The organism is Mesorhizobium erdmanii, assembly GCF_013170725.1.
GTDB lineage: Bacteria > Pseudomonadota > Alphaproteobacteria > Rhizobiales > Rhizobiaceae > Mesorhizobium > Mesorhizobium erdmanii.
Genome location: NZ_CP033361.1, coordinates 1477295 through 1589977, shown reverse-complemented (window position 1 = coordinate 1589977; position 112683 = coordinate 1477295). Strand labels below are relative to the sequence as shown.

Below are 112683 nucleotides of genomic sequence, written 5' to 3'. Positions count from 1 at the left end.
ACAGGCCGCCGATACGGTCGCGGTCCTCGCGCACCACCTGGCCGTCGCGGCGGAAATCGTCGACGGCGCCGCGCAGTTCGTCCTGGCTCGAGCGCTGCGGCTCGATGCGCGACAGCTCGTAGCCGAACATGGCGAGAAGGCGCGTGCGCACCGCAACGATCAGCAGGATGAGGATGGCAAGGACGGCAACGACGATCCAGCCCATCTCGTTGTCCATCTCAGCCGGCTTTCCGGCTGACTGGATGGCTCTCCCTGAGGAACGACAGCACTTCCGAAGCCGGAACGTCCTTGGCGATGAAGGCTTGGCCGACGCCACGCGTCAGGATGAAGGTCAGTGCGCCGCGCGATACCTTCTTGTCCTGGGTGATGAAGGCAAGCAGCGCTTCGGCATCGGGCAAGTCGCCCGGAATATCGGACATCCGCCATGGCAGGCCTACGGCGCTGAGATGCGCCTCGACCCGCGCCGCGTCGTCGGGACTGGCCAGATTGAGCCGCGAGGAGAAACGATGAGCCAGCGCCATGCCGATGGCGACGCCTTCGCCATGGACGAGCCGGGCGCCGTCATACTGCGTGGCGGCTTCGAGAGCATGACCGAATGTGTGGCCGAGATTGAGCAGCGCGCGGTCGCCGGTCTCGAACTCGTCGCGCGCAACGACATCGGCCTTGGCGCGGCAGGCTTCGGCGATCGCCTGTGCCCTCTCCGGCCCGCCGGCGAACACCTTTTCCCAGTTCGCTTCCAGCCAAGCGAACAAGTCCGGCCGGTCGATCAACCCGTATTTGGCGAGTTCGGCATAGCCGGCGCGGAATTCGCGGACCGGCAGCGTGTCGAGCACTTCCGTGTCGGCCAGCACCAGCTTGGGCTGCAGGAAGACACCGACCAGATTCTTGCCGCGCGGGCTGTTGATGCCGGTCTTGCCGCCGACCGAGGAATCGACCTGCGCCAGCAGCGAGGTCGGGATCTGCACGAAATTCATGCCGCGCCGCACGATGCCGGCGGCAAAACCGGTGAGATCGCCGATGACGCCGCCGCCAAGCGCGATGACGACGTCGCCGCGCTCCAGCCTGGCCGCCAGAATGCCATCCACCACCGCCTCGAGATGGGCAAAGCTCTTGGTCTTCTCGCCCGGCGGCATGGTGATGACGGTTGGCTGGATGCCACCCTTCTCGAGCCCGGCCTTCAACGTGTCGAGATGCGCGGCGGCGACATTCTCGTCGGTGACGACAGCGGCGCGCGTACCGGGCAGCCGGCGTGAAATCTCCTCACCCGCGCGCAACAGCAGGCCGGAACCGATCAATATGTCGTAGGCGCGGTCGCCAAGGCCGACCTCGACGGTGACGGGCTGATCAGTGCTCACGATTCAACCCCGCCCGTCGCTGCGATTTCATCGATGCCGAAATGCCGGCACAGCGCGTCGAGCACCTCGGCGGCGATGACCTCCTTGCGGTCGTCGCGGGTCGGCACGGTGACATCCGATGTCGCATAGACCGGATAACGCTCGCCCATCAGCCGCTCCAGCACGGCGCGGGGGTCGGCGCTCTTCAGCAGCGGCCGGTTTTGCTTCTTGGAAACCCGGTCCATGAGAAGGTCGAGCTCGGCCTTCAGCCACACCGAGACGCCGTGCGCGGCGATGGCCTCCCGTGTCTGCGCGTTCATGAAGGCGCCGCCGCCGGTCGACAGCACTTGCGGGCCATTTTCCAGCACGCGCAGGATGACGCGCTGTTCCAGCGCCCTGAACTCGGTCTCGCCATAGCGCTCGAACAGCTCCGGCACGGTCATGCGCGAGACGCTCTCGATCTCCTGGTCGCTGTCGACGAAGGGCAGCGACAGCATGGTCGCCACCTTGCGGCCGATTGCCGTCTTGCCAGCGCCCATCAGGCCGACAAAGACGATGGACCGGCTGCCCAGCCGGCCAAGCAGCGCGGCGTGGGTCTCGCCTGGAGGATTTGCCTGGTGCGCGTTCATCAGCTGTTTCTAGAGCAATTCCAGGAAAAGTGTAAAAACCAGAGAGATAGAGCGGTTCAGCGTCCCTTGAAACGATAAGCCGCCCTTGGCCCCCTTTGCCGGCGTATCGACATGAAAAGCCGGTTTGCGTCAAGCGCGCCGAGCACAGGCAAGCCTATCTCGGCCGAGATACGCCTGCATCAGAAGTTGCTAACAGGCCTCCGCTTCTTCCTTGAATTGGCCGAATTGGCGTCCCATAAGGGGACAGGGTTTGGAAACGCAGAACAAGAAGACGGGCGAAAATTGATGCCGACACTGTTTCGCTTTGTCGTCACCCTCGCGATTCTGGCCGGCATTGCCTATGGTACGATGTTCGCGCTGGTGATGTTCGTCGAGCCGAAGAAAGCCGAGATGAGCGTGCGCATCCCGCCCGAAAAGCTGAATCCCAAGAAAAACTGAATCCTCAGGAAAACTGACCGATAGGCAATGAACAGCGCCGCCCGCATCGAAGCCTTCCTGGAAATGATGAGCGCCGAGCGCGGTGCTGCCGAAAACACGCTTTCCTCCTATCGCCGCGACCTCGAAGACGCTTCGATCGGGATCGCGGGCGGGCTGGCCGGTGCGGCCGCCGCCGATATTCGCGCCTATCTCGATGACATCGCCGCGCGTGGCTTCGCGCCGACCTCGCAGGCGCGCAAATTGTCGGCGATCCGCCAGTTCTTCAAATTCCTCTACGCCGAGGGCCTGCGCGCCGACGACCCGACCGGCACTCTGGACAGCCCGAAAAAGGGCCGCCCCTTGCCCAAGACGATGAGTGAGGCCGACACCGGCCGACTGATCGACCGCGCCGCGCGGGAAGCCGGCGATGCCGGGCTTGGTCACGACGACAGACTGGCCGCTCTTCGCCTGCATGCGCTGGTCGAGGTGCTCTACGCCACCGGCCTGCGCGTTTCCGAACTGGTCGGCCTGCCGGTAAAGGTGGCGCAGCGCGACGACCGTTTCTTCATGGTGCGCGGCAAGGGCGACAAGGAGCGCATGGTGCCGCTGTCGGCCAAGGCGCGCACGGCAATGCGCGCCTGGCTTGCCGCCAGGGCCGGAGTGCCCGCCTTCGCGGACAGCCCGTTTCTGTTTCCCGCGGCGTCGGACAGCGGCTATCTCTCGCGCCAGGTCTTCGCCCGTGACCTGAAAGGGCTGGCGGCACGGGCCGGCATCGCCTCGGCGAAGATATCGCCGCATGTGCTGCGCCATGCTTTCGCGAGCCACCTGCTGCAGAACGGCGCCGATCTCAGGGCGGTACAGCAGTTGCTTGGCCATGCCGACATATCGACGACACAGATTTACACCCATGTGCTGGAGGAGCGGCTGGTGCGGCTGGTCAACGATCATCATCCGCTTGCCGACTAGGCCTCATATCGCTATGTGAGGACGACATTTCACCGCCCGGAGCCTTGGATTCAACGGTTCCGAAGTCCTTGCCTTCCGACGTATCGGTCCGCTCAAGCATGTACAATTACCTCGATTTCGAAAAGCCGGTGCAGGATCTCGAGCTCAAGATCCTCGAGCTCAAGAAGCTTGCCGAGAACGGCGAGGCGGTCGACGTCGCCGATGAGATCACCCGGCTCGAAAAGCGGTCGCGCGACGCGCTGCGCGATCTCTACAAGGCGCTGACGCCCTGGCAGAAGGTGCAGGTGGCGCGCCACTCCGACAGGCCGCACTGCGTCGACTACATCAAGGGCCTGTTCAGCGACTTCACACCGCTCGCCGGCGACCGCAATTTCGGCGAGGATCAGGCGATCGTCGGCGGTTTCGCCCGCTTCCGCGGCGAGCCGGTGGCGATCCTCGGCCAGGAAAAGGGCTCGGACACGGCGAGCCGCCTGAAGCACAATTTCGGCTCGGTGCGCCCCGAGGGCTACCGCAAGGCCGTGCGGCTGATGGAGCTTGCCGACCGCTTCAAGATCCCGCTGCTGACACTGGTCGACACGGCGGGCGCCTATCCCGGCGTCGGCGCCGAGGAGCGCGGCCAGGCCGAAGCCATTGCCCGCTCGACCTCGGCCTGCCTTGCACTGAAAGTGCCGTCGATCTCGGTGGTCATCGGCGAAGGCGGTTCAGGTGGCGCCATCGCGATCGCCACCGCCAACCGCGTCTATATGCTCGAACACGCCATCTATTCGGTGATCTCGCCGGAAGGAGCGGCCTCGATCCTGTGGCGCGACACCACGCGCTCCAAGGACGCGGCGACCAACATGAAGATCACCGCGCAGGATCTTCTCGAACTGAAGGTCATCGACGCCATCATCCCCGAGCCGATGGGCGGCGCCCAGCGCGCCCCCGAAACGGTGATTGCCGCGACCGGCGACCTCATCGCCAAGACGATGAAGGATTTCGCCGGCGCCAACACCGATTTCCGCGAACAGCGCCGCGAGAAATATCTGGCGATGGGCCGCAGCCTCTGACCTTCTCCTGCGGCGGAACAGAGCCGTCAGAGGACCACGCCCACGGCAATATGGCGGCAATGAGTAATTTCGCCACAAAAATGCCGTCGCATTCGGCTCAATGAAATTGGCTGAAGGCGTTGGCCGAGGCTTGCGGTAAGGAATTTTCAAGGTTAACGGGCTTACGGTCCGTGGATGTTCAGCATGCGGGTTCGGCTGTTGCGAAGCCATTGGCCCGAAAGAAGAGACATAGCCGTATCCATGTTTGCCAAGCTTGCCCGCACCGGAACCCTCGTCGCCTCGATAGCGATCGCCGGCTGCAATGATTCGTCGATGAAGGACTTTGCCCCGGAGGCCAACAAGCCGCTGCCGGACAAGATCCTCGCCGACATGAGAGCCAAGGGGATGGTTCGCACCTCGTCGGTGATGGCGCGCATCTTCAAGGAAGAGGGCAAGCTCGAAATCTGGAAGGCCAAGACCAATGGCCGCTACGATATGGTGGCGAGCTACGACATCTGCAAATGGTCGGGCAAGCTGGGCCCCAAATACACCGAAGGCGACCGCCAGGCGCCCGAGGGGTTCTACACGGTCCGTCCGGCGCAGATGAATCCGCGCTCGAATTACCATCTATCCTTCAACATCGGCTTTCCAAACGCCTATGACCGTGCCAACGGCCGCACCGGCCAGAACCTGATGGTGCATGGCGCCTGTTCGTCCTCGGGTTGCTATTCGATGACCGACGCGCAGATCGAACAGATCTATGCCTTCGGCCGCGACGCCTTCCAGGGCGGTCAGACCGAGTTCCAGGTCGAGGCCTTTCCGTTCCGCATGACCGCCGCCAACATGGCGCGCTACCGCAACGACCCGAACTACGAGTTCTGGAAGATGCTGAAGGTCGGCTACGACAATTTCGAGGTCACCAAGGTACCGCCGAAGGTCGATGTCTGCGAGAAGCGCTACGTCTTCAACCAGGTCGCCGCCGACGGCCAGACCTTCGATCCGACCGGCCCCTGCCCGGCGACCACGCAGCCGGATTCGCTGAAGAGCGCCTACAACGCCTATCAGAGCACCTATGATGCCGCCTTCAACAGCGCGCTCAAGGCCAGCGTGCCGCCGCCCAAGCCGACCATTGCGGGCATCAAGGAAGCCAGCATCGTTTCCGACTGGTCGAAGCGCCGGGCGCGCGGCGAGCGGGTACCGATCGAGCCGCCGTCGCTCAACAATGATGGCTCGGTGAGCGAGACGGCACGCATGGGCCGCATCGATTCGCCGGCGGGGCGCAAGATGGCTGCACTCGACGCCGAGAAAGCCGCCAAGCAGAAGGCCGAGGAGCAGAGGCTGGCCGCCATAGAGGCCGCCAAGCAAGCCAAGGAAGCCGCCAAGGCACAGGCGCTAGCCGAAAAGGAGGCCGCGAAGGCGCAAGCCGTGGCTGCGAAGGAAGCGGCCAAGGCCGCCAAGGAAGCCCCGGTCGCCACCGCCACCATCGCCGCTCCCAGCGAGGCCACACCGGAGGCCGAAACGCAGGCGGCTAGCGCCGATGAGAGCCGGGTGACGAAGCTGAAGAACAAGCTGCTCGGCATGTTCGGCGGCTGATCCCAATCTTGGCTGCGGACACCGCTATTTACGACCTCAAGGGCCTGAACTGCCCGCTTCCCGTGCTGAAGGCGAAGAAGCGCCTGGCCGGGATGAAGCCGGGCAGCCGGCTGTGGCTCGAGACCACCGACCCTCTGGCTGTCATCGATATTCCCGCCTTCTGCGCGGATACCGGCCACCAGCTCATTGAAACGGCGGCGATGTCAGGCGGCCATCGCTTCCTGGTCGAACGCGGCGGACAAGGGTCGTAAGGACTACCGCCCGGCGATCGCCAGCGGATTGTTTTCCAGCGCCGCCCGGTCGGGCGTATCGACCGACGGCCGGTTGGTGAAGGCGGCGAACAGCCGGCGCACATAGTCCTCGGGCATATCGAGCGTGATCAGCACCAGCCGCGTGCCGCGCTGGCCGTCCGGCCAGGCCGGCAGCCTCGCCGGCGGATGCAGGATCTTCTGCACGCCGTGGATGACCAGCGGGCGTGATGGATCTTCCCGAAGTTCGATCACGCCCTTCATGCGCAGCAGGTGCTCGCCATGCGTCGAACGCAGCAGATCGAGAAACATTTCTATGGCTGAAAACGGCACCGGGCCGTCATGGACCAGCGAATAGGAGCGCACGCGCTGATCGTGGCGATGGCCATGACTGTGATAGTGGCCATGGTTATGCCCGTGCTCATGACCGTCATGGTGATGGTGGTGATCATGCGCCGCCTCGCCGAGCCAGCGCCGCACGTCGGCGGATTTGGTGGCGGGATTGTAGAGGCCGCAATCAAACAGCGCCGCTACGCCTGTCCTGGAGCTGCCGGCATCGAGCAGTTCGGCACCCGGATTGATCTGCCGCAGGCGGGCCCGCAGCGTTTCGAGATCGCCGGCATCGGTGACCATGTCGGCCTTGCTCAGCACGATGCGGTCGGCGACCGCGGCCTGCTTGACCGCCTCGACATGAGCGTCGAGCGTGGCGTTGCCGTTGACCGCGTCGACAAGCGTGATGACGCCGTCGAGCCGGAATGCCTGGACAAGGGCCGGATGCGCCATGATCGACTGCAGCACCGGCGCCGGGTCGGCCAGCCCGGTGGTCTCGACGACGACGCGGGCAAGCCGGGCGATACGGCCCGTCTGCAGCCGGTCGACCAGGTCGGCCAGCGTATCGACCAGTTCGCCGCGCACCGTGCAGCACAGGCAGCCGTCCGAAAGCTGGATGATGCCGTCGGAGGCCTGCTCGACCAGCAGATGGTCGATCGCCACCTCGCCGAACTCGTTGATAATGACAGCCGTATCGGCCAGCGCTGGGTCCTTCAGCAGCCGGTTGAGCAGTGTCGTCTTGCCGGCGCCGAGGAAGCCGGTCAGCACCGAGACAGGGATCGGGAAGCCGCTCATCAGGTTAGTTCGCGACCTTGACCGGTTGATCGCCTTGCGCGGCGGAACCGGCAACGGCCGGACCGGCGCCGGTTGGCGCCGGCCGGTCCGGCCGCCAGCTCGGGATCGGCACGTCGGCATATTCCTGGCCGCCTTGCTCGAGCATTGCCTTCGGCGCCGGACCGGTGGCGCCGCCGAGACCGACGGCAACCAGCGTCGGCGCATGGTCGAGCTTCTCCTGATAGGGCGATTTCGGCACGTCCTTGGCGGCGGCCGCCGGTGGCGCCTCGGACTGCTCCTCCGGCGTCTTCTTCTTGCAGACCTCGTCATGCATGTCGTTGGGCGAGACCGTATCGCCATAGGGCGCCAGCGTCGCGACGGTTGCCGGGCCGGCGGCGGGCGTGTCGAACCCCTGGTCGAGCAGCTTTGCCGCGGTCTCGGCACGGCTGACCGCCGACTTCTCGCCAAGCACGACCGCGACCAGCGTGCGGCCGTTGCGCGTCGCCGAACCGATCATGTTGAAGCCGGAAGGGCAGACAAAGCCCGTCTTCATGCCGTCGGCGCCGGGGTAGCGGCCGATCAGCAGATTGTAATTCGGGATGGCCTTCTTGCCGACGGCAAGCCCTTCGATGGAGAACCACGGCGCATATTGCGGGAACTCGCGGCGGATCGCCATCACCAGGACCGAAAGGTCACGCGCCGTCGTGTACTGGTCCGGCGAGTAAAGGCCGTTCGGGTTGACGAAATGGGTGCCGTTCATGCCCAGTCGCGCCGCCTCGGCGTTCATCCTTTCGGCGAAGGCGGCTTGCGAGCCGCCGACATTCTCGCCGACCGCCATGGCGATGTCATTGGCCGATTTGACCAGCATCATCTTCAGCGCATTGTCGAGCCGCATCACCGAGCCAGGTTTGAAACCCATCTTGCTTGGCGGTTCGCCGGCGGAATGCTTGGTCACCTTGATCGGCGAATCGAGCTGGACTTCACCGGCCGCGATCGCCCGGAAGGTCACATAGGCGGTCATCAGCTTGCTGAGCGAGGCCGGATACCAGCGTTTGAAGGCATCCTGATGCTGCAGGATCTGGCCGTTCTTCAGGTCGAAGACAACCACCGGATTGGCCAGCGCCGACCCTGCCAGGACCGCCAGCATGATTGCGCCAGCGGGTAATAGTTTGAGGAAATGCCTGTGCCGCATGATCAAATCCGAAATCGCCTCTTGCCGTAGTCGCCTCTGGCTCCGTAAGATTTCGTTACGTGACCGCCAGCATAATGAGTCCGACCCTCAAAAACGGACCGCATTGGTGCGGTGCTATTTACCCTATGTGACGCCAACATGGCAAAGTGCCTGACAATCACAATCGCAAAAGACCGGCCACAATTGCAAAAGCCCGGCCACAATTGCAAAACACCAGGCTGAAGCCGGCTGCTCAAACCACGAAATGGAACCATCATGCCAATCCTGAACCGCGCCGCTGAAATGCAGGACGAAGTTGCCGGCTGGCGCCAGCATCTGCATCAGACGCCGGAGCTGAACTTCGATGTCTTCAAGACGGCGGCTTTCGTCACCGAAAAGCTGAAAGAGTTCGGTTGCGATGACGTGGTCACCGGCCTCGGCAAGACCGGCGTCGTCGGCATCATCCGCGGCCGCCAGGGCCAAGGCGCCACCATCGGCCTGCGCGCCGACATGGATGCTCTGCCGCTCAACGAGATCACCGGCAAGCCCTATGCGTCGACCGTTCCCGGCAAGATGCATGCCTGCGGCCATGACGGCCATACGGCGATGCTTTTGGGTGCCGCGAAATACCTCGCCGAGACGCGCAATTTCGCGGGCTCCGTGGCTGTGATCTTCCAGCCGGCCGAGGAAGGCGGCGGCGGCGGCAACGAGATGGTCAAGGACGGCATGATGGAGCGCTTCGACATCTCAAAAGTGTTCGGCATGCACAACATGCCTGGCCTGCCTGTCGGCCAGTTCGCCATCCGCCCGGGCCCGATCATGGCGGCGACGGCCGAGTTCACCATCACCGTGAAAGGCAGGGGCGGTCATGCCGCGATGCCGCATGGGACGATCGACCCCATCGTCATCACCAGCCAGTTGGTCGGCGCTTTGCAGACGATCGCCTCGCGCAGCACCGATCCGGTCGAGGCCGTGGTGGTCTCCGTGACCAAGTTCCATGCCGGCGACGCCTACAACATCATTCCCGAATCGGCCGAGATCGCCGGCACCGTGCGCACCTTGCGCAAGGAGATCGCCAAGAAATCCGAAGAGCGCATCCGCACCATCTGCGACGGGCTGGCAACAGCCTTCGGCGCCAGGATCGAAGTCGACTACCAGGCCAATTACCCCGTGACCTTCAATCATGCGGACGAGACGGTCTTTGCCAGCGACGTCGCGGCCAATGTCGCCGGTGACGCCCATGTCCACCGCGGCATCCAGCCGGTGATGGGCGGCGAGGACTTCTCCTACATGCTGGAAGCCCGCCCCGGCGCCTTCATCTTCATCGGCAATGGCGACACTGCCGGTCTGCACAACCCGGCCTATGATTTCAACGACGAGGCCATCCCGCACGGCATGAGCTATTGGGTGAAACTGGCCGAAACCGCGCTGGCCGCCTGACGCCAGAAGCGCAAAGGGTCGGCCGATTTGCCTGCGGCCGGCCTCTTGGCGAAACGATCCGAAGCGGCTATGTGTCGGGCCGCGTGGTCCCGTAGCTCAGTAGGATAGAGCGGCAGATTCCTAATCTGTAGGTCACAGGTTCGATTCCTGTCGGGATCACCAGTCATCCGACGATGGCGAACAGGCGCATTCTTTGCGGTAGAGCACTGGGAATTTCGGCTGGCCTACTCGCTCGGCGCCCATTTGAAGTGATCGCCATCCTTCTCGATGTAGCCGACACCCGGGAACGGGAAGTGCGGCGCAAAGATCATTTCATGGTCCTTGGCCAACGCGGCCAGCGTCGTGGCCCTGTTCTGCTCCGCTTCCGGCTTGTCGCCGTCGAAAGCCACGGCCCAGTCCGGCTTGACGAGAGAGAGGATCGAGCTGTGCACGGTATCGCCGATATCGAACAGGCGTTCTTTTCCGGATTTGATCTGATAGCCGACATGGCCAGGAGTGTGACCCTTGAGCGCCACCGAGATGATGCCGGGGGCGACCTGGGCGCCGGCCTTGAACGGTTTGACGTGTCCCGCAATGACCTTGACGATGTCGGCCACCCCCTCGTTGGACTTGGCGAAATTCCACTCCACGTCCGACATGCGTATCGTGGCATTGGGAAAGGCCAGCTTTCCGTCCTTGACCAGTCCTCCGATATGGTCGGGGTGAGAATGGGTGATCAAGATTTCATTGACGTCACCGGGTTTGACGCCGGCCTTGGCCAGGCTGTCCTGCAGCGCGCCGCCGACGCCGGTGTCGATCAGGACGACGCTCGTCTTCGATTTCACCAGCAAGGCATCGACGCTCAGGGTTATCGCATCGGTCGGTGCCCCCGCTGCCTTGAGCACATCGCCGACTTCCGCGGGGCTGTGGTCGAGGCCGAAGGTCTTGCCATCATTGGGTTTGACGAACTGAGCATCGTGCAGAGCGACGATATCGAGCTTGCCGAGTTTGAACGACTTGGCATCCGGCTGCTGTGCCGGCATCTGCGCCATTGCCAGCCCCTGATGGAAAACCACCAATGCAGTCATGGCCATCAGCCTGGCCGTGGAATTGAACTTGACCATCCAGACTATCCTTTCACTGCGGGAGTGCGACCGTACAGGACTATTCGAAATGCGACAGGTAGTTTGGGAACCGGTCCGATCACAAATGCACTAGCGGATATAGGTCCCGAGCATGGTCCGGCAACAGCAGGTCGCTGCTGATCTCCGCCTCCTGAGATGACTGCATGGGTTGGCACAGCGCATAGGCCTTCGCCAGCGCCACCTCGGCATCCCTTTGCGCCTGCTTCTTCATGATTGCCTCGGCCTTACCAATGACACAGTCGAAGTAGGCATCATCGTCATCCGCGCGAGTCATGTCTGTCATGGCAATCGTGGCGAGTACCGCGATGGCAATAAGCGTCATCAGACGCACCGGCATCCGGACCTCCGACCCGCCCGAATCCCGCCCTGCCGCTGTTGCCGGCTGACTGACCAGTCCGACAACCAGCGCGACATAACCGATCTGCAACAGAATCGCGCTTGTAACGGCCCATGCAAGGGCAGCCCATGGCGAACCCGTCTTGAGATAGGCCGAGATGGCTACGGACGCTGACGTTGCAATCATACCGATGAGGAACTGAGGAAAGTACATCGCTGCCGCCACGGTGGATCAAGACGGCCTCATGGCCGCGTCGCCACAGCAGCAAATGTCGTGCCAGACTTCCTGACCCATTACGGTGCATCTGGTGATTGCGCGGGATCACCAAAACCTACGTGGCAAAAAGCCCGCCACGACGATCCGGGGCAGGCTTCCACGTCTCAAATATGGTCAGCCTGGCGTCAGGCCACCCGGACCACAAAATGCTTGGTCACCGGCTCGATGATCTTCCAGGTTCCCTTGAAATCGGCTTCGACCACGAAGGCGTCACCGGGACCCACTTCGACAGGTGTGCCGCCGTCGGGGGTGATGATGATGCGGCCGGCGATCATGTGTACGAACTCATAATCGGTATAGGTCGCATGATAGGTGCCGGGGGACGCCCGCCAGGTGCCGGACATCACCTTGCCATCCTCGGTCGTGTGCTGGACGGCGGTTTGCATGGTCGGATGGCCCTCGACCACGATCCAGCCAGGCAGGTCGCCGGCTTCCGCGTGCTCGACCGCGCCAAATTTGAGGATCGTCTTGTTCGTCATGCCGGGCTCCTTCTGCTTCATGTGCCGCGGAGGTCGGATAGCCGATGCGCATGACGGGAGCAATGCATGTGCGATGAGAACCGGCAGCGTTTTGCCCGCGTCGGGCTCTACGGCTTGTGGCGCGCCGAGACGAGTTCGGCCTTGCGCCGCGCCGTCTCCAGCCCGAGGCCGATGAAGGCGCGCGCGTGCTTGGCGAGCGCCATGTTGTCGGTCCACAGATTGCGCCAGATGGCGGTCTTCTTCGACAGGTTCTCGTCGACGATCTCCGACGAAAAGGATTCGAAGCTGAGGTCCTCGTCATAACCGATGGCCGTCAGCGCATCGAATATCGCGGCGAAATCGATATTACCGGTACCTAGGAAGCCGCGATGGCTCTCGCCGATATGGACATAGCCGATCTTGCCCGCGGCATGGCGGATGGCCAGCCCGACATCGGCCTCCTCGATGTTCATGTGAAACGTGTCGAGATGCAGGAAGATGTTGTCCGAGCCTGTGTCCTCGATGAAGGCCAGCCCTTGCGCTGATGTGTTGAGCAGAGTGCTTTCGAAGCGGTTGACGATCTCGAGATTGAGCGTGACGCCGGCCGCCTTGGCCGTCTCGGCGACCTTGGCCAGCGTGGCAGCGCTGCGGTTCCATTGATCGCGCGTCGGCGCCTCGGTCTGCAGGCCATGGCTGGTCGACAGGATGCCACCGACTTTCTGGCCGCCCAGGTCGCGCGTCAGCGCGATGGTCTGGTTGAGGATATCGACGCCGCGCGCCGCGATCGCCTTGTCGGCGCTCGATATGTCGCCATCCGCGGGCAGTCCGATGCTGATCGCCACGCCAAGGCCGAGATCGGCTATGCGTTTGGCAAGCCCGCCAATATCGACATTGGCGGGGTCGAGATAGGAGAATTCGATCAGGTCGAATCCGGCCTCCCTGGTGTTGGCCAGCGTGCGTTCGAGCTCGCTTTGCGCCGAACTCGCCGACCAGACGAAAGAATGGATTCCGATGCGCGACATGATCGTCTCCGGTTTACGGAAGAGGAAAAGACAGGCGCGGCCGGGTGGACCGGCCGCGCCTCTATAGGATGGATCAACGAGCGGCGGTCCAGCCCTTGTAGTCCTTCAGGTTCTCGGCGGTGATCAGCTTGGGATCGAGCAGCACAGTCGCCTCGGCCGGCTTCTTGCCGGCCAGCAATTCGGCCGCCATCGTCAGCGACTGCCCGGCCATCACATAGGGATCCTGCGAGGCCGAGGCCTTGATCATCGATTTGCCGGACGACAGCTCTTTCTCGATGTCGGGCGCGCCGTCCACGGCGGTGAAGATGAACTCCGAACGGTTGAGCTGCTTGGCGGCGAGCTGCGCGCCGATCGCCGTCGGATCGTTGATGGCGAACACCGCGTCGATCTTGTCGAAGCGGGTCAGCAGCGACTGGAACACCTTCAGGCCGCCATCGCGCGAGCCTTCGGCGTTCTGGTCGTCGGAGAGGACCTTGATGTCGGGATGCTGCGCAAGCACGTTCTTGCAGCCCTTGACCCGCTCCAGGATCGACGACGATGCCGGGCCGTTGAGGATGACGTAGTCGCCCTTGCCGCCGGTGTGGTCGACCAGGTACTGGCAGGCCTCTTCGCCGGCCTTGACGTTGTTGGTCATCACGGTGACGTCGGCGCCCGGCGCCGAGACGTCGAAGGCGGCGACGATGATGCCGGCGGCCTGGGCCTTCTTCACCGCCGGCGCGATCGCCTTGGCGTCGACCGCGTTGAGCATGATCACGTCGACGCCGGCGGCGATGAAGGAATCGACCTGCGACACCTGCTTGTTGAGGTCATAGTCGGCCGACACAGACGTCACCTCGACCTTCGGATTGATCTTCTTGGCCGCGTCCTCGATGCCCTTGATGGTGGCGACGAAGAAGGGGTTGCCAAGCAGGCCGACCGAGATGCCGACCTTGTTGAGGTCCTTGGCCGATGCCGGCGCGATGGCGACGGCCGCCAACGCGGCGCCGCAGAGCAGTTTGGTGATGGTCTTCATTACGCTTACTTCCTCCAATTGCCCCGCGCCTCTCACGGTGCGTTACACAAGCCGGTCGTTGATGCCGGCGACCAGGTCACTCACGTTCTTGCTCCGGCCTGGAGCCGGTAGCGGTCGAGGGCGACCGCCACGATGATGACCAATCCCTTGATGATGTACTGCCAGATGTCCGAGACGCCGGCCAAGATGAGCCCGTTGGACAACACCGCGATGATCAGGCCGCCGATCAGCGTGCCCCAGATCGAGCCGACGCCGCCGACAAAGCTGGTGCCGCCGAGGATGACGGCGGCGATGGCGTCGAGCTCGTAGGACTGGCCGAGTTGCAGGCCGTTGGCGGCGTAAAGCCTTGCCGCCGACATGGCGCCGCCGAGGCCGGCAAGCAGGCCGGAAACGCCATAGACGAAGAGCAGCACCAGCGGCACCTTTATGCCGGTCAGCCGCGCCGCTTCGGCATTGCCGCCGACGGCATAGATCCAGGTGCCGAGCACGCTGCGCTTGAGCACCAGCCAGGACAAGACGACCACCGACAGCGCGATGATGACCAGCCACGGAATGCCGAACAGCGAGCCGTTGCCGATGAAGTCGAACGGCAGGTCCGAATTGAACACCGTCGTATCCTGCCCGAGCAGGCGGGCAATGCCGCGCACGGCCGTCAGCGAGCCCAGCGTGACGATGAAGGGCGGTAGCCTGATATAGGCGACGAGCAGCCCGTTGATGAGGCCGAAGCCAAGGCCGACCAGGATCGCCGCCGGCACGCCCAGCAGGCCCCAGTCGGGCACCAGCGACACGATCACCGCCACCATCGCCGAGGCGGCGAGGATGGAGCCGACCGACAGGTCGATGCCGCCGGTCAGGATGACGAAGGTCATGCCGGCGGCGAGCACGATGTTGATCGACGATTGCTGGGTGACGATGAGCAGGTTGGTCTCGGTGAGGAAGCGCGGATTGATGAACTGGAAGCCGGCCGCCAGCAGCACCAGCACCGGCAGCATGCCGAGCGCCGCGAAGGCGGTACGCAGCCGCCGGCTCCTGACCGTCGCCTGATCCACGCTCGTCGTCGTTTTGTCGGTCATCCCTGGGCCGCTCCCGTCGCAAGTTCCATGATCGCTTCCTGACGCAGCGGGGCGCCCCCGGACGCCGTCACCTCACCGGCTATGGCGCCGTCGCGCATCACCAGAACGCGGTCGGCGACACCGATCACCTCGGGCAGTTCGCTGGAGATCATCAGGATGGCGATGCCGCTGTTGGCGAGATTGTCGATCAGCCGGTAGATTTCCGACTTGGCGCCGACATCGACGCCGCGCGTCGGCTCGTCGAGGATGACGACCTTCGGTTTGGTCTCGAGCAGCCGGGCGAGCAGCACCTTCTGCTGGTTGCCGCCCGACAGCGAACCGGCATTGGCCTGCGCCGAGCCGGTGCGGATCGATAGATCGGCGATGGCTTTCGCCGCGCGCTTGTCGGCCATGGTGAAATCGCGAAATCCGCCGGTCCGTGCATCCCTGCCCAGCACACCCATGCTGATGTTGTCGGAAATCGACATATCGAGGAACAGACCGAGTTCCTTGCGGTCCTCGGTGAGGTAGGCGATGCCGGCGTCGAGCGCCTCGCGCGGCGAGCCGATCGAGATCGGTTTGCCGTCGAGTTCCAGCGTGCCGGCGCTACGCCTGTCCGCGCCGAAGATCAGCCTGGCGAGTTCGGTGCGGCCTGAACCGACGAGGCCCGCCAGGGCGAGCACTTCGCCATGATAGAGGTCGAACGAACAGTTCTTCAGCAGGCGCCCGTCGGACATGCCGCGCACCGAGAGCGCGACCGTGCGCTTCCCGTCCGGCGGGCGATGGTCCTTCTTGTAGAAGGCGGAGAGGTCGCGGCCGACCATCATCGACACCAGCCGCGACGCGTTGAGGTCGGCGCGCTCCAGCGTGCCGACATAGCCGCTGTCGCGCAGCACGCTGACGCGGTCGGCGAGCTGGTAGACCTCTTCCATGCGATGGCTGATGTAGATGATGGCGATGCCTTGCGCCTTAAGCGTCGCGATCACCTCGAACAGCCGGTCGGTCTCGCGTGACGTCAGCGACGTCGTCGGCTCGTCCATGACGATGATGCGCGCATTGGTCGACAGCGCACGCGCGATCTCGACCAGCTGGCGCTCACCGAGCGACAGGCTTGAGACCAGGGTCCGCGCCGAGAAGGAGACGCCGAGCCGGCCGACGATCTCGCTGGCGCGCCGGCTGCATTGCTCGCGGTCGACGATGCCGAAGCGCCGCGGCTCGTTGCCGAGGAAGATGTTCTGCGCCACCGTCAGATTGGGCGCCAGCGACAGCTCTTGATAGATCACCGCGATGCCCGCGGCGCGCGCCTTGATCGGATCGCCGGTCGCGGCGGGCATGCCATCGATCAGGATTTCGCCGCCGGCATCCGGCCGATAGGCGCCCGACAGTACCTTCATCAGCGTCGACTTGCCTGCACCATTCTCGCCCATCAGCGCGTGCAGCTCGCCGGCATGGACGCTGAGCGAGACATCGTGCAGGGCGCGGACCGCGCCGAAGGTCTTGGAGATGTGACGCATCTCCAGCACCGGCTGGCGGATCGCTGACATCTGTGCCGTCGCGCTCATCGTGCGCCACCCGCCGCTTTGACGCCGCCACCCTGCCCGGCAACACGATCGCGCCAGGCGTCGCGGTAGCCGGCAAGGCCGGTAAAGCGCGTCGCCCGCACCGGCTCCGGCGCCTCGGCGGCGAATTCGCGCCCGACGCACTCGAAGGCGAGCGCCGCGGCGCCCGTGGCGCTGCCCTCCAGCGTGGCGCCTTGCAGAAAGGCCTGGGCGGGACGCAGCTCAGCCAACAACCCGGCGAGCAACCCGCCAGCATTCAGCCCGCCATCGACGATCACGGTGTTTTGCGAATGGATCAGGTCGAGGCAGAGATCGACCATCAGCGCGACGTAAAGCAGTGCCATCGCCGCACGCTCCCCCGCGCTCGGTGTGCCGCCGATGATTTCGCCGCGGTGGCCTGACATCGGCCCTCCCGGCGCAAAGCTCGGCAGCGCCATGAAACCGGCGTCGATCGCCTGCTGTATCGAGCCAGGAGCGATCGCGCCTTGCCAGCCGCCGCTGATATCAGCGAATTCGCGTCCGCCCATGAAGCGGATGGTCGGCACCGGGCCTCCGTCGACGTCGACATTGACCAGCATGTCGCGCCCGCGATCGAGCGCCTCCAGCGGGCAGTCGGGATTGAGCACGATGACCCAGGTGCCGGTCGACACCACCGTCAGCGGGCCAAGCGCCTGGCGGCGATAGGCATGCAGCGCCGCATTCGAATCGTGGACACCGTTATGGATGGCGATCGGCCGCGCCACGCCGCCAAGCTGCCGTTCGCCGACCACGGCGCCGGCGCGCGCGAAGGCCGGCATCTGGCCACGCCAATCTTGAGCGTCGACCAAGGAGGAAAAGTCTCGTGCGCGCGGCGCCCACAAATGCGAATGGCAGCCGAGATAGGACACTTCGCTGACCGGCCTGCCGCCGAGGCGCCAGCTCCAGTACTGGGGATAGCCGAGGATCGATGTCGCGGCCGCGAACGCGTCGGGATCGACCTCCTGCAGCCACAGCATGTGACAGCCATAGTTGAAGCCGAGCGGCAGGCGGGGCGAGAACGTCTCGGCGAAATCCGGAATGAGGCGGTCGATCCGCGCCGCGATTTCGGGTGGCGGTTCCTGCTCGTAGTCGAGGATCGGATGCGTCAGCGCCGTCTCATTCACGAGAGCGAAGGTGCAACCATGGCCAGATACCATGACGCCTTCCACGCCATGGTCTTCGACGGCATTGGCGACGGCATCCAGCGCCCAATCATGAAGGGCAGCCTCGTCGAGCACGCTGAACCCGTTCTGGCGCGTCCATTGCGGCTGGGTCCGGCGCTCGTCGAGGATGCGTCCGTCCTGGCCGAAGACGAACAGCTTCGAATTCGTCTTACCGAAATCGAGCACCGCGACTTTCACGGAACCGCTCCCGGAGTGGATGCGATCCGCACCATGACACCAGCATCCTCAAGCATGCGCGCATCGGCATCGGAAAGACCGTCGTCGGTTACCAACGTGCCGATGCGCGACAGCGGCAGCGCAACATTGCGCGCGTGGATCGACAGTTTGCGGCTGTCGGCCAGCACCACGATCTGGTCGGCGCAGAGGCTGAGGTCGACGATGGAACGCACAAGCAATGGATGCGATTCCAGCACTCCCTCCTGGTTGAGGCCTTGCGCGCCGAGAAAGAATTTCGAGGCATAGAACGGCGTCGCCTGGATCGGCGAGTGGATGATGCCGGGCTCGCGATGCAGGTCGCCACCGGCAACCGTCAGGCTGCAATGGCCATGGTCGCTGAGATAGGCCGCGAGCGGCATCGAGTTGGTGTAGAGCCGGATGTTGCGCTCGGCGAGCTTGACGCCGAGGTGGAAGCAGGTCGAGCCGCCATGGACGATGACCGCGTCGCCATCGCGCACCATGGTTGCCGCGAAGGCCGCGATCTGCCGCTTGGCCTCGACCGCGAGGTCACGGTTTTCGTCATAGGGCCGCGCATAGGCCACGCCCGCATGGGAAGCGCCATCGAGCGCCGAGATGCCGCCATAGACCTTGCGCGCCTCGCCGGCCTCGTCGATCCGGTCGATATCGCGCCGCACCGTCGCCGCTGAGACGCCAAGCCGCTCCTGCAACTCGCGCACCGAGGCGAACGGGCGGTCCCGCAACAGTTCGACGATCTGACGCTGGCGGCCGGACTCGCTCACCTTCTTCCTCCCTATGCCATTTTCCCATGCAATTGGCGCAACTTACTCAACATTAGTCAGATTGCAAGCCAGTTTTGATGATAGTAGATCACTGTTGACGTAAGTCGATCGTATCTGCGATATCACCGCCAACGGCGGCCCGTGCGACGGGATTTCGTGCAGCGTGGAAGGAAAGGCGCCATGGCAACCCAAGCTGACGTGCAGGAACTGGCAGCCTTGCGGGCGCTTTCGGCGGCCATTGGCGGCGACCCGCATATGACGCAGGCGGCAGGCGGCAACACCTCGCTCAAGGCCGGCGACACGCTGTGGATCAAGGCGTCGGGCACCTGGCTGAAGGATGCGCTCACCGACGACATTATGGTGCCGGTGGCGATGGCGCCGCTGCTCGACGCGGTCGAACGGCGCGATCCGGCCGCCGACAAGCCGCAGGCCTTTGCCATCGATGAACTCAACCCGCGCGGCCTGCGCCCGTCGATCGAGACCACAGTGCATGCCTTGATGCCGCAGCGCGTGGTTTTGCATGTGCATTGCGTCGACACGATTTCGCTTGCCGTACAGGCGGATGGCGAGGCCGAGGCCGCCAGGCGGCTCGGCGGCATCGAATGGGCCTATGTGCCGTATTTCCGGCCGGGCCTGCCGCTTGCCCGTGGCATTGCCGAAAAACTACGGCCTGGTGTCGACGTTTTGATCCTTGGCAATCACGGGCTGGTCGTTGCCGCCGAAACCGTCGCGGAGGCCGAGCGCCTGCTCCGCCGCGTCCGCTCGCTGCTGGCCCGGCCGGCGCGCTTTACCGCCGCGCCCGACATCGCTGCCTTGACGACGCTTGCCGGCGACACCGTCTACCGGTTGCCGGCCGATGTCGAAGCCCATGCGGTGGCGCTCGATCCCGAAAGCCGCCGCATGGCCGAGGCCGGCAGCCTCTATCCGGACCATGTCATCTTCCTCGGCCAGGGTTCCGTCGTGGCGAGGCCGGGCAAGGATGCGGCCGCCGTCACCGCGCGGCTCGGCGCGGCGCCGACCGCGATCCTGTTCCCCGGCGCCGGCGTGCTGATGCGCGGGGACGCAAATGCCGGCGCCGACGCCATGCAGCGTTGCCTCGCCGACGTGACCGCACGCGTCGATGTCGCGGCCCGATTGAATTATCTCACTGCGGCCGAGATTGACGAACTGGTCAATTGGGACGCCGAGCAGTATCGCCAGAAGCTCAATGCCAAGGGCGGCTAGCAAAGGACTCTACACATGATGCCCCTTGTCATCGGCATCGACATCGGTACGTCCGGGGCGCGCGCCGTCGCCATGCGCCCGGACTTTTCGATCGCCGGCCAGTCCGCGGTCCGCCTCGACAGATTCGGCCGGAATCCCCGCGACCCATCGGTCTGGTGGCTGACGGTCCAGGCGGCTCTGACGGAGCTGCTTTCCAGCATCGACAGCGCGGCGGTCCGCGCCATCGCGGTCGACGGCACGTCCGGAACGCTGCTGCCGGTCGACGCCGCCGGGCGGCCCCTGGCCGAACCGCTGATGTACAACGACAAGGTCGTGGACACCGACATGCTGGCCGCCATCGCGCGCGAGGCGCCGGAAGCGAGCGCCGCTCACGGCGCGACTTCCGGCCTTGCCAAGGCCCTGCGGTTCCAGCACCTGCCCGGCATCGCCGCCGTGCTGCACCAGGCCGACTGGATCGCCGCGAACCTGTCCGGTCGTTTCGACGTCAGCGACGAGAACAATGCGCTGAAGACGGGCTATGACGTCGAGGCCCGCCGCTGGCCGGACTGGATCGCGGCCTCCGGCATGCGCATGGACCTGCTTCCCGATGTCGTCGAGCCGGGCGATGTCACCGGCAGGCTCACCGCGACCGCCGCGCAACTGTTTGGCCTGCCGCGCGACGTGGCCGTCGTCGCCGGCACCACCGATGGCTGCGCCTCGTTCCTGGCGACCGGTGCCACGGCCGCCGGCGACGGTGTCACGGCGCTCGGATCCTCGCTCACCATCAAGATCCTGTCCGACCGGCCGATCTCGGCGCCGCGCTTCGGCATCTACAGCCATCGCCTTGGCGACGCCTGGCTGGCGGGCGGCGCGTCGAATTCCGGCGGAAAAGTGCTGGCGCAGCACTTTCCGCTGGCGCGGATCATCGAACTCAGCGCCATGATCGATCCCACGACCGAAACCGGGCTCGACTATTATCCGCTAGGCGCGGCTGGCGAGCGCTTCCCGATCGCCGATCCGACCCTGCCGCCGCGCCTTACACCGAGGCCGGCTGACGACGCCGACTACCTCAAGGCGATGCTCGAAGGCATGGCGGCGATCGAAGCGCTCGGCTACCGCAGGCTGGCCGACCTCGGCGCGCCGGCGCTGACATCGGTCAGGAGCGTCGGTGGCGGCGCGGCGAATGCCGCCTGGACCGCAATCCGGCAGCGCAAGCTCGGCGTCGATTTCCTGCCCACACTTTCCGACGAGGCGGCCGCTGGCACGGCGCGGCTGGCGCTGAAGGGCGCAAACAAAGCGGGACTGCCATGACTGCGAAAGCCATAGAGCGCCTCGACGGCATCGGGCCGCTGGCCGAGCGCTACCGGGTCTTCCTGCTCGACCAGTTCGGCGTGCTGCACGACGGCCAGGCTCCCTATCCCGGAGCGGTGGAGGCATTGTCGGCGCTGAAGCGCGCCGGCAAGACGGTGGTGCTGATCTCAAATTCCGGCAAGCGCGCCAAGCCCAACGAGGACCGCCTGCTGAAACTCGGCTTCGCCGCCGGCAGTTGGGACCATTTTGTCTCCTCCGGCGAGGTGGCGTGGCGATCCTTCAATGACATGGCGGCATCGGGAAAGCTCAGTCCAGGGACAAAATGCCTGCTGATCAGCCGCGACGGCGACCGCACGGCGATCGAAGGCCTGCCCTTCATGCTGACGGAAGCCGGCGACGACGCTGAACTGGTGCTGATCTCGGCCAGCGAGGGCGACCGTTACGATCTCGACCACTATCGTCGGCTGCTTGCCCCGGCTGCGGCGCGAAAGGTGCCGTGCTTCTGCACCAATCCTGACAGGATCATGCTGACGGCGGTCGGACCCCGCTTCGGCGCCGGCGAGATCGCCGATCTTTACGAAGACCTCGGCGGCGGCGTCACCCGCATCGGCAAACCCTATCCGGCGATCTTCGAGGCGGCGCTTGCGCTCGCCGGCAAGCCGGACCGCGGCAGCGTGGTCTGCGTCGGCGACAGCGTCGAACATGACATAGCAGGCGGAAACGTCGCCGGCATCGCCACGGCGCTGGTTCTCAGCGGGATATTGGCTGAGACACCGGATCTCGCCGCCGTCTTCGACGAGCAGCAGGCCTGGCCCGATTACATCACGGGTTCGTTCAGCTTCCGCTGACCGCCTCGAGCATGCGCCTGGCACTTTCCTCGTCGGTGATCAGGATCGTCGGCGCGATCAGGTTCATGGCTCCGAGCAGCGCCTCCGTCTTCTCCTCGCCACCGGAAGTGAGAATGCGGATCGGCGCCTTGCGCAGGCGGTCGACATCCACCGACATCACATGGCTGTTGACAGGATGATCGACCAGATCGCCATTGCGGTCGAAGAAATGGAACAGAAGATCGCCGACGGCGCCACGCGCAAGCAGGGCCTCGCGATCCGCCTCCTTGAGAAAGCCGCCGCGCGAGAAAGTGGTCGCTGAAGCGATACCGCCGACGCTGAGCAGTACGGCATCAAGCGCGTCGGCCATTTCAAATATCTCCTGCAGGCCGCAACGCTCGACCAGGGCGATCTTGGTCTCGACGCTGTCGACGACGGCCGGCGTCGGCATCAGATAGCCGTCACCCTGGAAGATCTGCGCGAAGCGCCAGGCGAACTCGGCTGGATTGACCCGGCGCGCGACGCCGACACCGCCAAGCAGCGAGATCACACTGAAGTCGGCCAGCGACTTGGCGCTGATATACGGCAAAGTGTGGAACAGCGTCACGCCCCAGCCGACCCCGACCCGCATGCCGGATTTCATCGCGTCGGACAGGTACATGCCGGTCTTGGCTGCGATCGCCGGGATCGGATCGGCATTGGCGGCGGTAAGCGGCGCCACCAGCGCCTGCTGCAGGCCGAAGGTTCTTTCGAGCGCGCGCTCGAGCCGCACGATCTCCAGGAGCTCGCTCTCGATGGTGATCTTCACCTCGTTGCGCGAACGCGCTTCCGCCAGCATGCGCACGATAGTGACGCGGCCGACGCCGAGCACGTCGGCGATCTCGTTCTGCGTCATCTGCTCGACGAAATACATCCAGGCGGCGCGGATCCTGAGACGATCCGTGCGACTCTCGTTGACGACCTGTTCGGTCGCCTCGGACCCCGCCCGCCCTTCGTCGGCCCGCCCCTCTCCGGTTTGTCGTCGCCTGGCCAAATCATCCCTCCCCGCGGCGGCGGACGAGCGTGCCGTCGCCGATTCTGCATGCTGGTCTAATATCGCCTATTGATCTACCAATCGATAGGAACAATGTAGAGTCGGTGGCCGGCCGCTTGCCGGCGGCCTCCACGGCACTTTCGAGGCGATCCGCGATGCTCCGACAAATCTCCGAAGACGTCCGCGTCAACCTGAAGGACCGGTTGCGGGAAGTCCGCGACATCATTCGCCAGAGCCGCCATGACGGCAGCGGCGACGCCAGCATTTTGCGCGAAGCGACCAGCCACCTGCCGCCGTTTCCGGGCAAGGGCATCGAAGGCCTGCTCAGCCATGCCGCCAGCGCCGTCGACGAAGCGCTGTCGATCGCCGAATCCTTTGTTCCACATGAGCGCCCGATCAAGGTGGACGGCACGACGGTAAAAGGCCTCGGCACCTATTTCCCGGCCGGTGACGAAGAGCGGCAGCTGAGCGCCGAGCGCCTGTTCCGGCGCGACATGTACTATCTGACCAAGGCCGTGCTTGCCGGGCTGAAGATCGACAATGCCCGCATCCACGAGGCTGACTTTGCCGCCGTCCATGCCACGATGCGCAAGCGCCATGGCGATCTCCTGGCTGCGTTGACCGCACCGGGCGCCGGCCTGCAGGCGATCGCGGCCACCTGCGCGGCGCTGCTGGTCGCGTTGCTCAACCAGCGTCCGGTCCGCTTTGGCGACGCCGCGTCGGAAACGACGGCCGGTGGTGGCCGGGCGCCCGACATGAGCTGTCTGGCGCCGGTGGTTTTGGCTTGCGGGCTGGCGACCACCGGCCGCGACGGCGCGCCGGAACCAGACATGCTGGAGATAGCGATCCTGGCTGCCGATATCCGCTACGACCGCATCGCGCAGGCCTGCGCAAAGGCGAGCCCGGTCGCTGAACTGACACCGGTCTTCGCCACCTTGCTCGCGCATTTGCCGTAAGTTTCAGCAACTGTCGCCGGGGTCTAGTCCCCGGCTGTCATGGCCATGATCATCTTCTTGGCGCGCTGGATCGAGGCCGGGCTCATCGATAGCTCGGTCAGGCCCATCTCGATGAACCTCGCAATCAGATCCGGACGGCCCGCCGCCTCACCGCACATGCCGACCATGATGCCGGCGGCGACGCCGGCTTTGGCCGTCAACTCGATAGCTGACATGACAGCCGGATTGGTGACGTCGTTGAGCTTGGCCACGGTCGGATTGAGCCGGTCCGCGGCCATGATGTACTGGGTCAGATCGTTGGTGCCGATCGAGAAGAAGGCCACCTGCTTGGCCAGTGCCGGGGCAATCAGCACGGCGGCCGGGGTTTCGATCATCACGCCGAGATCGAACGTGGCGTAAGGCATGCCTTCGGCCTTGAGTTCGGCGGCGCATTCATCGACCAGTGCGCGGGTCCGCGTGACTTCGGAAATATCGGACACCATCGGCAGCATCACCTTGATGTTGCCGTGCACGGCCGCCCTCAGCAGCGCCCTGAGCTGACGCTTGAAGATATCGGGCCGGTCGAGACACATGCGAATGCCGCGCCAGCCAAGGAAGGGGTTCTCCTCGTCGGGGAACTCGATGCCGGCAATCGGCTTGTCACCGCCGATGTCGAGCGTGCGCACGATGACCGGGTAGGGCGCGAAGGCCTTGGCCAACGCCGCATAGGTCTCGGCCTGCATGTCCTCCGATGGAAGATGCATGTGCCGCATGAACAGAAGCTCGGTGCGGAACAGGCCGACACCCATGGCCCCTGCCTCCTGCGCCGCCTCGATTTCCTCCAGCGAGCCGATATTGGCGGCGACCTCGATCACCTTGCCGTCGGCTCGCTTCGGTGTCACCGTCTTGAAGGCGGTCAGGCCGGCACGCTCCTTCGCCGCCGCCTCGACACGCCCGGCGTAGTCGGCGCGCGTCGCCGCGTCGGGGTCGATGATCACATGGCCGGTATTGCCGTCGAGCGCCACGTCGCGCGCCGTGCGCAAGGCGTTGACCTGGTCGCCGAGGCCCAGCACCGCCGGGATGCCGTGCGAGCGGGCGATGATGGCGATGTGCGAAGTGGCGCCGCCATGGCCGCAAATCACGCCGCCGATGCGTTTCAGCGGCGCGCGCGCCAGATCCCAGGCGCCGATATCGTCGGCGATGAGGATGGCTCCTTCGGGGATGTTTTCGAGGCTGACGTCGTCCTGGCCCAGCAGCACCAGGCAGATCTGCCGTCCGACGGCATGGACGTCGTCCGCCCGCGCATTGAGGTAATGATCGTCGACGGCGCTGAAATCGGCGGCGATGGTGGAGGCGGCGGTGATGACGGCCGAAACCGCGTCATTGCCGCCCATGATTGCTTTTTCGGCCTCGCCGGTCAGGCTGTCGTCAGCTGCGATATCCCTGAGCGCGGCGACGATGCCGCGGTCTCCGGCCGACAGGCTGTCTTGCGCCAGGGCCCGGTCCATGCGCGTCTGGACGGCGGCGACGGCGGCACGGAACCTGTCGATCTCGCCAGCGATCTCGTCAGCCTGCAGCAAGCGACCCTGTCCGGCGATCTCGGGCGGGAAATGCGCGAAGGCGGGCCCGATGGCCACGCCCTCGCTGGCCGCGACGCCGCGCAGGCCATTTGCTTCGCCGGCAGGCGCTGACTGGAGCACTGATGCGGGCGCCGCTTCCTGCCCGGCACCGTTCGCCGGGTTTTGTGGCTCGGCTTCGTCGTCGAGGCCCGCCTTGGGATTCTCGAGATAGCCTATCAGCGCTTCGATCGCCTCGATGGCATCGGCGCCGTTGGCCCTTACGGTGACTTCCTGGTTTTCCTTGACAGCCAGCAGCATCAGCTTGACGGAGCTCTTGGCGCTGACCGCCTTGCCGTCCTTGACCAGTTCGACATCCGATTCGAAGCCCTTGGCGAGCTTGACGAAGCGCGTGGCGGGACGGGCGTGCAAACCTTCATGCACTCTGACGATGGTCGAGCGTTCCATGGCAAATACTCTGCTTTTTTAGGCGCTAAGACCAGATGGGGTCGCGGCGCTGGGCGCGTTGCGCTTCAAGTTCTTTGTTTGGATGTCGTTGTCCCAAAACCGCTATGCACTTTTGGGCGACATACATCTTTCTTTATGGATGTCGTTACCCCAAAACCGTTACGCACTTTTGGGCGACATCCATTTGTGCTGTCAGGCGGCTATGGTGATGATTACGTCCGTCTTCAGGGCGGACACGAGCGCCTGGGCATCGACTTGCGATGCGCAGATTTCACCCGGCCTCTCGGCCTCGGCAGCGCCGTTGAACGAAATGACGACATGGCCCATTTCGAGGACCTTGCTCCAGGCGCTGGAGCCGACCGCCGTTATGACGGCTGAAACCGGGCCGATGGTGATCGAAGCGCCCCTGGCGGGCGCTCCGTCACTTGGTCCCTGCTCCGTCCTGTGCAGCACGGAGACTTCGGCAAGCTCGGGCGGCGAGCCATCCGCGAACAGGATGACCACGCCCCCTTCGGCAAGGTCCGCCACTTCGGGTCCGATTGCAGTGACCCGTGTCTTGAGAAGAACCGACATATGGCGAACCTCGTTGTTGTTGGTGTTTTAAAACACGATCAGGCTGACGACCCAGGCGATCAGCACTGAGACCGGGCCCATGATCTGGCGGCTGATGAGCACCGCCGGGACACCGATTTCGATCGTCTTCGGCTTGGCTTCGCCAAGCGCCAGGCCGACCGGCACGAAGTCGCAGCCCACCTGGGTATTGTAGGCAAACAGCGCCGGCAGGGCCATCGCCGGCGAAATCGTGCCGTTGGCGATCTGCGGGCCGATGATGGCGACGCCGATGACCTGCGCGATGACGGCGCCTGGTCCCAGGATGGGCGACAGGAACGGCAGGCCGCAGATGGCCGAGATGATCAGCAGGCCGACGATGTTGTTGGCCAGCGGACCCATCGGCTGGGCAAGCACGTCGCCGATACCGGTGTAGAGGATCAGGCCGATGAGCATGGTCACGAAGGCCATGAACGGCAGCACGTTGCGCACCACCTGGTCGATCGTGCGGCGGCCGGAATTGAAGAAGATACCGACCACCCGGCCCATAACGCGGCCGATCGAGCTGATCAGGCCGATGAGCCCGCCTTCGCTCGGCAGCGGCTGTGGCGCCGCGGTTGCATTGTTGTTGCTTGAACTCATCGATGCTGCTCCCCCCGCAGTGGTGACCGCCTCGGATCCGTCCGCCATTGTGACGTTGGCCGGCTTCACGCCCGAAACGTAGATGTCCTCGGTGATGAACTGGGCGAGCGGCCCAGCCTGGCCGACCGGCGTCAGATTGACGGTCGGAATGCGCTTGCGCGGATAGACGCCGCAGCGTGCGGTGCCGCCGCAGTCGACGACGACCACCGCCATCTCGCCTTCGACCGGCGGCGCCTTGAAGCCGTCGACGGCCGTCGCGCCGGTCATGTCGGCGATGAGCTGGGCGACTGGATGGATGCCGCCGCCGGTGACGGAGACGACCTTGTCGCGCTGCGCGGTCGGCTCGATGACGAGCGGGCCGCCCCAGCCTGTGTTGCCCCGGGAGATTTTTACGGCTTTGAATGTCTTGGCCATGATGTCCTCCCCGCCCTTACAGCTCGACGCCCTGGCGGCGTGCCATGATGGTGGTGATGCGCTCGGTCAGCATGCCCTTGAGCAGGATGACGACGAGGCCGACAATGGCGTACCAGATCGCCACTTTGACATGATAACCGGCGACGACGACACCCTTCTTCTCTAGCTCGAGCAGAGCCACGAGAATGCCGCCCCAGACGAAATATTCGCCGGGATTGATGTGCGGGAACAGGCCAAGCGGCGGATGCACGTAGGACACGGCCGCGTCATAGAAGGCCGGCTTGTGCTTTTCTTCCAGGAACGATCCGAACGTATAGGCCATCGGATTGGTGAGGAAGAACACCGCCAGCAACGGCAGCAGCGTATAGCGGGTCAAGGCAATCCTGCCGGCGCCGCGCGCAAGGCCATGCACGCGCTCTTCGCCGACCAGTTCGGTGACCGCGTAGAAGGCGGTCATCAGCACCACAAGCGTGGGAATGATGCCGGTGACGAAGCCTGCGAACACTTCGCCGCCCTTCTGGAAGATGCCGATGAAGTACTTGCCGATAGCGGTCAGCCAGCCGAGCTGCTCTTCCTGCTGGACGTCCTTCAGCTTCTCCTTGAACTGATCGACGGTGATGGGTCCGCTGTCAGCTTGCGCAAGGACAACGAGATGATCGGAAGCATGCTCGACGGCGAGCTTGCCATGCAAAGCAGCATCCGAGACCATGGCACCTGCGACATGCAGATTGTGCACGGCCATGTCGGCATGCTGCGCCAACAACGAAAATACAGACATTTCTCCTCCTTATGCCGCCCGCCGGTTATCCCAGTCGGTGCGCGGCGTCCTCTAGAGCATGATGCCGAAAAGTGTGAAACGGCTTTCGGACGACATCATGCTCTAACCCTTTGATTTAGAGGCGGATTCAGATTTCAGATCAATTTGATCTGAAATCATCCGACTCTAGGCCCTTGCTACGTTCAAACCGGATAGACCCGGCTTCTTCCCCGGCTCCGACCGTGCTTTGTCGATCTGTTCGATCGCCCGCTTCACGGCCTCGGCCACACCGGGTTCCCCCTCCCCCATGATCGCAGGGTTGGACCGGAGTCGATCGAGGGGAACACCCTCGAATTCTTCATGTCTCTTGAACTTGGTGAAGACGGAACGGCCGCTCATCACCATAACGCGGCGCACGATCAGGTCAGGCGTCACCACGACGAGCGCGATGGTGCCCTTGGCCAGCCGGCCGCGAAAATTACCGGCTCCGACGAAGCCATCCTTGTACTGGTCGGTGACGCCGCGGAAGACGTCCGAATAGTGCCGCATCTGCAGCCAGACGCCGAGCGACTGCAGCGCCCAGACAATAACCAGCAGAAGCAGTCCCCACTGCCAAATCGCCATTCGGTTCTCCTCCCGAAGCCTCTGTTGAAGCCCACCTTGGACCGGCGCGCGACAACAGCAAAGTGAGAACATTTGTTTCCGAGAATGTCAATATGTATGATATTGGCGTTGGTGTCGGTCATCCACAGGGCCGTCGGCCGATTTCGGCGGCGCCACGGCTGTGCTAGCCTGTCGCCAAACGGGATGCATGCAATGGAATTGCCCTTCAGGGATGAATTGGCCCTTATGCCCGACCTGCGCCACCGGTTGCGGCAGTTGCGCTGGTTCCGCGCCACTTTCCGCGGCAGCGCCAAGGTCGTCTCGGATACATTCGGCGTGCGTTTCGAGATCGACGAGGCGAAGCTGACAAGGGCGTTTCTCGACTGGGTCGAAGTCATGGAGGCGCAGAAGCGCTTTGCCGCGATAGACCGCGCCGACTTCATCGTCTTTGCCGCCGGCCTCGTGCTGCGCGAGCTGATCAAGCAGGCGCCGGCCCGGGAAATCTCCGGCCTGGCCCAGCTGACCGAGACAAACGAGAATGTCGGCACGCTTGAAATCATCCGTTTCTGGCCGGAAGGCTTCCTCTACACCAACTACTGCGTCTCGGTGATTTCGGCGATCTACGAGCAGGAGTTCGGCGCGGCGCCAAGCATCGACAAATGCGCCGACGATCTGCGCACCTGGTGGTCCTATCGAGAGAACGTTACCGAAATGCCGGCCTACGCCGTGGCTTTCCTCGACCGCTTCCTCGGTGCGGAACCGAACTGGCTCACGCCGGACCGCGCACAGTCCCGGCAAGCCATGCAGCGGGCGTTGGGATCCTCCCGCGCCAGCGATGCGCTGCGCCAGCTTTGACTGCGCCGCCGCGCGTTCAACCGCTCTCGACACATCGCGCTATTGAACATTTGACTTTTTGCCGATAGCGATGTGCGGAATTTTTCCCGGAGAAGCCCGTGGCGCGACCAAGGCCTGTCATTTTCGATTGCGACGGTGTTCTCGTCGACAGCGAGCCGCTGGCCGCCAGGGCCTATGAGCGCGTCTACGAAAAGCACGGCATGCCCGGCGTCCATGGCGGTATCATCGCCCAGTGCGTCGGCATGAAGCAGTCCGACATCATCGTCAGGATCAGGGAGTTGACCGGCCACCAGTTTCCAGCGGCGGCCGACGGCGACATCTGGGCCGAGACCAAGGTGCTGTTCACCGAGGAATTGCAGCCGACGCCTGGGATCGCCGCGTTTCTGGAGACGCTTGTCGGTGACCGCTGCGTCGCCTCGTCATCGTCGGTCGAACGCATAAACCACAGCCTTGCCGTCACCGGGCTGGCGCATTTCTTCGGCGATGCGATCTACAGCTCCTCGATGGTCAAGAACGGCAAGCCGGCGCCAGACATCTTCCTGTTCGCCGCCGCCAAAATGGGCGTAAACCCGGCCGACTGCATCGTCATCGAGGATTCGCCCTTCGGCATCCAGGGCGCGGTTGCCGCCGGCATGACGGCGATCGGCTACACCGGCGGCGGCCACACCTACGCCGAACATGCCGCGCGGTTGACGGCGGCCGGCGCCGATTTCGTCTGCGCCGACTGGCATGAAGTCAGCCGGCAATTGTCCACGCTCGGCGTGCCGGCGTAGACTAGTACGGGCTGGGCAATTTAAGACCGGCCCATTCGCTGGGCGGAATCACTGCCCCCACACGGAAGTTGAGGGAGAGCACCCTCGTCGCATCGGTGTCGACCTCGCACCGGAAGCTCAAATGATACCATGTGGTTGTCGTGCTGAAAGCGACATCCGACCCATCAACTATATTGCCCGACTTCAGCGGAACTTTTGGCCACTGATAAGGAAAATAGGAGCCTTCCACCAGTTGCTGTTGCAACTCGCTGGCGCAAAGTAAGGAAGCACGCTCATTGCGAGGCACGCCGCCCATCGAAGTCGTGGCCAGCGCATCGCCGGTAGCGTCCTGCGAGTAAAGCCTGCGAGCACCCGGAAGACCCGAACCGTTCCGAGATGCGGACTTCGAGGCCTTCGAGGGGCTGGGCTTCGGCGCTTTGGCGGGTTTGGGCTTCGGCGCTTCGGCCGATGGGGGAAGCTCGATCTCGCCATCGGCAGCCGGCACCGCGCCCTCTTGCTTGGCGGCGTCGAGCGCCGCCTGCTTGTCCGCATCCTGCGTGGGCTTCGCCTCCGTCGGCTGGGTTACCGGCGTCTCGTCGGCCTTGGTTGGATCTGCCCGCCGTTCGGTATTCGGCTGCGTGACGGGCTGATTGTCTGCCGGCTTCGGCTCGACGGGCGGCTTCGAAATGTCATCCTTGGCCGGCGACGGCGAACCGTCCTGAGCGCTGGCTCCATCCAGGGATTTCCTCGGACCGGTGTCCTTGTCGCCGAACTGAAAAACTGGTTTCAGGACCTCGACTGGCGGCGGCTTCCGCGCCTGCTTTTCCGGTGGAGGCGGCTTTTCAACTTTCTGCTCGGCTGGTTTTTCTACTTTTTGCTCTAGTGGCTTTGGCGGCGGCGCAGGGACAGGTTTCGGCTTAGGCTGATCGGGCGGAGGCACGAGCGCGACATTGACTGGCTGCTCCTCCTGCGGCTGCTGGGGAGGCACGGACAGGCCATACACCAGGAGCGCCGCGACGAGCACGTGCAGGATCAGCGATGCGGGAATGCCCCACAACGGATTCCGACGCCGTTCTTGTGCCTCGTCCTTCATCCCGACCGATGTGGAATGAAATAGCGGCAGCTTCAAGCATGGGCATTGGATTTCCGGAATTTCGCCGCTGACAGCTTGTCGACTTGGATCGTTGTATCCCGGGAGGCAATTGTACGAACCCGGCCTGCCCGGCCTAATTCAGTGGCCACCGAGTTAATTTACGTCCCGCCCATTCGCCGGGCGGAATCAATGACCCGACGCGAAAGTTGAAGGACAGCACCCTCGTCGCATTGTCGTCGACCTCGCACCGGAAATTCAGATTATACCATTGCGTTCTGGTGCTGAAGGCGGCCTGCGGCGGGTTGAGGACATTGCCTGCGTCCAGCGGGTTATTTGGCACCCATTTGATGGCATAGTCGGCACTCTGCAATTCCTGGCTCAAAACGTTGCCGCAAAGGTTGGCCACGCGCTGAGGGCGCGGCACGTTCTCCATGGAGCTTGCGGCCAGCGCATCGCCGGTAGCGCCTTGCGAGTAAAGTTTTCGAACACCCGGAAGGCCGGAATAGATCGGCGATCCTGCTGCGGCAGTGTTCGCGGGACTTGACTTCCCTGCCTTGCCGCTTGGGGCCTTGAAGGCCCGCGCGGATTTGAAATTCATCGTCTTTGCAGGTTTCGGCTTTGCTTTTTCGGCAGAGGGCGGCGGTGCTGGCTTGTCGCCGGTCTCAGTTGCCAAAGGCTTTGGCGCCACGACCGCTTGCTTCTCGTCGGTTTGTGGCGCCACCTCCTGTTTGTCCGGCTTCTGTTTGTCAGTATCCTCAGTTGGCTGCCCCTCCTCGTTTTCCGGAGGTTTGACGTCCGGCGGGGCGGTTACCGGCTTCTCCTGAGCCTTGGTGGAATCTGGCTGTTGCTCGGGACCTCCAGCCGGAGCGGACTGGTTCGGCACGGTTTTGGGTTCGACCGGCGGCTTCGCGGCCTCATCCTTGACCGGCGACGGCGCATTGGCTTGAGCGCTGCCTCCGTCGAGAGATTTCTCGGGCCCCGTATCCTTCTCGCCATACTGAAAAACGCGCTTCAGAACCGGAGCGTTCTCCGGCTTTGGCGGCGGCTCGGGCGGCTTTTCGACCTTGGACTCCGGCGGCTTTTCGGCTTTGGCTACCTTTGGCGGCGGCGGCGGAACAGGTTTCGGCTTCGGCTGATCGGGCGGAGGCACGATCGCGACATTGACCGGCTGCTCCTCCTGCTGCCGTTGCGGAGGCTTGGCCAAACCGTAGACGAGGGCCGCCACGATGAGGGCATGCAGGATCAGCGATGCGGGAATGCCCCACAACAGATTCCGACGCTGTTCTCCTGTCTCGCCCTTCATCCCTTCCGATGTGGAATGAAATAGCGGCAGCTTCAAGCATAAGCACTCAACTGGCGCAAACTCGCCGCTGACAGCTTGGTGATCGCGGGAAGATCAGGGCGAAATCCCACCCAGAAACTGTTCGTCGAGCCGCGTTTCGCCAAACCAGTTCAGCCGGTTGATGCCGACGAAGCCGGCATCGATCGTCTCGTTTTCGTCGCCCGGCTGACTTGCATGGGCCCGACCTCGCGGCACGGTGATAACCGTGCGATCACCGTCGCTTTCCATCACCTTGGCGGTGCGGCCGATCTTGTCACGGCCGATGCGCGGCTGTCGGATTTCGGCGGGCAAGGCGGTCGGCAGGTTGACACTGAGCCAATGACCCTCCGTCGCCCAGTCGGCGCGCGATTGCCACAGCGAAGCGATCAGCGCGCCGAGCCATTGGTCGTCGCCATCGCCGAAATCGGGATTCTTCACACGCGAGAAGCCGATTGCCGGGACGCCCCAGAAGGTTGCCTCCCGGGCAATGCCGAGCGTGCCGGAATAGGCCAGGTCCTCGGCGACATTGCGGCCGTCATTGACGCCCGCCAGCACCAGATCCGGCTTCTTCGCCTCGGCGAACAGCCACGTCATCGCGCTCACCACGCAATCAGCCGGGGTGCCGGAGCACGAATACCAGTTCGTCCTGACGCGCCACATTGTCAAAGGCCTGGCGATCGTCAGCGACGAGCCGGCGGCGGTGCGCTTGCCGTCGGGCGCCACCACCCAGACATCGTCGCTCAGGCCGGCGACGGCGTTGACGAGGCGGGCAAGCCCCGGCGCTTCGATGCCGTCATCGTTACAGATCAGGATTCTCATTGTTGCTTCCTTGCGGCACTGTGATGCGCTGGCCTGTACGGCATTGCGTGCGCAGCGACGGGATGTGGTTTTTGAGGTCAGCGAGAAGATCGGTGGGGCAGGAATGTCCCAGCGCATCGGGCCGCCCTGCCTTCTCCCAGATGTCGATATTGCCGGACAGGGTCGGATGGGTGGGCATGCGTACCCAGTCGGCCCGGCCGGCCCTGTGCAGGAGATCGCCCGGAGAACCCGCCGGCAGATGCCCGGTGAGCAGCACCGCAAATCCGGCCTGGTCCGCGCGCGGCAACAGCCGCGATGACGGGCCGGCCTCGCCCATGCCGTCATCGGCCAGCAACGGCAGCGGCGGCAAGGGATCGGCATCGGCCCAGTCGGCGGCACTTGCCAGGCGGGAACGCAAGAGTTCGGAAACATCAGGCAGAAAGGCCCCAGTCGCGCCAATCTGCGCTTCCAGGGACGAACGCATGCCGGCATGGATGGCGAAGGGCCCCGGCAGAGCCGCGATCAATTCGAGCGACCGCCCCGACAACGGCGTCGGTAGCAGACATCCTTGCGGATGCCTCGCCACCCATTCGGAAATTTCGCGAGCCCGAGCCGCCCCCGGCACCGGATCGGCGCCATAGGACGCATCGAAGACCAGAAGATCGCAGTGCGGGATCGTGTCCATGACGAACACATTGCTGTCCGGCACCACGTCGGCCGTATAGACGACGCGGCTTTTCCCATCATCGACGGCGAACCAGACGCCGCCCACGACATGCCCAGACCGTCCGGTCCTGACCGTGAGATTGCCGGTCCGCAGCGTGTCGCCGGGTTCGAAGATCTCGATACGATGGTCCGGAACCGGAAAGCGCCTGAAATCATCCGGTTCGGCATAGGCGGCAAGCGTGGCCGGCGCCTCTGCGCGGGTCTCGGCCGTCATGAATATCGGACCGGCATAACCGCGCGACAACAGCCAGCTCAGCGCGCCGATATGATCCTCATGCGCGTGCGAGACAAGCAGCGCATCGATATCGTCGACCGGCCCGTCGAGCGCCGGATAATATTCCGCCCCGGCGGCGCCGACCTTGATGCCGACATCGAGCAGGATACGGTTATTAACGCTGTTGACGGCGAGACTGGTGCGGCCCTTTTCGCCAAAACCGCCGAGCAGGTCGAGCATCATCACGATGCCGTCCCCGCCGGGATCAGCCAGCCGGACTTTATGCGCAGCCGCGCCTGGGCTCCGCTGTCCAAGACGACCGGATCGGGCTGTTCGAAATGCAAGGTCAGGTCAGGACCAGCCGCAGGGGCGAATTCGATGCGCGCGCCACCGCCTTGGTAAATCACCCGCTTGACGAGACCGTCGAAGCCTGGGCCGTCCGGCGAGACGTCGAGATCGGCCGACCGGCAGCAGATCTTCGCGCCGGCGCGCGGTCGCTCCCCGGGCCGGCAGCGGACCACCAGTTCGGTTCCGAGAACCCTGACCTTGCAATGTCCGCCTTCTTCGCCGGTCAGGACATCCGCCGGGAGCAAAATTCCTTGCGAGATGAAGGAGGCAACCATCTCATTTGCCGGCTCATGGTAGAGTTCGCGCGGCGTCGCCAGCTGCGCCAGGCGACCATGGTCCATCACCGCGATGCGATCGGCCAGCGCCATCGCCTCGGCCTGATCGTGGGTAATGTAGACGATGGTCGTGCCGGTGCGCTTGTGGAAAGCGGAGAATTCATCCTCCATCGAGGCCCTGAGGTGGACATCGAGATTGGCGAGCGGCTCGTCGAACAGCACCAGTGAGGGCGCGGCGACAAGGCATCGCGCCAGGGCCACGCGCTGACGCTGGCCGCCGGAGAGATTGGCAGGCCTGCGCTCTCCCAGCCCCTGCAGATTGACCAGGGCGAGCGCGTCTTCCACCTTCTGGCGCGCCACCGCCTTGTCGAGCTTCGCCACCTTCAGCGAATAGCCAATATTCTCGGCCACCGTCATATGCGGCCACAGGGCGTAATTCTGGAAGACGATACCGACGCGCCGCTTTTCCGGCGCCACGCTGCCGCCGCTGTTGGACACGACATCGCTGCCGATGCGGATTTCGCCCGAGGTCACTTTCTCGAAACCGGCGACGAGGCGCAACAACGTCGTCTTGCCGCAACCCGAAGGCCCGAGCACGGCAAGGAACTCGCCGTCGGCGACATCGATCGACACGTCCTTGACCGCATCGAAATCGGCGAAGCTTTTGGTCACATGGTCCAGGCTCAATCGCGCCATGGCAGAACTCCGCTCGGAAGGTAGGGGGCAAGCAGATTGGTCACCAGCATCAGCACAAAGGTGACGGCGACCGTGATCACCGACATCGCCGCCGCGTAGTTGGAATCGCCGCCCTGCTCGAAGGAAAACATCACAACGCCGATGGTTTCCGAGCCCGACGACCACAACAGCGCCGAGACAGTGAGCTCGCTGAGCGCCGTCATGAAGATCAAAAGTCCGCCGGCGATCGCCGCCGGCGCCACCAGCGGAAAGACGATGGTGCGCAGGCGCGTGAACAGCCCGGCCCCCGCCACCTGCGCGGCCTCTTCCAGCGCCCGGTCAATCTGGTGATAGCCGCTGATGGTCGGCCGCAGCGCCAGCACCAGGAAACGGGCGAGGTAGGCGTAAAGGATGATCCAGACCGTGTTGTAGAGCTGGATGCCGGTGAGCGGGATCGGGCGCAGGAAAAGCAGGAGCGAGGCGATCGCCAGCACCACGCCGGGCAAGGCATAGGGCAGCTCGACCGACAGGTTGAGCAGCCGCACCCACCGCTGCTTGCCCCAGGCGATGAGATAGCCGACCGGCACGGCGACGACGACCGCGAAGAAGGCGGCGGCGATCGACAGCCAGAAGCTGTTGAAGAAGGCGCGGTTGGCGGCATCGTGCTCGAACAGCACGAAACGGTAATTGTCGAGCGTCGCCGTCTTGGCGGTCAGCGCGATGCCGTAGCCCGGGACCAGCGACGTCAGCACCAGCCCGAACAACGGCAGGAACAGCACCAGCACGATCAGCAGCCACATGCCGGCCTGTACAACCGCGCGCCAGCGGCCGAGCTCATAGGGTTCGGCCGGCAGCGATGTCGAGGAAATGCGGTAATCGCGGCGGCGGCTCATCACTTCCTGGGCGAGAATGCCGGCCATCGCGATGACGCCGATCAGCACCGACAGGAACGCCGTCTCGCCGAGCACGGCCGGACCGCCGCCGGCCAGCTTCTGGTAGATGAGCGTCGGCAGGACCAGATAGTTGGCGGGGATGCCGAGGAAGGCTGGAATGCCGAAATTGCCGACGCAGGAGACGAAGGCCAGCGCCGCGGCCGCCATGATCGACGGCGTCATCAGCGGCAGCACGATAGTGACGAGCACGGTGAACCAGCCGGCGCCGCCGGCCCGTGCGGCCTCGACCAGCTCGCGCGGCAACTTGCGCAGCCCGGCCCGCACCAGCAGGAACACCAGCGGGCCATATTGGACGCCGAGCAAAAGGATGATGCCCGAGGTCGAATAGAGCGGATTTTTCGTCCCGAGCGGTGGGGCCGCGCCGAACAGCTTGAGGAAGGGACTTGCCGGGCCGAACAATTGCAGCCAGGCCAGCGCCGTCACCTGCGGCGCGATCATCAGCGGCATGACGTAACACAGCACCAGCGCACCGCGGCCGCGTATGTCGGTCAGCGAGACCAGCACCGCCACCAGCGTTCCCGACAGCACGGCAAGCAAGGTGCCGCCAATCCCCACGACCAGAGTATGCCAGGTGGCGATCCAGGTGGCGGGGCTGGCAAGTCCGGCTTTTATGGCGACATCCGACACGGTGCCGCCGGGCGCCACGATCTCCTTGACGAGGCGCAGCATGGGCAGCAGCGACAGCAGCACGATGACAACGGCTACCGCCGCCGTCAGGGCCATTTCCTGGCCCCGGCTCTCCCTGATGCGTGTCGACATGATTGCGTTTCCTGGATCGGTGCGGTGGGATGCTGCCAATCGGCATCCCACCGCGATTTGCCGGCTCAGCCGCCGAACAGTTCCTGGAACTTCGCCTTGTCGGCGTCGGTCTTGGCGACGATTGCCTTGGTGTCGAACGGCATCACCTTGACCTTGACGCCCTCCGGCAGCCAGTTGGGGCGGCCGACCGAGGCACGGGCCGGCAGATAGCCCATGGACAGCGCCAGCCTCTGGCCTTCATCCGACAGAATGAAGTCGACGAACTTCTTGGCACCGTCGACATTCTTGGCCGTCTTCATGATGGCGACCGGTTCCGTCACCGCCGGCACGCCTTCCGAGGGGAATACGAACTCGACCGGCGAGCCCTTCTTCTTGGCGTTCATCGCCATGAAGTCGACGAGGATGCCATAGGGCTTCTCGCCCGATGCCACCGACTTCAGCACCGCGCCATTGCCGCGCACGCTGACGGTGTTGTTGGTCTTCAGCTTCTGGAAGAAATCCCAGCCATAGTTGGTATCGCCGGCAAAGCCCGAAAGCAGGTAGGCGGCCGCACCCGAATAGAGCGGGCTCGGCATGACCAGGCCATCGGCGTAGGCGGGCTTGGCAAGATCGGCCCAATGCTCGGGCTTTTGCGCGGCCGCGGTGTTGTAGACGATGCCGGTGGTGATCAGCTTGCTGCCGAAATAGGTCTTGTCGGCATCATAGGCATCCGCCTCGATGCCGTCGAGCTTGGCCTCGGGATAGGCCATCAGCCGGTCGTCCTTCTTCAACAGCTCCATCGAGACCGCGTCGGCGATCAACAGCACATCGGGCTGCGGACTGCCGGCGGCGAACTCAGCCGCCATCTTGGTCAGGATATCGCTGGTTCCGGAGCGATAGATGGTTACGTCGATGCCGGGCTGCGCCTTCTTGAAGGCATCCACGGTCTTGGCCGCGTCGGCTTCTGGCTGCGATGTGTAGAGCGTCAGTGTTTCGGCATTTGCCACGCCGGCAAACAAAGTTGCCGCGAGCGCCAGCTGGCTGGCCAGCAGCTTGATGAAGTGCGTCTTCATGAGACCTCCTGTCTTGTCTGTGCATGACCGGACCGGCCCTGGCCGGCTCCCCGTCTCTTCCTCCCTGCACGGCGCATATGACTGGTGGATGACACAGCGCGTGAAACCCACAAAATATGTTCATATGTACAATGTCAATTACAAATGAACAGATATGTGCGACAATCGGCGTGGCTGAAACCGGCATGCGGTTGACATGCGGCCGGCGTTTCTCCGATGACGGCGACGCGGCCAGCCATGACTGATGAGGGACTAGAACAGATGCCCACAGAAAAGCCCACGCCGGCCCGCCTGCCGATGGTGTCCTCCGATCTCAACGTCAAGACGGCCTGGCTCTACTATGTAGAGGGCTTCACCCAGGAACAGATCGCCGAGAAGCTGGATGTCTCCAGGGTGAAGGTGATGCGCACCTTGGCCGCCTGCACGGCCGAAGGCATCGTCGTCACCATGATCAACGCGCCGACCGCCGAACAGGTGGCGCTCGAACGGGAACTGGAAAAGCGCTGGGGCCTCAATGCCGCCGTCGTCATCCCGACGCCTTCGGCGCACGAGCATCTTGAAAAGGCGATCGGCCATGCCGTCGCCGCCTATCTCGGCGAGCAGATGCAGGACGGCATGACGCTGGCGATCGGCGGCGGCGCGACGCTGCATGCCAGCCTGGGGTTCCTCGCCCGCCGACAGCTGAAGCGCGCTTCGGTAGTGGCACTTGTCGGCAGCCTGCCGCATTCGCAATGGATCAACCCGTCGATCGTCGCCGCAAAGGTCGCCGATGTCTTTGAGGTCGACAGCTACCAGATCACCGCGCCGGTGATGGTCGATGATCCTTCGCTGCGCGATCTCCTGTGGGCACAGCCGACCCTGCAGGATGTGCGCCGGCGGGCAGCTTCCGCCGATATCGCCTTGCTCACCGTCGGCGACATGTCGCCGGACGCCACCATCTTCCGGCATGGCATCGTCCCGTCATCGCTGATCGCGCCATTGAAGGCCAAAGGCGCGGTCGCCAACATGCTGTGCTACTTCGTCGATGCCGCCGGCAGGCTGGTGGACCACGAGGTCAACGGCCGCGTCATGGCCATCGATCTCGAAATGGTCGGCCAGGTGCCGAATGTCGTGCTGGCCGCCGGCGGAAAACGCAAAGTAGCGGCGATCCTGGCGGCACTGAAGGCCGTAAGCACCAATGTGCTGATCACCGACGGCGACACCGCCACGGCGCTGCTGGCCAAGGCTGGCTGAGACCAGCTCGCCGGTTGGTGCTAAATGAGGCCGCGCTCGCGCAAAAAATCCTCGACGCCGACATGGGTCATGGATTCGAATTCGGCGATCGCCTCGGCCACACGCTTGCGCTGGGCCGCCAGCAGGGTGAACACCTGCTTCATTTCGCCGGAAACGCCAAAACGGCTCCAGCGCTCGGCAATATGAGCAGGCAGGCCGATGGCGGCACAGAATGCATCGAGACTGTCATAGCCGAGGCTGACGACAAGCTGCCTGGTCTCCTCCGCCGACATGCGCGGCTCGAATGCGTGATCGTGTAGGCGCTGCGCCACCAGCTTGATGTCGGACGGCGATGCGCCCATGACCTTGCCGAACAGGGTTTTGACATCAGACGGATCGAATGCGGGCATCTTTGGCTTCCCTTGGTCGCAATCCACCTAGAGCAATTCCAAGAAATGTGTGAAGCGGTTTTCCGTCCGGAATTGCGTCGAGGCAAAGAGCTTAGAACATGGGTCAAGGGTCGGCGCCTGACAAGTCGTTTCCATCGTAAGCCGGCGCATCATCGGAATCGGCCTACGACAAGCGTCTAGACCAGCATGCCCATCGGGTTCTCGATCAGCCGCTTGAAGGCGACCAGCAGTTCCGCGCCGAGGGCGCCATCGACGGCGCGATGGTCGGTCGACAGCGTCACCGACATGACGGTGGCGATCTTGATCTCGCCGTTCTTGACCACCGCCCGCTCTTCGCCCGCACCGACAGCCAGGATCGTCGCATGCGGCGGGTTGATGACGGCGGCGAAGTCCTTGATGCCGAACATGCCGAGATTGGAGACGGCCGTGGTTCCGCCCTGATATTCTTCCGGCTTCAGCTTGCGGCTGCGGGCGCGGCTGGCGAGGTCCTTCATCTCGTTGGAGATTGTCGACAGCGTCTTTTCATCCGCATGCCGGATGATCGGCGTGATCAGGCCGCCGGGGATCGACACGGCAACGCCGACATCGGCATGCTTGTGCTTGACCATGGCGCTTTCGGTCCACGACGCATTGGCATCCGGCACCGCCTTCAGCGCCATCGCCATCGCCTTGATCACCATGTCGTTGACCGACAGCTTGTAGGCCGGTGCGTCGCCCTTATCCGTCTTCTTCATCGGGGCCGCCGCATTGATTTGCGTGCGCAGCGCCAGCAGTGCGTCAAGCTCGCAGTCGAGCGTCAGGTAGAAATGCGGAATGGTGGTCTTGGCCTCGACGAGGCGGCGCGCGATGGTTTTGCGCATGTTGTCGTGCGGGACGAGGTCGTAGGAACCTTGCTCGAACAGCTTCAGCACCTGGTCGTCCGACATCGCCTTCACCGCCGGAGCGGATGCAGCAGCCGGCGCGCCAGCAGGAGCCTTGGCCGCGGGTGTCGCCTTGGCACCGCCGCCGGCAATCGCGGCATCGATATCGGCTTTCACCACACGGCCATGCGGGCCGGTGCCCGCGATATTGGCGAGGACAAGGCCGGCTTCACGCGCCAGACGCCGAGCCAAAGGTGTTGCGCGTGCAACAGAGGGTGATTGGCTGATCTCCCCCCTTGTGGGGGAGATGGCCGGCAGGCCAGAGGGGGGCGCCTCGCGCTGAGAGGACGGCGGGACAGCGCCCCCCTCTGTCGGCTTCGCCGACATCTCCCCCACGAGGGGGGAGATTGGAGCCACGTCCTGCTTGGCCACAGCGGCACCAGCCCCATAATCCTCATCGTCGGCATAGATCCATGCCACCAGCGCGCCGACCGCAATGTCGACGCCTTCCTTGCCGGTGACGTCGCGCAGCACGCCGCTGGCCGGCGCATCGATCTCCATCGCTGCCTTGTCGGTCTCGATCTCGAACAGCACATCGCCCTTCTTGACCTGCTGGCCTTCGGTGGCGAACCAGCGCGAGATCTGTCCGGTCGCCATGTCCATGTCGACCTTGGGAAGAATGACTTCGGTCGGCATGTCTCAGCGAACCCCTTTCACGAGGTCGCGCGCGGCGGCGATAATGTCGGGGACCTGCGGCACGGTGGCCTTTTCGAGCTCCGGATTGTAGGGGATCGGCGTCTCGGCGCCGCCCAGCCGCACGATCGGCGCGTCGAGATAGTCGAACGCCTCGCTCTCGGCGATCATGGCGCTGACTTCGGCACCGATGCCCAGCGTCTTGACCGCTTCGTAGACGCACATCAGCCGCGACGTCTTCTTGACGCTGTCGATGACGGTCTGCTTGTCCATCGGCCGGATGGTCCTGAGATCGACGACTTCGACGTCGATGCCTTCGGCTTCCAGCGTGGCGGCCGCGTCCAGCGCCTTCTGCACCATGATCGAGGTCGCGACGATGGTGAGATCGCGGCCCTCGCGGCGGATATCGGCCTTGCCGATCGGCACCGTATAATAGCCTTCGGGCACCGGCCCCTTCGCCTTGTAGAGTAGCTTGTGCTCGAAGATCATTACCGGATCGGGATCGGCGACCGCTGCCAGGAGCATGCCCTTGGCATCATAGGGCGTCGCCGGCTGGATGACTTTCAGCCCCGGCACATGGCCGAGCCAAGCTTCCAGGCTCTGGCTGTGTTGGGCTGCGGCACCCGTGCCCGAGCCCGCTGGAAAACGCATTACCACCGGCACCGAAACCTCGCCGCCAAGCATGAAGCGCATCTTGGCCGCCTGGTTGACGATCTGCTCCATGGCGAGCGTGGCGAAATCGGAGAACTGGAATTCGAAGATCGGCCGCATGCCAGTGAGGGCCGCACCCACCGCGACGCCCGCCCCGCCCAGCTCCGAAATTGGCGTGTCGATGACGCGCTCAGTGCCGTAGCGCTCGACCAGGTCGCCGGTGACCTGGAAGGCGCCGCCATAGACACCGATGTCCTCTCCCATCAGGAAGACGCGTTCGTCCATGTCCATGGCGATCGCCATGGCTTCCTGGATCGCCTGGGCGTAGCTCAGTTCACGCACCATCGCGTCCATCACGCCTGCTCCGTATACACGTAATTTCCGGTCTCGCTGATTTCGGGCGACGGGCTCGTCTTGGCGAACTCGATGCCGTCGGCGATTTCCTGAGCCACCGCACCGCGGATGGCCTCGATGCCCTTGTCGTCGATGAAGCTGAATTCCCGCAATTCGTTTTCGAACAGCGTGATCGGGTCGCGGTTCGACATCCAGTCCTCGATCTCTTCCTTGGTGCGGTAGCGGTTGCGGTCACTCTTGGAATGGCCGCGATGGCGGTAGGTCTTGGATTCGATCAGCGTCGGCCCCTCGCCGGCCCGGGCGCGCTCGACGGCCTTATAGGACGCCTCGGCGACCTCCGAGAAGATGTTGCCGTTGACGATCACGCCGGGCATCGAATAGGCGGCGGCGCGGTCGGCGATGTTCTTCACCGCGGTGGAACGGGCGGTCGACGTCGACATGCCGTAGCCATTGTTTTCGCAAACGAAAATGACCGGCAGTTTCCAGACCGCCGCCATGTTGAGCGCCTCGTGGAAGGCGCCCTCATTGTTGGCGCCGTCACCGAAGAAGGACACGACGACCTTGCCGGTCTTCATCATCTTGGAGGAGAGCGCCGCACCGACGGCGATCGGAATGCCGCCGCCGACGATGCCGTTGGCGCCGAGATTGCCCTTGGCGACATCGGCAATGTGCATCGAGCCGCCACGGCCCTTGCAGTAGCCGGTGGTCTTGCCGAAGAACTCGGCGAACATGCGCTTCACCTCGGCGCCCTTGGCGATGCAGTGGCCGTGGCCGCGATGTGTAGAGGTGATCTGGTCGTCCTCGCCAAGCGGCATGCAGATGCCCATGGCGCTGGCTTCCTGGCCGATCGACAGGTGCATGGTGCCGTGGATCAGGCCTCGCGTATAGCTGTCCTCCGCCCCTTCTTCGAAGCGGCGGATGAGGTACATCTTGTGGAGCACCTCTCTGAGCTGCTCGGCGCTGTACTGGCGATAGACGAACGGCAGGTTGGCGCGGCTGTCCGTGACGGCTTTGCTGGCTCCGGCCATGATCACGCCTCCACGGTTCCGTAGACGAGCTTGTCCTGGCGGGCGCGCAGTTCGGCGATCTTCGAGCCTGCGGCCGGCGCCGCATTGGCGTAGGTGATGAGTTCGCCCTTCTTGATCGGCGCGGTGACCGAACCGCCTTGCAGCAAGCCGCAGGGAATGGCCCTGGCGGCATGCGCTTCCGGCGCCGTCATGATCCAGGCGCGGTAGCAATATTCGCCGATCGCATCGAGCTTCTCGCCGGGCTGCATGTCCTTCTTGGCCACGGCGGCGACTTCGGCCACCGGCTTTGCCAGCGGCACCATGTCGGCCTTGCCGTAGAGAACGACGCGGGCGCAGGTCAACGGCACTTCGAGCGAGGTCAGGTGGTAGGGGCGATGGAAAGTGAAATACGGGCCCTTGCCCATCTTCAGATCTTCCATGCGCTCCGAGATGCGCGGATGCGACATGTCGGCGACGACGAAAACGCCGGGCGCGACGCCCTTGCCTATCGAATAGTCGACGACGCCGACCCTGGACAGCACGCCGCCATCCTTTTGCGGCACCAGCACCTTGTTCAGTTCACCCAGAGTCGCCGCCGGACCGTGCATGCCGGCCTTGTCGGGCACCAGCCCGGTGGCGTTGGCGATCGCCGCCATTTCGACCATGGTCTTCGAGCCGTCGACGAATTCGACCAGCATGCGCACATTCATGTGCCGGCGCTTGGCCTCTTCCTCATAGGCCGGTGGCGTCGCGTCGATGTTGAGCGGATTGTTCTTGCCCTTGCCGGCGGCGACGATCGGATGGCCCATCGCCGAGACGAACTCGATCAGCTCCATGCAGGAGGACGGCTCGTCGCCGGCGCCCAGCGAATAGGTGACGCCCAGCCGGTCGGCCTCGCTCTTCAGATAGGCGCCGATGGTGACGTCAGCCTCGACATTCATCATCACCAGATGCTTGCCATGCTCCATCGCGCGCAGCCCGATCTCGGCACCGACGGCGGGAACGCCGGTCGCGTCGATGACGACGTCGATCAGATCATTGTTGATGACCAGGCTGGCGTCGTTGGTCACCGCCACCTTGCCGGCCTCCATGGCGGCCGTCATCGCCGAGGCGTTTGACACTTCTCGCGCATGGCCGGTTTCCTGGAAGGCGATGTCCACCGCCTTGCTGGCGGCGGGCAGGTTCAGTTCGGAAATGGCGCCGATTTCGATGCCGGACATGTGGGCGACGCGGGTGACGATGTCGGTTCCCATCTCGCCGGAGCCGATCAGGCCGATGCGGATAGGTTTGCCCGACTTGCCGCGTTCGTCGAGATCGCGGGCAAGACCCGTCAACGAAATATTCGACGCCATACCGCTCATTCCTCCCATACTGCAGGCTTGTTCATTCGCTTGACGGGTATTGAACATCTGTATTTCTGTCAAGACTAATGTCCAATTCCGTGCACTTTTTGACGACCATTCCCGGAGAGCGCGTGCGTCCTAAAAAGGCCGCGCAACGCACCCGCGTCCCGGCAGGACAGTGTGCGGGCGGACGGTCGTCGGGATATGATCACGACGCACGGAATATGGGAGGCTTGCTCGACCGGTCGCGACTGCCGCCACGTCATGACTGCCGGGGGCACGGTCTTGAAGTTGGAGAGCTCTACCTCACCGGGAAATCGTGGAAGTGCACGATGACGCCATCGGCATCGATGAAGATCACGGCATAGGCGGGCGGCTCGTGGCCCAGGCTCCAGCTCTGCGAAAAATCGAGCGCCGTCTGGTGGTTGGTGCTGCGCAGCGTGCTGACTGGAATGCCGCGCCAGCTGCCGGCGATCTGCCGATGGACATGACCGGCAAAGATATGGCGGACATTGCCGTGGCGCGACAGCACCTCGTGGAAGCTGTCGGCGTTGGCGAGCCGGACCTCGTCGAGCACCGGCATGTGTATCGCGAACGGCGGGTGGTGCATGAACAGGAAAGCCGGGCCACGCGCCTCGCTGAGCTTTTCGTCGAGCCAGTCGAGACGCGCCGCGCACAGCCTGCCCTCGACATGGCCGCTGTCCAGCGTGTCGAGCAGGATCAGGCGCCCCTCGCTGCCGTCGAACACGCTTTGCACGAACCCGCGCTCGCTGGCGGCCTCCGGGAACATCTCGAAAAACAGCGCCCGGTCGTCATGGTTGCCGAGCATCAGCCGGCAGGGCGGAGAAAATTGCGCCAGCCTCTCCCGCAACGCCGCATAGGCAGCGCGCTCGCCGTCATTGGTGAGGTCGCCCGAGATCACCACCAGTTCGGCATCTGCATGGTTCTTGCCGATGTCGGCCAGGCAAGCCTCGAGCCTGGCCAGCGGATCGGAGCCGTAGAGGCGGCCACCCGGTGCCATCAGATGCGGATCGGAAAGCTGGATGATTTTCATGGGCAGTGACCGCGGTGTTTTCCCGCTGGCGCCCGGGCGGCACCAGCAGACGAATGAAACTTTGAACGCTACCTCTACTGCGCCGTCCAGCCGCCATCCATCGGCAATGTCGTGCCGGTGATCTGCCTGGCCGCGTCCGAGCACAGGAACAGCGTCAGCGCGGCAAGCTCCTCGACAGTGACGAATTCCTTAGTCGGCTGCGCAGCGAGCAGCACGTCGTGCTTGACCTGTTCCTCGGTCATGCCGCGCGCCTTCATCGTGTCGGGGATCTGCTTCTCGACAAGCGGCGTCCAGACATAGCCCGGTGCGATGGCGTTGACGGTGATGCCGTCCTGCGCGACTTCCAGCGCCACCGTCTTGGTCAGGCCGGCAATGCCGTGTTTGGCCGAGACATAGGCAGACTTGAACGGCGAGGCGACCAGCGCGTGCGCCGACGCCGTGTTGATGATGCGGCCCCATTTGCGCGCCTTCATGCCCGGAACCGCCGCCTTGATGGCATAGAAGGCCGCCATAAGGTTGATGCGGATGATGGCTTCCCACTTGTCGTCGGGAAACTCCTCGATCGGCGCGACATGCTGGATGCCGGCATTGTTGACCAGGATATCGAGGCTGCCGAACGCCGCCTCCGCGTCATGCACCATGGCGCTGACCGCCGCACCATCCATCATGTTGGCGTCGGAGTAGCGGCACTTGACGCCGAAATCCTTCTCGATGCCCGAGCGCTCCTGCTCGATGGCAGCGTCATCGCCAAGGCCGTTGATAGTGACGTTGGCGCCTTCGGCGGCGAAGGCGCGGGCGATGGCCAGGCCGATACCGCTGGTCGAGCCGGTGACGAGGGCATTCTTCGAAGACAGGGAACCCATGGGTGATCTCGCGAGAGGTGGGAAGGGAACAGAGGATATAATTGTGCGTCGCAACATGACAATGACAGAGCCATGTGTCGATGCGATTACAGCCAGGCGACAAGGTCGGCATGGCTCCCCGCCGCTGCGAAACCATGGTCTTCGGTCTGACACGGCACTGTCATGGTGCCATGCAACATAATCGGCTGCGCATTCGCGCGGTCATTCCTGAACGAAATTCGCCAGTCAAACCTTGGCATGACAAAACTCTGCCTGACAGAACCTTGGGGGTGCAGCTTGGAAATCGCCGATGTCGTGAAGCGCGCCTATGCGATGCCGCTGACCAATCCGTCCTTCCCACCCGGTCCCTATCGCTTCTTCGATCGCGAATACATCATCATCACCTATCGCACGACGCGCGAGGCGCTCGAGGCCGTGGTGCCGGCGCCGCTGGAAATCGACGAGCCGCTGGTCAAGTACGAATTCATCCGCATGCCGGACTCCACAGGCTTCGGCGACTACACCGAGACCGGCCAGGTCATCCCGGTGAAATACAAGGGCCAGCATGGCGGCTACGTCCATTCGATGTATCTCGACGACGACGCGCCGATAGCCGGCGGCCGCGAACTGTGGGGGTTTCCCAAGAAGCTGGCCAGCCCCAAGATCGTCCATGAAGGCGAGGTGATCGTCGGCACGCTGCATTATGGCAGCGTTCTGTGCGCCACCGGCACGATGGGCTACAAGCATCGGGAAGCCGATCATGATTCCGTGCTCGCCGCGCTCGCCGCTCCCAACTTCCTGATCAAGATCATCCCGCATGTCGACGGCACGCCTCGTATCTGCGAGTTGGTGCGCTACTACCTCACCGACATCACCCTGAAGGAAGCCTGGACGGCGCCGGCCGCGCTTGATCTGCGGCCTCACGTCATGGCCGACGTGGCCAAGCTGCCGGTGCTCGACATCGTCTCCGCCGTCCACTTCAAGGCCGACCTGACGCTTGGGTTGGGCGAGGTCGTCCACGACTACCTCGGTGATCACAGCCGGCTCGCAACCAGCACAACCCAGCCGGAGAAAATTCGTGCTTGAACGTAGCCGAAACAAGGAAGCCGCCGCCACCATCGCGGAAATCTCGGCGCAATACGACCGCATCGCTCTGGTGTTCCAGGGTGGCGGCGCGCTCGGCGCCTATCAGGCCGGCGTCTACCAGGCGCTGGCCGATGCCGGCTGCGAGCCGAGCTGGCTGTCCGGCGTCTCGATCGGCGCCATCAATGCCTCGATCATCGCCGGCAATGAGCCGAGCCGCCGCCTGCAGCGGCTCGAACAGTTCTGGCAGACCATTTCGGGTCGCAAGATCTGGTCCTACACGCCGGAAGGCGACATCTACCGCGACATCCGCAACCGAACCTCGTCCTGGATGGCGATGACCATGGGCCAGCCCGGCTTCTTCAAGCCGCGAAACCCCAACCCCTGGTTCGAGCCGCAGGGCGCCGAGGGTGCGACCAGCTTCTACGATACCGCCGAATTGAAGGACACGCTGGAGAGCCTCATCGACTTCGATGTGCTGAACGACGGCAAGAAGCGGCTGAGCGTCGGCGCGGTCAATGTCCGCACCGGCAACTTCGTCTATTTCGATACAGAGAAGGTGCGCATCGGACCGGAGCACATCATGGCCAGCGGCGCGCTGCCGCCAGCCTTCCCGTCGGTCCGCATCGAGGGCGAATATTACTGGGACGGCGGCATCGTCTCCAACACGCCGCTGCAATATCTGCTCGACCAGGAAGAGGACCGCTCGTCCCTGGTGTTCCAGGTCGACCTGTTCAGCGCCCGCGGTGTGCTGCCGCGCAGCATGCCGGACGTGCTGTCTCGCCACAAGGACATCATGTATTCCAGCCGCACGCGCCAGAACACCGACAATTTCAAGCGCATCCACGGCCTGAAGATGCGCCTGCTCGATGCGCTCAAGCGCGTTCCCAAGGAGCAGCTGACGCCGGCGGAAGAAGCGCTGATCGCGGACTATTCGGATGCCGGCATCGTCAACATCGTGCACCTCATCTACCAGCACAAGGGTTATGAGGGTCACGCCAAGGACTATGAGTTCTCCGGCACCTCGATGCGCGAGCATTGGGAGACGGGCCTGGAAGACACCCAGCGCACCTTGCGTCACCGCAAATGGCTGACGATGCCGACCAATGTCGATGGCGTTGCCATCCACGATCTGCACCGCGAGGATCCGACCTGAGACTGCGCAGGCTGAAGGCTCTCGAAGGTTTCCTTCCTGACCGGGATTGCGCTGCTCGTGTCGAGCGGCCGTCGCCAAAGTTCGAGATTGGCTGAAGCCTCCAAACTTCGTCATCCCTGGGCGAAGCAGCCGCGAAGCGGCGTCGCGGAGACCCTGGGATCCATTCCGTGACCTTGCTGGGGGGTGCTGCGGAGCAGAATTCTGGACCGTGGCGGCGCTCCAGAGTCCCGGCATGGATCCTCGGGTCTGCGCCGCGTCGCTGCGCTCCTTGCTCCGCCCGAGGATGACGAAGCGTTGGGCGTTTCGCGCCAGTCTCGTAGGCATATTCAACGTCAATACAAACGCGGGTGCCTCTTCCCCTCAAAGAAAAAGGCAGCGCCGATCGCCGGCGCTGCCTTTTTTTGAAGTCTCTTACGCCCCGTTCAGAACACCTGACGGAAGACGATGAACAGCACGAAGGCCAGCGCGATCGAGCATGGCAGGGTCAACACCCAGGCCAGCAGCAGGTTGCGGACCGTCGACCATTGCAGGCCGGAGCCGTTGGCGGCCATCGTTCCGGCAACGCCCGACGACAGCACATGGGTTGTCGACACCGGCAGGCCGAGCCGGTCGGCCATGCCGATGGTCACCATCGCCACGAGCTCGGCCGCCGCACCCTGGCCATAGGTCAGATGGCTCTTGCCGATCTTCTCGCCGACGGTGACGACGATGCGTTTCCAGCCGACCATGGTGCCGAGACCAAGCGCCAGCGCCACCGCGACCTTCACCCAGATCGGGATGAACTTCGTCGCGTTGTCGACGGCCTTGTGATAGTCGGTGACCGCCTTGAGATCGGCGGCTTGCATCGGCAGCAGCTGCTTCTTGTCGATCAGCTTGAGCGCCTCGCCGATCAGGTAGATGTCGTTGCGGGCGTTGCTGACCAGGTCGGTCGGCACATTGTCGACCGAGGCGTAAGGCTGCAGCGAAGCGGTTGTATTGTGGATGTAGGTCTGCAGCGCGACGGTCGTCTGGTCGCTCCAGGTCCGGGTGCGAACGGCATCCTGAACGGCTACCTTGGCGGCCTTGGCATCGGCGACGGTGACACCGGGCTTCGCATATTTGCCCAACGCGGTCTCGACGCTGACCGAGGCCGCCTTGTAGGCATCGAGATAGTTGATGTCGGGCGTACGGTTCAGCGCATAGGCCGTCGGCACGACGCCGATCAGGATCAGCATGATCAGGCCCATGCCCTTCTGCCCGTCATTGGAGCCATGCGCGAAGCTGACGCCGGTGCAGGTGAAGATCAGCAGCGCGCGGATCCACCAGGGCGGCGGGGCGTTGCCTTTCGGCGCTTCGTAAAGCGCCGGATTGCGCACCAGAAGCTTCATTGCATAGAGCAGGATCGCGGCGGCGAAGAAGCCGATGATCGGCGACACCAGCAAGGTCACGCCGACATTGGTCGCCTGCGACCAGTCGACACCGCTGGTGGCGCTGCCGGCCGGAGCCATGAACTGGTTGGCGAGGCCGACACCGATGATCGAGCCGACCATCGTGTGCGAACTCGACGCCGGCAGGCCGAGGAACCAGGTACCGAGGTTCCACAGGATGGCGGCAACGAGCAGCGCGAACACCATGGCAAAGCCGGAGGAGGAGCCGACCTGCAGGATCAGTTCCACCGGCAGCAGCGACAGGATGCCGAAGGCGACCGCGCCGCTGGAGGTGAGGACACCGAGGAAATTGAAGGCGCCGGACCACATGACGGCGAATTCCGCCGGCAGCGAGCGCGTGTAGATGACCGTCGCCACCGCATTGGCGGTGTCGTGGAACCCGTTGACGAATTCGAAGCCGAGCGCGATCAGCAGGGCGATGCCGAGCAGGATCCACGGCACGGTCTTGGCCACTGCCAAATCCTGGCTCAGCGCGTAACCGACATAGACCACGCCGACCAGCACCAGCACGCCGAAGGCCGGCAGGAACCATTTGGCGCTGCCCGAACTATCCAGCGGATGATCCGGTCTCGGGATACCCGCCTCACTAGAAACTATGTCCACCATGTCCCACTCCTATTGCATTGCAGCAAAGAACCGGGAGGGACGCTATGTCTGGACGATGAACCCTGTGTGACGCCGAGGGCCGGGACTCCGGTCCTTCGACGCTCCTAGACCGGAGCGGAGCTTGTCTTCAGGATTGCCGAGAACAAAGGATCGAAGGCACGGCTGATCGGCGCCGCCGCTGCGCCCAGCGCGATCGACCAGGGATCCGTGGTGCCGAGTTGCAGGCGCGGCAGCATCCTCCCTGGCCTGTCGGCGATCGACGGCAGCAGCGGTTGCATCGCCTCGACGAGCCGGCGCGCCAGCGCTTCCGGCGCACCGCTGGTCAGGATCACGGTCTGCGGGTCGAAGATCGTCTCGATGAGATGCACGCTCCAGCGCAGATCGTGAGCTGCCCCTTCAATCCAGGCCATCATCTTCGCGTCCTCGGCAAGTACCAGGGCGTTCATCTGTTCATAGATATCGCTGTCCGCCGGGTTGAGGCCGAGATGCTGGTAGAGCGAGGCCAGCGAGGCGCGGTGCTCGAGCGGCGTCGAGCCGGGGCCGGCCGGCGCCAGCAGCGCCATGCCGATTTCACCGGCATTGCCGTTGCTGCCGCTGTAGAGATCGCCGTTCAGGATCAGTCCGGCGCCGATGCCGTAGCCGACATAAAGGCAGACCGCGTGGTCGACGCCGTGTGCGGCACCGACGATGCGCTCCGCCGTGGCGCAGGCGGCGGCATCGTTCTGCAGCCCGACATTCAGTCCCGTGCCTTTGGCCAGTGTCTCCAGCAGAGGGAATTTCTGCCAGGCCGGCATCATCCATTTGTCGTCGGAATCCTTCAGGCCGAAAGGGCCGGGCATGGCAACGCCGAGACCGACCAACCGTTTTTCCGACTGGGCCGAAATGCCGGCCAGGTCACGGCGGACACCAGCGATCAGCTCGAGGATGATCTCGACGCCTTTCGACGGCTCGTCGAAAGGCAGGTTAGCCTCGGCCCGCGCCAGCACGCTGCCCATCAGGTCGACGGCGACGGCGCGCGTCAGGTGGCGGTCGATATGCAGGCCGATGGCGAAGGCGCCTTCGGGCACTAGCCGGTACGGCGTCGAGGGTTGCCCCCGGCCCTTGCGCACTGCATCGAGCGCGACGACCAGGCCGTCGCTTTCCAGGTCCTCGATGATGTTGGAGACCGCCTGCTTGGTGAGCTGCGTCGCCCGCGCCAGATCGGCCCGCGACAGGGCGCCGTTTAGGCGCAGCGCCTCGATCATGACCCGGCGGTTGTGCGCGCTGGTGCCTTCCTGATTGGTGCCGCTTTTGGCGCGGATCGGGCTGATGTCGTCCACCGGCGTTTCCCCTCTTGACTCCATTAGAATATTGATCGACTAATTAAGTCAAGCGAGTTGACTTAATGCGAACCGACCACCTCAAAAACAAGATGGCAAAGGCCCTTCGCCTGTCGCCACCGGTCGGCCGGGTAACCATCAGGTCATGCGACATGGATCCGGGAAGACGCTGCGAAATATCAGCATCGCCAGCCCGTCAACGCCAGAAATGGGAGATGAAGATGCTTAGGACAATCACCAAGACACTGGTCGGCGCGGTCTTCGCCGGAGGACTGCTCGTCCCTCACGCTTTCGCCGAAACGACGCTCAACGCTCTGTTCATGGCGCAGGCTGCCTACAGCGAAGCCGACGTGCGCGCCATGACGGACGCCTTCACAAAGGCCAATCCGGACGTCAAGGTCAATCTCGAATTCGTCCCTTATGAAGGCCTGCACGACAAGACGGTGCTCGCGCAAGGGTCGGGCGGCGGCTACGACGTCGTGTTGTTCGACGTCATCTGGCCGGCCGAATACGCCACCAACAAGGTGCTCGTCGACGTGTCGTCGAAGATCACCGACGACATGAAGAAGGGCGTGCTGCCCGGCGCCTGGACCACGGTCCAGTATGACGGCAAGTACTATGGCATGCCGTGGATCCTCGACACAAAATATCTCTTCTACAACAAGGAGATCCTGGAAAAGGCTGGCATCAAGACGCCACCGAAGACCTGGGAAGAACTCGGCGCACAGGCCAAGATGATCCAGGACAAGGGCCTGCTGAAGACGCCGATCGCCTGGAGCTGGTCGCAGGCCGAAGCGGCGATCTGCGACTACACCACGCTGGTCAGCGCCTATGGTGGCGACTTCCTCAAGGACGGCAAGCCGGACTTCCAGAACGGCGGCGGCCTCTCGGCGCTGAAATACATGGTCGACAGCTACAAGTCTGGCCTCACCAACCCGAATTCCAAGGAATTCCTGGAAGAGGACGTGCGCAAGGTCTTCGAAAACGGTGACGCCGCCTTCGCGCTCAACTGGACCTACATGTACAACATGGCCAACGACCCGAAGGACTCGAAAGTGTCGGGCAAGGTCGGCGTCGTGCCGGCGCCGGGCGTCACCGGCATAAGCGAGGTGTCGGCCGTCAACGGTTCGATGGGCCTCGGCGTCACCGCGGTCTCGAAACATCCGGACGAAGCCTGGAAATACATCGAATACATGACCTCGCAGGCGACGCAGAACCAGTATGCCAAGCTCTCGCTGCCGATCTGGGCCTCCTCCTACGACGACCCGGCCGTCACCAAGGGTCAGGAAGAACTGATCGCTGCCGCCAAGCTCGGCCTGGCCGCCATGTATCCGCGTCCGACCACGCCGAAATATCAGGAACTGTCGACCGCGCTGCAGCAGGCGATCCAGGAATCGCTGCTCGGCCAGTCGTCGCCCGAGGATGCCTTGAACACGGCTGCCAAAAACAGCGGCCTCTAAGCTAGTCTGATCCTCTGTACGGGCGGCTTTTTGCCGCCCGTGCTATGTCTGAACCATCATGGAAGAGAGGCTGCTCTGATGTCGGGCACCTGGATGACGACTCGCGCCTGGTTGCTGATGCTGCCTTTGCTCGTGGTCATGGTCGCTGTGATCGGCTGGCCGCTGGTCGATACGGTCAACCTTTCTTTCACCGACGCCAAGCTGGTCGGCACCGGCGGCAATTACGTCGGCTTCGACAATTACACCAACATGCTGTCGAGCTCGAACTTTTCGCGCACGCTGATCACCACGACGCTGTTCGCGGTCATTTCGGTTGCCGCCGAAATGGTGATTGGCGTACTCGCCGCTTTGCTTCTCAATCAGCAGTTCCACGGCCGCGCCGTCCTGCGCGCTTTAATGATCCTGCCCTGGGCCTTGCCGACGGTGGTCAACGCCACCCTGTGGCGGCTGATCTACAATCCCGAATATGGCGCGCTGAACGCTGCCTTGACGCAACTGCATCTCATCGACGCCTACCGCTCATGGCTGGGCGAGCCCGGCACGGCGCTGGCGGCCCTGATCGTCGCCGACTGCTGGAAGAATTTTCCGCTGGTGGCGCTGATTGCGCTGGCGGCCCTGCAGGCGGTGCCGCGCGACATCACCGCCGCCTCGCTGGTCGATGGTGCGGGAGCCTTCAACCGCTTCCGCTTCGTCATCTTGCCCTATCTTGCCGGCCCGCTGATGGTGGCGCTGGTGTTGCGCACCATCGAGGCCTTCAAGGTCTTCGACATCATCTGGGTGATGACCCGCGGCGGCCCCGCCAACAGCACGCGCACGCTGTCGATCCTCGTCTACCAGGAGGCCTTCTCCTTCCAGCGCGCCGGCTCCGGCGCATCGCTGGCGCTGATCGTTACCCTGCTGGTCACCGTGCTCGCCGTTGCCTACGCGGCATTGGTCAGGAAGACCGCCGGGAGCGCTGCCTGATGGAACGCAGGAGTACCACCTTTACGGTCCTCATCTACGCCAGCGCGCTGCTGCTGGCCGCCATCATCCTGGCGCCCATCGCCTGGCTGTTCATCATGAGCATTTCGCCGGCCGCCGACCTCGCCGCCAAGCCGCTGCGCTGGTGGCCGCAAACCGCCGATTTTTCCCGCTACCAGACATTGTTGTCGACCGCCGAAAACAGCGCCGGCGCCGCCTTCACCTCGTCGCTGCGCAACAGCCTGGAGATAGCAGGCATGGCGACGCTGGCGGCACTCGCTCTGGCGATCCCCGCCGGCTGGGCGGTGTCGCGTACGCCGGCGATCGGCTGGTCTCTGTCCATGGTCATCGCCACCTACATGCTGCCGCCGGTGGCGCTCGCCGTGCCGCTCTATATGGGCTTGTCGCATCTCGGCCTGCTCAACAATGTCTTCGGCCTGGCGTTGGTCTATTTGACCATCTTGGCGCCCTTCACCACCTGGCTGATGAAGTCGGGCTTCGATTCCATTCCACGCGAGATCGAAGCGGCGGCGATGATCGATGGCGCCGGCCTGTTCCAGACCTTGCGCATCATCACGTTGCCGCTTGCGGCACCTGTGATGGCGACGTCGGCGCTGTTTGCCGTGCTACTCGCCTGGGACGAATTCTTCTATGCGCTGCTGTTTACCTCCGACCAGCGCGCCAAGACGTTGACTGTCGCCATCGCCGATTTGGCCGGCGGCCGTGTTTCCGACTATGGGCTGATAGCCACCGCCGGCGTACTGGCCGCCTTGCCGCCAGTGCTGATCGGCCTGGTCATGCAGCGCGCGCTGATTTCGGGCCTGACCAGCGGCGGTGTGAAAGGATAATGATGACTGCCACAAAAATTCGACCGGCCGGACTGGTCGCCATCGATCGCGAAATGGCACGCCAGCAAGCGGACGCGCGTGCCTCGTTCGAGAACAACGCTGCCAAGGCGCAAGAAGTCGCCTCTTCGATCAGGAAGACCGGCCGCCTGCTGCTGCTCGGCATGGGCGGCTCGCATGCGGTCGGCCGGGCTGTCGAGCCGCTCTATCGCGCGCTTGCCATCGATGCGCTGGCCATGCCGCTGTCCGAACAGCTCGGCCAGCCGCTGCCGCTCAACGGCAAGACGGTGCTGGTCACCTCGCAATCCGGCGAGAGCGCCGAGGTCGTCAGATGGTTTTCCGAAGCCGGCAGCGCCGCCGATGTTTTCGGCCTGACGCTCGAAGGCGGCTCTTTCCTCGCTCGCGCAGCACCCTGCCTGGTCGGCGCCGGCGGCACCGAACTGGCCTTCGCCGCCACCCGCAGCCTGACCGTGACCTTCGCCTTGCACCTGGCCATCCTGGCAGCGTTGGGTGAAGAACCGACCGCCGCGCTCGGCGCATTGGACCAGCCACCAGATAACGACATTACACAGGCGCTGGCAGTGCTAGAAAAGGTGACGACCATCGTCACCTCCGGCCGCCGGCTGCAGGGCGTCGCCGAGGCGCTGGCGCTCGGCCTAACCGAACTGTCACGGCTGCCCTGTTTCTCGCTAGAAGGCGGCCAGTTGCGGCACGGCCCGATGGAGATGCTCGGCCCGAAGATCGGCGTCATCCTGTTTCGCGGCAACGACCCGACGGCGGAACTGGTGACCGCCATGGCCACCTCGGTGGTCGAGGCCGGCGCACCACTCATCGTCTTCGACGCCTCGGGGCAACCGCCGGTCGCGGGCGCCGTCACGCTCCGGTTCAAATTGGCCACGGGCCTCGCCGCGGTCTTCGCCATGCTGCCGGTGGCACAGCGCCTGATGATCGCCTTCGCTGACAGCCGCGTCGACAATGCCGGCACGCCCGTCCGCTCCACCAAGATCACCAGGAGCGAGTGATGCGTCCGCTTGCGGTGATCGGCAACGTCAATGTCGACCTGATCGTCGGCCCGGTCGCGCCATGGCCGAAGGCGGGCACGGAAACCGTCGTCGACCATGACGAATTGCGCGTTGGCGGACAGGCCGGAAATACTGGACTTGCCTGGCAGGCGCTGGGCGTTGATTTCAAGATCGCCGCCAATGTCGGCGACGACCAGTTCGGCCACTGGCTGCGCGAGGCGTTCGGCAGCCGCGCCGCGCCATGGCCGGTCCGGCCCGAAGGTACGACTCTGTCCGTCGGCATGACCCACCCTGATGGCGAGCGGACCTTCTTCACCACGCGCGGCCACCTGCCGCGCTTCAGCCTTGCCGATGTCTTGGCCGTCCTCGATGGCAATGCGCTCTCTGGCGGCTACGCGCTGTTGTGCGGCTCCTTCCTGACCGACGATCTTACCCGCGATTACGACGGTTTTTTCAACTGGGCTGACCGCCACGGCATCGCCGTGGCGCTTGACACCGGCTGGCCTATCGATGGCTGGACCGAAGCCAACTGCGCCGCGACCCGCACGTGGCTCTCGCGCTGCGCGCTGGCGCTGTTCAACGAAGTTGAGACCGTAACCCTGGCGGGAACGCCAAGCCCACAGCAGGCCGCGCGCGATATCCGATCCAGCATGCGGCAGGGCGCCGCCTTCGTCGTCAAGCGTGGACCGCGAGGGGCCATCGCCATCGGTCCGGATGGAGCGCTGGTCCAAGCGGTAGCGCCGGATGTCCGCGTCGTCGACACGATCGGCGCCGGCGACGTCTTCAACGCCGCCTTCCTCGCCGCCTTCGCCCACGAACAACCGCTGTCCGCCTGCCTGTCCGCCGCGACGCATGTCGCCTCGCGCGCCATTTCCACTCTGCCTCGCAACTATGGCGGGCCGATGCAGTTCGAGGGATCCACGCATGAGCACGCTTGAAATCCGTAACGTCCGCAAGAACTACGGCAGCGTCGAAACGCTGAAAGGTATCGACATCGCGCTGCAGAGTGGCGAGTTCCTGGTGCTGCTCGGCTCGTCAGGCTGCGGAAAGTCGACGCTTCTCAACATCATCGCCGGCCTCGCCGAAGCGACGAGCGGCGATGTGCTGATCGGCGGTCGCTCGATCCTTGGCGTCCACCCCAAGAACCGCGACATCGCCATGGTCTTCCAGTCCTACGCGCTCTATCCGAACCTGACGGTCCGCCGCAACATCGGCTTCGGCCTGGAGATGCGCGGCGTCGCCGCCGACGACCGCGAAAAGGCGGTGAACGAGGCGGCAAGACTGCTGCAGATCGAAGCCCTGCTCGACCGCAAGCCGAGCCAGCTTTCCGGCGGCCAGCGCCAGCGCGTCGCCATCGGCAGGGCGCTGGTGCGCAAGCCGCAGGTCTTCCTCTTCGACGAGCCGCTGTCCAACCTCGACGCCAAGCTGCGCCTGGAAATGCGCACCGAGTTGAAGCGCCTGCACCAGATGCTGCAGACCACCGTCGTCTATGTCACCCACGACCAGATCGAGGCGATGACGCTGGCGACACGCATCGCGGTCATGCGCGACGGCAGGATCGAGCAACTCGGCACGCCGGAAGAGATCTACAACGAACCGGCGACGCTCTACGTCGCCGGCTTCGTCGGCGCGCCATCGATGAACATGCTGCAATCCACCGTCGAGCGCGGCACGCTGGCAATCGATGGTTCTCCCGCGTGGCTGCCCTTGCCTGCCCGTTTCAGCCAAGCGATTGGGAACGGCGCACGTGTCGTGGTCGGCATAAGACCCGAGGCGTTGCGCGTCGCGGCGGGCGCTGCCGAACCGTCACTGCCGGTGGAAATAGAGGTCGTCGAACTGACCGGTCCCGAACTGGTCGCAACCGCGCGGGTCGGCACGCAGCGACTGACTGCCTGCTTGCCTCCGGCTGCCCGTGTCTCGAAAGGCCAGGCAAGCATCTTTGCCTTTGGCGAGGACGCCATGCGGCTCTTTGACCCTGACACGGGTAAGGCTTTTTGAGCCTGAAGCCGGTTTCTACCGGCTGAAAGCCTTCAGGATTGCATCCCGGAGGCTTGCTCCGCATCGGGTGATCCGGCGATCTCCAGCAAGGACGCCACCAGCAGTTCCCGTTCGTGCTTCGACAGCACGCCGGAATCGAAAAGATTCATGCTGCGCAATCCCTCTATGGCGACATAGCAGACCAGCAGCGATTTGAGGTCTGATGTCTCGCCCTTAAGCCGTTCGAAAAGCTGCTGCTTGAATGTCTTTATCGGCGTCATGAAATCGGGATCCTCGGCGATCGCCGAAAATATCCAGGAGGCCGAGGGCTGCTTTTCCTCGCAATCGTTGGCCGACAGTTTGATATAGACAGCGAGCGGGTTTCCGCCGCTGTCATTGCCGTTGGCGGTTTCCAGCGCATGCTCGAAATCGCGCAGATAGCCCTCGACCAGCCCTTGCATCAGCTTGGCCTTGGTCGGGAAATTGTAGAGCAGCCCGCCCTTCGAGACGCCGGCGCGGCTGGCCACCGCGTCCAGCGACAGGCTGCCAGGCCCGGATTCCCGGGCGACATCAGCCGCTGCGGCGAGAATTTTCTCGCGCGAGTTAGGTCGTTGGGCTCTCATGGCGCCTCCCTTCGCAAGCTTAGACCCAATTGACAAGACCGTCCAGACGGTACAGTAAAGCCGCGACCATTTGAAATCGGGACCTGCGGTCGATATGTGTCCCGATGTCCGAGCCTAGCGCCGGATTTCGACTGAGGGGACTTCCTTGTTCAAACGCCTACTTCGTTTCTTTCTCATCATTGCCGTTCTGGCTGTGCTCGCCATCGTGGTTGGCGGCATCGTCTGGTTCAACTTCTTCCGCGAAGGCATGATCAAGCAGTATTTCGCCACCATGAAGCCGCCGGCTGCAACGGTGTCGACAACCATTGCCAAGCCGTCGAGCTGGACGCCGGGCGTCGAGGCGATCGGTACGGTGCGAGCCGTGCGCGGCGTCGACCTGACGGTCGAAACAGCCGGCATCGTCAAGGAGATCCCTTTCCACGCCAACGAGAAAGTGGCAGCCAATGCGGTGCTGCTGCAGCTCGACGATGCCGTCGAACGTGCCGATCTCGACGCACAAAAAGCACAGGCCGCGCTCGACCAGGTATCGCTGACGCGTGCCATCGAACTGACCAAACGTGGTGTCGGCTCCGACTCGACGCTTGACAGCGCGCGTGCGGCGGCGTCCGCTTCGGCATCCCAGGTCACCAGGCTTCAGGCCGTGCTCGACCAGAAGCAGCTGACTGCGCCCTTCGCCGGCACGGTCGGCATTCCGAAGATCGACCTGGGCCAATATATCGCACCCGGCACCTCGGTGGTGACGCTGCAAGACCTCGACACGATGCGGGTCGACTTCACGGTTCCCGAACAGCAGCTTCCGCTGCTCAAGATCGGTCAGACGGTTCGGCTCGGTCTGAGCGGCGCGGACATGCCGTTCGCCGGCGCCATTCACGGCATCGACCCCAAGATCGACCCATCCAGCCGACTGGTGAACATCAGGGCGGAAGTCGCCAATCCTGAAGGCAAGCTGACCCCTGGCCAGTTCGTGCAGGTACGTGTCGAACTGCCCGAGGAGCAGAACGTCCTGTCGCTGCCGCAAACAGCGCTGACCACCAGCCTCTATGGCGACTACATCTTCGTCGTGCAGCCAGCCAAATCAGCCGAACCGGCACCTGCCCAGCCGGCCAAGGCGGAAGAAAAGCCCGCTGCCGCGGCCAGCGACAAGCCGGCTGACGCCATGAAACCAGCTGCAGATGCCATGAAGCCTGCCAGCGATGCTGCCAAGCCGGCGGACAAGGCCGCCGATGCCACCAAGCCGGCAACCGATCCGGCCAAGCCGCCGGCGGAAGGCGATAAGCCCGCGCTGGTGCTGTCGCAGGTCTTCGTCAAGCCCGGCCGCCGCAATCAGGGCATGGTCGAGATCGTCGAAGGGCTGAAAGCTGGCGACGAAGTCGTCACCGCGGGTCAGAATCGCCTCTTCAACGGCATGTCAGTCAACGTCGACAACACGATCGATCCGACCAAATCGGCAAACAAGCAGGCCGACGAGCAATGAGCTTTTCCGATCTCTTCATTCGCCGGCCGGTCCTTTCGACCGTCCTTGCCTGCATGATTCTCCTGCTCGGCTTCCAGGGCATCTTCAACCTGTCGATCAGGCAGTATCCAAAGGTTGACGAAACCGCGATCACCATCACGACGGCCTATCCGGGCGCCAGCGCCGACCTGATCCAGGGCTTCATTTCTGCCCCGATCGCGCGCGCCGTCGCCTCGACCGAGAACATCGACTACGTCACCTCGTCCAGCCGCCCGTCCTCCAGCACCGTGACGGTGCAGATGAAGCTCGGCTCCAACCCGGACGTGGCGCTTACCGAAGTGCTGTCCAAGGTCCAGGGCGTGCGCGGTACCTTGCCGGACGCTGCCAAGGACCCGGTCATCGTCAAGGGCACCGGCCAGCAATTCGCGATGATGTACATCTCGATGCAGAATCCGAACATGACCAAGGAGCAGCTGACCGAGTATATCGAGCGCGTCATCCGGCCCCGCATGTCGACGGTCGAAGGCGTCGCCGACGTGCAGATCTTTGGTGCTCAGCAATATTCGATGCGCGTCTGGATCGATCCGATCAGGCTCGCCGCGCGCGGCGTGACGGCTGCGGAAGTGCTGACGGCAATCAACAATTCCAATTTCCTGTCGGCGCCCGGCAACACCCAGAACGAATATGTCGTCTCGTCGATCACCGTGCGCTCGACGCTGCAGACGCCGGAAGCCTTCGCCGAACTGCCCCTGCGCTCCACCGACGGCAATGTGGTGCGGCTGCGCGACGTTGCCCGCGTCGAACTTGGCGCGGAAAACACCGACACCCGGGTCTCCTTCAACGGCAAGCCCGGCACCTTCCTCGCCATCTTCCCGACCCCGGCGGCCAATCCGCTGACCACGGCGGCGGCGCTGACCAAGCTCGTGCCGCAGATCCAGGAAACGCTGCCGAAGGGCATGACGATCGAGGTCGTCTATGATGCCACCGGACAGATCAGCGCCTCGATCGACGAGGTCTTCAAGACCATCGCCGAAGCGGTTGCCATCGTCGTGGTGGTCATCCTCCTTTTCCTTGGCTCTTTCCGTTCGGTGATGATGCCGATCATCACCATTCCGCTGTCGCTGATCGGCGTCTGCTTCCTTTTGTTTGCGGTGGGCTACTCGATCAACCTTCTGTCGCTGCTGGCCATGGTGCTGGCGATCGGCCTTGTCGTCGACGACGCCATCGTGGTGGTGGAGAACATCCACCGCCACATGGAAGAAGACCACATGTCGCCAATGCAAGCCGCGTTCAGCGGCATGCGCGAGATCGCCTCGGCCATCGTCGCCATGACCATGACGCTGGCCGCGGTGTTCGCGCCGCTGGCCTTCACCGGCGGCCTGACCGGTGCGCTGTTCCGCGAGTTCGCGGTAACGCTCGCCGGCTCGGTGGTGCTGTCGGGCGTCATCGCCATCACCATCACCCCGATGATGTCGGCGCGCCTCCTGAAGCCCGGCAATGCCGGCCGTTTCCAGCGCATCGTCGACGGCACCTTCGCAAGGGTCGAGCATGTTTACGAGCGCGCCGTCACCGGTTCGCTGAACTATCGCCCGCTGACGCTGCTCATCGTGCTGGCGCTTGTCGGCGTGACCGGCTTCATGTTCACCAAGACCTCCAGCGAACTGGCGCCTGAAGAAGACCAGGGCTTCCTGCTCTCGCTGGTGACCGCGCCGACCTATGCGACATCGGACTATACCGAAACCTATGTGAACCAGATACTCGGCCTGGTGAAGGATATTCCGGAAACGCGGGCACAGTTCTCGGCGGTCGCCTTCGGCGGCACGACAAACAGCGCCTTCGTCGGCTTTGCCTTCAAGGATTGGGCGGAGCGCAAGCGCAACTCGAAACAGCTGCAGGCCGACATCACGGCTCGTATCGCCAAGGTGGCGGGTGTTCAGGCCTTCGTCTTCGCGCCGCCGACGCTGCCGGGCTCCGGTGGCGGTCTGCCGATCGCCCTGGTGGTGCGCTCGACCGGCGATTCGGCGGAAGTGTATAAGGCGGCCGAGCAGATCAAGAACAAGGCGCAGGCCTCCGGCCGCTTCATCGTCGTGCAGAATTCGATGTCCTATGACTCGCCGCAGGTGACCGTGACCATCGATCGCGACCGCGCCGCCGCACTCAACCTGCCGATCGCCGATATCGGCCGGACGCTGACGCTGCTGGTCGGCGGCGCCGAAGTGGCGCAGTTCGACCGCGATTCCAACAGCTATGACATCATCCCGCAGGTGCCGCAGGAATTCCGCGACAACCCCGAACGGCTCGGCGAATATTTCGTCCGCAGCGCGACGGGCGAGATGGTGCCGCTGTCGGCCGTGGTGAAGATTTCGAACAATGCGTCGCCGGCGGCGATCGAACAGTTCAACCAGCTGAATTCTTCGACGATCTCCGCGCTGCCGCTGCCCGGGGTCACCACCGGCGACGGTTTGAAAGTCCTCGAGGACATTGCCAAGGAGAGCCTGCCCGACACCTTCTTCATCGACTATTCGGGCCAGTCCCGGCAGGAGAAGGAACAGGGCAACACGATTCTGATCGCTTTCGGAGCGGCCGTCATCGTCATCTACCTTGTGCTGGCGGCGCAGTTTGAAAGCTTCCGCGATCCGCTGATCATCATGATGGCGGTGCCGCTGTCGATCTTCGGCGCGATCGTGCCGCTCAATCTGGGCCTCGGCACGCTCAACATCTATACGCAGGTGGGTCTGATCACGCTGATCGGCCTGATCACCAAGCACGGCATCCTGCTGGTCGAATTCGCCAACCAGCAACGCGAGGTCCATGGCATGCGGCGGCGCGACGCCATCATCGCCTCGGCAAAGGTGCGCCTGCGGCCGATCCTGATGACGACGGCGGCGATGGCACTTGGCGTCGTCCCGCTGATCACGTCGAGCGGTGCGGGGGCCGCGGCCCGCTATTCGATGGGCCTGGTCATCTTCACCGGCATCCTGGTCGGCACCATGTTCACGCTGTTCGTCGTGCCCATGTTCTACACCTTCATCGCCAGCAAGGACCTGCCGCATCTGGCGGAAAAGCCGGATCCGAAGCTGATGCCGGCATTGCCGGACTGACAGAGCAATTCCAGGAAAAGTGTGTAACGGTTTTCCGTTCGGAATTGCGTAAAAACAAAGAGTAGAGCGGTTCGACGATTCCATAAATCGCTGAACCGCTCTAGAAGACCGAAGAACAAAAAAGAGGCCGGAAAAATCCCGGCCTCTTTTTTTGGCTGCGCTCGATACCGCCGGTTTGTTCCGGCGGGAGTCCTGAACAGGCGCGGCAGTCAGCCGGCCCGCCCACAGCCTGCTACTTTACGATGACGATGCTGGTGTTGGCCGGCCCGAAGGTCTCGACCAGCTGGTAGAAATCGGCGGCATTGTCGGGATGCAGCCGCACGCAGCCATGCGAAGCCGGCTGACCGAGGCGCTTGATGGCATAGGTGGCGTGCACCGCGTAGCCGCCGCTGAAGAACACCGAATGCGGCATAGGCGCATTGTCGTACTTCTTCGAATACCACATCTCATGCATGCGAGTCGGCTTGAACGAACCGGTCGGCGTGACATGCGCCCGGTCGCCGGTCGAAACCTTCCAGGCGAAGGTCGGCCGCCCATCGACCGAGACTTCCATGACCTGCTGTGAAAGCGAGACCCGCGCCACGATCTTGTTGGCGGCGTGCGCGGCGTTGGCGCCGAACAGAAGTGCCGCACCCGTGAGCGCCGCGGCGGTGATGTTGATGAGCGTGGCGGAAATTGTGGTGTGCATGATGATGTCCCCTCTTTGTGCCGGTCAGGCCGGCTTCATTTGATGAGCTGCTTTATCGCTGCGGCATGTTTCGGACAGATTTCGCGAAATGCTCGTTTATGTTTCGAATCTGTTTCCTCTGGTTAACATGCCGATGGTCGATGGCAGTGGAGGTCGCACTCTCAAAACCGGCACGAGATACTGCACATAGGTATTTCTCGTGAAACGAAAGTTCGAATTGCCCTCATATGAAACATCGATGATCAATCTCGAAACCAATCGGCAACAAAGCGCGGCTTCAGGCGGCATGATCCAGATACGGGTCGGAAGCAAAGTTGACGTAACGAAAGCAGACGGCAACGACCAAGGGAACGAAATCGAACACGCGGTCCTGGCTCTTCAGGATCAGTATCGCGGCAGCGGTCATCGGCGGTGTCGGCACGGTTGCCGGCGGTCCCGCGCCGCGGCTGGCGGCGATGAGTTCGAGCGAAATCTCTACCCTGCACGCCGCGCTGTTTTCCACCTCGGTCTGGATTGGTTCCAGCCTGCGCATCGCCCGGTTGAAGGCCCTCTGGCGGGTTGGCCTTCGGTTGCTGGCATTGCGCGGCCCCTCCGGCAACTTGCTGCCGAGAGGACCGAAGGCCCGCGCCGCTGCGGGGGGCTCCGTGGGCGGCGCGGGCACTTCGGGAGTTTCCTGAAGCGACCCGCTTCAAAATTGATTTTGGGAGTTGGAACGATGAAAACGAAATTCGCGGCCTCGGTGCTTTCCGCGCTGCTTTATGCGCAGGGCCTGCTCGGCTTTGCCGCTCTTGCCACCGTACTCCTCAAGGAGCGTGCCCAGGCAAACGAACTCGTCATGGGCAGCGATACGCCGTCGGGTCCGTCGCTGCTGGTGGTACGCTGAATTCTGGAGGCATCGGCGAGCAGGAAACCCCGATGCTCAACCGGACCGATTACCCAAGCGCGCTGCCGTCAGTCAGCGAATTGCCGTGGCGGATCGAACCGGTAGCCGGCGCCGCGTATGGTTGTAATGGTTTCGGTGTCGAGCTTGCGGCGCAGCCGCACGATCCGCGAATCGATCGAGCGATCGAAGGCGTCGGCATTCTCGGCGGGTGCTGCGGCGATGATGTCGTCGCGCGTCAGCACCTTGCGCGGGCTGGCCAGGAACAGCCTGAGCAGTGCCACCTGACCGGGCGAAAGCTGTTCCTCCGCACCGGAGCGGTGCATGACGATGGCCGATCTCAGATCGACGGTCGTGTTCTCCAGCACGATCAGTTCCTGGGTGCCTCTGCCGCGCCGCGAAAGCAGGCCGCCGACACGGGCGGCGAGTTCCCGGACATTGAGCGGACTTTCGACAACGTCGGCCGCACCCAGTTCGAGAGCCAGCACCTTGTCGACCAGATCGGCCGGCCGGCAGATCAGGATGAAATCGGGTCCATCCTCGCCGCCTTCGCCTTGGCCGCCATAGCGCCTGAGCAGATCCCGCCCCTCCCCCTGGCTGAGACTGTCGCCGACGACGACGACATCGATGCCTCCGCCCGCCAGCAGCGATTCCGCCTCCCAGGGCTGCCGTGCCTGGCGCACATCATGGCCACGCCGCTCGAGATGGTCGGCAAGTTCGGTCGCGACCACGTCGGCGACGGAGACAAGCGCGATGACGGCTCGTGTGGCCATATTTCCCAACCGTTCCCTGGCAACCGGATATGAGTGCTGGACATCATGTTTATACCCAATCTACTTTCCACTGAAAGTGGGAGCGAAAGCATCGTGCGGGCAAGAATTGTCATCGTCGAGGACGAGCCCGACCTGAGGGACGCGGTGGCCGAATATCTCGGCGCCGCCGGCTTTGATGTTGCAACCGCCGAAAGCGCGGCCGCCGCGCGCGGCCTGGTCGAGACCCAGGCTTTCCATCTGGCCATTCTCGACATAGCCATGCCGGGCGAGGACGGGCTGTCGCTCGGCCGCTGGCTGCGCTCGAAAATGCCGATCGGTATCATCTATGCCACTGCCGCCGGAACCGCGCTCGACCGCATTGTCGGGCTGGAACTCGGCGCCGACGACTACATCGTCAAGCCATACGAACTGCGCGAAGTACTGGCGAGGGTCCGCAGCGTGCTGCGCCGCGTTCCGCAGCCGACTGAGCCAGCCGACCGTAAAGCCAGGACGGATCGCCGTTCCGTCGCCTTCGGCCCCTTCCAGGCCGATCTGGACGGCAGGATGGTCACTGGTGTCAACGGCGCGGTGATCGACATGGCCAAGAGCGAATTCGACGTGCTGGAGGTTTTCCTGACCCGCGCCAACCGGCTTTTGACGCGCGCCGCGATCTCGGAAGCGATCGGCTTTACCGAGGATCCGGAATCGTCACGTGCCGTCGACATCCGCATCATGCGGCTGAGAAAGAAGATCGAGACCGACCCGGCGAACCCGAAATTCCTGCGCACGGTGCGCGGCGAAGGCTATATCTTTTCTCTGCCGACCGGCGACAGCAACTGAGCACCAGGCCCACAGGGTTCAGGTTCGCAGCCGTTGCTCGCCGATCGAATTGCGCCGGTCGGTGGCCCGACCGAATTGGCCGGACCGAATTGGCATGACTTTGGAATGACAGCTGACAATGACGGGCGAAACGGCAAGCAAGGATATGCAGGGGCTCAGGCAAGGCGCTGCTATGGCGGCCGTGCGCGTCGTTCGCCGCCTGCGCGAGGCCGGCGACTGGCAGCGCGAGATGGAGGGCATACTGGAAACGCTATGCCGCGCCATCGAATGCCAGCGCGGTATCCTGTTTCGTTTGCGCGAACTGCCCGGCCAGGGTTTTGCCCAGTCGGTCGCGGCCTACTGGATTGATCCTGACTTCGGCGGCGAACTGGCCTCGCCGACCGTCATCATGCAGTCGATCGTCAATTCGGATCCGCTGCTGGAGCGCGTGGCCGAGGACGAGCGGCAAGGCAAGATCTTTGCCGGACATACGCGCAATCTCGAAGGGTTCCTGAGAACCGATTTCGAAAAGCAGAACATCAAGTCGTTCCTGTCGGTGTCGGTCTTCGCGCATGGCCATCTGTGGGGCACGCTCGCCGTCAACGATTGCGTCGACGAACGCGAATGGACCGACGAGGAAGAGGCGACGCTGCACATCATCGCGCTCGCCATCGGCGACGCCATCGAACACTCGCCCTCCGACGCCCATGCCAGCGAAGTGATCCGCCGCACCATGTTGCAGGCCTCGCTCGACGCCATCATCGTTATCGACGAGGCCGGATCGATCATCGAATTCAATCCTGCCGCCGAAAAGATGTTCGGCTTCCAGCGTGGCGACATTCTCGGCAAGGACCTGCTCGACACCGTCGTGCCGGAATACTACCGCAAGGGTTATTCCTCGGGCGCCGACTACATGTCGGGCCGTGGCGCGCCGATGGTCGGCCAGCGGCTCGAGACCGTGACGCAGAATGCCGCCGGCGAGGTGTTTCCGATCGAGCTGACGGCGACCGAGATGCGGGTCGCCGACCGTCGCCTGATCTTCGGCTCAATCCGTGACCTGCGCGACCGGCTGCGCGCCGAGGAAGAGATCAACCGGCAGCGTGACAAGCTGCACCAGAACGAGAAGATGGCGGCGATGGGCTCGTTGCTTGCCGGCGTCTCGCACGAGCTCAACAACCCGCTGGCTGTTGTCGTCGCGCAATCGACCCTGTTGCACGAATTTGCCACCGACCCGCAGACCAAGGTCCGCGCCGAGAAGGTGCGTGCGGCCGCCGAGCGTTGCGGCCGCATCGTCAAGAGCTTCCTGTCCATGGTCCGCCTCCATCCCGCGGCACAGGCCGAGACCGATCTCAACCAGGTGATCCGCGCCGCGCTCGAGGTGACCGCCTATGGCGCCCGCTCGAGCGGCATCATCATCAACACCGATTTCGCGCCGGGTCCGCTGCTGGCCATGGCCGACGCCGATCATGTGACGCAGGTGGCAGCCAATTTCCTCATCAACAGCCAGCACGCACTGGCCGGCATTGCCGGTGACCGGCTGATCAAGGTGCGGACGTTCCGCAGCGATCGCGACAATCCAGGCTTCTCGGTCGAGGACAACGGGCCTGGCATTCCCGAGGCGATCCGCAACCGTATCTTCGAATCCTATTTCACCACCAAGCCGGTTGGTGTGGGCACCGGCATCGGCCTGTCGATATCGAAATCGATCATCGAACGGCACAATGGCAATGTCTGGTTCGAGGAGGTGCAGCCCAGAGGCGCGCGTTTCGTCGTCCAGTTGCCCGCCATCTCGGCCGGCATCGCCGCTGCCGGCGAAGCGCAGCCACGATCAAGCGGCCTGCGTCATGCCCTGATCATCGACGACGAGCCCGACGTCGCCGGCTCCCTGTCCGATATTCTCGAATTGATGGGCATCAAGTCGCGGATCGCGCCCGTCTGGGAATCGAACGCCGCCACCCTGAGCGGCTACATGCCGCCTGACATCGTTTTTTCGGACCTGCGCATGCCCGGCATCAGCGGCATTGCCATCTATCGCGAACTGCTGGTCGAAAGGCCCGACCTGGCGCGGCGTTTCGTGCTGGTCACCGGTGACCTGATCGGCGCGAAAGCGGAAATCGAAGCCTTGCCGGCGCCGCAACGGCCGCAGATCCTGGAGAAGCCGTTCAGCACCCTGGATGTGCGCAGCGTGCTTTCAACCATTGCCGAACAGGCCGCGTTGAAAGCATAAAAAAGAAGCTCCCGACCGACTGCGCGGCGGGAGCTGAATGGAGCGCTGGAGGGAGCGCTCGGGGAGGTCAGAGCATCATCGCGAAAAGGGAACCGGTTTCGGGATGATGCTTCGACGGAAATCTAAAAAATGTTCGGCGTGTTGGTCAGCGGCGCGGCATTGGCGACCATACGAATCGCGCGGGCCTTGTGGGTACCGGACTGCTGGGCGATAGCGCGCAGGCAATCGACGCTCTCGGCACCCCAGGCCTGCCCCTTGCAGGCGAAATCGAGTGCCGGCATCGGCAGGCGGGCGGTCTTGATTGTCGTCGGCGCGCCATCGACCACGTTGGCCGGCGGATTTAGCGAAGCGAAGGCCGGGCCAACCGTCGGCGTGAACGCCATGCAGCCGACGGCGCAAGCAGCCAGCGCCATGAACATTGCCATGGGGTGGTTGCTGGCGCGCTGGCGCAGGGCCAGCTTCGGGCGACGGTCAGCGCGCTCCGGAGCCTGAAGGCGGTGCTCGCTGCTGATGGTCTCGACTTTCGCATACATTGCCTTCCCCTTCGTTGAGTTTCTTTTTGATGATTAAACGAAGTTAATCGCACTTTGTAACAGCACAAACGTGGCGCAGCTCTGACTACGTAACCAAATTGAAACGGGATTATCGGGCAAAACCGGGCAAAATCGGGCATACCCGCTCGCAATGTTACCGAGACAAGCGAATCTCGGACAGAATCCCGTTAGCGATCCGGTCCAGGCGCTTGCCAAACGGCAGATAGGGCAAAGTGTGGCGGCGCTTTTTGCCTCCGGGGATGCGTCTTGTTCTCCAACTCCGCGCTTGGCGAAATCGCGCTGAAATGGCGTTTGAGAACCCGACCTAACACCCGGATTCTCCGCGATTTTCTCGGGCAGCAGGGGCATCGAACTCGGCCAGAGAAGACGCGAAGACTCCGCACGAGATTTATCCAATCTTTCACAAGCCATTGCATTTCAATGTAAAATATGATTTTATTGAATGATTATTCAACAAAAAGAAGAGACGTTTTATGAACCCGCACCTCCGTGACGTGGCGATCCCCAACGATTGGGACCGGCGGGGACTACCGGGCTGGAGTTATCACTCCAACGCCCTCCTCGAGCTCGAGAAGGAGTACGTCTTCCGCAACCACTGGCAGATCGCCGGCCACGTCAGCGACGTGCCGAACGCGGGCGACTATCTGACAATGGACGTGATCGGCGAGCGCGCCCTGATCGTGCGTGGCAAGGATGGTGTCGTGCGCGGCTTCAACAACATGTGCCGCCATCGCGGCAGCCGTGTCGTCGCCGACAGCCAGGGCAATTGCAAGAATGCGCTGGTATGCCCGTTCCATGGCTGGGTCTACAATCTCGACGGCACGCTGCGCGGCGCCGCGCGCCCGCGCTCCTTCCCCGACCTCGACAAGACCGAATTCGGCCTGATGCCGCTCGACCTCGAAATCTGGATGGGCTTCATCTTCATCCGCTTCCGCAAGGGCGGCCCGCAGCCTTCCGTCGCCGAACTGCTGAAGCCGATCGAGGCCGAGATGGCCCATTACAATGTCGCCGACATGGTGCCGTCCTGGGGCATCTGGACCCAGAAATCGCCGGTCAACTGGAAGTCGGTGCGCGACGTCGACAATGAGGGCTATCACGTCGCCATGGCGCATCCGGCGCTACAGGATCTGTATGGCGCAACCTATTTCGATGAGCCCTTCATCAACGGCGTGTCGCGCTCCTTTGCCACCTACAATCCGCATGCCGGGCGGCGCTGGAGCGTGCGCGAATACATCAAGCTCGCACCCGATGCATCGCACCTGCCGGAGCATCTGCGCAAGGCCTGGATCTACTACGGGATTTTCCCCAACAACGCCCTGTCGATCATGCCGGAATCGGTGCAATTCTATCAGGAGTTCCCGCTGTCGACGGGCGAGACCCTGCTGCGCGGCGCCGTCTACCGCTACCCCGACGAAACCAGGGAACAGGCCGCGGCACGCTATCTCGCCTACCGCATCGACCGCGACACCATGAACGAAGACGTGCAGTTGTCGGTGTGGTCGAACGAATCGATGCTGTCCGAAGCTTTCGAGGGCTTCTATCTCTCCGACCTCGAATACGGCGTGCGCACCCATCACGATCATCTGCGCCAACAGATCCCGGTCTTCGGCCTGGAGACGGCACCCGAGGAAAAGGACATGTGGAACCTGAACGACGCACTCAGGTCGAGGGGGTAGGCGAGGCTGCTGAAGCTGCCAATCTCCCCCACAAGAGGAGAGATGAGCTAATCACCCCCGCCACACCCCCTCTTTGCGCAGATCATCCATCGTGCGTGAAATGCCCTCGCGCAGGATGCCGACCATGTCGTCGATCTGCTCGCGCGTGATGATCAGCGGCGGCGACATCACGCACATGTTGATCAGGGGACGCACCAGCAGGCCGAGTTCGTGGCAATGGGCATCGATGCGTTTGCCGACATTCTTGTCGAGCTGCAGCGGGTCCTTGCTTTCGCGGTCGGCGACGCATTCGACGCAGGCCATCAGCCCCGCGCCCCGCACCTCGCCGACCAGCGGCAGGTCTTCCAAGGTCTTCAGTTGCGCCTGGAAATAGGGCGCGACGGCCTGGGCGTGGGCAAGCACCCCTTCTTCCAGCAGATCGAGATTTTTCAGCGCCACGGCGCAGCCGACGGGGTGGCTGGTGTAGGTCAGGCCATGGCCGAACATTGCATCGGGATGGTTCGAGCGGCGCAACTCTTCCAGCAGCCGTTCCGAGATGATGACGCCGCCGAGCGGGAAATAGCCCGAGGTGACGCCCTTGGCGAAGGTGATCATGTCAGGATCGATGCCGAACACGTCACCCGAGGCAAAGACATGGCCAAGCCGGCCGAAGCCCGTCACGACCTCGTCGGAGACATAGAGGATGTCGTTGTCGCGGCAGATCTCGCGGATGCGCTTGAGATAGCCGTCGGGCGGGATCACGACGCCTCCCGATGCCTGCACCGGCTCGCCGACAAAAGCCCCAATCTTGTCGGCGCCTACACGGGCAACCGTGTCGCGGAACTGGTCGACGAGGAAATCGGTGAAGGCGGCAAGGCTCGTGCCGTGCGGACGACGGAACGGATCTGGCGAGGACAGTTTGATCACCAGTTCGTCGGCGCCGTCCATCCAGTCGCGGTCGCGCGGGCGGCCATTGAGCGACGCCGACAGGTAGGTCGAGCCGTGATAGGCGCCGCCTCGGCTCAGGATGAGCTTCTTTTCCGGCCGGCCTCGCACATTGTTGTAGAACTGCATGAAGCGTAGCGCCGTCTCCACCGCCGAAGAGCCACCGGTGGTGTAGAAGACATGGCTGAGATCGCCCGGCGCATGGCCGGCGATGCGCATGGCAAGTTCCGCCGACGGCGCGTTCATCGTGTACCAGGGCGTGTTGTAGGACAGCGCCATCGCCTGGTCGTACATGACCTTGGCCAGTTCCTCACGGCGGTGGCCGACATTGACGCACCACATGCCGGCAGGCCCATCGATCAGCCGCTTGCCGGTGTTGTCGGTGATGTAGATGCCGTCGCCTTCGGCGATCAGCGCGCGGGCCTCGGCACCGACGGATCCGGCATAGGGCCAGGGCTGGATGAGATGGCGCTTGCCCAGTTCGATGGCATCGCCGCCGCCGGGCGCCGCCATCTCGGTCACCTTCAGGTCCCTCACCGCAGCCATTGTCGTCTCCACATCTCTGTCGATTTTTCCCTGAACTTCAAATTCGGAGAAAACCCCGGAAACGGGGGCTTTCTTCATCTAATTTTGAATGTCCGTTCAATCAATATCTCAGAATTAACGCTTGATTTCAATCCACGGATGCGCGCAAGATGAAAGAAAGCCGGCAAGCTAGGAACGCGACCAGCAAAAGTGGTCACCGGTTTTGCGACCGATCGCGTTCCAAGGATAAGTGGGAACAAACAGCCGGCGTCAGCACAATGGGATGCGCATGGCGGAACAGTCCAGGCCAGCAATCGAAATCACGCCCGCAGCCCTGCCTCGCGGAGTCTGGCCATGACGGCGTCCGCGGAGGGGTCGCCTCCGTTGCGCATGACGCGGGCAAGACGAAATGCCCTTCTGCAATCGGAGCCCGTACAGGGCTTCGCCCTGATCAGCCCGACCTTTCTCTATGCGCTCATCCTTCTGGTCCTGCCGATCCTGGTGGTCATCGCCCACTCCTTCTGGACGCAGCATTACCTGACCATCGACCGCACCTTCACGCTGGAAAATTACCGCGTCGCGCTCACCGAGCCGATCTACCGCGATTTGTTGTGGCGCTCGCTCTACATCTCGCTGACGGTCAGCCTGTTCACCGTCATCCTGGCCTACCCGATCGCCTACTTCATCTCCTTCCATGGCGGGCGTCACAAGAGCCTGTGGCTGTTTCTCATCACCATCCCGTTCTGGACCAGCTACCTCCTGCGCGTCATGTCGTGGAAGGTCATCCTAGGCTACAACGGCGTCTTGAATTCCGGCCTGATGGGCCTCGGCATCATCGACGAGCCGTCGACCGCCCTGCTCTACAATTCGAGCGCCGTCATCATCACTCTCACCCATGCCTGGGCGGCCTTCGCCATCCTGCCGATCTTCGTCTCGCTGGAAAAGGTCGACCGCACGCTGGTCGAGGCAGCCACGGATCTCGGCGATGGCCCCTTGCGCTCATTCCTGCGCGTGACCTTGCCGTTGTCGGCGCCGGGCGTCATCTCGGCGGCGCTGATCGTCATGATCCCGACCGTCGGCGATTATGTCACGCCGAAGCTCGTCGGCGGCAAGGACGGTGTCATGATCGCCAACGCCATCCAGGCGCAGTTCGGCAAGGCGGCCAACTGGCCACTGGGTGCCGCCCTTTCCGTCACCACCATGCTGATCGTCACCCTGATGGCCGGCGCCACGGTGCTGATCATCCGCGCACTGCAGAGGCTGGCACGATGAGGGCGCGGCGTTTCCTGTCGGGCGGCTGGCTATCCGTCTATGCGTTCCTCTACATCGTTTTCCTCTACCTGCCCGTCATCTTCCTGCCGATCTTCTCGATCAACACGGCCCCGACGCCGAAATTCCCGCTCACCGGCTTTACCCTGCAATGGTATGCGGACCTGCCGCACACGCCGGCTTTGCTCGACGCCGCCTGGAACAGCCTGAAGGTTGGCATCAGCGCGTCGGTTCTCGCCACCGTGCTCGGCACCCTCGCCGCTCGTTCGATCACCCGCTATCGTTATCCCGGCCGCCGCACCATACATGGCCTGATCATGGCGCCGCTGGTGCTACCCGAGGTGATCGTCGCCATCTCGATGCTGCTGGTGATGCTGCAACTGGGCTTGAGCCTCTCGCTGTTCACCGTCGTGCTCGGCCACGTGCTGGTTTGCATTCCCTATTCGATGACGGTGCTGACCTCCGGCTTCGAGGGCTTCGATCGCAGCCTGGAGGAGGCCTCCGCCGATCTCGGCGAAAGCGCCTTCGGCACCTTCCGCCGGGTGACGCTGCCGATGGTGGCGCCCGCGATCATCTCCAGCCTGCTCGTCTGCTTCACCATCTCGCTGGACGAGTTCATCATCGCCTTCTTCCTGACCGGCACCGAAGCGACCCTGCCGATCTACATCTGGGGCCAGTTGCGCTTCGCCTCGAAACTGCCGGGCGTGCTGGCGTTGGGCACGCTGCTGCTCGTTGCCTCTTTCCTGCTGATGACAATCGCCGAAATCCTGCGTCGCCGCGCGGCCAGACGCACCCAGAACGAGGGAGGCCTCTATGCCTGAACAGCCGCGGATCGAGCGTCCCCAGGCCGACCGGGTCCAATCGGATCGAACCATGATCGAGATCCGCAACGTCACCCGCAGCTACGGGGCGTTCAAGGCGCTGGACGATGCCTCCCTGACCATCCGGGAAGGCGAGTTCTTCTCGCTGCTCGGGCCGTCCGGCTGCGGCAAGACCACCTTGCTGCGGATGATCGCCGGCTTCGACAACCCGACCAGCGGATCGATCGCGGTCGGCGGCCAGCCGATGGAAGGCATTCCGGCCAACCGCAGGCCGACCAACATGGTGTTCCAGAGCTATGCGATCTTCCCGCATCTCAATGTCGAGCAGAACGTCGCCTATGGGCTGAAGCGCCTGAAACTGCAGGGCGGCGAGGAGAAGCGTCGCGTCGAGGAGGCGCTGGCGCAGGTTTCGCTGACCGGACTCGGCAAGCGGCTGGCCACGGAGTTGTCCGGCGGCCAACGCCAGCGCGTGGCGCTCGCCCGAGCGCTGGTGATGCGGCCCAAGGTGCTCTTGCTCGACGAACCTCTGTCGGCATTGGACAAGAAATTGCGCGAGCAGATGCAGGTCGAGCTGCGCCGGCTGCAGCAGGCCGTCGGCATCACTTTCGTGCTGGTCACCCACGACCAATACGAGGCGCTCGCCATGTCCGACCGCATCGCCGTGATGTTCGGCGGCAAGATCGCGCAGGTCGCATCGCCCAAGGAAATCTACCAGCGCCCGGTCAACCGCCAGGTCGCCGACTTCCTCGGCGGCATGAACTTCATCAAGGCCGAGATCGTCGAGGAGAACGGCGCCTCGCTGACCGTCGACACGCTCGGCTTCGGCCGCGTCAAGACCGACAAGCCGAAGGCCTTCGTGCGCAATGGCGGCGCCGCCACGCTGGGCATCCGGCCGGAGCGCCTGCGCGTGCTGTGGGACAACGCGACGGCAAAATTCGAGGTCGCCGGCAAGGTGGTCGAGCGCCATTATTTCGGCGAGATCACCCACCTGATCGTCGAGATACCGGGGCTGGAAAAACCGCTGTCGGTGACCGAGACCAACGATTTCGGCGCCGACGACATCCCCGTCGGCACCCCGATCCGCCTCGCCTACGATCCCGAGGCGCTGGTGGCAATGGGAGACTGAAGATCGGCAAGAACCTTGCGCGCCGCGAGGCGGCCCGCAACGATCGCGCCTTCGACATAGCCGGGGAATGACGGCGACAGCTCCGAAGCGGCGAAATGAACCGGCGGCGCACCTGCAACAATCGTCCGCTCGGCCTTCCTCGCCTTCATGTTGACGACGAGGTCGCTGTAGGCGCCACCGCTCCAGCGGTCCTGTATCCAGTCGCGCGAACTGAAGTCGATGATGTCACCGGCATCCGGCCCGAGGGCGTCCTGCAAGCGGGTCGTAACTTCCGCACGAAGTGCCGCCGCGCTCAGCCCCTGCCAGCGCAGCGCCAGCGGGCCCCCGATGAAGACGACGAGCGCGGCATGTTCCGCGTCCTTGCTGGCGTCGCAGGCAAACAGGCCCGGCAGGTCGCGCCACATCACCATGCCGCACAGGCCCCGTTCACGCCAGAACGGCTTGGCATAGCGCACCAGGATCTTGATCACCGCACCGCTTTCCCAGACGCCAAGCGCCTCGCGGAGAGCTGACGGCAAAGCCGGCGCGAAATCGAGCTTCGCGGCCGTCGCCGGCGGCAGCGCGACCAGTACTTGGCGCGCTTCGATTGCACCCTTGGCCGAGACAACGAGGACACCTTGCCGACCATGCTCGATGCGCGTGACCGGCTCATTCAGGCGTACCCGGCCACCGAGATCGCCAGAAAGATCCTCGGCCAGCGACTGCATGGTCTCATGCAGAGAATACTGCAGCTCCGGCACTTCGTTGGTGATGCGGCGGTCATTGTCGATCAGGTACCAGAGCGGCACCCTGTCCATCGGCAGGCACCACAGACCTTCGATCATCGACCGGAAAGCCGTCTTGGCATCGGCGGCATCATGCTGGCGTTCGAGCCAGGTGGCGACGCTCATGCCTTCTATCGACGGATCGTCCGGCTCGATCCCGTTCATGCGTTCACGGATCGCCATCGCACCGTGATAGGTTCGTTCGGCCTGTATAGCCGACATCGACGGATGGGCGATGAAATCGCCGTCGACATAGGTTTCGACCAATGTCTTGCCGCGTGTCCTGGCAAGTGCCATCACTTCCGGCATATCTTCGCACAGGAACTGGCCGCCGCTGTCGATGCGCTCGCCCAGCCCGTTCCGCACGGCTTCCACACGGCCGCCGACGCGGTCGCGTGCCTCCAGAATAAGGAAATCGATCCCCGCCCGCTTCAGCTCGAGCGCCGCCGACAGGCCGGTGAAGCCGGCACCGACGATGACGACGCCGGTTCTTTCCAGTTCGCTCGTCAATAGCCTGCCTTGATCTTCTCGAATTCGTCGACCATGCGCTTCTTCAATTCCGGCGCGACCGGCTGCTGGAACAGCGTCTTGTCGAGGAACTTGTCGATGTCGTCGAAGCCGCGCTCGGCCAGTGCCTTGTGGTCGATCGCGGCCATGCCGGCACTGTTGCCGTGGCCGTAGCCGAACGTCGTGACCATGTATTTCGAAATATCGGGCGCGTTGACCGCGCTCAAGAAATCATAGGCCTGGTCGAGCTTGCCCGGCGCATCCTTCATCAGCACGTAGCCGCACACCCAGGTCGACATGCCTTCTTTGGTATCGCGGTTCATGGCGACGGGAACGCCTTGCCCGTTCATCGCGATCAGTGTCTGGCCCCAGCCCCAGGCAAGGTCGACCTCATTGCCGGAGAAAGCCTGGTCGATGTCGCTCGAGTCGGTCCAGTAGAGACGCACGTTCTTGTGCACCTGGCGCAGGAAATCGGACGCCTCCTTGAACTGCGCGTCGGTCATTTTGGTCCAGTCCTTGAGGCCAATGACCAGGCTCGCCAGCGCATAGGCATCGTCGACATTGTCGCCGATGGTGATGCGCCCCTTGAATTTCGGGTCGGCCAGGATCCGCAGCGACTTCGCCTCGTCGGCCGTCACATTGTCGGTGCGGTAGAGCAATGCCGTGTTGCCCCAGTCGAACGGCATGAGCCAGGCCTTGCCGTCTGCGGTGGTGGCGAGGTTCTTCATCGCCATGATGCCGGGATTGAGATCCTTCCAGCCGGCGATCCGGGAAGTGTCGAGCGGCTGCAGCAGGCCCGCGTCGCGCCATTTCGCCACGCTTTGCGAACAGGGATGCGCGATATCGGTCTTGAAGCCCGCCCGCATCTTCTCGAAGGCTTCGTCCTCGTCGCCGAAGAAGGCGAAGGTCGGCTCGGCGCCATGTTTGGCAGTGTAGGCGGGATGCAGCAGCGGATCCTCGTAACCCGACCAGTCGAACACCATGAGATCGCCGCCACCTTCCGCGAAGGCATAGACCGCGCCGGCGCCGATCACGCATGCGGCGGCAACGGCCAGGCGGCGTAACATCGGCGTCATGGCGAAACTCCCCCATCGCGAAAAAAGCCGCTGCGAGGTTAGGAGAAATCATCCGCTTTGGCGAGGCCCGCCCGCCCACCATGACAGCGGCGGACGGGCGGTCTAGACGCGAGTTACAGTCCTTGTTTGAGCATGATCCCTGAACAAAACGGACTCCCGTTTGTCCGAAAAGACCGGCTTCCACTTTTTGGGCTCAGTACCCGGCTTTGATCTTCTCGAATTCGGCGATCATCTTCAATTTGAGGTCCGACGGCAGCGGCGACTGGAACAGCGTCTTGTCGACGAATTTCTGCACGTCGTCATAGCCTTTTTCCTTCAGGATCGCCTGGTCGACGCCGGCCATGCCCTTGGCATTGGCCTGGCCATAACCCCAGTCCTTGACCAGCACCTTGGCGGTCTCCGGATCGTTGACGGCGTTCAGATAATCATAGGCCTTGTCGATGTTGCCGGGCGCGTCCTTGAACAGCACATAGCCGCAGACCCAGGTCGAGATGCCTTCATTGGTATCCTTTACCGACTTGATCGGCACGCCTGCCTTGACGGACTGCACGGTCGCATCGTTCCAGGCCCAGGCGAGATCGACCTCGCCGCCGCTCAACAGTTGGACGATGTCGGTGGTGTCGGTCCAATAAGAGCGGACGTTCTTGTGCACCTGGCGCAGGAAGTCGGAGGCCTGCTTGAACTGGTCGTCCGTCATCTTGGTCCAGTCCTTCAGGCCGATGGCAAGGCTCGCCAGCGCATAGGCGTCGTCGACATTGTCGCCGATCGACACGCGACCCTTGAATTTCGGATCGGCGAACGCCTTCAGCGACTGAACGTCCTTGGCGTCGATCTTGGAGGAGTTGTAGGTGAGCTGGGTGTTGCCCCAGTCCCAAGGCATGAACCACGCCTTGCCGTCATCGGTCGTGGCGAGGTTTTTCATCGCCATGATGCCGGGATTGAGATCCTTCCAGCCTGATATCTTCGAGGTGTCGAGCGGCTGCAACAGCCCTGCCTCGCGCCATTTCACCACGCTCTGCGAGCAGGGATGGCCAAGATCGGCCTTGAAGCCGGAGCGCACCTTCTCGAACGCCTCATCCTCGTCGCCGAAGAAGGCGAAGGTTGGTGAATCGCCATTCTTCTCGACATATTTCGGGTGGAAGCTCGGATCTTCGTAACCAGACCAGTCGAACACGATCAGGTCCTTGTCGGCGGCGACGGCGAACGCTGCCGCCGAAGCCGCAAGCGCGCCGCCCAGCGCCAATGTCAATGTCAGGCGTCGGCTAAATCTCTTCATGCTGTTCCATCCTCTTTTGGTCTTGCCGGTCTTGGCGGCCGGCTGTTGCTAACCGTAGTGCTTCGGGAAGGCGGCGGCCAAAAAGGCGTTTGCCGCCTGCAAGGCTGTTTCGCGCGTCGTATCCTCGGTGCCCATCATCAGCCGCAGCCACAGCCCCTCCAGCATGGCCGACAGCGACAGCGCCATCACCGGCGGGTCATAGGTATACGAGCCGCTCTGCTTGAGGGTCGTGCAGAGATCGATGAAGACCTGCTGGTAATAGGCATCGCGCGAACTGCTCAGCGCCTGATAGGTGGGCCGCGATTTGGCCTCGCCCCAGAAGGCCAGCCAGGCGGCGAGCTTGCGCTTGTTGCAGATCGCGCGGTCGAAGTCGGCCCATACCAGTTGCTGCAGCTGCCGCGCCGGATCGTCGCCTGCCTTTTGCAGCGAGGCGCGCCAATGCGCCGAATACTCGTCATACATGTGCTGCAGCGTCGCGATCAGCAGCTTTTCCTTGCTCTCGAAATGGAAGTTGACGATGCCGCGCGAGAGGCCCGCGCCATCAGCGACATCGGCCATCGTCGTCTCGGCGTAGCCGCGCTTGGCCAGGGAATCGATCGTCGCTTCGATCAGCTGCAGCTGGCGGACCTCCTTCGAAGCCTTGCGGCCGCGCTTTTCGGCATCGCCCTTTCGCACCGTCTCAGTGAGAATGTCCCTGGCCTCGGAAGTCTTCATGGATGTGACGGTCTCCAGCATTGCCGGCTATCCAACCGGCTTCCAACCGCGCAGATGAGTGGGACGGTGCTCGCCACTGTCAAGCACCTTCTGCATTGCCTCCCAGGTCTTGATGTTCTTGTCGACATAGGCTGCGCCGACCGCGGCCGCGGCTCGGGCGTAGAGCTGTCCCTTGAGCCGCGCGAGCTCCCCGCGCGCCACCTCGCGGTACCAGGGATTGCGGTCGCGCACGGTGATGTCGGCAAAGCCGGCCCGGCGCATTGCCCCGGCATAGCGGGCCGGCGACGCCATGGTGAAGGAGAGCCCCTCCGCCGCGACATAGGCCTTCATCTCCGCCGATGGTTCGCCGTCATGCCCAATCATCCAGTTGGAGGCGGCAAAGACACCGCCCGGCTTCAGCACGCGGAAGATCTCGGCGAACAGGCCGTCCTTGTCGGGCACATGCAGCAGCGCGTCCTTGGAAAAGACGACGTCGAAGGAGCGATCGGCGAAAGGCAGCGGTCCGGGTGGCGCCTGGATGAAGTCCGCCCGATCCGAGAGCCCGCGCCCGGTGGCCCGCCGCCTGGCCGCCTCGATCACCGGCTGCTCGACGTCGAAGCCCGTGGCGTGGGCGGCGCCATGGCGCTCGACCAGATGCAAGGTGACGCCGCCGGAGCCGCAGCCGATGTCGAGTACCGTTTTGCCCCCGAGCGAGAGCCCTTCGATCACCCGGTCGACCTCCTCAGGCCCGCCCGGCGACAGGTAGCCATCGCCCCACAGCGCCTCGAGAAAGCGGATGGCGGTGTCGTCATACTCCGGCTCGGCATCTGCCGTCTCGACCATCAGCCCTCGATCCCCAATCGATGAATGCCCGTTTCGAACGCTGGCAAAGCCTAGCGCATACGAGGGAAAACGCAACATCATTTGTTGAACATTCATTCAGTATGGCTGGACAGCATGGCCGATGCCGTGCCAAATTCAGCTCATTCGGGAACAGATCACGCAAAAATGAACAGCGGGTCGCCTAAGCAATTCCGGGGAAAGTCCGGGCGGTTCCCCTGGGGAAAAGCGCCCAGCGCTTTCCCTTGGAATCGCGCAAAAGAGGGAAGACTTGGCCACAATGAAAGCTTGGGACGCGATCGTCATCGGCGGCGGCCATAATGGCCTGGTCAACGCCTGCTATCTCCAGCGTGCGGGCCTCGACGTGCTGGTGGTGGAGAAAAACGACTGGGTGGGGGGTGCTGCCACCAGCCGCGAGCTGACGCCTGGCTTCCTCTATTCCAACTGCTCCTATGTCTGCTCGCTGTTCCGCCCGGAAATCATGCGCGACCTTGAACTGCCCCGCTTCGGCCTGCAGGTCATTTCCTACGAAGGCGGCGCGGTGTTCACCCGCGACGGCGATTACCTTGCCAACTATCGCGACCACGATGCGCACCGGCGCGAATTCGCGCGCTTCTCCAAACGCGATGCCGAGGCCTATGACCGCTACGCCCGCGACGTGACGCGGCAGTGCCGCTTCATCCAGCCGCTGCTGATGCGCACCGCCCCCGACCCGACCAGCCTCAAGCCGCGCGACCTCGGCGAGCTTCTTTACCTCGGCAAGAAGTTCGCCGGCCTGTCGGCGGAAGAGATGGCGCTGACGCTGCGCTTCTGGACGATGTCGATCTCGGACTTCCTCGACGAGTATTTCGAGACCGATGTCATCAAGGCGAACTTCGCTCTGTCCGGTATCATCGGCACCGCGCTCGGGCCGATGTCGCCTGGCACGGCCTACGTGCTCTTGCACCATTACATGGGCGAGGTCGACGGTTCGGTCGGCGCCTGGGGCTATGCCCGCGGCGGCATGGGCGCGGTCACCAAGGCGCTGGCCGCGTCGTTCAAGGCCTCTGGCGGCACCATCCGCACCGGCGCCGAGGTCGACCATGTGCTGGTGCACCGAGGCAAGGCCAAGGGCGTGGTGCTGGCCGGTGGCGAGGAAGTTTACGGCAAGCTCGTCGTCTCCAACGCCGACGTGAAGCGCACCTTCCTGAAGCTGGTAGAAGAGAAGGAGTTGCCCGACATCTTTCTGCGCCGGGTCAAGAACTTCAAGATCCGAGGTTCCTCCGGCAAGGTCAACATCGCGCTCGATTCGCTGCCGGAATTCCCGGCACTGCCAAAGGATTCGCCGGTCTATCGCGGCGACATGCACTTCACCGATTCGATGGAGCGCATGGAACGCGCCTATGACGACTGGAAGGCCGGCCGCTGGTCGGCCGACCCGTTCCTCGACATGGTCATCCCGACGACGCTCGACCCGACCATGGCGCCGCCGGGCAAGCACTTCATGAGCTGCTTCGTGCAATACGCACCGCCCAAGGTGAACGGCCGAGACTGGACCGATGCCGACCGCGACGGCTTCGCCGAAAGCGTGATCGCGCAGATATCAGACTACTCGCCAGGCTTCCGCGACCGCATCGTCCATATGGAGGTGCGCACGCCCCGCGAGATCGAAGCCGAGGTCGGCCTCACCGAAGGCAATATCTTCCAGGGCGAACTGACCTTCGACCAGCTTCTGTTCAACCGCCCGGTGCCGGGCTACGCGCAATACCGCTCGCCGGTAGGCGGCCTCTATATGTGCGGCTCCTCGACCCATCCCGGCGGCGGCGTCATGGGCGCGCCCGGCCGCAATGCCGCCGCCGAAATCCTGCGTGATCTCGCCAAATCCACCTCGCATATGAGCCCGGCCCATGACGTCATTTGATGTAATCGTCATCGGCGGTGGCCATAACGGCCTCGTCGCCGCCGCAACGCTGGCCAAAGCCGGCCGCAAGGTGCTGGTTCTGGAAGCCGGCAGCGAAGTCGGCGGCGCCGCGCGCACCGAGGAATTCGCACCGGGTTTTCGCGCCTCCTCGGTCGCACATCTGCTGAACCGCCTGCATCCCGATGTGGTGAAGACGCTGGAGTTGGAAAAGCACGGGCTGCAGTTTGCCCGCGCGGACTTCCTGCCGTCGGTTGCCCTGTCCAAGGACGGCCCAGCGCTTATGCTGCATGGGGCCTATGGTCAGGTATTGACCGGCGCCAGTGCGTCCGAGCAATCCGCCTGGAAGGACTTGCGCGCCCAGCTGCTGCGCTATGCCGGCATCCTGAAACCCTTCCTCTCTCGACGGCCGCCCGATCTCGCCGGCATGTCGCTGCTCGAGACGGCGTCCCTCGGCCAGACCGCGCTGGCCTTGAAAAAACTCGGCAAGGAAGACATGCGCGATTTCCTGCGCGTGCTGCTGATGAATGTCACCGACCTGCTCGATGAGCAGCTCGGGGATGACAGGCTGAAAGGCCTGCTCGCTTTCGATGCGACGCTCGGCAGCCATCTCGGCCCGCGCTCGCCGACCTCGCTGCTCGGCCTCTACTACCGTCTGGCCGGCGAAACCGGCGGTGCCGCCGGTGCACAGGTTCTGCCAGATGGCGGAATGGGCGCCATCGTCGCGGCCATTCGCGCCTCGGCGGAGAAGGCAGGTGCCACCATCCGCACATCGGTCGCCGTGGCAAAGATCCTCGTCGAGAAAGGCCGCACCGTCGGCGTCGCGCTCGACACCGGCGAGGAGTTGCGCGCCAGGACTGTCGTCTCCGCCATCAACCCGGCAACAACCTTCCTCCACCTTGTCGGGCCGCGCGCAATCGACACCGGTTTTGTCCGCAAGGTGAAAAACATCCGGATGAAGGGCGATGCCGCGAAACTCAATCTGGCGCTCGACCGGCCGCCGCAATTCACCGGGGCCGATGCCGCCGGACACCGGGGCCGGCTGGTCATCGCGCCCTCGCCCGATCATGTCGAGCGCGCCTTCAACCCATGCAAGTACGGCGAATTCTCGCCCGAGCCGGTGATGGAAATCACGCTGCCCAGCCTCGCCGATCCATCGCTCGCCCCTGATGGCGCCTGTGTGCTGTCGGCGGTGGTGCAGTACGCGCCCTATGCGTTGAAGGAAGGCTGGCCCGCCGGCAAACCGAAATTCCTCAAGGCGGTGATGACGCAGCTCGAGGCTTACGCGCCCGGCATCGGCACGAGCGTCGTCCATGCCGAGCTGCTGACTCCGGCCGATATCGAGACGCGCTACCGCATGCCGGGCGGCCACTGGCACCACGGCGAATTGCAGGCCGACCAGATGCTGATCTCGCGGCCTGTCTCGGGCTGGTCAGGCTACGACACACCGCTCGACGGGCTGTTCCTGGCCGGCGCCGGCTCGCATCCAGGCGGTGGCGTCTCCGGCGCTCCCGGCCTCAACGCCGCACGACGCATCATTGCGATGAAGGGATAGGCCATGGCCCAGGCGACCAGGAAGAAGCCCGTTGCAAAGACAGCCGATGCGGCAGTTGCCGCCCGCATCGCCGCGCAATCCCATTTCCGCGCGCTGCGCCTCGGCACACCATTCCAGCCGCGCATCGACGCGCTGGCGAAGACCCAGGACTGGTACAATTGGGCCGGCTATCGCGCGCCGCATTCGCTGTGGGACGAGGAGCTGGAGTATTTCGCCATCCGCAGCCAGGCGGCTTTGTTCGACATCTCGCCAATGACCAAATACCGGATCGAGGGGCCGGATGCCGAAGCCTTCCTCGATCGCGTCACCTTGCGCGACGTGACTAAACTCAAACCCGGCCGCGTTCACTATACGGCGTGGTGTGACGACGAGGGGTTTGTTCTCGACGACGGCACGCTGTTCCGGCTCTCGCCGACACGGTTCCGCCTGTGTTCGCAGGAGCGACATCTGCCGTGGCTGCTCGACAGCGCCATTGGCTTCGATGTCATCGTCGCGGAAGAAACCGAGGCCGTCGCCGGGCTGGCACTGCAAGGACCGACCTCCTTCGCCGTGCTGCGCGATGCCGGCTTCGCGGGCATCGAGAAGCTCAAAGTCTTTGACCTTGCCGATTTCCAGCACGACGGCGCAACAGTCACAATCTCGCGCACCGGCTTCACCGGCGATCTCGGCTACGAACTGTTCGTGCCGGCCGACAAGGCGCTGAGCCTGTGGGATCGACTGATGACCGCAGGCGAATTGCGCGGTATCCGCGCCATCGGCTACACCGCGCTCAACCGAGCCCGGCTCGAGGCCGGGCTGATCGTCGCCAATGCCGACTTCACCACCGCCGAACATGCCATCCGCGCCGACCGCTTGCGCAGGCCCGACGAGATCGGCCTCGGCTTCATGATCGATCTGGAAAAAGGCCATTTCAACGGCCGCCGCGCCATCCTCGAAGCGCGGGCCAAACGCAAGCTGCGCCATGTGCTGGTCGGGCTGGAGATCGAGGGCAACATCCCGGCCGAGCACGCCATCGTCTATCACAAGAAGCATCGGGAGGTCGGTCTGGTCAGCGCCGCCATGTGGTCGCCGATGGCCAAGCGCAACATCGCCATCGCTTCGCTGGAGCGCCCGTATGGTGATACGTTCGTTGAGGATCTATGGGTCGAGATCTACGCCATGCGCGAGCTGCAATATCAGAAGCTGATGAAGCGGGCCAAGGTGGTGGCGCGGCCCTTCATCAAACTCGACCGCCGCACTGCCAATCCGCCGGCGGATTTCTGACCATGGCCAATGAGGCGGACAAGCAGCCGGAAAATGAGGAGGTCGCCGAGCAGTGGGAACTGGTCAACGCCCCGCTCGGCGAGAAATGGTCCGGACGCACGCGCTATGCCGCCGCCATGTTCTTCTACAAGCGCGACGAGATGAGCGCCGAGGCGCTCGAGGTCTACCGAATCAGTGCGAGGCTCGATTCGGAAGACCCCTTGCCGATCATCCGCGACCGCGGCATCGGCAAGAATTGGCTGAAACGCATGGGTTACGACAAGTAGCGTCAGCTCAGCCGATCGTGCGCTCAAGCATACCAAGCCAATTGCGATAGGCGATCTTCTCGATCAGCGCATTGCCGAAACCACGCGCCGCCAGCGCATCGATCAGCTTCGGCAGGCCGGCGACGTCGCCGATGACGGCCGGGATCATGGCGCCGTCGAAATCGGAGCCGAGACCGACGCCGTCCTCGCCCAGCGCCTGCAGCAGGGAATCGACATGGCGGACCATGATGTCGAGGCTAGTGTCGGCATTCATGCGGCCGTCCTCGCGCAGGAAGCCGGTAGCGAAATTCAGCCCGACCATGCCGCCCGACTCGCGGATGGCGCCGAGCTGCCAATCGGTCAGATTGCGCGAGTGGCCGCAGATCGCATGCACGTTGGAATGCGTGGCAACGAGTGGCGCATCGCTGAGCGCAGCCACATCGCGAAACCCCTTCTCGTTGAGATGCGAGAGGTCGATCATGATCTTGAGCTCGTTGCAGGCCTTGACCAGTGCCTTGCCGGCATCGGTCAGGCCGGGCCCGGTATCGGGCGAGGAGGGAAAGCGGAATGGAACGCCGTGGCCGAAGGCGTTCGGCCGGCTCCAGACGATACCGAGCGAGCGCAGGCCGGCGGCATGCAGCACATCGAGCATGGTGAGTTCGGGATCGATCGCCTCGACGCCTTCGATGTGGAACACCGCGGCGATCGTGCCTTTGGCCATGGCGTTGCGGATGTCGGCGGCGGTGCGGCAGACCGCCAGCGCGCCGGCACGTTCCAGCCGGAACAGGATCGACGCCATCGCGATCGTCGAGTTGAGCGCATCGGTGCGCGGCACCTCCGGCGGCAGCGGCTCGCTGTCGCTCGGCGCCGAAGGCACGGCGCTGCGCCTGGCTTTTTCGACCGGCGGCGGAAAGATGGCGAACATGCCGCCGGCAAAGCCGCCGGCCTTGGCGCGCGGCAGATCGATATGGCCGCCCGATTTCCCTTCGATGAAGAGCTTTTCGGCGTCCGCGTCTTTCGACTGATACAGCCTGAGCAGCGTATCATTGTGGCCGTCGAAGACGGGGACGAGGTCTATTTCGGTCATCGGGGGATCATTCAGTTCGTTTGTCGGCACGGCAGTATGTCATATCTAGGCAAGATATCCGGTCGCGGCAAATAACAAACCCAACCGGCAGCGGGGACGGCCCCCTTATCACCCCGCTGCTGCCTTTCAATGAAGTGCCTGCACCCCTAATGCTTCAGCACGTCGGCCCATTCCGGATGCCGGCGGAACTGGGCATTGGCGAACGGACACAGCGGGATGATCTTCTTGCCTGCCGCACGCGCATCCTCGACAGCGCGGGTGACGAGGCGAAGCCCGGCACCCTGGCCGCGAAACGCGTCCGGCACTTCGGTATGGTCGATGATGATCTGGTGTTCGCCGATCTTGGTGAACGTCATCTCGGCCTCGGCGCCGCCGGGGCCGCGCAGGACATAGCGACCCTTGGAGCCACGGTCTTCGAGTTCGATCTCGGGCAATTGGTCGGGCATGTCTACGCTCCTTGAGCGACACCGGCGAAGAGCCGCCGCGCCGCCTCGATTTCATTTGGCCGCACCTCGTGCCCGCCTTCGTGCCACTCCACTGTGACATCGGCGCCGTCGGCACGCAAATAGGCTTCGAGCCGCGTCGTCAGGTTCGGCGGGCAGATCGGATCGCGCTTGCCGGCGGTCAGCAGGATGTGGCGACCGGCGAGGCTGCCCTTGACCTGCGGCTCGAACGGGATCAGCGGATGCATCAGCACCGTGGCGTCGAACTGTGACGGCGCGGCGAACACCACCGAGGCCAGGATGTTGGCGCCGTTGGAATAGCCGAGGCCGAGCACCGCCGGGGGCTTTGCCGCCTCGACATGCGCCTTTACGAAGCCCACCATCTTGTCCGTCGCCCGCGCCAGGTCGTCCATGTCGTAGACGCCCTCGCCGGTGCGGCGGAAGAAGCGCGCCGCACCGTGTTCGGACACATCGCCGCGCGGCGAGATGATGGTGGCCTGGGGCACGAGATCGCGCCCCAGCGAGATGAGTTGGTTCTCGTCCGCCCCGGTGCCGTGGAAGACGAAGAGCAGAGGGCCGCCCGGCGACCCGGGCAGCATCTTGTGGATGTAAGCGTCCTTGCTCATGGCCTCAGCCTTCCAGCTTCTGCAGATGCTGTTCGAGATAGGGTCTGAGATGCTGATGCTGCGCCGGCAGCTTCAGCGCCTCGCCGAGATGAGCGGTATCCTCATCGCGATCGAACCCCGGCTCATTGGTCGCGACTTCGAACAATACGCCACCCGGCGTGCGGAAATAGATCGCCCAGAAATAGTCGCGGTCGATCACCGGCGTCACCCCATAGCCAGTGTCGATCAACGCCTTGCGCACTTCGAGCTGCTTGGCGCGGTTCTCGACGGCGAAGGCGACATGATGGACCGAACCGGCGCCGAGATCGGCGAAGGCCGCCGTCGGCAGCGATTCGATATCGACGACATCGGCGCCATTGCCGTTCTTCACGGCAAGCCGCCTGACATTGCCTGATTTGTCGACTTCCTCGTAGCCCATGAACTTCAACAGCTCCTCGGTGGCGCCGCCATCCTTCAGCCTGAGCGAAACCGAGTGAAAACCGCGAATCGCCTCGTCGGAAGAAACGCCGCCCTTCACCCAGGGCGCGCGGCTGTCAGCTTTGTCCTCGACCAGGGCGAAGCTGTCGCCGTCAGGCCCTGCAAAGCTGAGCCGCTTTTCACCAAAACTCTCCTCGCCCGAGACGCCGGTCACGCCTTGCTCGGCGAACCGCTTTTCCCAATAGGCGAGCGTGCCTTGCGGCACCGAGTAGGCCGTGGTGCCGACTTCGCCGACACCGTGCCGGCCTTTGCGGATGTTGGGAAACGGAAAATAGGTCATGACCGAACCGGGCGTGCCGGTCTCGTCGCCATAATAAAGGTGGTAGACGTCGGGCGCATCGAAATTGACGGTTTTCTTGACCCGGCGCAGGCCGAGCTTATGAGTGAAGAAATCATTGTTGCGCCGAGCATCCCCAGCCATCGATGTGACGTGATGCAGGCCCTTGATCTGGTCGAGCATTGTCTTGCTCCTTCCCTTGGTGTTTGTGCGGCCCTTGCCGCTGTCCACGCCAATATGAGGACACGACCGACTTAGGCAAAGGCGGTAAACACAGAATGGACTGTGCTGTAAAAGTGAACAGCCGGACGATTTTTGTTCACCAATCGACTAATGTGGGCGGTCTTGCGCCTTTGCTGGAAATCAGGTCCATGAATGGCACTAGACCATCCAGCGAAAGGTATCGTGCGTGACAGGAAAAGCCAGGCGCCCGAACGTTCTCCTGATCACCTGCGATCAGTGGCGCGGTGATTGCCTGTCGGCTGCCGGCCATCCCGTGGTGAAGACGCCGAACGCCGACACGCTGGCTGCCGAGGGTGTGCTGTTCAAGCGCCACTATGGTGGCGCGGCACCCTGCTCGCCGGCACGTGCCTGCCTCTACACCGGCCTTTACCAGATGAACAACCGCGTCTGCCGCAACGGCTCGCCGCTTGACGACCGCCATGGCAACATCGCTCTGTATGCGCGGTCCTTGGGGTATGACCCAACCCTGTTCGGCTACACCGACGTGTCGCTCGACCCGCGCCGGCTTGCACCAGGCGATCCACGGCTGCGCACCTATGAGGGCGTGTTGCCCGGATTCACGCCGCGCCAGCTGCTGCCCGAGCATCAGAAGCAGTGGCTGTCCTGGCTCGGTCAGCAGGGTATCGATGCAGGCGCCGGATTTCCAAACATCCATCGTCCCGTCGACGAGACGGACGAGGCGGTGACCGAAGCACCGCCAATCTATTCGAAAGACCAGACGCCGACGGCCTTCCTTGCCGGTGAATTCGTCCGTTGGCTGGGCGAGCAGGAGCAGGCCAAGCCATGGTTCGCGCATCTCTCTTTCATCAGCCCGCATCCGCCCTTCATCGTACCGGAGCCCTACAACACACTGTATGATTCGGCGGGCGGCCCGGCCTTTCACCGGGCGGAGAGCTGGCGGGCCGAAGCTCAAAGCCATCCCTATCTCGCCTATGATCTCAGCCGGCAGAAACGCGCGAAGTTCCGCCCCGGCTCCGCAGGCAAGGTGCATGACTGGAGCGAGGATGACTTCCGCCGCATCCGGGCAATCTATTACGGCATGATCTCGGAAGTCGACGCACAGCTCGGCCGCGTCTGGCAGGCGGTCAAGGCATCAGGCGCATGGGACGACACCGTTATCGTTCTCACCTCCGACCACGCCGAGATGATGGGCGACCATTTCATGTTGGGCAAGGGCGGCTATTTCGACGGCAGCTACCACATCCCGCTGATCATCCGCGACCCGCGCCACCGCAAGGCTGCCGGCGCCAATGTCGATCGCTTCACCGAAGCAGTGGACATTTTTCCGACGCTCATCGACCTGCTCGGCGAACCTCCCGAACAGCATCTCGACGGATGCTCGCTGAAACCCTTCCTGAGTGGCGGAACCCCCGCCGCCTGGCGCGATGCCGCGCATTGGGAGTTCGATTTTCGCTCGATCGCAGGCGGCGAAGCCGAGCAGCATTTCGGCATTGCCTCGCGCCAGTGCAACCTCGCCGTGATCCGCACTCAAAAATTCAAGTACGTGCATTTTGGCGGCGGCTTGCCGCCTCTGCTTTTCAACGTCGAGACCGACCCTGGCGAACTGGCCAACCTCGCCACCAGCCCCGCGCATCTGGCCACCCGACTAGAATTCGCCGAGCGGCTGCTCGCCTGGCGGGCCGAGCATCTCGACCAGTCACTGGCGCTGGCGGAACTGACGGAAAATGGGGTGGTTGGACATGTCAGCAATAGATTAGGCAGTAGGGAATAGGGCTTGCCTACTGCCTACTGCCTACTGCCCTACTGCCTACCTCAAGATCATCCGCTGCTGGTCACGCTTCTCTGCGTAGCTGCCCTTGTCATAGGCGGGCTGGGCCTCGAGCTGTTCCTTGGTGAAGGTGGTGTAGAGGTACTTCTTGCCGTCCTTGTCGGTCATGAATTTTAAATTATCCATGCCGACCGCCACTTCCTTCGAGCCGATGCCAAGGAAGCCGCCGACATTGACGATCACCGCATCGGTCTTCTTGTCCGGCGTCAGCACGACGTCGCCGATCTCGCCGACCTTGGCATCATTGGCACCGTAGACATTGGTGCCCTTGAGGTCATCGGCCCTGATCTCGCCGACAGGCATCGCCGTCAGCGTCGACTTGTCGATCGCCGCCGTCTGGGTCTGATCGGGTGCAGTGGCATCGGGCGCGGTGGCTGCTGGCGCCTCGGCTGTCTTGTCGGCCGGGGCGGCGGCAGGAGCCGTGTTAGCGGCCGGCGCGGTTGCGGCCGGCTCGTTGGATGCCGTTGTCGCCGGCACCGGATCATAGGCCTTGCGGTTGAAATCAGGCTGCGCCTGCAGCTCTTCCTTGGTCGTTTCGGCCACCAGCCAGCGATCACCGTTCTTCTCGGCCCACTTGGCCTTGCTGAAATCGTAGGTCACGTTCTTTTCGCCCATACCGAGGAACCCACCAACGCCGATGACCAGCGATTCGGCCTTGCCCTCCTTGGTCAGCACGATGTCGTTGACGTCGCCGATCTTCTGCGCATCATCGGCGGTGCCGTTATAGACGTTTTCGCCGATGATGTTGGTGGCGAGATTACCGTCGGCGTGCTTCACCGGCTCGGCCTGCGCGGTATTCAGGTCGACGGGCTTCTGTGCGGTATCAGTCGCCGCGGGCGCCGTCGGGGCCGCTGCGTCGGTCGAAGTGGGGGCCGGCGCCGGCCCATAGGCCTTGCTGTCAAACTCAGGCTGCGCGGTCAGTTCGTCCTTAGTCGATTCGGCCACCAGCCAGCGGTCACCGTTCTTCTCGGCCCACTGCAGCTTGTCATAGTCGAAAGCGACATTCTTTGTTCCGACGCCCAGGAAGCCGCCGACACCGATGACGACCGATTTTGCCTGGCCATCCTTGTCGAAAACGACGTCGCTGACTTTGCCGATATTCTCGGCATTATCCCCGGTGCCGTTATAGACCGACTCGCCGATGATGTTGGTGACGATGCTGCCGTCGGCGCGCGGCACCGGCGCGGTGGCGGCGGGCGCCTGGGCAGACGGTACGGTGGCAGGAGCGGGGGTCGTCGCGCTCTGCGCAAAGGCACCTGTCGCGATCAGCGTCGCGAGTGCGGTGGTGGCGAAAAGGGTGCGGATCATAATGGTCTCCTCTGTGTGATTTCATGCACGCCGCGCCCTCACTGAACCTCCGCTGAGGAGGCCGGATGCGGCGTGCGATACAGGTTCACAACGTCGTGACCATGCCGTTGTTCCGACCAAAATAGTCGCGGAAACATGCAACCGCAGGATGGGAGGGCACCGACTTACCCGCGTGCCCATGGAACCTTTCGCACGTCGCCACGTTTCAGCCGGAGGCTGGATGCAACCCGGCCGGGTTTTGGCTGACAGGACGGAGCGGGGCATGAAATTTGCAGCGGTGCTGAACCGGGATGGCGGCACCTTGCGCACCACCGACCTCGATACTTTTTCCGACAGGATGCGTCAGACGCTGGAGGCCGCGGGGCATTCTCTCAGCATCGATGTTGTTGCAGGCAAAGACGTCGAGGAAAGCCTGGACAGCGCTGCCTCGCGCCGCACTGTGGACGTGGTTCTGGCCGGGGGCGGTGACGGGACCATTTCGGCTGCGGCCGCCAGGCTGATGGGCAAGAAAAAGGCCCTTGCCATATTGCCGGCCGGGACCATGAACCTGTTCGCCCGTGGTCTCGGCATTCCGCAGTCCCTCGATGCCGCGCTGGTATCCTTCGCCGACGGCGAGATCATCGCCGTTGATATGGCTACCGCCAACGGCCAGCCCTTTGTCCACCAGTTCTCGATCGGCATGCACGCCAAAATGGTGCAGTTGCGCCAAGGCATGGAATTCGGTTCGCGCCTGGGAAAGATCCGCGCCTCGGCCCAGGCGGCGTGGACTACGATCAACAACCCGCCGGCCATGAATGTCACCCTCGGCATCGGCGAGGCCGAGATGACCGCCCGCATCACCGGAATCGGTGTCACCAACAATCTGTTCGGTGAAGGCCACTTGCCCTATGCGGACAACCCTGCGGGCGGCGTGCTCGGCATCTATGTCACGGTGGCGCAACAGCGTGCCGAACTGGTCAAATTCCTCTTCAACATCGCGCGCGGCAAATGGCGCGACAACGAGCATGTCGAAATCCATCAATCCGACCGCACTGTCCTGAAAATCCATTCCGGCGGCAGAAAGTTCCGCGCCGTCATGGATGGCGAACTGGTGAGGCTCGAGCGTGAGACGACGATCGAAATCAGGCCCGGCGCACTGAATGTCCTGGTACCGGCCAGCATAGCTGCGGCAAAGGCTGCCTGATGCCAACGATGATGGCTGAAAATCTAACCGCTCGGCGCACTTCCCTGCTCGGTCGCCGGCGTCTTGGTCGCCTCGCCGTAGATCTCGGCGATGCCCCAGGCCGCGAAGGCAAGAAGCAGCGCGGCGATGAGGATGCGCAAGCCATGCCAGCCCCATCGCCCCTGCCGAGCTTTGTTCTCGGGAATGATCTTGGTCATGGCCGGTCCTTGTTTCGTCATGCGCTGCTTGGCGCGCTCGGCAAATCACGGTCGGGTAACGGTTCCTCGCTAGGATGGTTCCAGGATACCAGCTTGTCGTGGTCTGGTGGATCGGCAACACCGCGAGGGTCGGCAATGGCATTTGGGGACTGGGGTGAATAGCAAGGCGGACATTGGAACGAGCCTTCCAGCCGGGGTGGCGCTTGCGGTCGGTGCCGAAGACCGGCTGGCCGTGCTGCACGGGCTGGAGATGCTGGATACGGCGGCAGATCCGGATTTCGACCGCATCGGCGGCCTTGCCGCGGCCGTCATGCAGGCGCCGATCGCGCTGGTCACGCTCGTCGACGTCGATCGGCAATGGTTCAAGTCGTGCTTTGGTCTCGACGAGAGTGAGACCTCGACCGACATCTCGTTCTGCGCGCACGCCATCGCCGCCGGAGACGAGCCCATGGTGGTGACGGACGCGACAACCGACCCTCGCTTCAAAGCCAACCCGCTGGTCACCGGCAAGCATCATGTGCGCTTCTATGCCGGCGCGCCGATGCTGGTGGCGGGCGCCAGGATCGGCACGCTGTGCGTGCTCGACCGCAAACCGCATGCTTTTCCGTCGCAGGCCAAGCTTGATCAGTTGAAGATGCTCGCCGGCCTCGCGGCCAGCCTGTTCACGCTGAAGGATGCGACCCGCAGCGGCGCCATCGCCGAGGCCGCCCTTGTGCGCGAGGAAAAGCGGCGAGCCATCGCGCTCGACGCGGCCTCGCTCGCCAGCTGGGCATGGGATGTCCGCACCGACCTCATCGAATGCGATGTTCGGCTGTCGGAACTGTTCAACCTGCCGCGCTCGAACCTGCTGCGGGCGCGCGACATCCTGTCCGCCATCGATCCCCGCGACGTCTACCAGACCGAAACCCGCTTCCGTGACGCCTTGACGGGAAGCGACGACTATTTTGGCGAATACCGGGTGAAAGGCTTTCATCCGCCGCGCTGGGTGGCCACACGCGGCCGCGTCATCGAGCGCGACGGCGACGGCAAGCCGACGCTTATCTTCGGCGTCAACTACGACATCTCCGAACGCAAGCTCGGTGACGAGCGGCAACGGCTTCTGCTGCGCGAACTCAACCACCGCGTCAAGAACACGTTGGCGACCGTCCAGGCGCTGGCGACGCAGACCGTGCGTCACGCCCGCCAGCCGAGCGAATTCCTGGAAGCCTTCGGCGCCCGGCTTCAGGCCCTGGGCATCGCCCACAATCTCCTGTCCGACCGCGAGTGGCGCGGCATCGGCATCCGCGAGCTCGTCCAGATCGAGATCAGGCCTTTTGACACCGCCGACCAGCCGCGCATCGCCATCTCCGGCACGGACCTGCTGCTGTCGCCCGATCAGGCCGTCGGCCTCGGGCTTATCCTGCACGAACTTGCCAGCAACGCGCTGCAATATGGGTCGCTGTCGATTGCATCGGGCAAGGTCGATCTCGACTGGAAGACCCAAGGCAGGAAGGGCGCCCGGCGCCTGGTGCTGACCTGGCGCGAAAGTGGCGGCCCGGAAGTCGTCCCACCCCAGCGCCACGGCTTCGGCTCCATCCTCATCCGGCGCAGCCTCGCCAAGGTCATTTCAAGCGAGGTGGCTCATGAGTTCCGGCCGGAAGGTGTCTTTGCCGAAATCTCGATGCCGCTTGAAGACCTGTCCAGGTGACGGACCGGAATCCCGAACAACGGCAGCCCTATTCCTGCCCTCCGGCATCAGGATCGTCGGGTTTCACATTCTCACGGTAGATGGCGTAGGCAGCGAGCGCCACGGCAGGGCCGAGAATGACACCGAGACCGCCCTTTCCCTTGAGCAATGCCGGCAGCACGGCGAGTGCGGCGGTGATGCCGAACGCCTTCATATCGGCGTTGCGCCGCTTTGCTTCGCGCCGCGCTCGGACTCCGGACATCAAGCGGTGGATCACAAGAACGACGCCGGCAATCACCAGGAAGCCGACACCGAAGCCTAGCGCCGCCGCCAGCGAACCATAGCGGGCCGACGCCCAGATGTAAGCGGCCCCGACCAGAAAGCCGAGGCCACAAAACGCCGCCAGCGCGGAAAGCACATAGACGATTGCCGCCGTACGTGCGCGACGAACGGCAGCCAATGTTTCACCCGAAGCGAAACCCGACAGCAGGGATGCCAGCAGACCCATCTCAGGCGGAACTAACGACGCGCGATCAGCGCGAACAGAAAACCGACGCCGGCGGCGATTGCCAGCGACGTCACTGGCTTTTCGCGGACATTTGCCAGCAACTGCGCCTCGATGTCTTTGGCGCTGCCGCGCAGACTGTCGAAGGCGGCCTCGCCTTGGGCACGTAGTTGCTCGACCCCCTCGGTGGCCGCGCGGCGGGCAGTGCCATAGCCATGCTCGCCGGTCTTGGCCAACTGCTTGGTGAGCTTGTCGATGTCGGCCTTGAGCTGTCGGATGTCGGCTTCGAGGTCCGAGTTCGCCCGTGCTTCGTTGGCGATCTTTCCTGCGGCGGTTGCCATTGCTTAACTCCTTGTGATTGCTCGATTTCAAACGCGGCTTGCGTCTCAAGGTTCCGGCATCGGGACAAACTAGCCGAAAACTTGCGCGTGCGCACCAGTCGCCAAACCATGGCGATAGCACCGTCTCAAATCAGCGGACGACGCCCCTCGCCCAACCCTTCCCAGCCGGCAAGCAACTTGAGCGCTTCGTTGTCGACGACCTCGCAGCCGCCATCACGCCAGACAATCAGCTTGCGGTCGATCAGTTTACGGATCGTCTTGTTGGTGTGAACCAGCGATAGGCCAAGCGTATCGGCGACGTGCTGCTGCGTGATCGGAATCTGAATGGATTGCTTGCCGTTCAGCCCGACAACCTTGGCTCGGCTGGCTATGAAAGCAATCAGATACGCAGCACGCTCGATGGCGCTGCGGCGACCAACGCTGAGCAGGTTCTCGTCCAGCATGCGTTCTTCACGCGATGCGATCCAGGTAATGTCGTAGCCCAGGCCCGGATGGTTGCGATAGAGTTCGTGCAGATTGTCGCGCTCGAAGACGCACAGCAGCATCGGCGACAGCGCCTCGACGGAATGCTGCATTTCCCCCATGACGCTGCCTTGCAGGCCGATGAGATCGCCAGGCATTAGGTAGTTGAGGATTTGCCTGCGGCCGTCCGGCAACAGCTTGTAGCGGAATGCCCAGCCTGACAGCACGGTGTAGAGATGGGCGCTATGGCTGCCCTCGACCAGCACCGTGGCACCCTTGTCGACCGCAAGTTCGCCCTTCTTGAAGTTGGAGATGAAGGCCAGTTCCTTTTTCTCGAATTCCCGGAACACCGGCAATGGCCGCAACGGACAATTCTCGCAAGGATACTGGCGCCTGGCAAAAGCGCGCCCATTCTGGCCTGGCATTTCGACCCCTCTCCGAAGCCTGCCGGTCAGCAGGTACGCCTAAACGTTTTGCCGGGATCGGAGTTCCCAGGTTGAAGGCATGTCTTTTTTAAATGACAACGCCCGCAATAGCGATCATGACTCCCGGCGTTTCAAGGAGCGACTGCCCGTGCCCCATTTGCTTGACGGATTGCGAATTCTTGTCCTGGAGGACGAATTCCTCATCGCCATGGATGTGGAACAGCTCTGCCGTGACCACGGAGCCGGCGAGGTAACGATTGCCCGTGATCTGGCCGAGATCGATGGCCGAAAGGTCGCCACGCAATTCGACGCCGCCATAGTCGATCTGATGCTGGGCGGCACTTCGACGCTCGAATTTGCTGCTGGTCTGCGGGAGACGGGTGTCCCTTTCGTGTTCGCTTCCGGCTATTCGGATGCGGAGGAGATCAGGACATCCTTCCCGGGAGTGAGACTGGTCACGAAGCCCTATTCGGGCGACGACCTAGTCGAAGCCGTGGCACAGGCCTATGGGCGCGGCTTCTAGAGCAATTCCAGGAAAAGTGTGTAACGGTTTTCCCGTCCGGAATTGCGGAAAAACAAAGAGTTAGAGCGGTTCGGCGATCCATCAAACTCTGAACCGCCCTAAGGGCCGATTAGGTCGTACCGGGGTTCTGTAGCCCGGCGCCGCGTGTCAATGCGCCGCCGTCCCGGTGACCTGAGCCGAAATCGCGTCGGGCCCATATTCGTCTTCGCCGGAGATTTTCAGGATTTCCTGCAGGCGCGTGCGCGCCCTGCTGACGCGGCTCTTGATCGTTCCGACCGCGCAACCGCAGATTTCGGCGGCCTCCTCGTAGGAAAAGCCCGAAGCACCAATGAGGATGATGGCCTCACGCTGGTCCTCCGGCAATTGCTCCAGAGCGCCTCGAAAATCCTTGAGATCGAGCTGGCCGTGCTGCGCCGGATGCACCGCAAGCCTGGCCGTCATGATGCCGTCGCTGTCCTGCACCTCGCGGCCGCGTTTGCGCATCTGCGAATAGAATTCATTGCGCAGGATGGTGAAAAGCCATGCCTTGAGGTTAGTGCCGGGCTGAAAGCTCTCATGCTTGTCCCAGGCCTTGACCAGCGTTTCCTGAACGAGGTCGTCGGCCTTGTCGGCATTCTGCGTCAGCGACACGGCGAAGGCCCGCAAGCTCGGGATTGCCCCAAGCAGATCGGCCTTGAAGCCTTGGGAGACCGCTGCCATGCCTCAGTCCTTCTTCTGTGCGGGTTCGGTCTGTTCCAGTTGGCTGAGCAACTGGGCAAAGCGATCCGGCACATCGTCGGAGACCAGCTCGTCATAATATTGCTTGAGTTTGCGCCCGATTTCGGAGTTCGGCCCGAGGGGGTCGCCGACACCGTTCCGGCGCCTGCCCGCGGCGCCAGCCAAAATATCTTTCGTCATATCCTTCATTTCGCCCTTATATTCCCAGTATCCAGGCCGCTCATATTCAACTCAACACAAGGCAAGCGGCACCCTCGTCTGGTTGCCCATCCCGACATCAAACGCCGCTCTCGCCCATTCGTTCCCAATCGGGCGGAACTTTTTCGGAAAACCCGCGTTGTATTAGTGGGGCTTGCAATCAGCCTGGCCTGCAATCGATCACGTCATTCTGAGGGAGACGTCTTATCATGAGTTTATCCGCCACCATCGCACCGCACCTGCCGTTCCTGCGCCGCTTTTCGCGTGCCGTCTCGGGATCGCAAGAGAGCGGCGACGCGCTGGTCGCCGCGATGCTTGAGGCAATCATCGCCGACGTCGACATCTTCCCCGAGGCTTCGAGCGACCGTATCGCGCTCTACAAGGTTTTCGCCAAGCTTTTCACATCTGTCGCCATTCGCGTGCCGCAGGAACAGGCACAGTCGGCGTGGGAGCAGCGCGCCGCCGCTAATCTTAATGCGATCGCGCCGCTTCCCCGCCAGGCCTTCCTTTTGGTTGCCGTCGAAGGCTTCAGCGAGGACGAAGCGGCCGAAATCCTGGATGTCGGCGACCAGCAATTCTCCGAACTGCTGGCCCAGGCAAGCAATGAGATTTCGCGCCAAGTAGCGACCGACGTGCTTATCATCGAGGACGAACCGCTGATCGCCATGGACATAGAAGAGATGGTCGAGAGCCTCGGTCATCGCGTCGTCGGAACGGCGCGCACTCACGCCGAAGCGGTGACGATGTTCGGCAAGACCCGGCCGAAGATGGTGCTGGCCGATATCCAGCTCGCCGATGGCAGTTCGGGCATCGAGGCGGTCAACGAGATCCTGTCGTCAACCTCGGTTCCGGTTATCTTCATCACCGCGTTTCCCGAGCGCCTGTTGACTGGTGAGCGTCCCGAACCGGCCTTCCTGGTGACCAAGCCGTTCAATCCCGACATGGTCAAGGCGCTGATCAGCCAGGCGCTGTTCTTCGACCGTCAGGCGAAGGCCGCCGCATAGGGCGCGGCCTTCCACCCGGAATATGCGAAATCAAGGCCGTCCGATGCGATGCACCGGGCGGCCTTTTTGGCAACCAGGCCCGTCAGCAGCGAATTTCGAGGCACTTCGTTTCTAACGGTTTGCAAGCATCGCCTTTTTCGGCAAAGGGTGGAACAAACCGCATCCACCCACGTTTTCACTGCACCATTCGGAAGGAGATGAACCATGCTTTACTGGGCGCTCGTATTTCTCGTCGTGGCGATCATAGCCGGCGCGCTTGGTTTTGGCGGCATCGCCGGGACGTCCGCCGGCATTGCGCAGATATTGTTCTTCATCTTTCTCGCCTTCCTGGTCATTTCCCTGCTGGCCGGCCTGTTCAAGCGGGCCTGAAACCAACCAGCTTTTAAAGCGAACACTGGAAGCCGCACCCCTCAAACGGTTTCCAGCCACCGCCGGACGGTATCCTGCAAAGGACGCCGTCCGGCGGACCGCTTTTTGAGGGCAGTCCTTCCGGCGGGATTTCATTTGGGAACCCATACGAAGGTGAGCCGTTCAGCCTGAGTGGGTGGACAGGTTGACTGATGCGTTCCAAGACTGCAGATGATTTGGAAGGCGCAGGGAGTGACGAAGTCATTGCCCTGCATCCGGCTGAAAGCGGCATGCAGCTTGGCCGGGCTTTGCTCCACGCACTGCACAATGCCGGCATTTCCGTCCTCTATCAGGATCGCGAAATGAAGACCGTATGGGCGCGCAACATGCGCGCGCCTTGGACTTCGGACAGTTCCGACGGCAATGGCATCCTGCCGATGGCCCAGGCCGACCGCATCACCGCCGCCAAGCGCGACGTGGTCGCGACCGGTAATCCGGAGCGCCTCGAGATCAGCGTTCCCGTCGAGAATGGCGTGCGCTGGTTTCAGGTATGGGTCGATGCCGACCGGAGCGAAACGGGCGACGTGCAAGGGGTCGTGACGACCATGGTCGAGACGACCGAGCAGAAGCGGCGCGAACAGACGCTGACAACCCTGCTGCGCGAGGTCAGCCACCGCTCGAAGAACCTGCTGGCGATCATCCAGAGCATCGCGACCCAGACCGGCCGCTACTCCGACGGCATCGGCGATTTCCTGACGCGCTTTCGCGGCCGGCTGCAATCGCTGGCCTCCTCCCAGGATCTGGTGACATCCTCGAACTGGCGCGGCGCGGCCCTTCATGAACTGGTGACGAGCCAGGTCGGCCGCTACGGGGCGAACATATCGCACAGCCTTCGCTTCCGCGGCGTCAATCCCTATCTCAACCCAAATGCCGCACTGCATATCGGCCTGGCAATGCATGAGCTTGCCGTCAACTCGGTCAGCTTCGGCGCCCTGTCCCGGCCGGATGGTTATGTCGAAGTGACCGCCAATCTCAACACCGCCGCCAGTGGCGAGGTTGCCTTGTCGCTGACATGGGCCGAAACCATAGGGAACAATGGCGGCCGGAGCGAAAAGCGCTTCGGCAGTGTCGCACTGGAACGGGTGGTGCCGGCATCCCTGAGCGGAACCGCGAGCCTCGACATCGCGGACGGCCACCTTGAATACCGCCTTGTCGTCCCGCACAACAATTTCGAGAGCCAGTGAGCGGCTTATATCTTTGATTTAGAGGCGGTTTCAGATGTCATGTCGCTTAGACCTGAAATCATCCGCTCCCACGGCAGGCAACGATCCTTAACCGGCTGTTCACCATAAGAGCGGATGCTGTTTTACCCAGATACCGCTGCAAATCCGATGGGTTGTGGCACAGTGTGGGAGGAATGCTTGCCGGTCTCCGACATGAACAGACTGGAACAGGCCGCCCGGGTTTCGATGGGCGAATTTCAGGACCCCGAGGCATCCGCGGAACCGCTCTCTCCACCGCGTCATGGCTTGTGGGGTTTCGTCCTGGCGCTGGCCGCGACAATTCTCTTCGTCGCCTTGTACGAACTGACCTGAAAGAAATCCGCGCTCCATCTCGTAGGCGAACGGTGCAGCACAGCTAGTGTTGGCTCTCCATACCGACCATTCAGGAACTTTTGGCCGACATGCGCCGTTATTGTGGCGAGAGAGGGCATGTCGCCATGGAACACATTGCTGCATTGTTGTTGGTCATCGGTTGCACCAATTCGATGACGGAATGTCGTGAACTGCAGGTGCCGGTGAGCGTTTTCGAAACCGCCGACGAATGCACCGCCGAGCGACCGTTCGCCATCGGCGACGTGCAGGGACAGGCTCAGCATATCGTCGCCAGATGTCTCGCCGTCGATCCCGCGCTCGAGGACGACTACGACCAGATCGTCTGGAATGTGGGTCCCGATGGCAACCTCGACGCCTCGCTTGCAATTTCCAGCCTGGTCGTGGCATCTAACACAATACGCCCAGAAAAAGGCTATGTTAGCCAACAATAAATTCGAGCAGCAAAGGCCGTCATTTCGTGCTAAATGGCTGTTGGAGCTTACCAAAGTGTGGACACAAAGTGAGGAGTGACTCTATGCGGAAGATGATTATTGCCATGGTTGCGGTGGGTGCTCTCAGCGGCTGCACCTCGACCGAGCAGGACGTGGTTGGCGGCGGCTTGATCGGCGCCGGCATCGGCGGCCTGGTTGGCGGCGGCAAGGGCGCGCTGATCGGTGCGGCTGTCGGCGCCGGGTCCGGGCTGCTCGTTCGCAAGCTGCAGAACGGCTATTGCCAGTATCGCGACCGTCACGGCCGGATTTATACGGCCCGCTGCAACTAATTCTGCGATAGTCGAAACCCCGATCCGGAGGCCGGCTTACCGGCCCCCGGATTTTTTGGGTCAGGACAAGCCATTGCTGTCCATGGACAGCCCTTGCCTCAGACCGCGAGCGGAATTCTTATTTCCACCTTCAAACCGTCGGCCTGAAAATCGCGCTTGATCGTGCCGCGCAGCTCGCGGGTGACATTGAGGTCGATCAGCTTGGTGCCGAATCCGGTTTCGGCCGGTACCTGGACTTTCTTCTTCCCGGCCTCCCGCCAGTTCAGTGCCAGCATTCGCTCGCGCCCACGCCCTTCCAGTGACCAGTCCACTTTGAGCGCCCAATCACCCTTGGCCGAACTAGCGGAATTGCCGGCTTCGCCATATTTCAGCGCATTGGTCGCCAGCTCATGGAAGGTCAGGCCAAGCGCCTGCGTCGTGGTCTCGTCGAGCAGCACCTCCGGCCCGGACAGGAGCCCCTCGGGCAGGTCCTTGCCGAACACCTGGCCAAGCTCGATGCGCAGGAGATCGGCGAGATCGGCCTTCTGCCAGCGCGAGCGCGTCAGCATGTCCTGGGAGGCCGCCATCGCCTGCAGCCTGGCCGAGAAGGATGCCGAGAACTCGTTGACGTCAGTCGCCCGCGAAGCCGTCTGCCGCGCGATCGCCAGCACCCTGGTGATCGAATTCTTGATGCGATGCTTCATCTCCTGCAGCATCAGGTCTTTTTCGAGCAGGCTCTTTTCGGTCGTCTCGTGCAGGCGCGATGCCGCCTCATAGGCCCGTTGCTGATAGCGCGCCACCAGCGCGATGGCGCCGGCCGCCAGCAGGCCCAGCAGCCCCAGCATCACGGGAATTGTGCGCGACGACGGCTGCGAGAAGGCACTGGTCGGCCTGAACAGCACCGTCCACGGGCGGCCGGCCACGGTGATGTTGCGCGTAACCAGCAACCGTTCGCCGAAGGACGAAGCCGGCGGTGTTTCCGATCGGAACAACAGATTATCGCTGCTCACCGCGCCGTCATAGATCTCGGTGTTCACCGGCAGCAGCGGCGCGCGGCTGAGCGCGATCTGGAACAGGTCGCGGGAACGGAAGGCCGCATAGAGAAAGCCCGCGGTCGAGGATCGCGATGCGTTGATGACCTCCGGCGCGGTTTCGACATTGAGCCGCACGAAGACCAGGAAGCCGGTGAAGGTCTGTGTCGCACCCTGGCCCTGGCCCAGTTGCACCAGCCCGCTCGCGTGCTGCTGGTCGTCGGCCATTGCCTTCTCGATCGCCTGGCGCCGCACCGGTTCGCTGAACATGTCGTAGCCGATGCTGGCCTGGTTGGACGGATCCAGCGGCTCGAACAGCATGATGGGCGCGCGCCAGGGCTGCGTCGTTTCCGGATAGACCGGGTGGCTGACGCCAAAGTCGTGGAGGATGTCGCGTTCGACCGCCGCCTCGTCACCCGTCTTGACGAGCCCGAGGAAGCCGATGCCGCGCAGGCCGGCGAAATTGTTGCCGACATCCAGCGCATTGAAGAACGCCTTGAACTCGTTCTGGGAGATGTCGCCATTGCGGGCATCGAACAGGGCCTGCGTCGACCGCAGCAGCGACAAATGCAGGTCTATGCGGCTCTCGATTCGGTTGAGGGCGTCGTCGGCCGCCGCTTCGAACTTGATGCGTGCGGCTTCCTGCGTCGCGAAATAGGCGAACCCCGCCATGGTCATGCTGATCAGCGCAACGGCGATGAACGCGACGATTGGAAAGAGTTTCTTCAACGGATGATGCGGTCCATGGGCAATACCGGACCTTTATGGGCAACTCATCAGGCCAACACAATGGCAAGGCCAAGCCATCGCGATCACTGGCATATCACGTGAGCGGCAACCAGCCTTACCGAGCAGCCCGTGCCGGACGCTGACAGACCTCAGGCTGCTATCTTCAGCGCGCCCGGTCCGGGAATGGCGCCCGGAGGACATTTTCCAAGAATGATCATGCCGAGCACCTCGTCCTGGGTGACGTCGGTGGTGCGCGCGGTGCCGACCACCTGCCCGTTTTTCATCACGCAGACCCGGTCGGCCAGTTCGAACACATCGTGGATGTCGTGGCTGATCAGGAAGATGCCTATACCGTCGGATTTGAGCTGCTTCACCAGTTCGCCGACCTGCGCCGTTTCCTGCGGACCGAGCGCGGCCGTCGGCTCGTCCATGATCAGGATGCGCGCGTTGAACAGGATGGCGCGCGCAATCGCCACCGATTGTCGCTGGCCGCCCGACAGCTTCATCACCGGCTCCTTGAAGCGCTGGAAGCGCGGGTTGAGCCGGCCCATGACCTTGCGCGCCTCGGCCTCCATCGCAACGTCGTCGAGCGTGCCCCAGGCGGTCATCAGTTCACGGCCGAGGAACAGATTGGCGGCGGCATCGACGTTGTCGGCCAAGGCGAGTGTCTGGTAGATCGTCTCGATACCGTATTTCTTGGCATCGCGCGGATTGGCGATCGAAGCCTCCTCGCCGTTGACGAAGATCTGGCCGGCATCGCGCTTGTAAGCGCCGGACAGGATCTTGATCAGCGTCGATTTGCCGGCGCCATTATGGCCGAGCAGCGCCATCACTTCGCCGGGGAAAAGATCGACGGAGGCATCGTCGACGGCGCGGATACCGCCGAAAGCGATCGAGATGTTGCGCATGTCGATCAGCGGCGTGCCGGTATTTGCGGGAGCAGTCTTTTCCATGATCGTTCTTCTCCCTAGAGCTCTTTCTTGAGGATGATCTCGTCCGAAAACCGGTTTCCACTTTTCGGGATCATGCTCAGACTCGCTTGCGGTAGACGGTGTCGAGAAACACCGCGATAACCAGCACGGCGCCGACGACGATGCTCTGCAGCGGCGAATCGACACCAAGCAGCACCATGCCGGACTGCAGCGACTGCATCAAAAGTGCGCCAAGCATGGCACCGATAACGGTTCCCGAACCGCCAGCCAGCGACGTGCCGCCGATGACGGCGGCGGCGATGACCAGCAACTCGTCCAGCGTGCCCAGCGCGTTGGTCGCGGAATTCAACCTGGCCGACGAGATGGCGGCGGCGATCGTCGCCAGCACACCCATGATCATGAACACCTTCATGGTGACCCAGCGTGTGTTGATGCCGGCGAGATTGGCGGCTTCCGGGTTGCCGCCGATGGCAAAGACGTAACGGCCGAAACGCGTGCGGTTGGTGATGAAGGTCATGACGATGCCCACCATCACAGCCATCAGCACCGGAATAGCGATGCCATGGGCAATGAACAGCCCGCCTTCGGGAATCGTGATGTTGTTGGCCTCCGCATACCGCTTCACGATACCGACCGGCCATGGATAGGAATTGGCAACCCACACGGCGCCCAGGATGACGGCGCAGGTGACGGCGCCCATCAGCGTTTCGGCCCAGATCGGCCGCAGCGGAAAGCGGAAGCGCTTGCGCTGTCGGCGCCCGTTGAACAGCGCAAACACCACCGCCAGGCAGGCGACGATGCCGACGGCCCAGCTCCAGGTCGCGCCGATCGATCCGGCGGGACCGCCGCCCATCAGCTGGAAGGTGGCATCTAGCGGCGCCACGGTCTGGCCTGACGTAACCCACCAGGCAGCGCCGCGCCAGACCAGCAGGCCGCCGAGCGTCACGATGAAGGCCGGCACTTCGAGATAGGCGATAACAAAGCCCTGGAAGGCGCCGATCAGCAGACCGAGCGCCAGGCCGATCGCCAGCGCCAGCACCCAGATCCAAGGATTGCCAAGCTCAAGCCCGACAAAACGCACCAGGAAATGCACCTGCGCGAAGCCCATGACCATGCCGATGACCCCTTCAGCCGATCCCACCGACAGGTCGATGTTGCGCATGACGATGACCAGCACCATGCCGGAAGCCATGATGGCCACGGCCGAAGTCTGCACCGACAGGTTCCAGAGATTGCGCGGCGTCAGGAAAAGACCGCCCGACAGGACGTGCAGGCCGACCCAGATGACCACCAGCGCGCCGACCATGCCGAGCATACGGGTATCGATTTCGGTCGCCTTCAGAAAACGGGCAACCGCGCCAAGTTCCGACGCGCGCGCGGTGTCGGCCTGCGAAGTCGAGGTCGTGTCGGTCATGATGTCCTCCCAGCGGCTTGACGTCTGACGCGGATGCCGGACCAAGCCTAGAAGTTAGCCGCCCATGGCGGAAACACAAATCCTGCTGAGAAAACGCCGCGGCTGTGGGCCGCGGCGCTTCCAACTCTTCAAGCGGTCAAGCTCAGTTGCAGGCGGCGACGCTGCCGGCGGCGACGCCCGCGCAGACTTCGTCCTTCTTGATCCAGCCGGCATCGATGACGACGTTGAGATTGTCCTTGGTGATGGCCACCGGGGTCAGGAACAGCGACTTGACGGTGTTGCCGCCAGGCGTCGTGAAGTCCTTGACGCCGGCGATGTCGGTCATCTTCTTGCCGTCGGCCAACTGCGAGGCGATCTCGGCGGCGTTCTTGCCGAGCTCGCGCGCATCCTTCCACACCGACACGGTCTGGGTGCCGAGCGCGATCCGGTTCAGCGCGGCATGGTCGCCGTCCTGGCCCGATACCGGCACGGTGCCGGCCAAGCCCTGCGCCGTCAGCGCCGCGACAACGCCGCCGGCGGTGCCGTCATTGGCGGCGACCACCGCGTCGACCTTGTTGTCGTTGGCGGTCAGGAACTGTTCCATGTTCTTCTGGGCGTTGGCGGGCAGCCAGCCGTCCGTATAGGCCTCGCCGACATTCTTGATCTTGCCCGAGTCGATGGCCGCCTTGAGCACTTCCATCGAGCCCGAGAACAGGAAATCGGCATTCGGATCCGAACCCGAGCCCTTGATGAAGACATAATTGCCTTCCGGCTTGGCCTTGAACACCGCACTGGCCTGGAGGCGGCCGACTTCCTTGTTGTCGAAGGTCAGGTAGAAGACGTCCTTGTTCTCGATCAGGCGGTCATAGCCGACGACCGGAATGCCTTCGTCGAGCGCCTTCTGCACGGCCGGGCCGATGGCCGAGGCGTCCTGTGCCAGGATGATCAGCGAATTGGCGCCCTGCGAAATCAGGCTCTCGACATCGGTAAGCTGCTTGCCGGGATTGGACTGTGCATCGGCCGAAATGTACTTGTCGCCGGCGGCCTCGATCGCCTTTTTCATCGCGGCCTCGTCAGTCTTCCAGCGTTCTTCCTGGAAGTTCGACCACGATACGCCGATGACTTTGTCCTTCGCCTGCGCGACCGACGCAAGCGTCAGCGACATGGCGACACCCGCCAGGATGGCGGCCGTGAATCTTTTCATGATATTCCTCCCTGCGCCGCGTAAGGCGCGACCAAACTGGCCCAAAGGCCGGCACAGAAGCTCTATTTTTTCGAGCCTCAAAAAAAATACTGATGCATCGCCGAAACGCTGTCAACATCGATTCTGATGGATTTTGAGGGGCCTGCAACTTTTTTTCGAGCCCCGCAATAAATAAATGACAGCAGCGGCCGCTTCTGCCAGTATTTGACCTGTTGTCGGCAGTGTTCGAGGGGCAGGAAGAACCGCCGCGACGGGGAGGAAGTGGAAAAGCATGTCGGTCGGAATCCGCCACGACGATCTGCGCCGGCGCAACCGCGCCATGGTGATCGCGGCCGTGCGTCGGGCCGGCCGGCCCTCGCGCACCGAGATCGCCGCGACCACCGGCCTCAGCCATTCGACCATATCGGCAATTTCCTCCGACCTGATCGGCGAAGGCATCCTGGCCGAAGGCAAGCCGAGCGAGGTGGGTTCGCTCAAACGCGGCAGGCCGCAGGTCGGCCTCGGCCTCAATCCGGAGGCCGCGACCGTCATGACCGTGGTGCTTTCGCTGAATTTCCTTTCTGTCGCCGTCATCGACTATGCCGGCCAGGTGATATCGGAGGAACAGCGCCGCCTGGACACGCTGACCATGTCGCGCGAGGCGCTGATCGGCGAATGCACGGCTATCGTACGACGGCGCCTCGCCGATCCCGATATCGACGTGCGCAGCGTCGCCCGCATCGCGCTGGCGATCCAGGGCATCACCGACACCGAGGCCCGGGCCATGCTGTGGTCGCCGATCACGCCGCAGACCGACATCGCCTTCGCCGACATACTCGAAGCCGAGTTCGGCATCCCCGCCACCATGGAAAACGACTGCAACATGATGGCGGTGGCGCTGCGCTGGCGCGACCCCGAGCGCTACCGCGACGACTTCATCGCCATCCTGTTGTCTCACGGCATCGGCATGGGGCTGGTGCTGAAGGGCGAGCTGTTCACCGGCACCCATTCCTCGGGCGGCGAGTTTGGCCACATGATCCATCGGCCCGGCGGCGCGCTCTGCCGCTGCGGACGCCGCGGCTGCGTCGAGGCCTATGCCGGCAACTACGCCATCTGGCGCAATGCCAAGCAGCTCGGCGAGGACACCGAGCCGGTCGACGTCAGCGACGCGGACATGCGGACCCTGGCGGCCACGGCGCGCGAAAGAGCTGGCCCCGAGCGCGAAGCATATCGCAAGGCCGGCGAAGCGCTGGGTTATGGCCTCGGCAGCCTGTTCGCGCTGATCGATCCCGCGCCCGTCGCCATGGTCGGCGTCAGTGCCGCCGCCTTCGACCTGATCGAGCCCGCGCTACGCGAGGCCATCGCCCAGACCGCCGGCGGCCAGCACTCGAAATCGATTTCGTTCGATACTGAACCAAACGAATTGCCGCTTATCCGCGAAGGCTGCGCGATGCGCGCGCTGACCTTCGTCGACCAGGAGATTTTCGCCCCGGGCGTGCAGGGGCGAGCGGGTTCGGGCAAGAACGTGGCGTAGGCCTTGCGAAGGGCATCGCCGCCATTCGAGATTGGCTGCAGCTTCCCGGATGTCATCATCCTTGGGCGAAGCAGGAGCGAAGCTCCGTCGCGAAGACCCAATGATCCATTCCGTTACGTCGACCGAGGGACGCGGCGGTGCAGAATTCTACGCAGTGGCAACACGTCAAAGTCGCGGCATGGATCCTCGGGTCTGCGCGTCCGCTTCGCTCGTGGATGACGAAGCGTTGGGCACCTCGGCCCATCAAAAACGCCAGCAGTCAATCTTCCCTGATCGCATACCCGGCGCCGCGAATGGTGCGGATGACGTCTGGCATACGGCCATTGTTGACAGCCTTGCGCAGGCGGCCCACATGCACGTCCACGGTGCGCTCGTCGATATAGATCGTCTCGCCCCAGACATTGTCGAGCAGTTGGCTGCGGGAGAACACGCGGCCGGGATGGCGCATCATGAATTCGAGCAGGCGGAACTCGGTCGGCCCGAGCCGGATCTCGCTCTTCTTGCGATAGACTCGGTGCGATTCGCGGTCGAGCACGATGTCGCCGACCTTGAGCACGCTGGACAGAACTTCCGGCTTGGCGCGGCGCAGCAGCGCCTTGACCCTGGCCATGAATTCCGGCGTCGAGAACGGCTTGACCAGATAGTCGTCGGCGCCGGTGGAAAGGCCGCGCACGCGATCGCTTTCCTCGCCACGCGCCGTCAACATGATGATCGGAAGCCGCTCGGTCTCGGGCCGCATCCGCAGGCGCCGGCAGAGTTCGATGCCGGACACCGCCGGCACCATCCAGTCGAGCACCAGAAGGTCGGGCACGTTCTCCTGCAGGCGGATTTCGGCTTCGTCGCCGCGCGGCACCACCTCGACCTGATAGCCTTCGGATTCAAGATTGTAGCGGAGCAGCACCCCCAGCGGCTCCTCGTCCTCCACCACCATGATGCGTGGCGCGATCATCGACTGGTCACCTCCAAAGCAATTCCAGGAAAAGTGTGTAGCGGTTTTCCGTCCGGAATTGCGTGAAACAAAGAGATAGAGCGGTTTGGCGTTTCCTCGAAACGATGAGCCGCTCTAGCGTTCAGGCCGCCGGCGCCGACATCGCCGTTTCGTCCTGCTTGGGACGATTGGCGGGCAGCTGCGTGCCGGTCAGCACGTAATATGCGTTCTCGGCGATGTTGGTCACGTGATCGCCGATGCGTTCGAGATTCTTGGCGCAGAACAACAGATGCGTGCAAGCCGTGATGTTGCGCGGATCCTCCATCATGTAGGTCAGCAATTCGCGGAAGACCGAGGTATATTTGACGTCGATGCGCTCATCGTCGGCGCGCAGCTTCGCCAGTGCGGCGGCATCGCGCGCCGCATACTCCTCGATCACGCCCTGCACCTGGATCAGCACCAGCTGCGCCATGGCGTCGATGGAATGCGACAGGTCGCGCGGCGTCGCGCTGAGGCCAACGGTGCCGACGCGCTTGGCGATGTTCTTGGCAAGGTCGCCGATGCGCTCGAGGTCGCCGGCCATGCGGATCGAGCCGACGACATGGCGCAGATCGTCGGCCATCGGCTGGCGCTTGGCGATCAGCGTGATGGCGCGGTCGTCGAGTTCGCGCTGGCGCGCGTCCATGATGGCGTCGTCGGAGACCACGCGCTGTGCGAGAGCATTGTCGGAATTCAGCAGCGCCTTAGTGGCGCCGCCAACCATCGAGCCGGCGAGGTCGCCCATGTCGCTGATCAGCCTGCTGATCTGTCCGAGATCCTCGTCGAAGGCTGCAACCGTGTGTTCGGCCATGATTCTGGTCCTCGTATGCGTGCGATCAGCCGAAGCGGCCGGTGATGTAGTCTTGCGTGCGCTTCTCGCGAGGCGACGTGAAGATCTTCTCGGTCTTGTCGAACTCGACCAGCTCGCCCAGATACATGAAGGCGGTCTGCTTCGAGACGCGCGCCGCCTGCTGCATGTTGTGGGTGACGATGACGATCGTGTAGTCGGCCTGCAGCTCGTCGATCAGTTCCTCGATCTTGGCGGTCGACAGCGGATCGAGTGCCGAGGCCGGCTCGTCGAGCAGGATGACTTCCGGCTTCACCGCCACGGTACGGGCGATGCACAGCCGCTGCTGCTGGCCGCCCGACAGGCTGAGGCCGCTGGCGTTGAGCTTATCCTTGACCTCGGTCCACAGTGCCGCACGCTTCAGCGCCTGCTCGACACGGCCATCCATCTCGGCCTTGCTGATCTTCTCGTAGAGCCTGACGCCAAAAGCGATGTTCTCATAGATCGACATCGGGAACGGTGTCGGCTTCTGGAACACCATTCCGATCTTGGTACGCAGCAGGTTGAGGTCCTGCGAACGATCGAGAACGTTCTGGCCGTCGAGCAGCACCTGGCCTTCGGCCGTCTGCTTGGGATAGAGCTCGTAGATGCGGTTGAAGACGCGCAGCAGCGTCGACTTTCCGCAGCCCGAAGGCCCGATGAAGGCGGTGACGCTGCGCTCGGGCAGCGACAGCGTGATGTCCTTCAGGGCCTTCGACTGGCCATAGTAGAAGTTGAGGTTCTTGACCTCGATCTTGGCCTTGGCCACCGCCTCGGCGGCGATCGTCATGTCTGGAGACAACATCTGGCTCATTTGTCCTCTCTGCGTCCGGTCAGGCTGCGCGCGAAGATGCTGAGCGCGAGAACCGTCAATGTGATTATGAGTGCGCCGGTCCAGGCCAGTTGCTGCCATTCCTCATAGGGGCTGAGAGCGAACTGGAAGATGGTGACCGGCAGGCTGGCCATCGGCGCGTTGAGATTGCTCGACCAGAACTGGTTGTTCAGCGCCGTGAAAAGCAGCGGTGCGGTCTC

General features: G+C 63.5%; 111 protein-coding genes and 1 tRNA gene (2 of these 112 only partly in view). 46 read left to right on the top strand and 66 right to left on the bottom strand.

The annotated features are described in order from the left end of the window. The 3 genes in view from EB233_RS07670 to EB233_RS07660 are tightly spaced (at most 1 nt apart) and all read right to left on the bottom strand, a layout consistent with a single transcriptional unit that may run on beyond the window. Nucleotides 1-217 carry the start of an HlyC/CorC family transporter gene (locus EB233_RS07670; protein ID WP_064992453.1) on the bottom strand. Its footprint begins 674 nt before the window's first position, so 217 of the gene's 891 nt are visible here — the first part of the coding sequence; it begins with the start codon at nt 215-217; its stop codon lies beyond the left edge, outside the window. A gap of 1 nt (nt 218) precedes the next feature. Continuing rightward, nucleotides 219-1355, bottom strand: coding sequence for a 3-dehydroquinate synthase (gene aroB, locus EB233_RS07665; protein WP_064992454.1), 1137 nt, complete (start codon nt 1353-1355; stop codon nt 219-221). Next, nucleotides 1352-1963, bottom strand: coding sequence for a shikimate kinase (locus EB233_RS07660; RefSeq protein WP_064992455.1), 612 nt, complete (start codon nt 1961-1963; stop codon nt 1352-1354). The genes aroB and EB233_RS07660 overlap by 4 nt, the downstream gene beginning before the upstream one ends. Nucleotides 1964-2248: 285 nt before the next feature. On the opposite strand from EB233_RS07660, the gene EB233_RS07655 reads away from it, so the two are divergent. The 5 genes from EB233_RS07655 to EB233_RS07635 all read left to right on the top strand — a co-directional run bounded on the left by EB233_RS07655 (nt 2249) and on the right by EB233_RS07635 (nt 6218). Then, entirely contained in the window at nt 2249-2401 is a 153-nt protein-coding gene (locus EB233_RS07655) for a hypothetical protein (protein WP_015315495.1), read from the top strand. A 27-nt stretch (nt 2402-2428) separates the two neighbouring features. Beyond that, nucleotides 2429-3346 carry a site-specific tyrosine recombinase XerD gene (locus tag EB233_RS07650; RefSeq protein ID WP_064992456.1) on the top strand — a complete coding sequence of 306 codons (918 nt, stop codon included), beginning with the start codon at nt 2429-2431 and terminating at the stop codon, nt 3344-3346. Nucleotides 3347-3444: 98 nt separating this feature from the next. After that, complete coding sequence (locus tag EB233_RS07645) at nt 3445-4395, top strand: acetyl-CoA carboxylase carboxyltransferase subunit alpha (RefSeq protein WP_027054119.1); 951 nt, start codon at nt 3445-3447, stop codon at nt 4393-4395. A 240-nt stretch (nt 4396-4635) separates the two neighbouring features. Further along, the gene (locus tag EB233_RS07640; RefSeq protein ID WP_064992457.1) at nt 4636-5967 is read left to right on the top strand and encodes a L,D-transpeptidase family protein; all 1332 of its coding nucleotides are present in this window, start codon (nt 4636-4638) and stop codon (nt 5965-5967) included. Between the two features lie 8 nt (nt 5968-5975). Next, nucleotides 5976-6218, top strand: coding sequence for a sulfurtransferase TusA family protein (locus EB233_RS07635; protein WP_064992458.1), 243 nt, complete (start codon nt 5976-5978; stop codon nt 6216-6218). Nucleotides 6219-6221: 3 nt separating this feature from the next. On the opposite strand, the gene EB233_RS07630 is transcribed toward EB233_RS07635, so the two are convergent. Then, nucleotides 6222-7340, bottom strand: a complete 1119-nt coding sequence (locus EB233_RS07630; protein ID WP_064992459.1) for a CobW family GTP-binding protein — start codon at nt 7338-7340, stop codon at nt 6222-6224. 4 nt (nt 7341-7344) lie between these two features. Next, the gene (locus EB233_RS07625; protein WP_064992503.1) at nt 7345-8511 is read right to left on the bottom strand and encodes a D-alanyl-D-alanine carboxypeptidase family protein; all 1167 of its coding nucleotides are present in this window, start codon (nt 8509-8511) and stop codon (nt 7345-7347) included. A gap of 255 nt (nt 8512-8766) precedes the next feature. Between EB233_RS07625 and EB233_RS07620 the strand changes: the two genes are divergently transcribed. Further along, nucleotides 8767-9930 carry a M20 aminoacylase family protein gene (locus tag EB233_RS07620; protein ID WP_064992460.1) on the top strand — a complete coding sequence of 388 codons (1164 nt, stop codon included), beginning with the start codon at nt 8767-8769 and terminating at the stop codon, nt 9928-9930. Between the two features lie 85 nt (nt 9931-10015). After that, a tRNA-Arg gene (locus EB233_RS07615) sits at nt 10016-10092 on the top strand. Nucleotides 10093-10154: 62 nt separating this feature from the next. On the opposite strand, the gene EB233_RS07610 is transcribed toward EB233_RS07615, so the two are convergent. From EB233_RS07610 to EB233_RS07570, 9 genes are all read right to left on the bottom strand, one after another. Next, the gene (locus tag EB233_RS07610) at nt 10155-11033 is read right to left on the bottom strand and encodes an MBL fold metallo-hydrolase (protein WP_064992461.1); all 879 of its coding nucleotides are present in this window, start codon (nt 11031-11033) and stop codon (nt 10155-10157) included. Between the two features lie 79 nt (nt 11034-11112). Then, the gene (locus tag EB233_RS07605) at nt 11113-11604 is read right to left on the bottom strand and encodes a hypothetical protein (RefSeq protein ID WP_064992462.1); all 492 of its coding nucleotides are present in this window, start codon (nt 11602-11604) and stop codon (nt 11113-11115) included. Between the two features lie 188 nt (nt 11605-11792). Beyond that, on the bottom strand, nt 11793-12146 hold the full coding sequence (locus EB233_RS07600; protein WP_027054128.1) for a cupin domain-containing protein: 354 nt from the start codon (nt 12144-12146) through the stop codon (nt 11793-11795). Between the two features lie 107 nt (nt 12147-12253). After that, nucleotides 12254-13147 (bottom strand): sugar phosphate isomerase/epimerase family protein, encoded by an 894-nt coding sequence (locus tag EB233_RS07595; RefSeq protein WP_064992463.1) that lies wholly within the window; start codon nt 13145-13147, stop codon nt 12254-12256. A gap of 73 nt (nt 13148-13220) precedes the next feature. Next, nucleotides 13221-14159, bottom strand: a complete 939-nt coding sequence (locus EB233_RS07590) for an ABC transporter substrate-binding protein (protein WP_064992464.1) — start codon at nt 14157-14159, stop codon at nt 13221-13223. Nucleotides 14160-14239: 80 nt separating this feature from the next. After that, nucleotides 14240-15232, bottom strand: coding sequence for an ABC transporter permease subunit (locus EB233_RS07585; protein ID WP_027054131.1), 993 nt, complete (start codon nt 15230-15232; stop codon nt 14240-14242). Further along, nucleotides 15229-16773, bottom strand: coding sequence for a sugar ABC transporter ATP-binding protein (locus tag EB233_RS07580; RefSeq protein WP_064992465.1), 1545 nt, complete (start codon nt 16771-16773; stop codon nt 15229-15231). Before EB233_RS07580 ends, EB233_RS07585 begins: the two co-directional genes overlap by 4 nt. Next, complete coding sequence (locus EB233_RS07575) at nt 16770-18149, bottom strand: FGGY-family carbohydrate kinase (RefSeq protein ID WP_064992466.1); 1380 nt, start codon at nt 18147-18149, stop codon at nt 16770-16772. The genes EB233_RS07580 and EB233_RS07575 overlap by 4 nt, the downstream gene beginning before the upstream one ends. After that, nucleotides 18146-18928, bottom strand: a complete 783-nt coding sequence (locus EB233_RS07570; protein WP_064992467.1) for a DeoR/GlpR family DNA-binding transcription regulator — start codon at nt 18926-18928, stop codon at nt 18146-18148. Before EB233_RS07570 ends, EB233_RS07575 begins: the two co-directional genes overlap by 4 nt. A 180-nt stretch (nt 18929-19108) precedes the next feature. Between EB233_RS07570 and EB233_RS07565 the strand changes: the two genes are divergently transcribed. From EB233_RS07565 to EB233_RS07555, 3 genes are read left to right on the top strand one after another with little or no spacing between them, the layout of a single operon-like run. Continuing rightward, a complete protein-coding gene (locus EB233_RS07565; protein ID WP_064992468.1) occupies nt 19109-20152 on the top strand; it encodes a class II aldolase/adducin family protein in 1044 nt (347 codons plus the stop codon). 15 nt (nt 20153-20167) lie between these two features. After that, nucleotides 20168-21442 (top strand): FGGY-family carbohydrate kinase, encoded by a 1275-nt coding sequence (locus tag EB233_RS07560; protein WP_064992469.1) that lies wholly within the window; start codon nt 20168-20170, stop codon nt 21440-21442. Next, complete coding sequence (locus EB233_RS07555) at nt 21439-22290, top strand: TIGR01459 family HAD-type hydrolase (protein ID WP_064992470.1); 852 nt, start codon at nt 21439-21441, stop codon at nt 22288-22290. Before EB233_RS07560 ends, EB233_RS07555 begins: the two co-directional genes overlap by 4 nt. On the opposite strand, the gene EB233_RS07550 is transcribed toward EB233_RS07555, so the two are convergent. After that, complete coding sequence (locus tag EB233_RS07550) at nt 22277-23302, bottom strand: sugar-binding transcriptional regulator (RefSeq protein WP_064992471.1); 1026 nt, start codon at nt 23300-23302, stop codon at nt 22277-22279. The genes EB233_RS07555 and EB233_RS07550 overlap by 14 nt on opposite strands. A 155-nt stretch (nt 23303-23457) precedes the next feature. On the opposite strand from EB233_RS07550, the gene EB233_RS07545 reads away from it, so the two are divergent. Further along, entirely contained in the window at nt 23458-24258 is an 801-nt protein-coding gene (locus EB233_RS07545; RefSeq protein WP_064992472.1) for a hypothetical protein, read from the top strand. A gap of 23 nt (nt 24259-24281) precedes the next feature. Here the strand turns inward: EB233_RS07545 and ptsP are convergent, their stop codons facing one another. The 5 genes from ptsP to EB233_RS07520 form a co-directional block, all read right to left on the bottom strand. Continuing rightward, nucleotides 24282-26261 (bottom strand): phosphoenolpyruvate--protein phosphotransferase, encoded by a 1980-nt coding sequence (ptsP, locus tag EB233_RS07540; RefSeq protein WP_064992473.1) that lies wholly within the window; start codon nt 26259-26261, stop codon nt 24282-24284. A gap of 192 nt (nt 26262-26453) precedes the next feature. Continuing rightward, complete coding sequence (locus EB233_RS07535) at nt 26454-26834, bottom strand: PTS glucitol/sorbitol transporter subunit IIA (protein ID WP_064992474.1); 381 nt, start codon at nt 26832-26834, stop codon at nt 26454-26456. 27 nt (nt 26835-26861) lie between these two features. Then, entirely contained in the window at nt 26862-27866 is a 1005-nt protein-coding gene (srlE, locus tag EB233_RS07530) for a PTS glucitol/sorbitol transporter subunit IIB (protein WP_027054142.1), read from the bottom strand. A gap of 16 nt (nt 27867-27882) precedes the next feature. After that, nucleotides 27883-28644, bottom strand: coding sequence for a PTS glucitol/sorbitol transporter subunit IIC (gene srlA, locus EB233_RS07525; protein WP_027054143.1), 762 nt, complete (start codon nt 28642-28644; stop codon nt 27883-27885). A gap of 165 nt (nt 28645-28809) precedes the next feature. Beyond that, complete coding sequence (locus EB233_RS07520; RefSeq protein WP_027054144.1) at nt 28810-29247, bottom strand: transcriptional regulator GutM; 438 nt, start codon at nt 29245-29247, stop codon at nt 28810-28812. A gap of 192 nt (nt 29248-29439) precedes the next feature. Here EB233_RS07520 and EB233_RS07515 point away from each other — a divergent pair, with 192 nt between their 5' ends. Both EB233_RS07515 and EB233_RS07510 read left to right on the top strand, forming a co-directional pair. Further along, complete coding sequence (locus EB233_RS07515; RefSeq protein WP_064992475.1) at nt 29440-30081, top strand: hypothetical protein; 642 nt, start codon at nt 29440-29442, stop codon at nt 30079-30081. 98 nt (nt 30082-30179) lie between these two features. Next, complete coding sequence (locus EB233_RS07510; protein ID WP_064992476.1) at nt 30180-30854, top strand: HAD family hydrolase; 675 nt, start codon at nt 30180-30182, stop codon at nt 30852-30854. A gap of 1 nt (nt 30855) precedes the next feature. Here EB233_RS07510 and EB233_RS07505 read toward each other — a convergent pair whose 3' ends face one another. From EB233_RS07505 to EB233_RS07475, 7 genes are all read right to left on the bottom strand, one after another. Then, complete coding sequence (locus EB233_RS07505; protein WP_064992477.1) at nt 30856-31926, bottom strand: DUF930 domain-containing protein; 1071 nt, start codon at nt 31924-31926, stop codon at nt 30856-30858. A 133-nt stretch (nt 31927-32059) separates the two neighbouring features. Beyond that, nucleotides 32060-33229 carry a DUF930 domain-containing protein gene (locus EB233_RS07500; RefSeq protein ID WP_064992478.1) on the bottom strand — a complete coding sequence of 390 codons (1170 nt, stop codon included), beginning with the start codon at nt 33227-33229 and terminating at the stop codon, nt 32060-32062. 93 nt (nt 33230-33322) lie between these two features. Then, nucleotides 33323-34066: a 5'/3'-nucleotidase SurE gene (locus EB233_RS07495; protein ID WP_064992479.1), complete on the bottom strand. Its 744-nt coding sequence runs from the start codon at nt 34064-34066 to the stop codon at nt 33323-33325. Then, nucleotides 34047-35228 (bottom strand): MBL fold metallo-hydrolase, encoded by a 1182-nt coding sequence (locus EB233_RS07490; protein ID WP_064992480.1) that lies wholly within the window; start codon nt 35226-35228, stop codon nt 34047-34049. Before EB233_RS07490 ends, EB233_RS07495 begins: the two co-directional genes overlap by 20 nt. After that, nucleotides 35228-36304 carry an ABC transporter ATP-binding protein gene (locus tag EB233_RS07485; protein WP_064992481.1) on the bottom strand — a complete coding sequence of 359 codons (1077 nt, stop codon included), beginning with the start codon at nt 36302-36304 and terminating at the stop codon, nt 35228-35230. The genes EB233_RS07490 and EB233_RS07485 overlap by 1 nt, the downstream gene beginning before the upstream one ends. Beyond that, a complete protein-coding gene (locus tag EB233_RS07480; protein WP_027054152.1) occupies nt 36292-37995 on the bottom strand; it encodes an ABC transporter permease in 1704 nt (567 codons plus the stop codon). The genes EB233_RS07485 and EB233_RS07480 overlap by 13 nt, the downstream gene beginning before the upstream one ends. Before the next feature lie 65 nt (nt 37996-38060). Continuing rightward, nucleotides 38061-39047: an ABC transporter substrate-binding protein gene (locus EB233_RS07475; protein WP_064992482.1), complete on the bottom strand. Its 987-nt coding sequence runs from the start codon at nt 39045-39047 to the stop codon at nt 38061-38063. A gap of 261 nt (nt 39048-39308) precedes the next feature. Here EB233_RS07475 and EB233_RS07470 point away from each other — a divergent pair, with 261 nt between their 5' ends. Further along, nucleotides 39309-40280: a sugar-binding transcriptional regulator gene (locus EB233_RS07470; RefSeq protein ID WP_064992483.1), complete on the top strand. Its 972-nt coding sequence runs from the start codon at nt 39309-39311 to the stop codon at nt 40278-40280. A 20-nt stretch (nt 40281-40300) separates the two neighbouring features. On the opposite strand, the gene EB233_RS07465 is transcribed toward EB233_RS07470, so the two are convergent. From EB233_RS07465 to EB233_RS07435, 7 genes are all read right to left on the bottom strand, one after another. Then, nucleotides 40301-40669, bottom strand: a complete 369-nt coding sequence (locus tag EB233_RS07465; RefSeq protein ID WP_027054155.1) for a hypothetical protein — start codon at nt 40667-40669, stop codon at nt 40301-40303. 176 nt (nt 40670-40845) lie between these two features. Further along, on the bottom strand, nt 40846-42225 hold the full coding sequence (locus EB233_RS07460; RefSeq protein WP_064990760.1) for a pyruvate dehydrogenase complex dihydrolipoamide acetyltransferase: 1380 nt from the start codon (nt 42223-42225) through the stop codon (nt 40846-40848). Between the two features lie 3 nt (nt 42226-42228). Beyond that, the gene (locus tag EB233_RS07455) at nt 42229-43227 is read right to left on the bottom strand and encodes an alpha-ketoacid dehydrogenase subunit beta (protein ID WP_064990761.1); all 999 of its coding nucleotides are present in this window, start codon (nt 43225-43227) and stop codon (nt 42229-42231) included. Beyond that, the gene (locus tag EB233_RS07450) at nt 43227-44255 is read right to left on the bottom strand and encodes a thiamine pyrophosphate-dependent dehydrogenase E1 component subunit alpha (RefSeq protein WP_064990762.1); all 1029 of its coding nucleotides are present in this window, start codon (nt 44253-44255) and stop codon (nt 43227-43229) included. Before EB233_RS07450 ends, EB233_RS07455 begins: the two co-directional genes overlap by 1 nt. A 2-nt stretch (nt 44256-44257) precedes the next feature. Continuing rightward, complete coding sequence (locus EB233_RS07445; protein ID WP_064990763.1) at nt 44258-45586, bottom strand: NAD(P)H-dependent oxidoreductase; 1329 nt, start codon at nt 45584-45586, stop codon at nt 44258-44260. Between the two features lie 292 nt (nt 45587-45878). Further along, entirely contained in the window at nt 45879-46631 is a 753-nt protein-coding gene (locus tag EB233_RS07440) for a phosphodiesterase (RefSeq protein ID WP_064990764.1), read from the bottom strand. Between the two features lie 74 nt (nt 46632-46705). After that, on the bottom strand, nt 46706-47494 hold the full coding sequence (locus EB233_RS07435) for a 3-hydroxybutyrate dehydrogenase (protein WP_064990765.1): 789 nt from the start codon (nt 47492-47494) through the stop codon (nt 46706-46708). Between the two features lie 276 nt (nt 47495-47770). Between EB233_RS07435 and EB233_RS07430 the strand changes: the two genes are divergently transcribed. Together EB233_RS07430 and EB233_RS07425 are read left to right on the top strand one after the other, a co-directional pair. Further along, nucleotides 47771-48559, top strand: coding sequence for an acetoacetate decarboxylase (locus tag EB233_RS07430; RefSeq protein ID WP_064990766.1), 789 nt, complete (start codon nt 47771-47773; stop codon nt 48557-48559). Then, nucleotides 48552-49712 (top strand): patatin-like phospholipase family protein, encoded by a 1161-nt coding sequence (locus EB233_RS07425; protein ID WP_064990767.1) that lies wholly within the window; start codon nt 48552-48554, stop codon nt 49710-49712. Before EB233_RS07430 ends, EB233_RS07425 begins: the two co-directional genes overlap by 8 nt. A gap of 422 nt (nt 49713-50134) precedes the next feature. Here EB233_RS07425 and EB233_RS07420 read toward each other — a convergent pair whose 3' ends face one another. Continuing rightward, nucleotides 50135-51745, bottom strand: a complete 1611-nt coding sequence (locus EB233_RS07420) for an inorganic phosphate transporter (protein ID WP_064990768.1) — start codon at nt 51743-51745, stop codon at nt 50135-50137. 104 nt (nt 51746-51849) lie between these two features. Continuing rightward, entirely contained in the window at nt 51850-53064 is a 1215-nt protein-coding gene (locus EB233_RS07415) for an ROK family transcriptional regulator (protein WP_064990769.1), read from the bottom strand. A 221-nt stretch (nt 53065-53285) separates the two neighbouring features. Between EB233_RS07415 and EB233_RS07410 the strand changes: the two genes are divergently transcribed. The 6 genes from EB233_RS07410 (at nt 53286) to EB233_RS07385 (ending at nt 59349) form a co-directional block, all read left to right on the top strand. Beyond that, nucleotides 53286-54524 (top strand): extracellular solute-binding protein, encoded by a 1239-nt coding sequence (locus EB233_RS07410; protein ID WP_064990825.1) that lies wholly within the window; start codon nt 53286-53288, stop codon nt 54522-54524. Nucleotides 54525-54602: 78 nt separating this feature from the next. Continuing rightward, complete coding sequence (locus EB233_RS07405; RefSeq protein WP_027054277.1) at nt 54603-55487, top strand: carbohydrate ABC transporter permease; 885 nt, start codon at nt 54603-54605, stop codon at nt 55485-55487. Beyond that, the gene (locus tag EB233_RS07400; RefSeq protein WP_064990770.1) at nt 55487-56332 is read left to right on the top strand and encodes a carbohydrate ABC transporter permease; all 846 of its coding nucleotides are present in this window, start codon (nt 55487-55489) and stop codon (nt 56330-56332) included. The genes EB233_RS07405 and EB233_RS07400 overlap by 1 nt, the downstream gene beginning before the upstream one ends. Beyond that, complete coding sequence (locus tag EB233_RS07395; RefSeq protein ID WP_171892287.1) at nt 56329-57351, top strand: SIS domain-containing protein; 1023 nt, start codon at nt 56329-56331, stop codon at nt 57349-57351. Before EB233_RS07400 ends, EB233_RS07395 begins: the two co-directional genes overlap by 4 nt. Beyond that, entirely contained in the window at nt 57351-58289 is a 939-nt protein-coding gene (locus EB233_RS07390; RefSeq protein WP_064990771.1) for a PfkB family carbohydrate kinase, read from the top strand. The genes EB233_RS07395 and EB233_RS07390 overlap by 1 nt, the downstream gene beginning before the upstream one ends. Then, complete coding sequence (locus EB233_RS07385) at nt 58276-59349, top strand: ABC transporter ATP-binding protein (protein ID WP_064990772.1); 1074 nt, start codon at nt 58276-58278, stop codon at nt 59347-59349. Before EB233_RS07390 ends, EB233_RS07385 begins: the two co-directional genes overlap by 14 nt. A 32-nt stretch (nt 59350-59381) precedes the next feature. Here EB233_RS07385 and EB233_RS07380 read toward each other — a convergent pair whose 3' ends face one another. Continuing rightward, on the bottom strand, nt 59382-59951 hold the full coding sequence (locus EB233_RS07380) for a TetR/AcrR family transcriptional regulator (protein ID WP_064990773.1): 570 nt from the start codon (nt 59949-59951) through the stop codon (nt 59382-59384). A 145-nt stretch (nt 59952-60096) separates the two neighbouring features. Between EB233_RS07380 and EB233_RS07375 the strand changes: the two genes are divergently transcribed. Both EB233_RS07375 and EB233_RS07370 read left to right on the top strand, forming a co-directional pair. Further along, a complete protein-coding gene (locus EB233_RS07375; RefSeq protein WP_064990774.1) occupies nt 60097-61425 on the top strand; it encodes an efflux RND transporter periplasmic adaptor subunit in 1329 nt (442 codons plus the stop codon). Beyond that, nucleotides 61422-64505: an efflux RND transporter permease subunit gene (locus EB233_RS07370; protein ID WP_064990775.1), complete on the top strand. Its 3084-nt coding sequence runs from the start codon at nt 61422-61424 to the stop codon at nt 64503-64505. The genes EB233_RS07375 and EB233_RS07370 overlap by 4 nt, the downstream gene beginning before the upstream one ends. Before the next feature lie 232 nt (nt 64506-64737). On the opposite strand, the gene EB233_RS07365 is transcribed toward EB233_RS07370, so the two are convergent. Both EB233_RS07365 and EB233_RS07360 read right to left on the bottom strand, forming a co-directional pair. Then, nucleotides 64738-65193, bottom strand: coding sequence for a L,D-transpeptidase (locus EB233_RS07365; protein WP_027054284.1), 456 nt, complete (start codon nt 65191-65193; stop codon nt 64738-64740). A gap of 277 nt (nt 65194-65470) precedes the next feature. Then, complete coding sequence (locus EB233_RS07360) at nt 65471-65854, bottom strand: hypothetical protein (protein WP_171892216.1); 384 nt, start codon at nt 65852-65854, stop codon at nt 65471-65473. Between the two features lie 54 nt (nt 65855-65908). On the opposite strand from EB233_RS07360, the gene EB233_RS07355 reads away from it, so the two are divergent. After that, nucleotides 65909-66076, top strand: coding sequence for a hypothetical protein (locus EB233_RS07355; RefSeq protein ID WP_081294202.1), 168 nt, complete (start codon nt 65909-65911; stop codon nt 66074-66076). A gap of 68 nt (nt 66077-66144) precedes the next feature. Here EB233_RS07355 and EB233_RS07350 read toward each other — a convergent pair whose 3' ends face one another. After that, nucleotides 66145-66846 (bottom strand): response regulator transcription factor, encoded by a 702-nt coding sequence (locus tag EB233_RS07350; RefSeq protein WP_064990777.1) that lies wholly within the window; start codon nt 66844-66846, stop codon nt 66145-66147. A gap of 45 nt (nt 66847-66891) precedes the next feature. Between EB233_RS07350 and EB233_RS07345 the strand changes: the two genes are divergently transcribed. Together EB233_RS07345 and EB233_RS07340 are read left to right on the top strand one after the other, a co-directional pair. Continuing rightward, entirely contained in the window at nt 66892-67665 is a 774-nt protein-coding gene (locus tag EB233_RS07345; RefSeq protein WP_171892215.1) for a response regulator, read from the top strand. 118 nt (nt 67666-67783) lie between these two features. Continuing rightward, on the top strand, nt 67784-69871 hold the full coding sequence (locus EB233_RS07340; protein ID WP_064990779.1) for an ATP-binding protein: 2088 nt from the start codon (nt 67784-67786) through the stop codon (nt 69869-69871). 122 nt (nt 69872-69993) lie between these two features. Here the strand turns inward: EB233_RS07340 and EB233_RS07335 are convergent, their stop codons facing one another. Beyond that, a complete protein-coding gene (locus tag EB233_RS07335; protein WP_064990780.1) occupies nt 69994-70404 on the bottom strand; it encodes a hypothetical protein in 411 nt (136 codons plus the stop codon). Between the two features lie 494 nt (nt 70405-70898). On the opposite strand from EB233_RS07335, the gene EB233_RS07330 reads away from it, so the two are divergent. After that, nucleotides 70899-72101, top strand: coding sequence for an aromatic ring-hydroxylating oxygenase subunit alpha (locus EB233_RS07330; RefSeq protein WP_064990781.1), 1203 nt, complete (start codon nt 70899-70901; stop codon nt 72099-72101). Nucleotides 72102-72152: 51 nt separating this feature from the next. Here the strand turns inward: EB233_RS07330 and EB233_RS07325 are convergent, their stop codons facing one another. Next, nucleotides 72153-73571 (bottom strand): aminotransferase, encoded by a 1419-nt coding sequence (locus tag EB233_RS07325; protein ID WP_064990782.1) that lies wholly within the window; start codon nt 73569-73571, stop codon nt 72153-72155. Nucleotides 73572-73904: 333 nt separating this feature from the next. On the opposite strand from EB233_RS07325, the gene EB233_RS07320 reads away from it, so the two are divergent. From EB233_RS07320 to EB233_RS07310, 3 genes are read left to right on the top strand one after another with little or no spacing between them, the layout of a single operon-like run. Beyond that, entirely contained in the window at nt 73905-74822 is a 918-nt protein-coding gene (locus EB233_RS07320; protein ID WP_064990783.1) for an ABC transporter permease, read from the top strand. After that, a complete protein-coding gene (locus EB233_RS07315; RefSeq protein ID WP_064990784.1) occupies nt 74819-75640 on the top strand; it encodes an ABC transporter permease in 822 nt (273 codons plus the stop codon). Before EB233_RS07320 ends, EB233_RS07315 begins: the two co-directional genes overlap by 4 nt. A 52-nt stretch (nt 75641-75692) precedes the next feature. Continuing rightward, nucleotides 75693-76766, top strand: a complete 1074-nt coding sequence (locus EB233_RS07310; protein ID WP_064990785.1) for an ABC transporter ATP-binding protein — start codon at nt 75693-75695, stop codon at nt 76764-76766. On the opposite strand, the gene EB233_RS07305 is transcribed toward EB233_RS07310, so the two are convergent. From EB233_RS07305 to EB233_RS07285, 5 genes are all read right to left on the bottom strand, one after another. Further along, complete coding sequence (locus tag EB233_RS07305; RefSeq protein WP_064990786.1) at nt 76730-78040, bottom strand: flavin monoamine oxidase family protein; 1311 nt, start codon at nt 78038-78040, stop codon at nt 76730-76732. The two genes, EB233_RS07310 and EB233_RS07305, sit on opposite strands and share 37 nt — an antisense overlap. After that, nucleotides 78037-79113 carry an extracellular solute-binding protein gene (locus EB233_RS07300; RefSeq protein ID WP_064990787.1) on the bottom strand — a complete coding sequence of 359 codons (1077 nt, stop codon included), beginning with the start codon at nt 79111-79113 and terminating at the stop codon, nt 78037-78039. The genes EB233_RS07305 and EB233_RS07300 overlap by 4 nt, the downstream gene beginning before the upstream one ends. A 193-nt stretch (nt 79114-79306) precedes the next feature. Next, nucleotides 79307-80389: an ABC transporter substrate-binding protein gene (locus EB233_RS07295; RefSeq protein ID WP_064990788.1), complete on the bottom strand. Its 1083-nt coding sequence runs from the start codon at nt 80387-80389 to the stop codon at nt 79307-79309. 48 nt (nt 80390-80437) lie between these two features. Next, nucleotides 80438-81124: a transcriptional regulator BetI gene (betI, locus tag EB233_RS07290; RefSeq protein WP_064990789.1), complete on the bottom strand. Its 687-nt coding sequence runs from the start codon at nt 81122-81124 to the stop codon at nt 80438-80440. A 6-nt stretch (nt 81125-81130) separates the two neighbouring features. Next, nucleotides 81131-81925, bottom strand: a complete 795-nt coding sequence (locus EB233_RS07285) for a class I SAM-dependent methyltransferase (protein WP_064990790.1) — start codon at nt 81923-81925, stop codon at nt 81131-81133. A gap of 277 nt (nt 81926-82202) precedes the next feature. Between EB233_RS07285 and EB233_RS07280 the strand changes: the two genes are divergently transcribed. From EB233_RS07280 to EB233_RS07265, 4 genes are read left to right on the top strand one after another with little or no spacing between them, the layout of a single operon-like run. Then, entirely contained in the window at nt 82203-83822 is a 1620-nt protein-coding gene (locus EB233_RS07280) for a phytoene desaturase family protein (protein WP_064990791.1), read from the top strand. Next, a complete protein-coding gene (locus tag EB233_RS07275) occupies nt 83809-85374 on the top strand; it encodes a phytoene desaturase family protein (RefSeq protein ID WP_064990792.1) in 1566 nt (521 codons plus the stop codon). Before EB233_RS07280 ends, EB233_RS07275 begins: the two co-directional genes overlap by 14 nt. Before the next feature lie 3 nt (nt 85375-85377). Further along, on the top strand, nt 85378-86637 hold the full coding sequence (locus EB233_RS07270) for an aminomethyl transferase family protein (protein ID WP_064990793.1): 1260 nt from the start codon (nt 85378-85380) through the stop codon (nt 86635-86637). Between the two features lie 2 nt (nt 86638-86639). Next, nucleotides 86640-86903: a hypothetical protein gene (locus tag EB233_RS07265; RefSeq protein ID WP_064990794.1), complete on the top strand. Its 264-nt coding sequence runs from the start codon at nt 86640-86642 to the stop codon at nt 86901-86903. Nucleotides 86904-86910: 7 nt separating this feature from the next. On the opposite strand, the gene EB233_RS07260 is transcribed toward EB233_RS07265, so the two are convergent. The 4 genes from EB233_RS07260 to EB233_RS07245 form a co-directional block, all read right to left on the bottom strand. Next, entirely contained in the window at nt 86911-87969 is a 1059-nt protein-coding gene (locus EB233_RS07260) for a dipeptidase (protein ID WP_064990827.1), read from the bottom strand. Between the two features lie 146 nt (nt 87970-88115). Then, a complete protein-coding gene (locus EB233_RS07255) occupies nt 88116-88415 on the bottom strand; it encodes a GNAT family N-acetyltransferase (RefSeq protein ID WP_064990795.1) in 300 nt (99 codons plus the stop codon). A gap of 2 nt (nt 88416-88417) precedes the next feature. Then, nucleotides 88418-89038, bottom strand: coding sequence for an alpha/beta hydrolase (locus EB233_RS07250; protein ID WP_064990796.1), 621 nt, complete (start codon nt 89036-89038; stop codon nt 88418-88420). A 4-nt stretch (nt 89039-89042) separates the two neighbouring features. Beyond that, nucleotides 89043-89975, bottom strand: coding sequence for a VOC family protein (locus tag EB233_RS07245; protein WP_064990828.1), 933 nt, complete (start codon nt 89973-89975; stop codon nt 89043-89045). Between the two features lie 226 nt (nt 89976-90201). Here EB233_RS07245 and EB233_RS07240 point away from each other — a divergent pair, with 226 nt between their 5' ends. Next, nucleotides 90202-91767: an alkaline phosphatase family protein gene (locus tag EB233_RS07240; RefSeq protein WP_064990797.1), complete on the top strand. Its 1566-nt coding sequence runs from the start codon at nt 90202-90204 to the stop codon at nt 91765-91767. A 36-nt stretch (nt 91768-91803) separates the two neighbouring features. Here the strand turns inward: EB233_RS07240 and EB233_RS07235 are convergent, their stop codons facing one another. Continuing rightward, complete coding sequence (locus EB233_RS07235; RefSeq protein WP_064990798.1) at nt 91804-93132, bottom strand: PRC-barrel domain-containing protein; 1329 nt, start codon at nt 93130-93132, stop codon at nt 91804-91806. Between the two features lie 262 nt (nt 93133-93394). Between EB233_RS07235 and EB233_RS07230 the strand changes: the two genes are divergently transcribed. Next, the gene (locus EB233_RS07230; protein ID WP_064990799.1) at nt 93395-94315 is read left to right on the top strand and encodes a diacylglycerol/lipid kinase family protein; all 921 of its coding nucleotides are present in this window, start codon (nt 93395-93397) and stop codon (nt 94313-94315) included. Between the two features lie 23 nt (nt 94316-94338). On the opposite strand, the gene EB233_RS07225 is transcribed toward EB233_RS07230, so the two are convergent. Next, complete coding sequence (locus EB233_RS07225) at nt 94339-94512, bottom strand: hypothetical protein (RefSeq protein ID WP_081294209.1); 174 nt, start codon at nt 94510-94512, stop codon at nt 94339-94341. Between the two features lie 154 nt (nt 94513-94666). Here EB233_RS07225 and EB233_RS07220 point away from each other — a divergent pair, with 154 nt between their 5' ends. Further along, the gene (locus EB233_RS07220) at nt 94667-96199 is read left to right on the top strand and encodes a sensor histidine kinase (RefSeq protein WP_064990800.1); all 1533 of its coding nucleotides are present in this window, start codon (nt 94667-94669) and stop codon (nt 96197-96199) included. A 28-nt stretch (nt 96200-96227) separates the two neighbouring features. Here EB233_RS07220 and EB233_RS07215 read toward each other — a convergent pair whose 3' ends face one another. The 3 genes from EB233_RS07215 to EB233_RS07205 all read right to left on the bottom strand — a co-directional run bounded on the left by EB233_RS07215 (nt 96228) and on the right by EB233_RS07205 (nt 97911). Continuing rightward, complete coding sequence (locus EB233_RS07215) at nt 96228-96686, bottom strand: hypothetical protein (protein ID WP_064990801.1); 459 nt, start codon at nt 96684-96686, stop codon at nt 96228-96230. Between the two features lie 11 nt (nt 96687-96697). Continuing rightward, complete coding sequence (locus EB233_RS07210; RefSeq protein WP_064990802.1) at nt 96698-97024, bottom strand: ElaB/YgaM/YqjD family protein; 327 nt, start codon at nt 97022-97024, stop codon at nt 96698-96700. Nucleotides 97025-97149: 125 nt separating this feature from the next. Beyond that, complete coding sequence (locus EB233_RS07205) at nt 97150-97911, bottom strand: Crp/Fnr family transcriptional regulator (protein WP_064990803.1); 762 nt, start codon at nt 97909-97911, stop codon at nt 97150-97152. Between the two features lie 148 nt (nt 97912-98059). Here EB233_RS07205 and EB233_RS07200 point away from each other — a divergent pair, with 148 nt between their 5' ends. Further along, entirely contained in the window at nt 98060-98434 is a 375-nt protein-coding gene (locus tag EB233_RS07200; RefSeq protein ID WP_244277744.1) for a response regulator, read from the top strand. A gap of 147 nt (nt 98435-98581) precedes the next feature. Here EB233_RS07200 and EB233_RS07195 read toward each other — a convergent pair whose 3' ends face one another. Further along, on the bottom strand, nt 98582-99133 hold the full coding sequence (locus EB233_RS07195) for an RNA polymerase sigma factor (protein WP_027053983.1): 552 nt from the start codon (nt 99131-99133) through the stop codon (nt 98582-98584). A 3-nt stretch (nt 99134-99136) separates the two neighbouring features. Further along, nucleotides 99137-99340: a NepR family anti-sigma factor gene (locus EB233_RS07190; RefSeq protein WP_027053982.1), complete on the bottom strand. Its 204-nt coding sequence runs from the start codon at nt 99338-99340 to the stop codon at nt 99137-99139. Nucleotides 99341-99558: 218 nt separating this feature from the next. On the opposite strand from EB233_RS07190, the gene EB233_RS07185 reads away from it, so the two are divergent. The 6 genes from EB233_RS07185 to EB233_RS07160 all read left to right on the top strand — a co-directional run bounded on the left by EB233_RS07185 (nt 99559) and on the right by EB233_RS07160 (nt 103077). Beyond that, the gene (locus tag EB233_RS07185; RefSeq protein ID WP_064990804.1) at nt 99559-100353 is read left to right on the top strand and encodes a response regulator; all 795 of its coding nucleotides are present in this window, start codon (nt 99559-99561) and stop codon (nt 100351-100353) included. Nucleotides 100354-100557: 204 nt separating this feature from the next. Next, entirely contained in the window at nt 100558-100722 is a 165-nt protein-coding gene (locus EB233_RS07180; protein ID WP_027031438.1) for a DUF1328 domain-containing protein, read from the top strand. A 191-nt stretch (nt 100723-100913) separates the two neighbouring features. Next, nucleotides 100914-101945 (top strand): sensor histidine kinase, encoded by a 1032-nt coding sequence (locus EB233_RS07175; protein ID WP_064990805.1) that lies wholly within the window; start codon nt 100914-100916, stop codon nt 101943-101945. 177 nt (nt 101946-102122) lie between these two features. Then, nucleotides 102123-102296 carry a hypothetical protein gene (locus EB233_RS07170; RefSeq protein WP_171892214.1) on the top strand — a complete coding sequence of 58 codons (174 nt, stop codon included), beginning with the start codon at nt 102123-102125 and terminating at the stop codon, nt 102294-102296. Between the two features lie 89 nt (nt 102297-102385). After that, nucleotides 102386-102748, top strand: coding sequence for a hypothetical protein (locus EB233_RS07165; protein WP_244277746.1), 363 nt, complete (start codon nt 102386-102388; stop codon nt 102746-102748). A gap of 83 nt (nt 102749-102831) precedes the next feature. Then, nucleotides 102832-103077 carry a hypothetical protein gene (locus EB233_RS07160; RefSeq protein ID WP_064990808.1) on the top strand — a complete coding sequence of 82 codons (246 nt, stop codon included), beginning with the start codon at nt 102832-102834 and terminating at the stop codon, nt 103075-103077. Nucleotides 103078-103175: 98 nt separating this feature from the next. Here the strand turns inward: EB233_RS07160 and EB233_RS07155 are convergent, their stop codons facing one another. The 4 genes from EB233_RS07155 to xylF form a co-directional block, all read right to left on the bottom strand. Then, nucleotides 103176-104816 (bottom strand): CHASE domain-containing protein, encoded by a 1641-nt coding sequence (locus tag EB233_RS07155; protein WP_064990809.1) that lies wholly within the window; start codon nt 104814-104816, stop codon nt 103176-103178. Between the two features lie 149 nt (nt 104817-104965). Beyond that, nucleotides 104966-105769 carry an ATP-binding cassette domain-containing protein gene (locus EB233_RS07150; RefSeq protein ID WP_064990810.1) on the bottom strand — a complete coding sequence of 268 codons (804 nt, stop codon included), beginning with the start codon at nt 105767-105769 and terminating at the stop codon, nt 104966-104968. Between the two features lie 76 nt (nt 105770-105845). Continuing rightward, on the bottom strand, nt 105846-107162 hold the full coding sequence (locus EB233_RS07145) for a sugar ABC transporter permease (protein WP_064990811.1): 1317 nt from the start codon (nt 107160-107162) through the stop codon (nt 105846-105848). A gap of 142 nt (nt 107163-107304) precedes the next feature. Then, nucleotides 107305-108345 carry a D-xylose ABC transporter substrate-binding protein gene (xylF, locus tag EB233_RS07140; protein WP_064990812.1) on the bottom strand — a complete coding sequence of 347 codons (1041 nt, stop codon included), beginning with the start codon at nt 108343-108345 and terminating at the stop codon, nt 107305-107307. A 271-nt stretch (nt 108346-108616) separates the two neighbouring features. Here xylF and EB233_RS07135 point away from each other — a divergent pair, with 271 nt between their 5' ends. Continuing rightward, nucleotides 108617-109858, top strand: coding sequence for an ROK family protein (locus tag EB233_RS07135; protein WP_064990813.1), 1242 nt, complete (start codon nt 108617-108619; stop codon nt 109856-109858). 259 nt (nt 109859-110117) lie between these two features. On the opposite strand, the gene phoB is transcribed toward EB233_RS07135, so the two are convergent. The 4 genes from phoB to pstA all read right to left on the bottom strand — a co-directional run. Continuing rightward, complete coding sequence (gene phoB, locus EB233_RS07130; protein WP_032917568.1) at nt 110118-110807, bottom strand: phosphate regulon transcriptional regulator PhoB; 690 nt, start codon at nt 110805-110807, stop codon at nt 110118-110120. A 121-nt stretch (nt 110808-110928) separates the two neighbouring features. Further along, a complete protein-coding gene (gene phoU, locus EB233_RS07125; protein ID WP_010911897.1) occupies nt 110929-111636 on the bottom strand; it encodes a phosphate signaling complex protein PhoU in 708 nt (235 codons plus the stop codon). Between the two features lie 25 nt (nt 111637-111661). Beyond that, nucleotides 111662-112465, bottom strand: coding sequence for a phosphate ABC transporter ATP-binding protein PstB (pstB, locus tag EB233_RS07120; protein WP_027053973.1), 804 nt, complete (start codon nt 112463-112465; stop codon nt 111662-111664). Then, nucleotides 112462-112683, bottom strand: the 3' end of a protein-coding gene (pstA, locus tag EB233_RS07115) for a phosphate ABC transporter permease PstA (protein ID WP_064990814.1). Its footprint extends 630 nt past the window's final position; 222 of the gene's 852 nt are visible here — the last part of the coding sequence; its start codon lies beyond the right edge, outside the window; its stop codon occupies nt 112462-112464. The genes pstB and pstA overlap by 4 nt, the downstream gene beginning before the upstream one ends.

Excerpts from the sequence above, each read along its gene's own strand:
- EB233_RS07660 (WP_064992455.1), bottom strand. The coding sequence starts at position 1,963 with ATGAACGCGCACCAGGCAAATCCTCCAGGCGAGACCCACGCCGCGCTG.
- EB233_RS07655 (WP_015315495.1), top strand. The coding sequence starts at position 2,249 with ATGCCGACACTGTTTCGCTTTGTCGTCACCCTCGCGATTCTGGCCGGC.
- EB233_RS07650 (WP_064992456.1), top strand. The coding sequence starts at position 2,429 with ATGAACAGCGCCGCCCGCATCGAAGCCTTCCTGGAAATGATGAGCGCC.
- EB233_RS07645 (WP_027054119.1), top strand. The coding sequence starts at position 3,445 with ATGTACAATTACCTCGATTTCGAAAAGCCGGTGCAGGATCTCGAGCTC.
- EB233_RS07640 (WP_064992457.1), top strand. The coding sequence starts at position 4,636 with ATGTTTGCCAAGCTTGCCCGCACCGGAACCCTCGTCGCCTCGATAGCG.
- EB233_RS07630 (WP_064992459.1), bottom strand. The coding sequence starts at position 7,340 with ATGAGCGGCTTCCCGATCCCTGTCTCGGTGCTGACCGGCTTCCTCGGC.
- EB233_RS07625 (WP_064992503.1), bottom strand. The coding sequence starts at position 8,511 with ATGCGGCACAGGCATTTCCTCAAACTATTACCCGCTGGCGCAATCATG.
- EB233_RS07620 (WP_064992460.1), top strand. The coding sequence starts at position 8,767 with ATGCCAATCCTGAACCGCGCCGCTGAAATGCAGGACGAAGTTGCCGGC.
- EB233_RS07610 (WP_064992461.1), bottom strand. The coding sequence starts at position 11,033 with ATGGTCAAGTTCAATTCCACGGCCAGGCTGATGGCCATGACTGCATTG.
- EB233_RS07605 (WP_064992462.1), bottom strand. The coding sequence starts at position 11,604 with ATGTACTTTCCTCAGTTCCTCATCGGTATGATTGCAACGTCAGCGTCC.
- EB233_RS07600 (WP_027054128.1), bottom strand. The coding sequence starts at position 12,146 with ATGACGAACAAGACGATCCTCAAATTTGGCGCGGTCGAGCACGCGGAA.
- EB233_RS07595 (WP_064992463.1), bottom strand. The coding sequence starts at position 13,147 with ATGTCGCGCATCGGAATCCATTCTTTCGTCTGGTCGGCGAGTTCGGCG.
- EB233_RS07590 (WP_064992464.1), bottom strand. The coding sequence starts at position 14,159 with ATGAAGACCATCACCAAACTGCTCTGCGGCGCCGCGTTGGCGGCCGTC.
- EB233_RS07585 (WP_027054131.1), bottom strand. The coding sequence starts at position 15,232 with ATGACCGACAAAACGACGACGAGCGTGGATCAGGCGACGGTCAGGAGC.
- EB233_RS07580 (WP_064992465.1), bottom strand. The coding sequence starts at position 16,773 with ATGAGCGCGACGGCACAGATGTCAGCGATCCGCCAGCCGGTGCTGGAG.
- EB233_RS07565 (WP_064992468.1), top strand. The coding sequence starts at position 19,109 with ATGGCAACCCAAGCTGACGTGCAGGAACTGGCAGCCTTGCGGGCGCTT.
- EB233_RS07560 (WP_064992469.1), top strand. The coding sequence starts at position 20,168 with ATGATGCCCCTTGTCATCGGCATCGACATCGGTACGTCCGGGGCGCGC.
- EB233_RS07555 (WP_064992470.1), top strand. The coding sequence starts at position 21,439 with ATGACTGCGAAAGCCATAGAGCGCCTCGACGGCATCGGGCCGCTGGCC.
- EB233_RS07545 (WP_064992472.1), top strand. The coding sequence starts at position 23,458 with ATGCTCCGACAAATCTCCGAAGACGTCCGCGTCAACCTGAAGGACCGG.
- ptsP (WP_064992473.1), bottom strand. The coding sequence starts at position 26,261 with ATGGAACGCTCGACCATCGTCAGAGTGCATGAAGGTTTGCACGCCCGT.
- EB233_RS07535 (WP_064992474.1), bottom strand. The coding sequence starts at position 26,834 with ATGTCGGTTCTTCTCAAGACACGGGTCACTGCAATCGGACCCGAAGTG.
- srlE (WP_027054142.1), bottom strand. The coding sequence starts at position 27,866 with ATGGCCAAGACATTCAAAGCCGTAAAAATCTCCCGGGGCAACACAGGC.
- srlA (WP_027054143.1), bottom strand. The coding sequence starts at position 28,644 with ATGTCTGTATTTTCGTTGTTGGCGCAGCATGCCGACATGGCCGTGCAC.
- EB233_RS07520 (WP_027054144.1), bottom strand. The coding sequence starts at position 29,247 with ATGGCGATTTGGCAGTGGGGACTGCTTCTGCTGGTTATTGTCTGGGCG.
- EB233_RS07515 (WP_064992475.1), top strand. The coding sequence starts at position 29,440 with ATGGAATTGCCCTTCAGGGATGAATTGGCCCTTATGCCCGACCTGCGC.
- EB233_RS07505 (WP_064992477.1), bottom strand. The coding sequence starts at position 31,926 with ATGAAGGACGAGGCACAAGAACGGCGTCGGAATCCGTTGTGGGGCATT.
- EB233_RS07500 (WP_064992478.1), bottom strand. The coding sequence starts at position 33,229 with ATGAAGGGCGAGACAGGAGAACAGCGTCGGAATCTGTTGTGGGGCATT.
- EB233_RS07495 (WP_064992479.1), bottom strand. The coding sequence starts at position 34,066 with ATGAGAATCCTGATCTGTAACGATGACGGCATCGAAGCGCCGGGGCTT.
- EB233_RS07490 (WP_064992480.1), bottom strand. The coding sequence starts at position 35,228 with ATGATGCTCGACCTGCTCGGCGGTTTTGGCGAAAAGGGCCGCACCAGT.
- EB233_RS07485 (WP_064992481.1), bottom strand. The coding sequence starts at position 36,304 with ATGGCGCGATTGAGCCTGGACCATGTGACCAAAAGCTTCGCCGATTTC.
- EB233_RS07480 (WP_027054152.1), bottom strand. The coding sequence starts at position 37,995 with ATGTCGACACGCATCAGGGAGAGCCGGGGCCAGGAAATGGCCCTGACG.
- EB233_RS07475 (WP_064992482.1), bottom strand. The coding sequence starts at position 39,047 with ATGAAGACGCACTTCATCAAGCTGCTGGCCAGCCAGCTGGCGCTCGCG.
- EB233_RS07470 (WP_064992483.1), top strand. The coding sequence starts at position 39,309 with ATGCCCACAGAAAAGCCCACGCCGGCCCGCCTGCCGATGGTGTCCTCC.
- EB233_RS07465 (WP_027054155.1), bottom strand. The coding sequence starts at position 40,669 with ATGCCCGCATTCGATCCGTCTGATGTCAAAACCCTGTTCGGCAAGGTC.
- EB233_RS07460 (WP_064990760.1), bottom strand. The coding sequence starts at position 42,225 with ATGCCGACCGAAGTCATTCTTCCCAAGGTCGACATGGACATGGCGACC.
- EB233_RS07455 (WP_064990761.1), bottom strand. The coding sequence starts at position 43,227 with ATGGACGCGATGGTGCGTGAACTGAGCTACGCCCAGGCGATCCAGGAA.
- EB233_RS07450 (WP_064990762.1), bottom strand. The coding sequence starts at position 44,255 with ATGGCCGGAGCCAGCAAAGCCGTCACGGACAGCCGCGCCAACCTGCCG.
- EB233_RS07445 (WP_064990763.1), bottom strand. The coding sequence starts at position 45,586 with ATGGCGTCGAATATTTCGTTGACGGGTCTTGCCCGCGATCTCGACGAA.
- EB233_RS07440 (WP_064990764.1), bottom strand. The coding sequence starts at position 46,631 with ATGAAAATCATCCAGCTTTCCGATCCGCATCTGATGGCACCGGGTGGC.
- EB233_RS07435 (WP_064990765.1), bottom strand. The coding sequence starts at position 47,494 with ATGGGTTCCCTGTCTTCGAAGAATGCCCTCGTCACCGGCTCGACCAGC.
- EB233_RS07420 (WP_064990768.1), bottom strand. The coding sequence starts at position 51,745 with ATGGTGGACATAGTTTCTAGTGAGGCGGGTATCCCGAGACCGGATCAT.
- EB233_RS07410 (WP_064990825.1), top strand. The coding sequence starts at position 53,286 with ATGCTTAGGACAATCACCAAGACACTGGTCGGCGCGGTCTTCGCCGGA.
- EB233_RS07405 (WP_027054277.1), top strand. The coding sequence starts at position 54,603 with ATGTCGGGCACCTGGATGACGACTCGCGCCTGGTTGCTGATGCTGCCT.
- EB233_RS07400 (WP_064990770.1), top strand. The coding sequence starts at position 55,487 with ATGGAACGCAGGAGTACCACCTTTACGGTCCTCATCTACGCCAGCGCG.
- EB233_RS07390 (WP_064990771.1), top strand. The coding sequence starts at position 57,351 with ATGCGTCCGCTTGCGGTGATCGGCAACGTCAATGTCGACCTGATCGTC.
- EB233_RS07385 (WP_064990772.1), top strand. The coding sequence starts at position 58,276 with ATGAGCACGCTTGAAATCCGTAACGTCCGCAAGAACTACGGCAGCGTC.
- EB233_RS07380 (WP_064990773.1), bottom strand. The coding sequence starts at position 59,951 with ATGAGAGCCCAACGACCTAACTCGCGCGAGAAAATTCTCGCCGCAGCG.
- EB233_RS07370 (WP_064990775.1), top strand. The coding sequence starts at position 61,422 with ATGAGCTTTTCCGATCTCTTCATTCGCCGGCCGGTCCTTTCGACCGTC.
- EB233_RS07365 (WP_027054284.1), bottom strand. The coding sequence starts at position 65,193 with ATGCACACCACAATTTCCGCCACGCTCATCAACATCACCGCCGCGGCG.
- EB233_RS07355 (WP_081294202.1), top strand. The coding sequence starts at position 65,909 with ATGAAAACGAAATTCGCGGCCTCGGTGCTTTCCGCGCTGCTTTATGCG.
- EB233_RS07350 (WP_064990777.1), bottom strand. The coding sequence starts at position 66,846 with ATGGCCACACGAGCCGTCATCGCGCTTGTCTCCGTCGCCGACGTGGTC.
- EB233_RS07345 (WP_171892215.1), top strand. The coding sequence starts at position 66,892 with ATGTTTATACCCAATCTACTTTCCACTGAAAGTGGGAGCGAAAGCATC.
- EB233_RS07340 (WP_064990779.1), top strand. The coding sequence starts at position 67,784 with ATGACGGGCGAAACGGCAAGCAAGGATATGCAGGGGCTCAGGCAAGGC.
- EB233_RS07335 (WP_064990780.1), bottom strand. The coding sequence starts at position 70,404 with ATGTATGCGAAAGTCGAGACCATCAGCAGCGAGCACCGCCTTCAGGCT.
- EB233_RS07330 (WP_064990781.1), top strand. The coding sequence starts at position 70,899 with ATGAACCCGCACCTCCGTGACGTGGCGATCCCCAACGATTGGGACCGG.
- EB233_RS07325 (WP_064990782.1), bottom strand. The coding sequence starts at position 73,571 with ATGGCTGCGGTGAGGGACCTGAAGGTGACCGAGATGGCGGCGCCCGGC.
- EB233_RS07320 (WP_064990783.1), top strand. The coding sequence starts at position 73,905 with ATGACGGCGTCCGCGGAGGGGTCGCCTCCGTTGCGCATGACGCGGGCA.
- EB233_RS07315 (WP_064990784.1), top strand. The coding sequence starts at position 74,819 with ATGAGGGCGCGGCGTTTCCTGTCGGGCGGCTGGCTATCCGTCTATGCG.
- EB233_RS07310 (WP_064990785.1), top strand. The coding sequence starts at position 75,693 with ATGATCGAGATCCGCAACGTCACCCGCAGCTACGGGGCGTTCAAGGCG.
- EB233_RS07300 (WP_064990787.1), bottom strand. The coding sequence starts at position 79,113 with ATGACGCCGATGTTACGCCGCCTGGCCGTTGCCGCCGCATGCGTGATC.
- EB233_RS07295 (WP_064990788.1), bottom strand. The coding sequence starts at position 80,389 with ATGAAGAGATTTAGCCGACGCCTGACATTGACATTGGCGCTGGGCGGC.
- betI (WP_064990789.1), bottom strand. The coding sequence starts at position 81,124 with ATGCTGGAGACCGTCACATCCATGAAGACTTCCGAGGCCAGGGACATT.
- EB233_RS07285 (WP_064990790.1), bottom strand. The coding sequence starts at position 81,925 with ATGGTCGAGACGGCAGATGCCGAGCCGGAGTATGACGACACCGCCATC.
- EB233_RS07280 (WP_064990791.1), top strand. The coding sequence starts at position 82,203 with ATGAAAGCTTGGGACGCGATCGTCATCGGCGGCGGCCATAATGGCCTG.
- EB233_RS07275 (WP_064990792.1), top strand. The coding sequence starts at position 83,809 with ATGACGTCATTTGATGTAATCGTCATCGGCGGTGGCCATAACGGCCTC.
- EB233_RS07270 (WP_064990793.1), top strand. The coding sequence starts at position 85,378 with ATGGCCCAGGCGACCAGGAAGAAGCCCGTTGCAAAGACAGCCGATGCG.
- EB233_RS07265 (WP_064990794.1), top strand. The coding sequence starts at position 86,640 with ATGGCCAATGAGGCGGACAAGCAGCCGGAAAATGAGGAGGTCGCCGAG.
- EB233_RS07260 (WP_064990827.1), bottom strand. The coding sequence starts at position 87,969 with ATGACCGAAATAGACCTCGTCCCCGTCTTCGACGGCCACAATGATACG.
- EB233_RS07255 (WP_064990795.1), bottom strand. The coding sequence starts at position 88,415 with ATGCCCGACCAATTGCCCGAGATCGAACTCGAAGACCGTGGCTCCAAG.
- EB233_RS07250 (WP_064990796.1), bottom strand. The coding sequence starts at position 89,038 with ATGAGCAAGGACGCTTACATCCACAAGATGCTGCCCGGGTCGCCGGGC.
- EB233_RS07245 (WP_064990828.1), bottom strand. The coding sequence starts at position 89,975 with ATGCTCGACCAGATCAAGGGCCTGCATCACGTCACATCGATGGCTGGG.
- EB233_RS07235 (WP_064990798.1), bottom strand. The coding sequence starts at position 93,132 with ATGATCCGCACCCTTTTCGCCACCACCGCACTCGCGACGCTGATCGCG.
- EB233_RS07230 (WP_064990799.1), top strand. The coding sequence starts at position 93,395 with ATGAAATTTGCAGCGGTGCTGAACCGGGATGGCGGCACCTTGCGCACC.
- EB233_RS07225 (WP_081294209.1), bottom strand. The coding sequence starts at position 94,512 with ATGACCAAGATCATTCCCGAGAACAAAGCTCGGCAGGGGCGATGGGGC.
- EB233_RS07215 (WP_064990801.1), bottom strand. The coding sequence starts at position 96,686 with ATGGGTCTGCTGGCATCCCTGCTGTCGGGTTTCGCTTCGGGTGAAACA.
- EB233_RS07210 (WP_064990802.1), bottom strand. The coding sequence starts at position 97,024 with ATGGCAACCGCCGCAGGAAAGATCGCCAACGAAGCACGGGCGAACTCG.
- EB233_RS07205 (WP_064990803.1), bottom strand. The coding sequence starts at position 97,911 with ATGCCAGGCCAGAATGGGCGCGCTTTTGCCAGGCGCCAGTATCCTTGC.
- EB233_RS07195 (WP_027053983.1), bottom strand. The coding sequence starts at position 99,133 with ATGGCAGCGGTCTCCCAAGGCTTCAAGGCCGATCTGCTTGGGGCAATC.
- EB233_RS07190 (WP_027053982.1), bottom strand. The coding sequence starts at position 99,340 with ATGAAGGATATGACGAAAGATATTTTGGCTGGCGCCGCGGGCAGGCGC.
- EB233_RS07185 (WP_064990804.1), top strand. The coding sequence starts at position 99,559 with ATGAGTTTATCCGCCACCATCGCACCGCACCTGCCGTTCCTGCGCCGC.
- EB233_RS07180 (WP_027031438.1), top strand. The coding sequence starts at position 100,558 with ATGCTTTACTGGGCGCTCGTATTTCTCGTCGTGGCGATCATAGCCGGC.
- EB233_RS07175 (WP_064990805.1), top strand. The coding sequence starts at position 100,914 with ATGCGTTCCAAGACTGCAGATGATTTGGAAGGCGCAGGGAGTGACGAA.
- EB233_RS07165 (WP_244277746.1), top strand. The coding sequence starts at position 102,386 with ATGCGCCGTTATTGTGGCGAGAGAGGGCATGTCGCCATGGAACACATT.
- EB233_RS07160 (WP_064990808.1), top strand. The coding sequence starts at position 102,832 with ATGCGGAAGATGATTATTGCCATGGTTGCGGTGGGTGCTCTCAGCGGC.
- EB233_RS07150 (WP_064990810.1), bottom strand. The coding sequence starts at position 105,769 with ATGGAAAAGACTGCTCCCGCAAATACCGGCACGCCGCTGATCGACATG.
- EB233_RS07145 (WP_064990811.1), bottom strand. The coding sequence starts at position 107,162 with ATGACCGACACGACCTCGACTTCGCAGGCCGACACCGCGCGCGCGTCG.
- xylF (WP_064990812.1), bottom strand. The coding sequence starts at position 108,345 with ATGAAAAGATTCACGGCCGCCATCCTGGCGGGTGTCGCCATGTCGCTG.
- EB233_RS07135 (WP_064990813.1), top strand. The coding sequence starts at position 108,617 with ATGTCGGTCGGAATCCGCCACGACGATCTGCGCCGGCGCAACCGCGCC.
- phoB (WP_032917568.1), bottom strand. The coding sequence starts at position 110,807 with ATGATCGCGCCACGCATCATGGTGGTGGAGGACGAGGAGCCGCTGGGG.
- phoU (WP_010911897.1), bottom strand. The coding sequence starts at position 111,636 with ATGGCCGAACACACGGTTGCAGCCTTCGACGAGGATCTCGGACAGATC.
- pstB (WP_027053973.1), bottom strand. The coding sequence starts at position 112,465 with ATGAGCCAGATGTTGTCTCCAGACATGACGATCGCCGCCGAGGCGGTG.